Source organism: Streptomyces sp. SAI-127, from assembly GCF_029894425.1.
GTDB lineage: Bacteria > Actinomycetota > Actinomycetes > Streptomycetales > Streptomycetaceae > Streptomyces.
The window spans coordinates 5,029,251-5,142,179 of sequence record NZ_JARXYJ010000001.1 but is presented as its reverse complement, the minus strand read 5'-3'; the positions used below and the strand labels follow the sequence as shown (position 1 = coordinate 5,142,179).

103 protein-coding genes, 6 pseudogenes and 1 riboswitch (1 of these 110 cut by a window edge) are annotated in these 112,929 nt (G+C 70.3%); of the genes and pseudogenes, 53 read left to right on the top strand and 56 right to left on the bottom strand.

Features of this window, described 5'->3' with window-relative positions; translation table 11 throughout:
• Positions 1-57: 57 nt before the first annotated feature.
• Positions 58-567, top strand: a complete 510-nt coding sequence (locus tag M2157_RS23545; RefSeq protein WP_280866145.1) for a hypothetical protein — start codon at positions 58-60, stop codon at positions 565-567.
• A 135-nt stretch (positions 568-702) separates the two neighbouring features.
• Entirely contained in the window at positions 703-2,055 is a 1,353-nt protein-coding gene (locus M2157_RS23540; RefSeq protein WP_280866144.1) for a polysaccharide lyase family 1 protein, read from the top strand.
• 1 nt (position 2,056) lies between these two features.
• Here the strand turns inward: M2157_RS23540 and M2157_RS23535 are convergent, their stop codons facing one another.
• The 4 genes from M2157_RS23535 to drmA all read right to left on the bottom strand — a co-directional run bounded on the left by M2157_RS23535 (position 2,057) and on the right by drmA (position 8,963).
• On the bottom strand, positions 2,057-2,533 hold the full coding sequence (locus M2157_RS23535; protein WP_057608971.1) for a hypothetical protein: 477 nt from the start codon (positions 2,531-2,533) through the stop codon (positions 2,057-2,059).
• A 147-nt stretch (positions 2,534-2,680) separates the two neighbouring features.
• Complete coding sequence (drmC, locus tag M2157_RS23530) at positions 2,681-3,499, bottom strand: DISARM system phospholipase D-like protein DrmC (protein WP_280866143.1); 819 nt, start codon at positions 3,497-3,499, stop codon at positions 2,681-2,683.
• Positions 3,496-5,352: a DUF1998 domain-containing protein gene (locus M2157_RS23525; RefSeq protein WP_280866142.1), complete on the bottom strand. Its 1,857-nt coding sequence runs from the start codon at positions 5,350-5,352 to the stop codon at positions 3,496-3,498. The genes drmC and M2157_RS23525 overlap by 4 nt, the downstream gene beginning before the upstream one ends.
• Complete coding sequence (gene drmA, locus M2157_RS23520) at positions 5,349-8,963, bottom strand: DISARM system helicase DrmA (protein ID WP_280866141.1); 3,615 nt, start codon at positions 8,961-8,963, stop codon at positions 5,349-5,351. Before drmA ends, M2157_RS23525 begins: the two co-directional genes overlap by 4 nt.
• A gap of 238 nt (positions 8,964-9,201) precedes the next feature.
• On the opposite strand from drmA, the gene M2157_RS23515 reads away from it, so the two are divergent.
• Both M2157_RS23515 and M2157_RS23510 read left to right on the top strand, forming a co-directional pair.
• Positions 9,202-9,861: a DUF4365 domain-containing protein gene (locus M2157_RS23515; RefSeq protein ID WP_280866140.1), complete on the top strand. Its 660-nt coding sequence runs from the start codon at positions 9,202-9,204 to the stop codon at positions 9,859-9,861.
• Entirely contained in the window at positions 9,858-11,054 is a 1,197-nt protein-coding gene (locus M2157_RS23510; RefSeq protein ID WP_280866139.1) for a hypothetical protein, read from the top strand. Before M2157_RS23515 ends, M2157_RS23510 begins: the two co-directional genes overlap by 4 nt.
• An 18-nt stretch (positions 11,055-11,072) precedes the next feature.
• On the opposite strand, the gene M2157_RS23505 is transcribed toward M2157_RS23510, so the two are convergent.
• From M2157_RS23505 to M2157_RS23480, 6 genes are all read right to left on the bottom strand, one after another.
• Positions 11,073-12,005 carry a hypothetical protein gene (locus M2157_RS23505; RefSeq protein WP_280866138.1) on the bottom strand — a complete coding sequence of 311 codons (933 nt, stop codon included), beginning with the start codon at positions 12,003-12,005 and terminating at the stop codon, positions 11,073-11,075.
• Positions 12,002-12,586 carry a hypothetical protein gene (locus M2157_RS23500; RefSeq protein ID WP_280866137.1) on the bottom strand — a complete coding sequence of 195 codons (585 nt, stop codon included), beginning with the start codon at positions 12,584-12,586 and terminating at the stop codon, positions 12,002-12,004. The genes M2157_RS23505 and M2157_RS23500 overlap by 4 nt, the downstream gene beginning before the upstream one ends.
• A 113-nt stretch (positions 12,587-12,699) precedes the next feature.
• A complete protein-coding gene (locus tag M2157_RS23495; protein ID WP_280866136.1) occupies positions 12,700-12,957 on the bottom strand; it encodes a hypothetical protein in 258 nt (85 codons plus the stop codon).
• The gene (locus tag M2157_RS23490) at positions 12,954-13,301 is read right to left on the bottom strand and encodes a hypothetical protein (RefSeq protein ID WP_280866135.1); all 348 of its coding nucleotides are present in this window, start codon (positions 13,299-13,301) and stop codon (positions 12,954-12,956) included. Before M2157_RS23490 ends, M2157_RS23495 begins: the two co-directional genes overlap by 4 nt.
• Positions 13,302-13,363: 62 nt before the next feature.
• Positions 13,364-14,239: a helix-turn-helix domain-containing protein gene (locus tag M2157_RS23485; protein WP_280866134.1), complete on the bottom strand. Its 876-nt coding sequence runs from the start codon at positions 14,237-14,239 to the stop codon at positions 13,364-13,366.
• Positions 14,240-14,398: 159 nt separating this feature from the next.
• Positions 14,399-14,968 carry an ATP-binding protein gene (locus M2157_RS23480; protein WP_280866133.1) on the bottom strand — a complete coding sequence of 190 codons (570 nt, stop codon included), beginning with the start codon at positions 14,966-14,968 and terminating at the stop codon, positions 14,399-14,401.
• Positions 14,969-15,124: 156 nt separating this feature from the next.
• Here M2157_RS23480 and M2157_RS23475 point away from each other — a divergent pair, with 156 nt between their 5' ends.
• Both M2157_RS23475 and M2157_RS23470 read left to right on the top strand, forming a co-directional pair.
• Entirely contained in the window at positions 15,125-15,997 is an 873-nt protein-coding gene (locus M2157_RS23475) for a helix-turn-helix transcriptional regulator (protein WP_280866132.1), read from the top strand.
• Positions 15,994-16,206 (top strand): DUF397 domain-containing protein, encoded by a 213-nt coding sequence (locus M2157_RS23470; protein ID WP_280866131.1) that lies wholly within the window; start codon positions 15,994-15,996, stop codon positions 16,204-16,206. The genes M2157_RS23475 and M2157_RS23470 overlap by 4 nt, the downstream gene beginning before the upstream one ends.
• 60 nt (positions 16,207-16,266) lie before the next feature.
• Here M2157_RS23470 and M2157_RS23465 read toward each other — a convergent pair whose 3' ends face one another.
• The 4 genes from M2157_RS23465 to M2157_RS23450 form a co-directional block, all read right to left on the bottom strand.
• The gene (locus M2157_RS23465; RefSeq protein WP_280866130.1) at positions 16,267-20,466 is read right to left on the bottom strand and encodes a DNA methyltransferase; all 4,200 of its coding nucleotides are present in this window, start codon (positions 20,464-20,466) and stop codon (positions 16,267-16,269) included.
• Complete coding sequence (gene drmD, locus M2157_RS23460) at positions 20,466-23,732, bottom strand: DISARM system SNF2-like helicase DrmD (protein ID WP_280866129.1); 3,267 nt, start codon at positions 23,730-23,732, stop codon at positions 20,466-20,468. The genes M2157_RS23465 and drmD overlap by 1 nt, the downstream gene beginning before the upstream one ends.
• A 270-nt stretch (positions 23,733-24,002) precedes the next feature.
• Positions 24,003-25,721 carry a methionine--tRNA ligase gene (gene metG, locus M2157_RS23455; protein WP_280866128.1) on the bottom strand — a complete coding sequence of 573 codons (1,719 nt, stop codon included), beginning with the start codon at positions 25,719-25,721 and terminating at the stop codon, positions 24,003-24,005.
• 143 nt (positions 25,722-25,864) lie between these two features.
• The gene (locus M2157_RS23450) at positions 25,865-27,628 is read right to left on the bottom strand and encodes a VWA domain-containing protein (RefSeq protein WP_280866127.1); all 1,764 of its coding nucleotides are present in this window, start codon (positions 27,626-27,628) and stop codon (positions 25,865-25,867) included.
• Positions 27,629-27,900: 272 nt separating this feature from the next.
• Here M2157_RS23450 and M2157_RS23445 point away from each other — a divergent pair, with 272 nt between their 5' ends.
• A complete protein-coding gene (locus M2157_RS23445) occupies positions 27,901-29,961 on the top strand; it encodes a PhoX family protein (RefSeq protein WP_280863607.1) in 2,061 nt (686 codons plus the stop codon).
• 37 nt (positions 29,962-29,998) lie between these two features.
• Here M2157_RS23445 and M2157_RS23440 read toward each other — a convergent pair.
• The 3 genes and pseudogenes from M2157_RS23440 to M2157_RS23430 form a co-directional block, all read right to left on the bottom strand.
• A pseudogene (locus tag M2157_RS23440) lies at positions 29,999-30,500 on the bottom strand (FUSC family protein); the annotation flags it as partial.
• Between the two features lie 88 nt (positions 30,501-30,588).
• A complete protein-coding gene (locus M2157_RS23435; protein WP_280866126.1) occupies positions 30,589-31,539 on the bottom strand; it encodes an endonuclease/exonuclease/phosphatase family protein in 951 nt (316 codons plus the stop codon).
• Positions 31,540-31,549: 10 nt separating this feature from the next.
• On the bottom strand, positions 31,550-32,296 hold the full coding sequence (locus M2157_RS23430; protein WP_280866125.1) for an alpha/beta hydrolase: 747 nt from the start codon (positions 32,294-32,296) through the stop codon (positions 31,550-31,552).
• 75 nt (positions 32,297-32,371) lie between these two features.
• On the opposite strand from M2157_RS23430, the gene M2157_RS23425 reads away from it, so the two are divergent.
• Entirely contained in the window at positions 32,372-33,700 is a 1,329-nt protein-coding gene (locus M2157_RS23425; RefSeq protein ID WP_280866124.1) for a PLP-dependent aminotransferase family protein, read from the top strand.
• Here M2157_RS23425 and M2157_RS23420 read toward each other — a convergent pair.
• Positions 33,609-34,439 carry a hypothetical protein gene (locus tag M2157_RS23420; RefSeq protein WP_280866123.1) on the bottom strand — a complete coding sequence of 277 codons (831 nt, stop codon included), beginning with the start codon at positions 34,437-34,439 and terminating at the stop codon, positions 33,609-33,611. The two genes, M2157_RS23425 and M2157_RS23420, sit on opposite strands and share 92 nt — an antisense overlap.
• A 150-nt stretch (positions 34,440-34,589) precedes the next feature.
• On the opposite strand from M2157_RS23420, the gene M2157_RS23415 reads away from it, so the two are divergent.
• Entirely contained in the window at positions 34,590-34,985 is a 396-nt protein-coding gene (locus M2157_RS23415) for an SH3 domain-containing protein (RefSeq protein ID WP_280863602.1), read from the top strand.
• Positions 34,986-35,035: 50 nt separating this feature from the next.
• Here the strand turns inward: M2157_RS23415 and M2157_RS23410 are convergent, their stop codons facing one another.
• The gene (locus M2157_RS23410) at positions 35,036-35,464 is read right to left on the bottom strand and encodes a hypothetical protein (RefSeq protein ID WP_280863601.1); all 429 of its coding nucleotides are present in this window, start codon (positions 35,462-35,464) and stop codon (positions 35,036-35,038) included.
• A gap of 211 nt (positions 35,465-35,675) precedes the next feature.
• On the opposite strand from M2157_RS23410, the gene M2157_RS23405 reads away from it, so the two are divergent.
• The gene (locus M2157_RS23405; RefSeq protein ID WP_280866122.1) at positions 35,676-36,854 is read left to right on the top strand and encodes a hypothetical protein; all 1,179 of its coding nucleotides are present in this window, start codon (positions 35,676-35,678) and stop codon (positions 36,852-36,854) included.
• Positions 36,855-36,868: 14 nt separating this feature from the next.
• Here the strand turns inward: M2157_RS23405 and M2157_RS23400 are convergent, their stop codons facing one another.
• Positions 36,869-38,104, bottom strand: coding sequence for an amidohydrolase (locus tag M2157_RS23400; protein ID WP_280863599.1), 1,236 nt, complete (start codon positions 38,102-38,104; stop codon positions 36,869-36,871).
• A 154-nt stretch (positions 38,105-38,258) separates the two neighbouring features.
• Here M2157_RS23400 and M2157_RS23395 point away from each other — a divergent pair, with 154 nt between their 5' ends.
• Entirely contained in the window at positions 38,259-38,834 is a 576-nt protein-coding gene (locus M2157_RS23395) for a tellurite resistance TerB family protein (RefSeq protein ID WP_266516492.1), read from the top strand.
• A gap of 21 nt (positions 38,835-38,855) precedes the next feature.
• Here M2157_RS23395 and M2157_RS23390 read toward each other — a convergent pair whose 3' ends face one another.
• The gene (locus tag M2157_RS23390) at positions 38,856-39,062 is read right to left on the bottom strand and encodes a hypothetical protein (RefSeq protein WP_280868376.1); all 207 of its coding nucleotides are present in this window, start codon (positions 39,060-39,062) and stop codon (positions 38,856-38,858) included.
• Between the two features lie 90 nt (positions 39,063-39,152).
• Here M2157_RS23390 and M2157_RS23385 point away from each other — a divergent pair, with 90 nt between their 5' ends.
• The 4 genes from M2157_RS23385 to M2157_RS49165 all read left to right on the top strand — a co-directional run bounded on the left by M2157_RS23385 (position 39,153) and on the right by M2157_RS49165 (position 44,489).
• Entirely contained in the window at positions 39,153-40,499 is a 1,347-nt protein-coding gene (locus M2157_RS23385; protein WP_280866121.1) for a tetratricopeptide repeat protein, read from the top strand.
• Between the two features lie 103 nt (positions 40,500-40,602).
• On the top strand, positions 40,603-41,598 hold the full coding sequence (locus M2157_RS23380) for a permease (RefSeq protein WP_280863866.1): 996 nt from the start codon (positions 40,603-40,605) through the stop codon (positions 41,596-41,598).
• Positions 41,595-42,455 (top strand): TIGR03943 family protein, encoded by an 861-nt coding sequence (locus M2157_RS23375; RefSeq protein WP_280868264.1) that lies wholly within the window; start codon positions 41,595-41,597, stop codon positions 42,453-42,455. The genes M2157_RS23380 and M2157_RS23375 overlap by 4 nt, the downstream gene beginning before the upstream one ends.
• A 753-nt stretch (positions 42,456-43,208) precedes the next feature.
• Positions 43,209-44,489: a GAF domain-containing protein gene (locus M2157_RS49165; protein ID WP_348541803.1), complete on the top strand. Its 1,281-nt coding sequence runs from the start codon at positions 43,209-43,211 to the stop codon at positions 44,487-44,489.
• A 4-nt stretch (positions 44,490-44,493) separates the two neighbouring features.
• On the opposite strand, the gene M2157_RS23365 is transcribed toward M2157_RS49165, so the two are convergent.
• Positions 44,494-45,090: a hypothetical protein gene (locus M2157_RS23365; protein WP_348541802.1), complete on the bottom strand. Its 597-nt coding sequence runs from the start codon at positions 45,088-45,090 to the stop codon at positions 44,494-44,496.
• 315 nt (positions 45,091-45,405) lie between these two features.
• Between M2157_RS23365 and M2157_RS23360 the strand changes: the two genes are divergently transcribed.
• Genes M2157_RS23360 through M2157_RS23350 form a run of 3 tightly spaced genes read left to right on the top strand, consistent with a single transcriptional unit; the run spans position 45,406 to position 46,957 of the window.
• On the top strand, positions 45,406-46,344 hold the full coding sequence (locus tag M2157_RS23360) for an RNA polymerase subunit sigma-70 (RefSeq protein WP_280863597.1): 939 nt from the start codon (positions 45,406-45,408) through the stop codon (positions 46,342-46,344).
• Positions 46,345-46,400: 56 nt separating this feature from the next.
• Entirely contained in the window at positions 46,401-46,754 is a 354-nt protein-coding gene (locus tag M2157_RS23355) for a hypothetical protein (RefSeq protein WP_280866119.1), read from the top strand.
• The gene (locus M2157_RS23350) at positions 46,706-46,957 is read left to right on the top strand and encodes a dihydrofolate reductase family protein (protein ID WP_280866118.1); all 252 of its coding nucleotides are present in this window, start codon (positions 46,706-46,708) and stop codon (positions 46,955-46,957) included. The genes M2157_RS23355 and M2157_RS23350 overlap by 49 nt, the downstream gene beginning before the upstream one ends.
• Positions 46,958-46,985: 28 nt before the next feature.
• Here M2157_RS23350 and M2157_RS23345 read toward each other — a convergent pair whose 3' ends face one another.
• Positions 46,986-47,522: a TetR/AcrR family transcriptional regulator gene (locus M2157_RS23345; RefSeq protein WP_280863862.1), complete on the bottom strand. Its 537-nt coding sequence runs from the start codon at positions 47,520-47,522 to the stop codon at positions 46,986-46,988.
• 117 nt (positions 47,523-47,639) lie between these two features.
• Between M2157_RS23345 and M2157_RS23340 the strand changes: the two genes are divergently transcribed.
• The 3 genes from M2157_RS23340 to M2157_RS23330 all read left to right on the top strand — a co-directional run bounded on the left by M2157_RS23340 (position 47,640) and on the right by M2157_RS23330 (position 51,499).
• The gene (locus M2157_RS23340; protein ID WP_280863861.1) at positions 47,640-48,539 is read left to right on the top strand and encodes a DMT family transporter; all 900 of its coding nucleotides are present in this window, start codon (positions 47,640-47,642) and stop codon (positions 48,537-48,539) included.
• A gap of 1,772 nt (positions 48,540-50,311) precedes the next feature.
• Positions 50,312-50,644: a MerR family transcriptional regulator gene (locus M2157_RS23335; RefSeq protein ID WP_280863592.1), complete on the top strand. Its 333-nt coding sequence runs from the start codon at positions 50,312-50,314 to the stop codon at positions 50,642-50,644.
• A 66-nt stretch (positions 50,645-50,710) separates the two neighbouring features.
• Positions 50,711-51,499 (top strand): hemolysin III family protein, encoded by a 789-nt coding sequence (locus tag M2157_RS23330; RefSeq protein WP_280863591.1) that lies wholly within the window; start codon positions 50,711-50,713, stop codon positions 51,497-51,499.
• A 161-nt stretch (positions 51,500-51,660) separates the two neighbouring features.
• Here M2157_RS23330 and M2157_RS23325 read toward each other — a convergent pair whose 3' ends face one another.
• Positions 51,661-52,902, bottom strand: coding sequence for a PP2C family protein-serine/threonine phosphatase (locus M2157_RS23325; protein ID WP_280863590.1), 1,242 nt, complete (start codon positions 52,900-52,902; stop codon positions 51,661-51,663).
• Positions 52,903-54,013: 1,111 nt separating this feature from the next.
• A complete protein-coding gene (locus M2157_RS23320; protein ID WP_059208288.1) occupies positions 54,014-54,361 on the bottom strand; it encodes a metalloregulator ArsR/SmtB family transcription factor in 348 nt (115 codons plus the stop codon).
• A gap of 81 nt (positions 54,362-54,442) precedes the next feature.
• A riboswitch (cobalamin riboswitch) is annotated at positions 54,443-54,649 on the top strand.
• 28 nt (positions 54,650-54,677) lie between these two features.
• Here M2157_RS23320 and M2157_RS23315 point away from each other — a divergent pair.
• On the top strand, positions 54,678-55,772 hold the full coding sequence (locus M2157_RS23315) for a HoxN/HupN/NixA family nickel/cobalt transporter (protein WP_280863589.1): 1,095 nt from the start codon (positions 54,678-54,680) through the stop codon (positions 55,770-55,772).
• 49 nt (positions 55,773-55,821) lie between these two features.
• On the opposite strand, the gene M2157_RS23310 is transcribed toward M2157_RS23315, so the two are convergent.
• From M2157_RS23310 to M2157_RS23290, 5 genes are all read right to left on the bottom strand, one after another.
• Positions 55,822-56,784 (bottom strand): nucleoside hydrolase, encoded by a 963-nt coding sequence (locus tag M2157_RS23310; protein WP_280863588.1) that lies wholly within the window; start codon positions 56,782-56,784, stop codon positions 55,822-55,824.
• A 38-nt stretch (positions 56,785-56,822) separates the two neighbouring features.
• A complete protein-coding gene (gene thrS / locus M2157_RS23305; RefSeq protein WP_280866117.1) occupies positions 56,823-58,067 on the bottom strand; it encodes a threonine--tRNA ligase in 1,245 nt (414 codons plus the stop codon).
• 272 nt (positions 58,068-58,339) lie between these two features.
• Positions 58,340-58,615 (bottom strand): hypothetical protein, encoded by a 276-nt coding sequence (locus M2157_RS23300; RefSeq protein WP_280863586.1) that lies wholly within the window; start codon positions 58,613-58,615, stop codon positions 58,340-58,342.
• Positions 58,616-58,624: 9 nt separating this feature from the next.
• On the bottom strand, positions 58,625-58,816 hold the full coding sequence (locus tag M2157_RS23295; RefSeq protein WP_280863585.1) for a DUF397 domain-containing protein: 192 nt from the start codon (positions 58,814-58,816) through the stop codon (positions 58,625-58,627).
• Positions 58,817-58,821: 5 nt separating this feature from the next.
• The gene (locus tag M2157_RS23290; RefSeq protein WP_280863584.1) at positions 58,822-59,703 is read right to left on the bottom strand and encodes a helix-turn-helix transcriptional regulator; all 882 of its coding nucleotides are present in this window, start codon (positions 59,701-59,703) and stop codon (positions 58,822-58,824) included.
• A gap of 176 nt (positions 59,704-59,879) precedes the next feature.
• On the opposite strand from M2157_RS23290, the gene M2157_RS23285 reads away from it, so the two are divergent.
• Genes M2157_RS23285 through M2157_RS23275 form a run of 3 tightly spaced genes read left to right on the top strand, consistent with a single transcriptional unit; the run spans position 59,880 to position 61,825 of the window.
• A complete protein-coding gene (locus M2157_RS23285; RefSeq protein WP_280863583.1) occupies positions 59,880-60,398 on the top strand; it encodes an ATP-binding protein in 519 nt (172 codons plus the stop codon).
• 34 nt (positions 60,399-60,432) lie between these two features.
• Entirely contained in the window at positions 60,433-61,128 is a 696-nt protein-coding gene (locus tag M2157_RS23280) for an alpha/beta fold hydrolase (RefSeq protein WP_280866116.1), read from the top strand.
• A gap of 58 nt (positions 61,129-61,186) precedes the next feature.
• Positions 61,187-61,825 carry a hypothetical protein gene (locus tag M2157_RS23275; protein ID WP_280863581.1) on the top strand — a complete coding sequence of 213 codons (639 nt, stop codon included), beginning with the start codon at positions 61,187-61,189 and terminating at the stop codon, positions 61,823-61,825.
• 41 nt (positions 61,826-61,866) lie between these two features.
• Here the strand turns inward: M2157_RS23275 and M2157_RS23270 are convergent, their stop codons facing one another.
• The 3 genes from M2157_RS23270 to M2157_RS23260 form a co-directional block, all read right to left on the bottom strand.
• Positions 61,867-62,343: a hypothetical protein gene (locus M2157_RS23270; protein ID WP_280863580.1), complete on the bottom strand. Its 477-nt coding sequence runs from the start codon at positions 62,341-62,343 to the stop codon at positions 61,867-61,869.
• A 240-nt stretch (positions 62,344-62,583) separates the two neighbouring features.
• Positions 62,584-62,802, bottom strand: coding sequence for a hypothetical protein (locus M2157_RS23265; RefSeq protein WP_280863579.1), 219 nt, complete (start codon positions 62,800-62,802; stop codon positions 62,584-62,586).
• A gap of 44 nt (positions 62,803-62,846) precedes the next feature.
• On the bottom strand, positions 62,847-63,083 hold the full coding sequence (locus M2157_RS23260) for a hypothetical protein (protein ID WP_280863578.1): 237 nt from the start codon (positions 63,081-63,083) through the stop codon (positions 62,847-62,849).
• Between the two features lie 152 nt (positions 63,084-63,235).
• Between M2157_RS23260 and M2157_RS23255 the strand changes: the two genes are divergently transcribed.
• Positions 63,236-63,811, top strand: coding sequence for a dihydrofolate reductase family protein (locus M2157_RS23255; protein WP_280866115.1), 576 nt, complete (start codon positions 63,236-63,238; stop codon positions 63,809-63,811).
• 67 nt (positions 63,812-63,878) lie between these two features.
• On the opposite strand, the gene M2157_RS23250 is transcribed toward M2157_RS23255, so the two are convergent.
• Positions 63,879-64,826, bottom strand: coding sequence for an LAETG motif-containing sortase-dependent surface protein (locus M2157_RS23250; RefSeq protein WP_266562188.1), 948 nt, complete (start codon positions 64,824-64,826; stop codon positions 63,879-63,881).
• A gap of 256 nt (positions 64,827-65,082) precedes the next feature.
• On the opposite strand from M2157_RS23250, the gene M2157_RS23245 reads away from it, so the two are divergent.
• Positions 65,083-66,744: a glycoside hydrolase family 13 protein gene (locus M2157_RS23245; RefSeq protein ID WP_280863576.1), complete on the top strand. Its 1,662-nt coding sequence runs from the start codon at positions 65,083-65,085 to the stop codon at positions 66,742-66,744.
• A 2-nt stretch (positions 66,745-66,746) separates the two neighbouring features.
• Here the strand turns inward: M2157_RS23245 and M2157_RS23240 are convergent, their stop codons facing one another.
• Positions 66,747-67,514 (bottom strand): DUF4142 domain-containing protein, encoded by a 768-nt coding sequence (locus M2157_RS23240; protein ID WP_280863860.1) that lies wholly within the window; start codon positions 67,512-67,514, stop codon positions 66,747-66,749.
• Positions 67,515-67,765: 251 nt separating this feature from the next.
• On the opposite strand from M2157_RS23240, the gene M2157_RS23235 reads away from it, so the two are divergent.
• A complete protein-coding gene (locus tag M2157_RS23235; protein ID WP_280866114.1) occupies positions 67,766-68,446 on the top strand; it encodes a DUF6445 family protein in 681 nt (226 codons plus the stop codon).
• A 33-nt stretch (positions 68,447-68,479) separates the two neighbouring features.
• On the opposite strand, the gene M2157_RS23230 is transcribed toward M2157_RS23235, so the two are convergent.
• The gene (locus tag M2157_RS23230; protein ID WP_266516426.1) at positions 68,480-68,938 is read right to left on the bottom strand and encodes an FxLYD domain-containing protein; all 459 of its coding nucleotides are present in this window, start codon (positions 68,936-68,938) and stop codon (positions 68,480-68,482) included.
• A gap of 149 nt (positions 68,939-69,087) precedes the next feature.
• On the opposite strand from M2157_RS23230, the gene M2157_RS23225 reads away from it, so the two are divergent.
• Positions 69,088-69,573, top strand: a complete 486-nt coding sequence (locus M2157_RS23225; protein ID WP_280866113.1) for a hypothetical protein — start codon at positions 69,088-69,090, stop codon at positions 69,571-69,573.
• Positions 69,574-69,684: 111 nt separating this feature from the next.
• On the opposite strand, the gene M2157_RS23220 is transcribed toward M2157_RS23225, so the two are convergent.
• Genes M2157_RS23220 through M2157_RS23210 form a run of 3 tightly spaced genes read right to left on the bottom strand, consistent with a single transcriptional unit; the run spans position 69,685 to position 71,340 of the window.
• Positions 69,685-70,056 (bottom strand): DUF6479 family protein, encoded by a 372-nt coding sequence (locus M2157_RS23220; protein ID WP_280863572.1) that lies wholly within the window; start codon positions 70,054-70,056, stop codon positions 69,685-69,687.
• A gap of 7 nt (positions 70,057-70,063) precedes the next feature.
• A complete protein-coding gene (locus tag M2157_RS23215; protein WP_280866112.1) occupies positions 70,064-70,462 on the bottom strand; it encodes a luciferase family protein in 399 nt (132 codons plus the stop codon).
• Positions 70,459-71,340 carry a class I SAM-dependent methyltransferase gene (locus tag M2157_RS23210; RefSeq protein ID WP_280866111.1) on the bottom strand — a complete coding sequence of 294 codons (882 nt, stop codon included), beginning with the start codon at positions 71,338-71,340 and terminating at the stop codon, positions 70,459-70,461. Before M2157_RS23210 ends, M2157_RS23215 begins: the two co-directional genes overlap by 4 nt.
• A gap of 139 nt (positions 71,341-71,479) precedes the next feature.
• On the opposite strand from M2157_RS23210, the gene M2157_RS23205 reads away from it, so the two are divergent.
• Together M2157_RS23205 and M2157_RS23200 are read left to right on the top strand one after the other, a co-directional pair.
• On the top strand, positions 71,480-72,190 hold the full coding sequence (locus M2157_RS23205) for a DUF4328 domain-containing protein (RefSeq protein WP_280866110.1): 711 nt from the start codon (positions 71,480-71,482) through the stop codon (positions 72,188-72,190).
• 50 nt (positions 72,191-72,240) lie between these two features.
• Entirely contained in the window at positions 72,241-73,335 is a 1,095-nt protein-coding gene (locus tag M2157_RS23200; protein WP_280866109.1) for a substrate-binding domain-containing protein, read from the top strand.
• A 7-nt stretch (positions 73,336-73,342) separates the two neighbouring features.
• Here M2157_RS23200 and M2157_RS23195 read toward each other — a convergent pair whose 3' ends face one another.
• On the bottom strand, positions 73,343-73,501 hold the full coding sequence (locus M2157_RS23195) for a hypothetical protein (protein ID WP_167347980.1): 159 nt from the start codon (positions 73,499-73,501) through the stop codon (positions 73,343-73,345).
• Between the two features lie 180 nt (positions 73,502-73,681).
• Between M2157_RS23195 and M2157_RS23190 the strand changes: the two genes are divergently transcribed.
• The 3 genes from M2157_RS23190 (at position 73,682) to M2157_RS23180 (ending at position 76,929) form a co-directional block, all read left to right on the top strand.
• On the top strand, positions 73,682-74,887 hold the full coding sequence (locus M2157_RS23190; RefSeq protein ID WP_280866108.1) for a sensor histidine kinase: 1,206 nt from the start codon (positions 73,682-73,684) through the stop codon (positions 74,885-74,887).
• Positions 74,888-75,248: 361 nt separating this feature from the next.
• Entirely contained in the window at positions 75,249-75,908 is a 660-nt protein-coding gene (locus M2157_RS23185; RefSeq protein ID WP_280863565.1) for a response regulator transcription factor, read from the top strand.
• A gap of 106 nt (positions 75,909-76,014) precedes the next feature.
• Positions 76,015-76,929: a CPBP family intramembrane glutamic endopeptidase gene (locus tag M2157_RS23180; RefSeq protein ID WP_280863564.1), complete on the top strand. Its 915-nt coding sequence runs from the start codon at positions 76,015-76,017 to the stop codon at positions 76,927-76,929.
• 139 nt (positions 76,930-77,068) lie between these two features.
• On the opposite strand, the gene M2157_RS23175 is transcribed toward M2157_RS23180, so the two are convergent.
• On the bottom strand, positions 77,069-77,416 hold the full coding sequence (locus M2157_RS23175; RefSeq protein ID WP_280863563.1) for a hypothetical protein: 348 nt from the start codon (positions 77,414-77,416) through the stop codon (positions 77,069-77,071).
• Between the two features lie 119 nt (positions 77,417-77,535).
• Here M2157_RS23175 and M2157_RS23170 point away from each other — a divergent pair, with 119 nt between their 5' ends.
• Genes M2157_RS23170 through M2157_RS23160 form a run of 3 tightly spaced genes read left to right on the top strand, consistent with a single transcriptional unit; the run spans position 77,536 to position 79,520 of the window.
• Positions 77,536-78,168, top strand: coding sequence for an RNA polymerase sigma factor (locus M2157_RS23170; RefSeq protein ID WP_280866107.1), 633 nt, complete (start codon positions 77,536-77,538; stop codon positions 78,166-78,168).
• Complete coding sequence (locus tag M2157_RS23165) at positions 78,165-79,163, top strand: CU044_5270 family protein (RefSeq protein ID WP_280863561.1); 999 nt, start codon at positions 78,165-78,167, stop codon at positions 79,161-79,163. Before M2157_RS23170 ends, M2157_RS23165 begins: the two co-directional genes overlap by 4 nt.
• Positions 79,164-79,199: 36 nt before the next feature.
• A complete protein-coding gene (locus M2157_RS23160) occupies positions 79,200-79,520 on the top strand; it encodes an antibiotic biosynthesis monooxygenase (protein ID WP_057608921.1) in 321 nt (106 codons plus the stop codon).
• Positions 79,521-79,565: 45 nt separating this feature from the next.
• On the opposite strand, the gene M2157_RS23155 is transcribed toward M2157_RS23160, so the two are convergent.
• On the bottom strand, positions 79,566-81,137 hold the full coding sequence (locus tag M2157_RS23155; protein WP_280866106.1) for a carbohydrate-binding protein: 1,572 nt from the start codon (positions 81,135-81,137) through the stop codon (positions 79,566-79,568).
• Positions 81,138-81,263: 126 nt separating this feature from the next.
• Between M2157_RS23155 and M2157_RS23150 the strand changes: the two genes are divergently transcribed.
• A complete protein-coding gene (locus M2157_RS23150) occupies positions 81,264-81,881 on the top strand; it encodes a phosphoribosylanthranilate isomerase (protein WP_280863559.1) in 618 nt (205 codons plus the stop codon).
• A gap of 496 nt (positions 81,882-82,377) precedes the next feature.
• Here the strand turns inward: M2157_RS23150 and M2157_RS23145 are convergent, their stop codons facing one another.
• On the bottom strand, positions 82,378-85,242 hold the full coding sequence (locus tag M2157_RS23145; protein WP_280863558.1) for a hypothetical protein: 2,865 nt from the start codon (positions 85,240-85,242) through the stop codon (positions 82,378-82,380).
• Between the two features lie 310 nt (positions 85,243-85,552).
• Here M2157_RS23145 and M2157_RS23140 point away from each other — a divergent pair, with 310 nt between their 5' ends.
• Positions 85,553-86,056 carry a signal peptide protein gene (locus M2157_RS23140; RefSeq protein WP_280863557.1) on the top strand — a complete coding sequence of 168 codons (504 nt, stop codon included), beginning with the start codon at positions 85,553-85,555 and terminating at the stop codon, positions 86,054-86,056.
• Between the two features lie 60 nt (positions 86,057-86,116).
• On the opposite strand, the gene M2157_RS23135 is transcribed toward M2157_RS23140, so the two are convergent.
• Positions 86,117-87,718 carry an alpha/beta hydrolase gene (locus M2157_RS23135; protein WP_280863556.1) on the bottom strand — a complete coding sequence of 534 codons (1,602 nt, stop codon included), beginning with the start codon at positions 87,716-87,718 and terminating at the stop codon, positions 86,117-86,119.
• 257 nt (positions 87,719-87,975) lie between these two features.
• Here M2157_RS23135 and M2157_RS23130 point away from each other — a divergent pair, with 257 nt between their 5' ends.
• The 4 genes from M2157_RS23130 (at position 87,976) to M2157_RS23115 (ending at position 93,027) form a co-directional block, all read left to right on the top strand.
• A complete protein-coding gene (locus M2157_RS23130) occupies positions 87,976-90,180 on the top strand; it encodes an MMPL family transporter (protein ID WP_280866105.1) in 2,205 nt (734 codons plus the stop codon).
• 97 nt (positions 90,181-90,277) lie between these two features.
• Positions 90,278-91,507 (top strand): sensor histidine kinase, encoded by a 1,230-nt coding sequence (locus M2157_RS23125; RefSeq protein ID WP_280866104.1) that lies wholly within the window; start codon positions 90,278-90,280, stop codon positions 91,505-91,507.
• Positions 91,508-91,582: 75 nt separating this feature from the next.
• Positions 91,583-92,377 (top strand): inositol monophosphatase family protein, encoded by a 795-nt coding sequence (locus M2157_RS23120; protein ID WP_280866103.1) that lies wholly within the window; start codon positions 91,583-91,585, stop codon positions 92,375-92,377.
• A gap of 119 nt (positions 92,378-92,496) precedes the next feature.
• A complete protein-coding gene (locus M2157_RS23115; protein ID WP_280863552.1) occupies positions 92,497-93,027 on the top strand; it encodes a TerD family protein in 531 nt (176 codons plus the stop codon).
• A gap of 36 nt (positions 93,028-93,063) precedes the next feature.
• On the opposite strand, the gene M2157_RS23110 is transcribed toward M2157_RS23115, so the two are convergent.
• Complete coding sequence (locus M2157_RS23110; RefSeq protein WP_280866102.1) at positions 93,064-94,392, bottom strand: hypothetical protein; 1,329 nt, start codon at positions 94,390-94,392, stop codon at positions 93,064-93,066.
• Positions 94,393-94,625: 233 nt separating this feature from the next.
• Between M2157_RS23110 and M2157_RS23105 the strand changes: the two genes are divergently transcribed.
• The 3 genes from M2157_RS23105 (at position 94,626) to M2157_RS23095 (ending at position 96,707) form a co-directional block, all read left to right on the top strand.
• Positions 94,626-94,847, top strand: a complete 222-nt coding sequence (locus M2157_RS23105) for a hypothetical protein (protein ID WP_037706913.1) — start codon at positions 94,626-94,628, stop codon at positions 94,845-94,847.
• Between the two features lie 376 nt (positions 94,848-95,223).
• Positions 95,224-96,459 (top strand): acyltransferase, encoded by a 1,236-nt coding sequence (locus M2157_RS23100; RefSeq protein WP_280863551.1) that lies wholly within the window; start codon positions 95,224-95,226, stop codon positions 96,457-96,459.
• Between the two features lie 23 nt (positions 96,460-96,482).
• Entirely contained in the window at positions 96,483-96,707 is a 225-nt protein-coding gene (locus M2157_RS23095; protein ID WP_280866101.1) for a hypothetical protein, read from the top strand.
• A gap of 21 nt (positions 96,708-96,728) precedes the next feature.
• On the opposite strand, the gene M2157_RS23090 is transcribed toward M2157_RS23095, so the two are convergent.
• Entirely contained in the window at positions 96,729-97,418 is a 690-nt protein-coding gene (locus M2157_RS23090) for a DUF4232 domain-containing protein (RefSeq protein WP_280863550.1), read from the bottom strand.
• A gap of 193 nt (positions 97,419-97,611) precedes the next feature.
• Here M2157_RS23090 and M2157_RS23085 point away from each other — a divergent pair, with 193 nt between their 5' ends.
• Together M2157_RS23085 and M2157_RS23080 are read left to right on the top strand one after the other, a co-directional pair.
• A complete protein-coding gene (locus M2157_RS23085; RefSeq protein WP_280863549.1) occupies positions 97,612-97,782 on the top strand; it encodes a hypothetical protein in 171 nt (56 codons plus the stop codon).
• Positions 97,779-98,156 (top strand): annotated as a pseudogene (locus M2157_RS23080) (nuclear transport factor 2 family protein); the annotation flags it as partial. The gene M2157_RS23085 and the pseudogene M2157_RS23080, both read left to right, overlap by 4 nt.
• Positions 98,157-98,176: 20 nt before the next feature.
• Here the strand turns inward: M2157_RS23080 and M2157_RS23075 are convergent.
• From M2157_RS23075 to M2157_RS23045, 7 genes and pseudogenes are all read right to left on the bottom strand, one after another.
• On the bottom strand, positions 98,177-99,226 hold the full coding sequence (locus tag M2157_RS23075; RefSeq protein WP_280863547.1) for a DUF3533 domain-containing protein: 1,050 nt from the start codon (positions 99,224-99,226) through the stop codon (positions 98,177-98,179).
• 117 nt (positions 99,227-99,343) lie between these two features.
• Positions 99,344-101,779 carry a SpoIIE family protein phosphatase gene (locus tag M2157_RS23070; RefSeq protein WP_280866100.1) on the bottom strand — a complete coding sequence of 812 codons (2,436 nt, stop codon included), beginning with the start codon at positions 101,777-101,779 and terminating at the stop codon, positions 99,344-99,346.
• 193 nt (positions 101,780-101,972) lie between these two features.
• Positions 101,973-102,275: an SCO5918 family protein gene (locus M2157_RS23065; protein WP_069759392.1), complete on the bottom strand. Its 303-nt coding sequence runs from the start codon at positions 102,273-102,275 to the stop codon at positions 101,973-101,975.
• Between the two features lie 124 nt (positions 102,276-102,399).
• Complete coding sequence (locus M2157_RS23060; protein WP_280863546.1) at positions 102,400-103,833, bottom strand: DEAD/DEAH box helicase; 1,434 nt, start codon at positions 103,831-103,833, stop codon at positions 102,400-102,402.
• 184 nt (positions 103,834-104,017) lie between these two features.
• Positions 104,018-104,221: a cold-shock protein gene (locus M2157_RS23055; protein WP_007383480.1), complete on the bottom strand. Its 204-nt coding sequence runs from the start codon at positions 104,219-104,221 to the stop codon at positions 104,018-104,020.
• Positions 104,222-104,470: 249 nt separating this feature from the next.
• Positions 104,471-104,791, bottom strand: coding sequence for a MerR family transcriptional regulator (locus M2157_RS23050; protein WP_280863545.1), 321 nt, complete (start codon positions 104,789-104,791; stop codon positions 104,471-104,473).
• A 292-nt stretch (positions 104,792-105,083) separates the two neighbouring features.
• A pseudogene (locus M2157_RS23045) lies at positions 105,084-105,287 on the bottom strand (NAD(P)H-dependent oxidoreductase); the annotation flags it as partial.
• Positions 105,288-105,381: 94 nt separating this feature from the next.
• On the opposite strand from M2157_RS23045, the pseudogene M2157_RS23040 reads away from it, so the two are divergent.
• The 4 genes and pseudogenes from M2157_RS23040 to M2157_RS23020 form a co-directional block, all read left to right on the top strand.
• A pseudogene (locus tag M2157_RS23040) lies at positions 105,382-105,729 on the top strand (transposase); the annotation flags it as partial.
• A gap of 148 nt (positions 105,730-105,877) precedes the next feature.
• Positions 105,878-106,095, top strand: a pseudogene (locus tag M2157_RS23035) (transcriptional regulator); the annotation flags it as partial.
• 239 nt (positions 106,096-106,334) lie between these two features.
• A pseudogene (locus tag M2157_RS23025) lies at positions 106,335-107,694 on the top strand (phosphatase PAP2 family protein).
• 242 nt (positions 107,695-107,936) lie between these two features.
• On the top strand, positions 107,937-109,217 hold the full coding sequence (locus M2157_RS23020) for a beta-propeller fold lactonase family protein (RefSeq protein WP_280863543.1): 1,281 nt from the start codon (positions 107,937-107,939) through the stop codon (positions 109,215-109,217).
• Between the two features lie 34 nt (positions 109,218-109,251).
• On the opposite strand, the gene M2157_RS23015 is transcribed toward M2157_RS23020, so the two are convergent.
• The 3 genes from M2157_RS23015 to M2157_RS23005 form a co-directional block, all read right to left on the bottom strand.
• On the bottom strand, positions 109,252-109,602 hold the full coding sequence (locus tag M2157_RS23015) for a MerR family transcriptional regulator (protein ID WP_280863542.1): 351 nt from the start codon (positions 109,600-109,602) through the stop codon (positions 109,252-109,254).
• 467 nt (positions 109,603-110,069) lie between these two features.
• Positions 110,070-111,533: a DEAD/DEAH box helicase gene (locus tag M2157_RS23010; RefSeq protein ID WP_280863541.1), complete on the bottom strand. Its 1,464-nt coding sequence runs from the start codon at positions 111,531-111,533 to the stop codon at positions 110,070-110,072.
• Positions 111,534-111,708: 175 nt separating this feature from the next.
• Positions 111,709-111,912 (bottom strand): cold-shock protein, encoded by a 204-nt coding sequence (locus tag M2157_RS23005; RefSeq protein ID WP_020113641.1) that lies wholly within the window; start codon positions 111,910-111,912, stop codon positions 111,709-111,711.
• A gap of 465 nt (positions 111,913-112,377) precedes the next feature.
• On the opposite strand from M2157_RS23005, the gene M2157_RS23000 reads away from it, so the two are divergent.
• A protein-coding gene (locus M2157_RS23000; RefSeq protein WP_280863540.1) for a right-handed parallel beta-helix repeat-containing protein crosses the window boundary here: on the top strand, positions 112,378-112,929 show its 5' portion. 510 nt of this gene lie beyond the right edge of the window; only the first 552 of its 1,062 coding nucleotides appear in the window; it begins with the start codon at positions 112,378-112,380; its stop codon lies beyond the right edge, outside the window.

Below are 112,929 nucleotides of genomic sequence, written 5' to 3'. Positions count from 1 at the left end.
GGGCGTGAGGTCGCGTCGACCCGCTGACACACTGGAGGAAGCGATGGTTTTCATGGTGTGCTCGCACTGGTGCTGATCGCCGGGGCGGTGGCCGTGCAGCGGCGTGCGGCCGGCGGGGCCGGGGTGGTGCCTCTGGAGCCGACGGCGGACTTCGACGCGCGGGCCGAGGCCGAGCGGTGGGTCGAGCGGCTCGGCGGGAGTCTGTCCACGCTGGACGCGGGCGGCGACAGGGCCGCGGGGCAGGCGCCGGCCGACGCGAACGAGCGGTACCGGGCCGCGCGGGGGCAGCTCGCAGCCGCCGGCTCGCCCGCGCAGTACGTGATGGTGACGCAGACCGCCGTCGAGGGTCTCCACTACGTCCGCGGCGCCCGCACCGCCCTCGGCCTCCAACCCGATCCCGCCCTGCCGGACCTCGGCGCGGCCACCGTCACGGCCCGGGACGGCCGGGTCACGGTCGACGACCGGACGTACGCCGTCTCCGACCGCCCCGGCGGGGCGACCCCCTACTACTACCCCGGCGGTGTCGTCGGCGGCCGACGCGTCCCGGGCGGCGACGGAATTTTCTGAACCGTCCCCCCTGCACGGGAAAAACTTTCCGTGGCGGCAACCTCCCTGATTCCGGCGGCTACTTGAGGACGGAAGCGCCCTTCACGGGTGCTCCACGAAACGCACATGTCCCACCCCCGCACGTAAGGAATCCCCGTGGCCTCTGCCTCCCACCGCCGCTCTCTCCGTACCCGCCGCACCCTGGTCGTCTGCGCCGCCGTGGTGGCCGCGGGCGTCGGTGCCGGTGCCGTCGTGATGAACGCGAACGCCCAGGCCGTGGACCTGTACCACCAGACGCTCGCCGCCAAGGACGGCTGGGCGTCCTCCGGCACGGGCACGACCGGCGGCACGAAGGCCGACTCCGCGCACACCTTCACCGTCTCCACCCGGGCCCAGCTGGTGAAGGCGCTGGGCTCGGCGTCCGACACCGCCCCGCGGATCATCAAGGTCAAGGGCACGATCGACGCCAACACGGACGGCGCCGGCAAGAAGCTGACGTGCGCCGACTACGCGTCGGGCACGGGCTATTCGCTGACGTCGTACCTGAAGGCGTTCGACCCCGCCACCTACGGCCGCTCGAAGCTGCCGTCGGGCACGCAGGAGACCGCGCGCGCCGCCGCGCAGAAGAAGCAGGCCGCGAACATCGTCTTCAAGGTGCCCGCGAACACCACGATCGTGGGGATGCCGGGCACCAAGGCCGGTATCTCCGGCGGCATGCTCCAGATCCAGAACGTGGACAACGTCGTCGTCCGCAACCTCACCTTCGCCGCCACCGAGGACTGCTTCCCGCAGTGGGACCCGACGGACGGCGACAACGGCAACTGGAACTCGAACTACGACTCCGTGACGCTGCGGGGCGCGACCCATGTGTGGGCGGACCACAACACGTTCACGGACGCACCGCACCTGGACTCCGCGAACCCGAAGTACTACGGCCGCGAGTACCAGATCCACGACGGGGCGCTGGACATCACCAAGAGCTCGGACCTGGTGACCGTCTCCCGCAACCAGTTCACCAACCACGACAAGACGATGCTGATCGGCGGCAGCGACAGCGAGCCCGCGGGCAAGCTGCGCGTCTCCATCCACCACAACGTCTGGAAGGGCATCGTCCAGCGCGCCCCGCTGGCCCGCGTCGGCCAGATCCACATCTACAACAACTACTACGACGTCACGACCCTGAACGGCTACGCGCTGCAGTACAGCGTCAACTCCCGCGCCAAGGCCCAGGTCGTCGCCAAGGACAACTACTGGAAGGTCCCGTCCACGGTGAAGGTGTCGAAGCTCCTGAGCGGCGACGGCACGGGCGCGATCGCGGGCTCCGGCAACCTCGTCAACGGCACGACGACGGACCTGGTCGCCGCCTACAACGCCGCGTCCTCGAAGGACCTGAAGACGACCGTGAACTGGACCCCGACCCTGACCTCGGGCCTGGAGTCGTCGGCCTCCGCGGTGAAGAACCTGCCGATGTCGCTGGCCACCACGACGGGGGCCGGGGTCCTCTCCTAGCTCAGGTGTCGTAGGTCCCGTCCCACGGTTCCGCGAAGGCGAGGCGATCCGGGTAGAGCTCTGCCCATTGCTCGCCCTCGTCCTCGCGGATCACCAGGCCGAAGCGGACGCCCTCATGGGTGATGCTGAAGGGACGGATCGCGATGTCCGTGTAGGAGCGGCGGGGAAGGCTGCGCAGCAGAGACCCGCGGTGGACCTGGGCGCGGGTCAGCGGGGAGGCGTCACCGCTCGGGTCGCGTTGTTGTTCCGCCCAGGTGCCGGCGCACCAGATGTCCGAGTCGCGGTAATTGCCCTCGGTGTCGAAGGTGTGCAGGACCGCGTAGAGGCGCTTCTGCTCTTCCCAGCCCTCCTCGAGGTGGAACCCCTCGGGGAAGGCATATGTGATCGACGCCAGGAACTGACCCTCCGCATACCGCCCGATCGTCTCGGTGCGGTGCTTCGGCTCGTACGCGACAGGAATGACCCCGGGCACTGCCATGGCGCAAACCATACGGCTTGGCGCGGACACGGCGATGCCCGGGTCGGTATCCGGACTGCTCTCGGACTGCTCCGGGGAGCCGCCGCTTCCCCAGACAGAAGGTGCCGCTTCTTTTCGGCCTGACAGCACAGACTCTCTGCTGCTGGTTCACGCCGGACGCATGATGTCGTTTTCGGGTGACAGGAGCCAGCGGAAATGTTCCACGAGTGGTTCCACCAAGCTCGGGTCTCGCAGTACGACGCCAAGTTCTATGTTGTCGGACAAGGCGCGGTCGGTGAGATTGGCGCTGCCCAGTAGTGCTGTATGCCGGTCGGCGACTATCAATTTGGCGTGCAGGACGCCCGATGGCCCGACCCGGTGCCAGACATTCACCTCACTGGGGAGCGCGACGAACGCCGTCGCTGCCTGAGTCGACTCTTCGAGCAGGAGATCCACTCGTACGCCCCGTTCGACCGCTTGCCCTATCTCGGCAACGACGTTCCGAGCACCATGCGCGGCGAAGCTGACGACCAGCAGTGAGGTGCGTGCCGAACGGATCACCTCCACGGCCACCCCACTCGTCAGCCGTGCCGGTAGGGATGCGCTCATCGGACCGCTCACCGCGACCTGCGCCGGCCTGGGCCGGGGGAATGCCCGGACGGTGGCAAGGGCGAGGCCGAGACTCGCCCCGGTCATACCTGGTGCCTCGGCACTCCAGACGCGGACGATCTCCGTGAGCTGGCGAGCCAAGCCAGCAGCGGACTGAGCTGCGATGAATCGACTCAGCAAGAGGTCGTCAGGAGCGGTCACTGATGCGAGGACCTGTTCCACAACCATGATCCGGTCCTCTGGAAGACGGTCGCAGAGTGCGGCCAGAAGCCGTGGAAGACGGGGTGACGGAACAGCGTTGCGCGCTGCGGGTACCCCTGCTGGCTGGTCACGGGGCAAGTCCGGTCCGCTCGACCCCTGTCCGGCCGGCCCGCTCATGGCCGGAACGAACACTTGTCGTCCGACAGGGTTTCCACCAGCAGGGCCCTGTCAAGGTAATGGTTGCCCCGCTCGCAGGAGGTCTCTGCCGCGAACAGGCAGGCGTGGCAGGCCGCCCCGTGCAGCCGGGCGTGGACGCGTGGATCGTGCTCGGCACACATCGGGTCGGAGCTGCACAGCCGGGCTTCCTCAAGGGCCTGCGCGATGGCGGGTCCGAGTCGGTCGCCGCGGCCGAGCGAGACCAGCCCGCCCAGGGTTCCCTCGCTGTCGGGGGCGGCGGTGTAGAGCAGGATCCCGGACATGGGGTCGGACCCGGATCGGGCGTAGATCCGCTCCGCTATGCCGGAGGCGCCGTAACCGCACTCCAGGGCGAACTGGCGGATCAGTACGTGGGCCAGAGTGTGCAGCAGCACGTACCGGATCCCGGGCCAGCGGGGCTCCACGCCACGAGCAATACACCAGTCCCGGTGCGCGGACTTCAGGATCTGCTCGCGGCCAAGGACCGTTTCCCGGCCTTCCCACTCAGCGAGTTGCTGCTCCTTGAGCGCCAGGAACACGCCTTCGCCGCGTAGTTCGGCACACGGCACCCACGTGGGGTCGTTGCGGCTGAGGGGCGCTCCGGAGAGGGTTCGTACCTCCTCGTCCGGCAGCCATTCGGGTGCCTCGATCCGTGTGAAGCCGGTGAGTGCCGAGACCTCGCGCAGTCGGTGGACCAGGACGACGCTGTCGAGCCAGTCGGCCGTGCCGTCGGGTACACGCCGCTCACGTACGGTGGTGAAGTCCGGAAGCGTGTGGTCGCGAGGGTGGGTGAAGGCCCGCCACTCCGGGGTGATGAGGTCGAACTCCTCGTCCTCGTCGTTCTGTTCGCCCGCTGCCGTCTTGGCCTCACTGACGACTGCTGCCCAGACCGCATCCGTCCCGTACTGTTCCAGCTCGGGCCAGCACGCCTGTGTGGGAAGCAGCATCTTCGCCGCGTCGGCGGGGACGGCGGCCAAGGGGGACAGCAGGCTCCAGTGCTCCTTGACTGCCTGGGCGAGCGGCTCTTCTGCGCGCGGGATGCTGAACACCTTCAGCTGGGAGGCGAACCAGCTGTTGGTGGCGCCCAGCACCATGGTGCGCGCGTGTTCCGGGCACCCGCCCGTGACGAACGTACCGAGGTGCGGGTGATGGCCGCGGCAGGCAGGCAGATTCCGCTCTCCGGCCTGGCCGATGGCATCCGCCATTGAGCGGACCACCCCGCATGTGCAGCGCACATAGACATTGGCCGCCTCGCCTGTGGTGCCGGACTCGGTCAGGCTCAGGGTCGGGCTGTCGCACGGCGCGCCACCGCTGTGGACGAAGTAGACCCAGGGGAAGTCGTCCATGTGTCCGTTTTTGCAGGCGACGAGGAAGCGAGCGGGCAGCGCGGTCGGTTGGCCCTTGCCGGGGCCACCGCAGTTGGTGTGGATGTACTTGGTCTTCTCCGGCCGGTACAGGTTCGGTCGCAACTGGAACAGGCCACTCGATGCGGGCGCGAGCTGATTGCATCGCTCGCGTGAACAGCGCAACCAGCGCGGGAACAGGCCGACCGGTACGCCGGTCCTGGTCCAGTCGCCGTACGGGTCCGCGGGGTTTTCCGGCAAGTGAGGCGGGGTCCGCAGCGCAGTGACCTGGCCACCGAGTCGGCGGCGCACGGCTGCCAGGAGTCGGTCCTCGATCAGAGGGCGGGCACGGACCTGGTCCCACTCGTCCAGGCCCATCACCATGGTGGACAGGTTCGGCAGGTCGGTGACAGCGCCGATGCCGTAGGTGTGCAAGAGCTGACTGGGCCGCAACTCGCCCACGCGGAGCGCGTCGGTAGTGGGGCTGCTCATGTCCTCTCCCAGGGATCTTCGTCCGTGTCCGGGGCGCTGTCGTCATCCTGCTGGCGCGGTACGTAGGGCGGTTCCTCATGGGGTTCCGGTCCTGTCGCCCCGGAGAAGATCAGCCTGATCGGCGGCTCGACCTCGCGCAGTGACGTGGGGCAGGTCATCAGCCGCCAGGGTCCGCTGTCCGGCTCCAGCAGCAGGGGTGCGACATCACCCTGGCGCCGGGCGGCGCGGTAGCCGAGGACTGCTCCGGGTGCCCTGCGCTTCTGTTCCCAGTAGTCGAGGCGGGCGTCGAGCCGCGTCCGTACCTCCTCGGCCACGTGGCGATCGGCCAGGACGTCACGGGCGCGCAGCTCAAGTGACCGTACGGCGTGACTGACGACCTCACCGCGGCGGTCCACCCACTGAGCACCGCGGTTGGGGTTGTAGTCCGGCTTGAGGTTGCGCACCAGGGCCGCCAGGACGCCGGTCAGGCCCCGGTCCACAGCACGGTCCGCGAACGGTGTGACGGACAGGGCTTCGACGTGCTGGTAGATGGTTGCGTGGAAGGACTCGAAGGTCTCGTAGTGCGAAAGGTCGCGTGGCCGGGCCCAGTTGAGAACAGTGAAGACCAAGCCCGGTGCCCGGCGGCCGACGCGGCTGGTGGCCTGGATGTACTCGGCGGTCGACTTGGGCTGGTTGTTCACGACCATGACGCCGAGCCGGGATACGTCCACGCCGACGGCGATCATGTTTGTGGCGAGCAGGACGTCGATGGGCCGGGGCGATCCCTTAGGCCGGCGGCCAAAGGTGATGTCGAGCTTCTCCAGGATGTCGGGAATGGCGTCGGAGGCCATCCGGCTGGTCAGCTCGGCGGGTTCACCGATCCGCCGTGCGGCGAGCCCTCGGCGGTCTGCCCTGATCAGCCTCGCCGACACGTCGTCCTCCACGAGCCGGCGCATACCCCCGAGGTCGCGCAGGCTGTTGAAGTAACCGACGAGGGTCATGTACGGGTCGGTCAGCTCGCTCGCACCGTAGGTCTCGTACAGGTACTGGGCGGCGGCGAGCTGGGCGACGAACACCCTGATCGCCACGGACTTGGTGCGCACGCCCTGCGCGCAGATGCCCACGTAGCGGCGGCCGGGAGTCTCTTCCGGATCCCGGCGTCGTGCGAAGAACGTGTCGTCCGCGCTGAGCCCCGGCGGCGGGAAGACCGCTGTCTTGCGGGCGAAGAGGTCGTGGATCTGCCGGTTGGCACGCCGGACGGTGGCCGTGGAGGCGATGACCTTCGGCCGTACGGTCCGGTCGGGCTCGGGATTCCAGGTGGAAAGCCGGTCCACGGCGGTCTCGTACAGCCCGGTCAGGGAGCCGAGCGGGCCGGAGATGAGGTGCAGCTCGTCCTGGACGATCAGGTCCGGCGGGCGCACCCGTACCGCGTCAACGGTGGAGGCGGCCTCATGGCCGTTGCTCGCCGGGTGGCTTGAGGACTCCCAGTCCGAGTCGACGGCGGACGGCGTGACGTATCCGTGCCGCGTGCACAGGCGGGAGACATGGCCGAACAGAGCCTGGGTCTCGCCCTTCCAGGGCAGCTGGGCGAACTTGTCGACGGTGGCGATGACGAGGCTGGGCGGGTGGCGGTAGATCTCCTCGTCCACGACGAGGATCGGCAGCCCCTGCTCGTCGGCGGGCACACCGAAGGCGGCGGCACCGAAGGGGCATTCGTAGGCGTCGGGGCAGGTGATCAGCGTCCGGCGCAGAGTGGTCTCGACGGTGATGTCGCGACCCGCCTCCATCTTCGTGCCACACCAGGGGCAGCTCGTGAGCTGGTGCGGCGAGCCCGCACGGCCGAAGCCGCTGAACCCCTTGTCCTTCTTTCGCTCCTTGACCCAGTCGTAGGCCTGCTCGTTGGTATTGGGAGTGACCCTGCCACCCACCCAGAGACCGATACGGAACGGGTTTTGGCCCCAGCGGCTGGGTTCCTCGCGGCGGATCACTTCGCAGGCGCAGATCAGTGCGGCGGCACGCTGGAACTGCTGGATGGTGAGTAGACGCAGGGTGTACCGCATGATCACGGCGACACCGTGCTCGGCGTCGAGTCCGCCCAGGTGGGGCTTGCGCCGCCGGATGGCGAGGGTGAACGCGGTCAGGCCGAGGTATGCCTCGGTCTTGCCACCACCGGTGGGGAACCAGAGAAGATCGGCCAGGGCGCTTCCGTCGTCGGCGCGCTCGTGATGCGCGGGATCGGCGAGCGAAGGCAGATTGAGCAGCAGGAAGGCCAGCTGGAAGGGCCGCCAGCTGCGGTTCTCAGGCAGGTCGACCGCCTGGACGGCTTCCTCCAGCGGCATGTTGGGAGAGCGGCGCCGATTGCCCGCAGCGATGGTGTGGACGCGCTGGTGCCACATGGCGCGGTTGGCGAACCGGAAGGCGTCGAGGGCTTCGGCGTCGTCCCGCAGCAGATCGATGCCCGCCTGGATCCGCTGGGCGGCCTCGCCGGCGAGACGCATGTTCTCCTGGGCCTCTGTGCGGTAGGAGTCGAGCCCGGCGGCCGGATCATCGACCGATTGCCTCTGCCGCTCGATCCAGGAGCGGTAGCCGTCCACGAGCGGAAGCAGCGCGGCCCGCAGGGGAGCGGCCTCCAGCCTGCTCAACTCGTTCATGTCCAGAACGAGTTTGGTGAGCTCCGGCAGGTCCGAGTCCCTTCGATCGCGGCGCGGGTCGGGCACGTCTGTGTGCGGGATCTCGTACGTGGGCGTGGCCGTGGTGGAGATGCGCACGGCGCGCCTGGGATTCGCGGGATCGGTTCTGGCGTGGACGCCGGTGCCATGGCCCACGGCGAACTCGGGGTGGAATCGGTACGTCATCGCGAGCGAGCGTCGCTCGTCCTGGTTGCTCCCAGGCTGCTCGGCGGAACGGCGAGGCAGGAAGGGGGCGGTGTCGGGGGCACCCGCCACGCTCATCGTGGCCTGGAACATCCAGTGGGTGGAACCCGGCTTGTTCTCCTGCCCGTTGACCAGGAACAGGGAGATGAGCCAGGAGCCCTCGTGCAGTCGGGCCCTGCCCCGTACCACGACATTCGGGAAGTCGCGGACGTGGACCGCCTGGGCGGCCAGTTTTCCCTCCACCAGCTTCACGGTGACCGTGCCCGAGCAGGGCACCCGGTGCCAGACCCGCTTCGGGTTCCCCTCGATATCCGACTCACCGCGTTCGTAGCGAGCCCAGGCACAGTCGACTGTCAGCTCCTGGACCTCCCGCTCCACCCTGAACGTCAGACCCAGCGTCGACGGATGGAGACTCGGCATGGCGGGCGCGGAGGGCTCTGGGTCCCCGGCCTCCGGCTCCTGCTCGGGCGTCATGCCCGGCTCCTCCAGGGTCTCGGGCGCGACCACCTTGCCGACGGTCCGCAGGGGTGCGCCGTCCTCGTCTCGTACCCCGCCGGGGGCGAGCCGCCCGATGATGTAGTGATCCAGGGGATTGCCGGCCAGTTCCTCCGGCTCATCCCCCGTGGGCCCCAGGAGATCGCGTACGACCAGCTCGGCGAGTTTGTCGCGCAGCTCCTGCGGAGTGGGTGCGGACAGCACCGTTCCGCCGATGGTGCGATCCGGCTCGGGGTCTGGACTGGCGAGCGGCTGCTGGGTCACGGGGCCAGAGTAGGCGCGACCACTGACAACCGGTACGGACTTCCTTACGGAACTCGATCAGCGCTTCACGTGCAGACAGTTCCGCGCCATCCGGCGGGCTGCTTTCGGCCGGATTCCGATCAAGGTCTTGGGTCGAGCCTGTGACCCTCGTTACGGTGCGTGGCCCGAGGGGTACGAAACGCGTGCGAAGAGCCGGAGGACGCAGCGGCGCGCGGGGTTCGAAGGGCGAGCGGGGATCATGACGGACAACAGAACCGGCGGTATCCCGCACCAGGCATCGAACGGCGGGCCTGCGGCGAAGCCTGTGTCCGTGAACACCTCGTACGGCGTTCCCCTGACCGGCTCCGAGCATGCGCCGGGGTTACTGAAGAGCTCGACGGGGTTCGGGGACAACGGCCACCGGGGTGCGTTCGGCGAGGAGTTCATCCGCATGCTGGCCACGGCGGCCAACCTGGACGTGAGCAAGAAGGAGCGTGACCGGGCCGGCGTCGACTGGCAGTTGGGCTATGTGGGCCGGGCGGGTACTCGTCGCTTTCCGGCCATTGAAGCGCAGGTCAAGTGCACTTCGTCGGCGGACATCCACGGGGAGTACATCCACTATCCGCTCAAGGTGAAGAACTTCAACCTCCTGGCAGGCCAGGACTACGAGTTGCCTCGCTTCCTCTTTCTCGTCCTGGCCCCGACCGACCCTTTAGCGTGGTCGCACGCCACCGAGGACCGCCTGCTTCTGAGCCATGCCGCGTACTGGCTGTGTCTGCACGACCAGGAACCCATTCCGCTGGGCGACGGGGCGAAGGGCACTACTCGCACGGTGTACGTCCCGCGTGCCAACCTCCTGACCGTCGATACCCTCCATGACCTGTTCGCAGAGGACTACCGGGACCTGGTGGCGTCATGACCACGATCACGGATGCCGAGTTCGAGGAGGTCGCGGGCCTTGCTCCCGGAGTCGTACGGCGTTATCTGAGCGGCAAAGGCTGGAGCGCGGAACGCGACCTGTCCGGTGCCGAGCTGTGGGAGTGGAAGCCGCAGGACGAGCCGGGGCCGCCGTACGAACTCCTGGTGCCGATGCATCGCCGCCGGGACTACGCGGGCCGGGTCGCCGACATCCTGGAGACCCTGGCCGTCGTCGAGGCGCGGCCCCCGGGAGCTATTCTGCGGGAGATGCGGTTGCCTCCGGTGGACTGGCAGTTCCTCCGCCTCGTACCACCGGGCCCTTCCGGCACGGCTCCCCTCCTGGACCTCGTCTCGGCGCTGACCGGCTTGAAGGATCTGCACACGGCTGCGGCGTCCTCGGCACTGAATCCGTTGGCGGTGCAGCCCGCACAGAAGCCATTGCTGGTGAAGGACCATGTGGCGGCGGTACGGCTGGACCAGACCCGCGTCGGCAGTTACGTCATCGCCGCCCACACCCCGCTGCCGGAGGGTCCGTACGGCGGACACGACCGTACGGGACAGGGTTCGCTCTTCGACCAGACGGAACTGGACAGGCGCAGCCTGTTCGAGATCCAGCCGTCCGAACCCTTCGCGCGCAGGGTCTCCCGACTTCTGTATGCCGGAGTCGCCTGCGCGCACGCCGCGGCCGAGCAGACACTCTCCGACGACTCCGTGCCCCGCTTCGAGCACATGGCGAGCGCCGGCCTGTCGGCGAACCTCTGCGAGGCACTGGTGAGGATCGCGGGCGAGGAGCGCAGGGACTTCTCCTTGTCTTTCGCCTGGTCCTCGGAGCGACCCGTCGAGCAGCCCTCACCGCCGGTCGCGATCAACCCTCGCCACACGGAGGCGCTGGAGGCCGTGGCGAAGGATCTGCGGGAACGGCTCGGCCGGGAGGACGGGGCGATGCTCCATGGGGTGGTGACCAAGCTGCACTGGGACGTCAGCCCTCGTGAGGCGACGGTCTACGGATCCCTCCTCCACGGGGATTCCCCGAGGCACCGGCGGGTCCGGGTCGTACTGCGGGCAGAGGACATCGACAGGGCCACCGAGGCAGGGCGGAACGGGTGGGAGGTGATGGTGAGAGGCGATCTGGAGCCGCGCGGAACGGGCGTGCGGATGCGAGGGGTGACAGAGTTCGTGGTGCGGCCGGACTGACGTCGCCCAGCCGCACGACTACGGTTCGAGCGGCAGAGCTGCCTGCTCGGCAGCCGGACCGAGGTACGTGTACTCGGCGGACCGCGCGATGCCCATGGAGTCCAACTGCTGTCGGAAGCGGACCCGGAAGTGGACGTTGTCACCGAGACCAGGCCGCATGCGCAACAGCTCCTCGGGCTCCTCGAAACGGACGTCGTAGGCGGGCGCGTTCTTCGCCGTACCCGTCTTCACCTTTACTAGGCCGCTTTCCCGCATCTCGCTGATGCGACCGGAAATGATGATCTCCTGGTCGCGGTCCTTGGTCTCCCGGAGCCGTTTCACGTACTGCCTGCCGCGCTCAGTCAATCGGGCGCGGCACATGTGGCCCTCGGCGTCGTACCAGGTCACGCCGAGATCCAGTTCGTACCGGCTCAATGCCCGTGTCACCACTTCGACGGCGTCGAAGAGCCGGGCCCATTCGCGGATGTCACGCTCCGCCTCCACAGCGTCGAGCAAGGTGGTGAGAGTGCCGAGACCTGTGGAAGCGGCGGACGTGGTGGGGGTATCGAGAGCGGCGGGTTCGGCGGCATCGGAAGCGATGGCGACCGGCCGGGCGTGCACGACGGTGCTGCCCGCCGAGATCCCCGTGAGTTCCAGCTGGACCGGAGTGCCCGCGGCGACCGAGACCATGTGCTCGACCGGTTGCAGCAGCGCGTCGCCCCACTGGAAGCGGAGAGCACCGCCCTCGGCGTCCGGTCCGGTCAGTCGGAGCTGAAGTTCTTCGTCGAGCCGGGCGTCCGGGGCGTACTCCCGAGCTGCCGCGAGCCTGCTCGCGCGGTGCTCTGCCTCGATCTCCTCGTCGTCCCGGTCCTCGGTGCCCAGCCGGTCGAGAAACTCTGCGGTGCGCTCGGCCTCGCCGGGGTCGCCTTGAAGGAGCGCGCGCCTGCGCTCGCGCCAGCTGTCGCCGGTCACAGTCGCACCTCCAGATAGCCGCGTGCCGGGGCGGCACTCTCATCGGACGGCGAGCGGTCCTTCCCGTCGGGCAGTCGGCAGCGCTGCCACCAGTCGTCCCACACGCCCCGTTGTGTGAAGTATGTACGTTCGTCGGGGGTGAAGCGCTCCGGCTCGAAGATATGGGCTACAGGCTGGTACCCGATACGAAGTGGGGAGACGCCGAACTTCTCCCTCATCCTGGCCCGGCTCTGGAAGGCCGTGGTCAGCCACTTCGAGCCCGGCTTTCCGCGTACGGCACGTTCGGCGCGGGTGTCGACGAGGAGCGTGGCGTCGATGTTCCCCGGGTCGAGCTTGGTGCTGACGAAGCTGCCGCCGAGCCACAGCCTGTGGATAAGGGGGAGGCCGGCGAGAGCCTGGGCGTAGGTGTCCTCAAGCGTGAGGAACGGGTCGATGTAGTTGTGGAGGCCATCCCACAGCACTCTGCGCGTCGATGAGTCCTCGAACTCCGGGGCACTGACCAGCAGGGTCTCGGTCTCGTCGAAGGAGACGGAGTACCGGCCCAGAGGAAGAAATCCGTTCGCGGCGAAAGAGGGCAACACGTGGGGTCCTGTCAAGCGAAGGGGTGTTCATCCTGCCGGGTCGGATTCGGAGCTGTGGGGGGGATTTCAGGAAAAAGGTCCCGAAGACTGCGGTTCGTGGGGAGCTCGCGGGCTCAGAAGCCCAAGTACGTGATCTGGACGAGGTAAACGCGCTCGCTGCGTACGACGACCTGATACGTGAACATTCCGCCCGGGACGATGACATCGCCGCCCCTCGGGTCAATGCCTTGGTGGGCACGGCCGTGGATGTGGACCGCCTCGGCGGCTCTGACCAGCTCGTCCGCCTTGCTTGCCACCCTGGCGAGGAAGTCGGCGGGCGCGGTACGGGCGGCTTCCTCGGCTCCGAAGGCGTACTCCCACTTCCAGCTCAACCGCGTACTGCCTTCATGGCTTCGTCCAGTACGGCGGTCAGCTCCCGCAGAGCCTCCCGCGCGACGTCGGGATCCTCGTCCTCCAGCGTGCTCTGCGCGCGCTCGAAACGGGCGGCCAGGTCGGGACGGCGGGCGATCTCGATGTCCCGGGCCCAAAGGAGGACCCAGCTCCTTACGGGGCTCAGAGACTCCCACTCCACAGCCTTGGCGAACGCCTGGTCCTTCGTGGCCTGCATCTCCTCCAGGCGCGCTGGAGCCACGACGGCGAGGGCCGCGCGCAGGGCGTCAGGGGTCTGCTCGGGGCGGGGGATCAGCTCGCGCCCGTGGTCGGCCAATGTGCTCATGGTGTCCTCCAGGAGTGCCCCTGCCAGGGTATCCGGGCCGGACTGAGCGAGGGCTCGCATGGTCACACCGTCTCCTTCGGGTCGGCTCGGCAGCCGCGGCAGCGTCCGGGCTCGGGGGCGCGGAAAGCGAGGCCGCAGCCATCACAGGTCTGGAAGGGGTGTCTGGGCTGCGGAGCGGGTGGGACCGGAGGTCGGAGTGGGGGCAAGGGCGGAAGCTGGGCGGCCAGGCGGTGGGCGAGGAAGGCGGCCGGGCGGATCAGGGGTTCGTTCGGCAGGTTCTCGGTCAAGGCGTGGCGTACGGCGGTGGGGCCGATGTCGCGCTCGAGCCAGGATGCGACGCCCGGGGCGAGGTGCTCGGCGTCGGTGGCGGAGAGGAGAAGGCGGGGGTCGCGGCGGCGGAGGCCGGCGAGGACGTCCAGGGCTGTCTGGAGGAGGGCGGGGGCGGTGCATGCGGGCTGAGGTACGGCGGGGAGACGCTTGCGGGGAGGTGGTTTGTCCGTGGCGGCGGCCGTCGTGTGTCGGGCAGGTCTGGTGGCGGTGTCGGTCGGGGCGGTCCGGTGGCCTGGCCTGTTGCAGGAGACCGTGCGGGTGACGATCCGGCCGGTGGGGGTCCGCTCGCGGTTGCGGCGGAGGTAGCCGTGGGCTTCGAGTTCGTTCAGCGCGGCGGCAATACGGGTGGGGCCCTCGGGAAAGCGGTCGGCGAGGGTCTTGATGTCGACGGAGGTGCCCTGTCGTACCGACTGGATGTAGGTCGCCAGGCCGATGGCGAGGAGGGACAGCTCCGGGTGCTGGGCGAGGTGGTTGCCGATCACCGTGAAGTTCTCGGTGTGGCGGGCGTTGTCGTGGACGACGCCGGAGTGGGGCCGCGCGTGAGGGTGGTTTTTGCCCGGGATTCGGGACTGGGCGCGCGAGGGCGCGCTAGGGTTTTCGGTGTCCATCGGGAAGGTCCGATCTTCCTCGGTGGTCAGGCCCTCGCATTGGGATTGCAGTCCCGGCGAGGGCCGTCGCATGTCTGGGGTTGTGTCGTGGTCTTGCGGTCTTGCTGCGCTGAGCGTAAGGCAGGCAACCGGCCCGAAATCCAGCCGAGTTGGGCATATTCACTCGCGGGAGTGAGTTTGCCCAGCGGGAGGGAGGGGTGGGGCTTGGTGGGGTGCTTTATCGCCGGTGGGTGGTGCATAGGGAGCGCAGGTGGAACCGGAGCGTGGGGGGTTGTGCTTCGGTGACTCCGGGGTGGTGAGGGTGAGTTCGGCCCAGACCGTTTTGCGGGGCGGGCGGCCATGGGCCACTCCCCAGCGGTCGGCGAGGGCGTCTACGAGGAGCAGGCCGCGGCCGGCTTCGTCGGCGGGGGTGGTGGGCATCTTGGGGTGCGGTAGTTGGTCACTACGGGTGTCGGTGACCTCGATGCGCAGGGTGTCGCCGACGACGTAAAGCAGGAGCTGGAAGCTCCGGCCGGGGACACGGCCGTGGATCGCGGCGTTGCTCGCGAGTTCGGCGACGATGAGCGCGGCCGGGTTCAACGGGAGCCCCCAGGAGCGCAGTTGATCGGTGGCGAGCAGGCGGGCGAGGCGGGCGCCGCGTGGGGTGGGGGACAGCAGGACGCTGAAGCTGCGCACGGGGCTGTCGGGTTGGGTGGGTGGAGCTGTGGGGGCGGTGAGTTTCTGATTCACGTCACTCAGCGTGGCCGTATATGCCTACCGTGAGGAGTGACGACGCGGTTGCGTACGGTGACTGTCCAAGGATTGTCCGGCGCTGTCCGGGCTTGTCGGGGCGGTGCGTGCGGGTAGGGGCGTCGCGGTACGTGGCGGTACGGCGGAGGGGTGCGCATGTCGGTGGACGGCGAGGTACGGCTCAGGACGGAGGCGGACGAGCCGGGGTGGGAGGTGGATCCGGACGACGAGTGGGGCGTGGCCGTAGTCGCCACCGTGGGGCGGCAGTTGAAGCTGCGGCGGGAGGCGGTGGGGATGCGGGCCGGCGAGTTCGGGACGGCGGTGGGGTACGGCGAGGACCTGGTGTACAAGATCGAGGCTGGGAAGCGGATTCCCCGGCAGGAGTATCTGTACAAGGCCGACGAGGTGTTGGGCGCGGGTGGCCTCATCGCGGCGACTTGGGAGGACGTGAAGAAGGTCCGGTACCCGAAGAAGGTGCGGGCGCTGGCGAAGATGGAGGCCAAGGCGGTCGAGATCGGGGTGTACGAATGCAGCAACATCCACGGACTGCTGCAAACGCCTGAGCATGCGCGGGCCCTGCTGGAATCGTGGAAACCCGCCTACTCGCCAGAGGATCTGGAGCGATTGGTCGCAGCCCGTGTGGCCCGACAGTCGATCTACGAGCGGACGCCTGCTCCAGCCCTCGGCTTCGTTCTCGAAGAGGCCACGCTCTACCGCAACGTTGGAGGCACAATGGTGCGGCGACAGCAGTTCGAACGTCTGCTGGAGGTGGGCCGGTTGCCCAACGTCACGCTTCAGGTGATGCCGATGGACAGCGCCCCGCATCCTGGCATGAGCGGCAGGATCGAGTTGCTGAAGTTCGAGGACGGCACGGCTGTCGGGCGCTCCGACGGTGCCTTCAACTGCCGTCCGGTCTCGGACCTGAGGGAGCTACGCATCCTTGAGCTGCGGTACGGCACCATCAGGGCCCAAGCTCTTCCTCCGAGGGAGTCGCTGGTGCTCATCGAACGACTGCTGGGAGAAACATGATCCGCAAGCCCACCGCCGGTGACGCCTCCGAACTGGCGTGGTTCAAGAGCAGCTACAGCAGCGGTCCCGACGGTGACTCCTGCGTCGAGGTCGCCACCAGCCCCGGCATCATCCACGTGCGCGACTCCAAGTACCGCGAGGTCAGCCCGCGTCTCGCGTTGGCGCCGGAAGCCTGGGCGGACTTCGTGGCGTACATGTCGGGGAACTGACTTCGCAACTGCACGCGCCCCGCGCATGGTTGTCGCTGGTGCGGGGCGCTGGCCTACGGCTCAGAAGAGAGCGTCCGGTTCAGGGAAGAGCCCGTCATCGAAGGGCTCCGGGGCGCTGGTGCTTTGCGAAGTGCGTGCGGCGGCCCGAGCTTTTGCCTTGGCCTTGCGGGCAGCAGCACGGCGGCGCTTGGCCTCCGGGGTGTGCAGGCCCTTCTCCATCTCTTGCTTGTAGCGGGCGTGGTTCAGCTCAAGGAGACGGTCCAGTATCTCGGTCTGGACTTCCGGGGCGATGGTGAAGCGCTCACCCTGGGGAGTGGCATGGAAGCCGTGCTGAAGGTCGAGATCGGTCCAGCCGTAGGCCTCGGCGACGGCTCGGTCTACCTCGACGTGAGCGTTTCGGAGGGCTCGGATGTCAGAGTCAGAATCAGCCTCATTGTGCACGAGGTTGTAGAGCTTGGTTAGGCCGAGGTCACGGTCGGACATTGCAGCGCGCTGAGCTTGCTCCAGAGCCTCCCCTCGGGTGTGGAGGCGTGACAACCCAGCTGGTTGTGGATAGGTCTCGTAGACGTCGGACGGAGTGTAACGAAGGTCTTCCTTGATGCTCGACCCCCAATGCCAGGCCCAAGCAACATGCATGCTGCTTGCGAGTACAGCCAAGCGTGCGGGGGAGGAGGTGGCAATCACGCACAAGCCGTGCGAGAACACCTGGCTGCTGCGTACGCGAACTGGCATGAGCAGCTTGGTGTGTAGGGCAATAACAATGACATGATCTAGATCAGCGATTTCCTCCTGCATAGCAGGACGCTTGTCAGCGTACTGCCACCAACGCTGGGGCAGCGGATTCCGTAGGGCATATGTTCCGTCATCCCTTGTGCGTTGCCGCTCGGGTTTGACCTTTTGCTCGGCGATCGCGAAGACGTCTGTGTACGTCGAAGCTTGATCCTCGGACCAATTGTGGAAGTTAATTACCCATCGGCTTGCCGCAGATCCCGGCCGCTGATTCAAATCGGCCGCGCTCAGGTAAGGGAAAAGGACTTTGGCGTTCTCGGCAGACTTGGTGATGAAATCTTGAGCCTCCTCTGACTCCAGGATGAATCCCTTACCGAGTACGTATGACCCGATGAATGCCTGTCCCTCGTTGTCTACCAAGGGGTACGGCGTCCCCGACACTCGTGAGAGGGCGTCAAGCCCAGGTGTGATCCCGTGCACCGTGTGTCCGTCGAGGATGCACTCCTCACGGTCGTCAGTTCCGCCACCCAGCCATACGAGGGAGACGACTACAGCTGCTGTGCCCGGCCACTTCTGAGTTTTGACGGCACGATAGATTGTCCAACCGCTTGCTGTTGCTTGGTCGAGTCCCACCTGTCGAGTGTCGGTTTGAGCGATCGTGTTCGTGGCGATGATCCCCGTTCGGCGCCCTGGTGCGATCGAGAGGTTCCGCAGTAGGAAATATGCGCACAGGTCAGCGTGTCCCCGGGTACCTCCCGCCAGCCGATTAACCAGGTACTCCCGGTAGTTCTGGCCCAGTGCACCTGTGAGATTTTTGCCTGAGACAAACGGCGGATTCCCCACCACTACATCAAACCCGTTGGAGCCCCCCACCCCCATAACCTCAGGAAACTCCAACGGCCAATGCAACGGCCGAACCGCCTCCGCCCGAGGCCCCTTCAGCCACCCCTCCACAATCCTCCGAGCCCGAACCCCCGCCTCCTCAGCCCCCGCCCCCTCCCCCAACGCCGTAGCCACCAGCCCCGCCACAGCCTCCAGCCGGTACCGATAGGCCCGGCTCTTCGCGTCCTCCTTGGCGTCACGGAACCGCGCAGCCCCCCGGGCCCCGCCCACGTTCTCCTCACCGGAGATGTCGGACGCCTCCTCGTCGGAGATGCCCTCGGCGGCCAGTGCGGCCCCCACCACCGCGTCCGCTGCCAGCCGCAGCTTGCCGCTCAGGGCCTCAGCCTTCGCCAGCAGGTCAGCCTTGTCCCGGACCACCCGGATGTCTGTGACCGCCGTCGACTCGATCTTCCGCCGCAGCTCGGCCGCTTGCGACAGCAGCCCCTCCGTGTTCTCCAGCGCCCGCGCCACCTCCGGGCTCAACTGCCGGTCCTGCCAATCCAGATGGAACTGACTGACCTGTCGTACGTCGATGACCCCGATCAGCGAGTCCCCGCACCGCAACGCATGGTCCAGGAACGAGAACGGCCGTCCCTTCGCCAGCGTCACCAACCACAGCGACAGCTTGGCCAGTTCCACTGCCATTGGGTCGCGGTCCACGCCGTACAGGCACTGGTCGGCCACCAACCGCCGTGCGATCTGGTGCAGTTGCTCGTGGTCGTCCCGGTCCACGTCCTTCGCGATCTCCGGCGGGAGTTCGTCCTCCCGGAGCCATGCCTCCACCACCCGGTCCGACAGGTACCGGCACGCCGAGACCAGGAACGCCCCCGAACCCATCGCTGGGTCCAGGACCCGCAGCTTCAGCAGCTCCTCGGCTTTCTTCGGCTGCCAGACGCCCGGTGCCGCGCCCTCCGCCGGACCCGGCGAGAAGCACAGTGGAGCCAGCGTGTGCTCCACGACCTCCTCCGCCAGCGGCTTCGGTGTGTAGTGCGTACCTGTGTCCCGGCGGTTGCCGGAGCGGACCAGGATGACCGAGCCCGCCGGCCACACCTTCGGCTCGCCGCGCAGGTCGAGGCCGTACAGGCCGGAGAAGGCTGCCGTCCGCTCGACCAAGGCCATGTCGTTGCCGCAGGCCGTCTCCAGCTCCACCGTCACCGCGCCAGAGGACTTGGCCTGCGCCGCCGTCACCGTCGCCGGTTTTGTGCCCGCCGCCTCGGCGACCTGTTCCGCCAGCGTGCCGGCCGCCGCCCACTCCTCCAGGCGGCCCAGCGGCAGCACCGCCTCCTGCTTCTTGTCCCGGCCGAAGGAGACCCCGACGTACGGCTCCTCCGCCCAGTGACAGCCGTACTCCAGCAGACCCTCGTAGACGTGACCGATCTGCTCGACGTCCAGGCCCTTGTACGACAGGCGCTCCTTGCCCTTGAAGCCCTTGCGGGCACGCAGGGTCAGGAGCGCGTCGAGGATCTCGTACACCACCCGGTCCGTCACCTTGGCCGGGACCAGCCAGGGGAAGCGGGACGGGTCGAAGAGCGAGCCGCCGTAGGGCGGGATCCACAGGCGGTCGTGCGTGCTGCCGCCGTGGATCGCCGCGAACACGGCGAGCAGGCGCGGCCAGGTCGCCTCGACGCGGTCGCCGAGCTCGTCGCCGTGCAGGCTCTGGGCCGTGGCCAGTTCGTCGTGCAGGGGGCCGACGGCGTACGAGGCGTCGTAGAGCTCGTCCCCGGAGGGGAGCAGGCGCTGCTCCTCCGCGTACAGGAGGAACACCAGGCGCATCATGACCGTGAGCGCGCCCTCGTAGACCCGCTTCGCGGGGATGTCACGCAGCAGTTCGCCGTGCGACTCCCGGTCCAGCCGGGACAGCTCCGCCACCAGCAGCGACACCGCCTCCCGCACCTGGCGGCCGAGTGTGTCGGTGACTTCGGACTGGGCCTCGGCGGTACGGGCGAACAGGCCCGCCGTCGAGTCCGTCGGCTTGCCCTGCGCGTCCAGCGGCGGGCGGATCACTCGGCTCGCGGTGAGAAGGCTCGTAAAGGCGCGGGCGAGGATCGGTTCCTCGGTCCATAGGTCCGCGTCGAAGACGGCGACCGTCGTCGCTTCCTTCGGGCGGGCGTGGACGAGGGCCCACTCGCGGCCGTTCGTGAGAAGGGCCAGCGGGACGTCGCGGGCGCGGCAGAGGTCGGCTGCGCGGTCGGCGAGGCCGGGCTGCTCGCCGCGCGGGCGGTTGAGGGGGGCCGCCCAGTCGTCCGTACGGAAGAACAGGGCGCGTGGGGAGAGGCCGCCGGAGCGGCCGGGGCCGAGGAGGACCGCGTCGGGCGTGTTCGCGCCCGCGTGCAGTGACTCGGGGATCTGCCCGCCGTCGCGCAGGCCGGGCGCCCGCCAGCCGATCAGCTCGGTCAGGACGAACTTCTCCCACGCGGGCCGCAGCAGTGCCGGGTCCTCCTGGACCTCGGCCCATGCCTGCCGCAGCCTCGTCCAGGTCTCCGGCGGGATCGTGTCGAGGCCCGTCGAGAACGCTCCGACCAGCACCGGCAGCGACACGAACGGGCCGTCGGGGCGCAGCAGCCGCAGCCAGTCCTCGTGCTGCTCGGTCGGAGTGGGGACCGAGCCCTTCGGCGGGAACTTCCTGGCGGTGCGGGCGGCGGGCGGCATCAGCGGTGCTCCTGGTGGGCGGTGGTCCCGGCGGTGGCTGCGGTGAGCGAGAGGGAACGGGGGACGAGGAAGGTCACGGCGACCGGGAACCAGCGAGGCGACGGGTCGGCCCAGCGGCGGCGCAGCGCGGCCGTCTCCGTCTCCGTGACCTCAGGAAGCCGTCGGAGCCGTTCCAGCAGCCCTTCCCTGTCCGCGCGCAGTTGGCGGCGCTCGTCGTCGATGTCGAAGAGGGATTCCTGCTGCCAGTGTCCTGTGTCGTCGAGCCGGTCCCGGATTGAGCGGCCGAGGTCCTCAAGGATGGCGCGCATGCCCTCGACCTCCTGCTCGCAGCGCTCGGCGAGCAGCGTCTCAAGGGAACGAAAGCGGCGGTTCGCGCGGGTGTTTAGTGCGCGGGCCAGACGTTCCTCCAACTGGGTCCAGAGGCCGGTCAGTTCGGTGAGTACGGCGTCGGCCGGCAACTCCTCCGTCGCCTCGGCCAGCCAGCCGTCGACCTCCTCCATCTTCCCGGCGACGAACTTGCCGCCCTCGATCAGGCCGCCGGCCGTGATCACCTCCTCGTGCAGCCGGGTGCCGCCGCTGCCGGTGATGACCACCCGGCCGTGGGCGACCACCGCGGGCTGTCGCAGCGCACCATCCGGGACCACGCGGGCCGTCACCCGGGAGAGGTGTGCCCCGGGGCCGCTCGACCACAGCTCGGCGCGCAGCAGTCGTAGGCACATCTGTACCAGGCGATGGCCCAGGTGCATGTGCACCAGGTCCGTACGGTCGCGGGCCTCCGCCTCGTCGAAGACGACCGGGCGCTCCTTGCCGCTGAGGGGGTGGCGCAGGCCGTCGTTGCGGGCACGCGCCCACGCGCCCGGCAGTTCCGGCAGCTTGAAGCAGCGGGCGGCCCGGTCAGGCTTGGGGTCGGGGATCTCCGTGAGGTCCTTGCGGTGGGCCAGCAGCAGGCCCGTACGGACCACCCGCTCGACGGTCTCCGGATGCAGGTGCAGCTGCTGGCGGCTGTCCGCCAGGGCGTCCACCAGCCGCTCCAGGTCACGGGCGAGGTCGCGCTCGACCTTGAGGACAGCCTTCCCGGAGCGCTTGGTGATCTCCGTGTCGGCGGTCGTCCAGTTCGAACGCTGGCCCAGCATCTTCTGCTCGACCTGCGCGGCGATCACCTCGCCCGCGCTGCCCAGGTCCTCGCGGATGCGCTCGGTCTTGCGGGCGGCCACGGCGAGGAAGTACAGCTCGTCCTCCAGCGCGCCATCCTCGTAGCCCGAGTCCGTCTGGTGGTCGTGCGCCGGATCGAAGCCCTGCCAGCCCTCCGGCACGAAGTGGAACACGTCCACCTGATCGGCCTTCTGGCCGTGCCGGTCCACACGGCCGTTGCGCTGCTCCAGACGGTTGGGGTTCCAGGGGATCTCCCAGTGCAGCACCCGGTGGCAGTGTGCTTGGAGGTTGATGCCCTCGCTGGCCGCGTCCGTGCCGAGGAGGATGCGGACGGGAGACAGGTCGGGGCTCTCCTGGAACTCCTGCTTGACCCGCTCGCGCTCGTCCTGGTCTTGGCCGCCGTAGAGCTGGGCGATCCGCTCCGCCGGGTAACCGGCGGCGATCAGCTGCCCGTACAGCCAGCGCTGGGTGTCGCGGTACTCGGTGAAGACGATGACCCGCTCCGGCTTCCAGTCGCCCAGCGGGCCGTCCGGGCAGACGATGTCGTCCAGCCACTCCCGGAAACGGGCGAACTTGGCCTCCGGACGCATCCCCGCGTCCACGGCCCAGGCGTCCAGCTCCTTGAGGAGGGTGTGCTCGCGTTGGGAGAGCGGACGCATGGCCTGGCGGACTGCGGTGAAGGCGCGGGTCGCCGCCTCGGCCTGCTCCTGCTCGTCCTCCTCCTCGGCCTCCTCGATCCCGTCGATCAGGGGGCGCAGCACTCGGACGCTCGGGGCCGGTTCCTCCTCGGGCACCGGCGGCCGGTCCGTCATCGTCTTCAGATGGGTGCTGATGGTCTCCGAGAATGCCTTCGGCGACGACAGGAAACGCTTCTTGAGCAGGGTCGTCACGAAGTCGGCGGCCGTCCGGCCGGACTTCCCGTCGCCCTGGCCGTCGCGGCGCGAGCGCGCGTACTCCGTCAGCTTGGCGTACGCCTCCCGCATCGCGTCGCCGTACTCGACTTCGAGGGGGTGCGGTACGCGCTTGGGGAAGCGTGGCTTGCCGTTCCACAGTGGCGGCAGGTCCGACTTCATGCGGCGCACCATCACCCGGCGCAGCTGCTCCTCGGACGGTTTGACGCCACGCGCGAACCGGTGGTCGTCGAGCAGTTCAAGGAGCGCGGTGAAGGACTCCAGGTAGCCGTTGTGCGGGGTCGCGGAGAGGAAGAGGCGGTGCTCGCAGTGCGGAGCGAGCAGCTTCACGGCCCGGGTGCGCTGTGAGTCCACCGCGTACTTGCCGGTGCCCGACGGCGCGCACGTGTGCACCTCGTCCACCACCAGCAGGTCGAAGGCGCGCGGGTACTCCGGCACCGGCGGCAGCAGCTCACGCAGCATCCGCAGCGGGCGCTCGCGCTTCAGCCAGTCGATGGAGACGATCAGACGGGGGTGGTGGGTCCACGGGTTGGCGTAGGGCCCGGCCGATCGCCGCAGCTCACGCAGCATCCGGGTGTTCACGATCCGGAAGTCCAGACCGAACTTGTCCCGCATCTCGTCCCGCCACTGGAGCGTCAGACCGGCGGGGCAGACGATCAGCATGGAGCGGGCGCGGTGGCGCAGCATCAGTTCTTGCATCACCAGACCGGCCTCGATGGTCTTGCCCAGACCCACGTCGTCCGCGATCAGCAGGTTCGTACGGGGCATCGACAGGGCGCGGACCACCGGGTCCAGCTGGTAGTCCTGGATCTCGACGCCTGAGCGGAACGGGGCCTGAAGGGCCGTCTTGTCGGCGGAGGCGATGGCGCCCCAGCGAACGGAGTCCAGGAAGGCGTCCAGGCGGCCCGGCTCGTCGAAGCCGTCGCTGGGAGAGGGCAGCTCGTACTGGTCGTGGACATCCGTCGCCTGCTCCAGCTCCCACACCACCCGCAGTTCCTCGTCACGGCCGTCGCTCTCCAGCGAGGACAGCGTGATCAGGTGGCTGGTGGCGGCCTCAGCGGCGCGTGCGGGGTCGTCGCTGGCGGCGGTCGAGCGGAGGACGTCGGTGACGACCCAGGGGCGGTTGCGGACGGTCACGCGCTGACCCGGGGCAGGTGTGGGGGTGGAACTCGTAGTGTCCGGATCCGCTGACTGTATGACCATCGCGTTCGCTCCCCCAGCTCCCGGACTTCCCTCTTTACCAACGGTCATAGAAGTCTAGGTGCGGAACGTGTGGTAACAGTGCCGCCTGCCTGATGTGCCTGAAACGTTTCCGAGAGGGCTTCTCCGCACTTGGACTGAGTCGCTGACCTCCATGATTTACGTAGATTCGATCTACGTAGAGTGCTTCTACCTTGTCGGTTGGCTTGTACGGCAGAGCGCAACCGAAAGGGGGCCTTATGATCCAAGGCCCCCTGCTGCAGTTGCGTTACGTTACGCGGTCGGCTCGCCGCCGAAGCGCTCCTTGTACGTCTCCAGGTCCTCGTCGGTCAGCTTGGCGAAGAGGACTGGGGGGACCGTGAAGGGGGTGCCGGGGGTGAGGGCGGTCAGGGTGCGGGCTTCGTCGGCGGTGATCCAGGTGGCCGTGTCGTCCTCGAGGGCGAAGGCCTGGCGCATGGCGGCCGAGGTCGCGGGGATGAACGGCTCCGAGACCACCGCGTACAGGTGGATCAGGTTCATCGCCGTGCGCAGGGTCAGTGCCGCGCCGTCCTTGTCCGTCTTGATCTCCAGCCAGGGGGCCTTCTCCTCCAGGTAGGAGTTGCCCGCCGACCACAGGGCACGCAGCGCCGCCGCGGCCTTGCGGAACTGGAGCGCCTCCATCTGGGTCTCGTACTCCGCGAGGAGGCGGGCGATCTCCTCGCCCAGCTTCGCCTCGGCCTCGCCCGGCTCACCGCCCGCCGGGACCTCCTCGCCGAAGCGCTTCTTCGAGAAGGACAGGACGCGGTTGACGAAATTGCCGAGGGTGTCGGCCAGGTCCTTGTTCACCGTCGCCGTGAAGTGCTCCCAGGTGAAGGACGAGTCGTCCGACTCGGGGGCGTTGGCGATCAGGAAGTAGCGCCAGTAGTCCGCCGGGAGGATGTCCAGGGCCTGGTCGGTGAAGACGCCCCGCTTCTGGGACGTGGAGAACTTCCCGCCGTAGTACGTCAGCCAGTTGAAGGCCTTGACGTAGTCGACCTTCTTCCACGGCTCGCGCACACCGAGCTCGGTGGCCGGGAACATCACCGTGTGGAAGGGGACGTTGTCCTTCGCCATGAACTCCGTGTAGCGGACGTCGGTGTCGACGTCGTACCACCACGACTTCCAGTCGCGGTTCTCCGGATCCAGGTCCGCCCACTCCTTCGTCGCCCCGATGTACTCGATCGGCGCGTCGAACCAGACGTAGAAGACCTTGCCCTCCGCCGCCAGCTCCGGCCACGTGTCGGACGGGACGGGGACGCCCCAGTCCAGGTCACGGGTGATCGCGCGGTCGTGCAGGCCTTCGTTCAGCCACTTGCGGGCGATGGAGGAGGCCAGCTGCGGCCAGTCGTCCTCGTGCCGGGACACCCACTCCTCGACCTCGTGCTGAAGCTTGGACTGGAGGAGGAAGAGGTGCTTGGTCTCCCTGACCTCCAGGTCCGTGGAGCCGGAGATCGCCGAGCGCGGGTTGATCAGGTCGGTCGGGTCCAGGACGCGCGTGCAGTTCTCGCACTGGTCGCCGCGGGCCTTGTCGTAGCCGCAGTGCGGGCAGGTGCCCTCGACATAGCGGTCCGGGAGGAAACGGCCGTCGGTGGGCGAGTAGACCTGACGGATCGCGCGCTCTTCGATGAAGCCGTTCTCGTTCAGGCGGCGGGCGAAGTGCTGGGTGATCTCGACGTTCTGCTCGCTGGAGCTGCGGCCGAAGTAGTCGAAGGCCAGCGCGAAGCCGTCGTAGACCGCCTTCTGGGCGTCGTGCGCCTGCGCGCAGAACTCGTCGACCGGCAGGCCCTGCTCCTTCGCGGCCAGCTCGGCAGGGGTGCCGTGCTCGTCCGTCGCGCAGATGTAGAGGACCTCGTGGCCGCGCTGGCGCAGGTAACGGGAGTAGACGTCCGCCGGGAGCATGGACCCCACCATGTTGCCCAGGTGCTTGATCCCGTTGATGTACGGAAGGGCGCTGGTGATGAGGTGTCGAGCCATCGGGGGCTGCTCCCAGGTTGGTCGTGCGGGTGAGTCGCTTCGCGAGTCTTGAAATCGTATCCGACATGGGTGGGCCGCCCGCTTCCCGTTTTACGGGGTGGGAAGGGGGCGGCCCGGTGGTGAGCGGTGGTGATCTTCGGGGGTTACGGGCGCCAGTTCGCCAGGATGCCCTCGTAGATCTCCGCGTCCGTGAGTTCCTTCGGGGTCGCGCCCGCGAGGAAGTGGGACGTGTTGGGGAGCTTGAGCTTGCGGAGGTAGTCGAAGGCCTTGTTCTCCGGGTCACCGAAGGCGACGAAGGAGAAGAAGACGCCGGGGTGGGTCTTCGCCGCCTCCGTGAGGGCCTGGGTGGCGGGGGTCTTCGCGTCCGGGGCGCCGTCGGTCTGGAAGACGACCAGGGCGGGGGCGTCGGGGGAGTTCTTGCCGTGGTGGGCGAGGACTTCCTCGACGGCCGCGTGGTAGCTGGTACGGCCCATGCGACCGAGGCCTGCGTGGAGGTCGTCGATCTTGTTCTCGTGGTCGGTGAGGGTGAGCTCGCCGGTCCCGTCGAGTTCGGTGGAGAAGAAGACGACGTGGACCTTGGACTCGGGGTCCAGGTGGGCGGCGAGGGCGAGGGTCTGCTCGCCGAGGGCCTGCGCGGAGCCGTCCTTGTAGTACGGCCGCATGCTCGCGGAGCGGTCGAGGACGAGGTAGGTGGTGGCGGTGGTGCCGGTGAGGCCGTGGGTGGTGAGGGCGGTGGCGGCGGCGGTGTAGGCGGTGCGGAGGGTGGGGGGTACGGCGTGGTCCGTCCCACCCGCACCATCCGTGACGGTCGCGTCGTCGACGGCCGCGATTGCGGTGTCCGCTGCCGCGGGGACCGGGGTTTCCGGGGTGACGGTCGGTTCCGGCTCGGGCTCGGGCTCCGGGGCGACCTCGGCGGTCGACTGCGGCTCCGGTTCTACGACGGTCTCGGACGCCGGCTCGGGCGTGACCTCGGCGACCGGCTGCGCCGCTTCGACGGCGACGGGCTCGGGCTCCTGGACGGAATCCGGCTCGGCCTCGGCGACGGGCTCGGGCGTGACTTCGGCGACGGCATCCGGCTCGGCCGTGGCCACCGGCTCTGCCTCGGACTCGACGGCGGAGTCGGGAGTGACCTCGGCCGCCGGTTCGGGCTTCGGCTCAGGGGCGGCCTCCGCGGTGGGCTTCGCCTCGGGTTCCGGGGCGGCTTCCGGCTCGGGCCCGGGCTCCGGTGCTGCCTCCGCCACCAGCGGCTTCTCGTCCGCCACCGCGACCGGGGCCGGCTCTTCCACGGCAGCGTCCTTCGCCACCGGTTCCTCGGCGGGCGCCTCCTCAGCCGTCGGCTCCGCCGCGGCGGACTCCTCGGCCGCCGGCTCTTCGGCAGCGGTCTCCTGTACGGCCGCTTCCTTCGCCACCGGTTCCTCGGCGGGCGCCTCCTCAGCCACCGCCTCCCCCGCGGATGCCCCGGCTTCTGCCGTCGGCACCTCGGCGGATGCGGCTTCTGCCGTCGGCACCTCCGCGGATGCCCCGGACTCAGCCCCCGGCTCCTCCGCCGTCGATTCCTCAGGCACCGCCTTCTCGGTCACCGGCATCTCAGGCGCCGAGTCGTCCGGGACCGGCTGTGTCGGGATCTCTGTGTTCTTCGGGGTCCCGGCTTCCTCCGTCGCCGGAGTCTCCGCCGAAGGCGTTGGCTTGGAGGCCGCCGCCTTGTCGAAGGCCGCTGCGACCAGTTCGTGCTCGGAGGAGGTGGAGAGGGTGGAGGTACGCGGTTCGGGGACCGTAGCCGCCTTCGTAGGCGTCGGCTTCGGTGCCGTCTCCTGCGAAGGAGTCGCCTCCGCACCCTCTGCCTCGGTGGCAGCGCCCTTGCGTGATCGGCCGCCGAACGCGTTCCGCAGGAGAGTGAGAATGCCCATGTGCGCAACCCTTCGCATGAGTTGTAGCCCGTCAATCCCTGGCCAGGACGGACACGTAAGGTTAGCGGCCCCGGAAGGCGATCTTCGGCAGGGGCAGGTGCACAGGGCTCCGGGCGTCAAGACCTACTTCCGGACTTCACCCGCGCGTGGCGTCAACTCCGCTACGTCCACCCCGGGTTCATTCACCGTTCACCGCCCCGCCCCGCTCTCGCACGGACGCGCACCTACCGTCCGTCAAGCGAGCTTCAAGGGGAAGCAAGGGGAGAGCAAAAGTGCGCGTACAGCTACCGTTGATCAACACCGTCCATGGACGGTCCGCCCTGACCTGCCGTTTCCGGTGTGGTGACGCCTGTTTCCACCCGGCGCCCAACACCTCCTCCAACCCGTACGTCGGCGACGTGATCGCCACCGCGCTCAGCCGCCGTTCGATGATGCGCGCCGCCGCCGTCGTGACGGTCGCCGCCGCGGCCGGCACCGCGGGCACCGTCGTCGCGGCCCCGTCGGCCGAAGCCGCCGCCCAGCAGGCCACGGCCAAGCCCAGGCCCAAGGGCAAGGCCGCCCGCGGGCTCCGGTTCACCCCCGTCGCGCCGAACACCGCCGACACCGTGACCGTCCCGGCCGGCTACTCCCAGAACGTCGTCGTCCGCTGGGGCGAGCCCATCCTGCGCGGCGCCCCCGCCTTCGACCCGGACCGGCAGACCGCCGCCGCCCAGGCCGGCCAGTTCGGGTACAACAACGACTTCCTCGCGCTGCTGCCCCTCCCGGGCGAGCGCGGCCGCCAGGTACTCGTCGCCAACCACGAGTACACCGACGAAGTGCTCATGTTCCGTGGCTACGACGCCGCCGCCCCCACCCGTGAGCAGGTCGAGATCGCCTGGGCCGCGCACGGCCTGTCCGCCGTCGTCGTGGAGGAGAACAAGAAGAACGGCGCGCTCACCGTCGTACCCCGCCACCACCTCAACCGGCGCGTCACCGCCACCAGCGAGTTCCGGCTGACCGGCCCCGCCGCCGGGTCGGACCTGCTGAAGACCTCCGCCGACCCCACGGGCCGGAAGGTCCTCGGCACGCTCAACAACTGCTCCGGCGGCACGACCCCCTGGGGCACCACCCTCCACGGCGAGGAGAACTTCAACCAGTACTTCGCCAACGCCGGCCGGGCCACGGACAAGCGGTACGGGATCGGGACGGGCGCCAGCGAGCGCAAGTGGGAGCGGTTCGACAAGCGCTTCGACGTCGCCCAGGAGCCCAACGAGGTGCACCGCTTCGGGTACGTCGTCGAGCTCGACCCCTACGACCCCTCCTCCGCGCCCCGCAAGCACACCGCGCTCGGCCGGTTCAAGCACGAGGGCGCGACCGTACGGCTCACGCACGACGGGCGGCCGGTCGTGTACTCCGGGGACGACGAGCGGTTCGACTACTTCTACAAGTTCGTCGGCAGCAAGCGGATGAAGCACGGCAGCGGCAGGGCCGTGCGGGAGCACAACCTCTCCCTGCTCGACGAGGGGACCCTGTACGTCGCCCGCGTCACCGGTGACTCCCCCGCCATCGAGATCGACGGCACTGGGAAGCTTCCCGCCGACGGGGAGTTCGACGGCGGCGGCGAGTGGATTCCGCTGGTCACCGCCACGGAGAAGGGTGCCGTGTCGCACGTCGAGGGGATGACCGCCGACGAGGTGTGCGTCTTCACCCGGCTCGCCGGCGACAAGGTCGGGGCGACCAAGATGGACCGGCCCGAGGACATCGAGCCGAACCCGCACTCGGGCAAGGTGTACGTCGCGCTCACCAACAACACCAACCGCGGTGTCGGCACGAACGCCCCCGCCGACGAGGCCAACCCCCGCAACGCCAACAAGCACGGGCACATCCTCGAGCTCACCGAGCGGTGGAACCGGGCCGACAGCACGAAGTTCGCCTGGACGCTGTTCCTCGTCGCCGGGGACCCCGAGGACCCTGCCACCTACTTCGCGGGCTTCCCGAAGGACGCCGTGAGCCCCATCTCCTGCCCGGACAACGTGGCCTTCGATCCCCACGGGAACCTGTGGATCTCCACGGACGGGAACCAGCTGGGGTCGCACGACGGGCTGTTCGGTGTCGCCACGAAGGGGGAGCGGCGGGGTGAGCTCAAGCAGTTCCTGACCGTGCCGACGGGGGCCGAGACCTGTGGCCCGCTGGTGCAGGACCGGCGGGTGCTGGTGGCGGTGCAGCACCCGGGGGAGATCAGCGGGGCGACGGTGGAGAAGCCGGCGAGCACGTGGCCCGACGGCCCGGGAAAGATCGTGCGGCCGGCGGTCGTGGCCGTGTGGCGCAAGGACGGGGACGACATCGGGGTCTAGCGGTACCGATGCCGCTGTGGGACCGGGATGGGGGCAGCTAGGACGGTTGGGCGACGGCCCTGGCTGCCGCCACCTCCTGCCGCAGGGGCTCCAGCACGCTGCCCGCCGGCCCTGTCAGGTCCGTCCTGACCGCGTACAGCACGTCCACCTCGGGCCGCCCCGTGCCGTACCCGCACCCTCGCCGCCGTCGTCGCGTCCACGATCCGCTCGACGGCGACGACCAGCGGCCACCAGGCCGCCGCCCGGCGTCCGGTGGGCGGCGGCTCGGTCAGCGCGCGCTGGAACTCCGTGCGGATCACCGAGAGGTCGCGGTAGAGGCGGCGGCGCATGCGGGCGCGGGCGGCGGGGTCGGGGGCGGCCCCGAACGCCGACTCCACATAGCGGGCCGTGTCGGCGACCGCGTCGGCGAGCCGGTCGCCGACCCGCGTGTGCCAGCTCTCCGGCCACAGCAGGTAACCCGCGACCAGGGCGATCCCGCAGCCCATCAGGGAGTCCAGCAGGCGGGGCATCAGCAGGGCCGTGCCCTGGTGGTTGAGGACGGGTGAGTGCTGCGGTTGGAGGTTCCGGATCAGCCAGTCGGGTGGGGTGAGGCCGATGCGGGACATGCGGCCATGATGAACAGCCAGGTCAACCGGGCCTGTGGAGGGCGATGTCCACCAGCAGGGCACGGTGGTCGGTGTCCGCCAGGTCCAGGAAGCGAGCGTCGCTCGCCGAGAAGTCCTCCGACACCAGCACGTGGTCGATCTGCGCGCCGATCGCCGGGGCGGTGCGGGCCGGCCAGGTGGGCGTGCGGCCGGAGCCGGCGAGGCGGGCCGCGTCGCGCAGCCCGGTGTCGAGGATCGCGCGGAAGGCCGCATGGTCCTGGGAGGCGTTGAAGTCGCCGGCCAGGACGGTCGGGGTGCGGCCCATGGCGGCGGCGAAGTCGCGCAGCTCTCCCAACTCCCGGCGCCACACGTCGAGTTGCCCCGGCAGCGGGGGCATCGGGTGCGCGAGTTGCAGCCGTACGGCGTGACCGCGCACGTCGGCGACGGCCCCGGGCATGCCCATGGTGCTCCCCGGGATCCCGGCGGCGGGCTTCAGGGGGAAGCGGCTGAGGACGACGGACCCCGCTGAGCCGCCGCCCTCCACGGACTGCCGGTAGGGATAGTCGTCGGACAGGGACCGCCGCAGTGCCGCCGAGCAGCCGTACTCGCACTCCTCCACGAACACGACGTCCGGTCTCTCCTCGCGGACGGCGGTGACGAGGGCGTCGGTGGCCTGTCCGAACTCGACGTTCGAGGTCAGGACGCGGAAGGAGGCGAGCACCCGGCCGTCCGGCTCGCCGCCCTGCCCGTAGGGGGCGATGAACCACGCCAGCAGCCCGAGAACCACGCCCGCCCAGATCGTCCCGGGCCACCACCGGGTGAGCAGGGTGAGGGCCAGGCCCGCTCCGGCGGGCGCGAGCAGCCAGGGGAGGAAGGCGAGGAGCTGGGGGACGGGGGTGATGCCGTCCGTGTCGGCGAGCCGGCACCCCAGGATCACGCTCACGGCGGCGAAGAGCAGGGCGGCGGTCCAGGTACCGAGTCTTCGGCGGGTCACCGTCCCGAGCCTACGAGCGGGCGTCGACCTTCGCCAGGAACTCCCCGAGCACGGTGTTGAACTCCCCCGCCCGTTCCAGGTTGGGCAGGTGCGCCGCCCCCTCGAAGACGTGCAGCTCCGAATCCGGGAGCGCCGTGTGCATGGCCTGCGCGTCGGCGACCGGCGTGTAGGTGTCGTCGGCACCCACGGCCACCAGCGCCGGGACGGTGACGCGGGTCAGCAGTTCGCGGTAGTCGGGGCGGGCGGCGCGGGCGCGCAGGGCCGCCGCGGCGGACTCCGGCAGGGTGGCCGTCATCATGCCGTGGACATGCGCCTTGACCTCGGGGGATGCATACGGCGCGACCATCTTCTCCAGCACCTCGTCGGCGTACCCGCGCATGCCCTCGCGCAGCAGCCGGTCCGCCGTCGCGTGCCGGACCCGCACGCCCTCGGGGGTGTCCGCCGCCGGGAAGGTGTCGGCGAGGACCAGAGCCCGGATCCGCTCGGGGAAGTGCCGGTAGCAGTCCATGACGATCTGGCCGCCCATGGACAGGCCCGCCAGCACGCACGCCGTGACGTCCAGTTCGTTCAGCAGCGCCTCGATGTCCTCGGCGAACCGCTCGAAGCGCTCGACCGGCGCGGCCGGTACCGCGGTGCCGTAGCCGCGCAGGTCCGGGGCGACCACGCGGCGGGAGGCGGAGAACGCCTCGATCTGCGGGCGCCACATCGTGTGGTCGAAGGGGTGGCCGTGGACCAGGACCAGGGGGATCGCCGTCATGACGCCGACCCTAGGTCGGCCCGATTCCTCGGTGCAATAAAATCTTTGCCCTCAGTGCAATCACAGGGGGCCTTGGTGCACGACTACCGCCGTATCGCCGACCGCATAGCCGCCGACATCACCACCGGACGGCTCCGGCCGGGCGAACGCCTGCCCCCGCAGCGGAAGTTCGCGCGCCGGCACGGGATCGCCGCGTCGACGGCGGAGCGGGCGTACGGCGAACTCGTACGGCGGGGACTGGTCGTCGGGGAGGTGGGCCGCGGCACCTTCGTGAAGGCCACCGAGCCGGTGCGGCCAGGGCGGGGGCTCATCGAGGACGCGGGGACGCCCGTCAACCTGGAGCTCAACTACCCGTCCGCCGAAGGCCAGTCCGAGCTCCTCGCCGACGCACTCGCGCCCCTGCTGCGCCCCGACGTCCTGACCGAGGCCCTCCGCCCGGCCGCCGCCACCGGCACACCGGCCGCCCGCGAGGCCGTCGCCGCTCTCCTCACCACCCCGGGCTGGCGCCCCGACCCGTCCCGGATCCTCTTCACGGGCAACGCCCGCCAGTCCGTCGCCGCCGCCCTCGCCTCCCTGGTGCGGCCGGGCGGCCGGGTCGGGGTCGAGGAGCTGACGTATCCCGTGGTCAAGGAGATCGCGGTGCGGCTCGGTATCACGCTGGTGCCGCTGGCCACGGACGAGGAGGGCCTGCGCCCCGAGTCGGTGGCCGCCGCCCATCGCACGGCGCCCCTGTCGGCCCTCTACGTGCAGCCGACCCTGCACAATCCGACGTCCGTGACGACCGGTCACGAGCGCAGGCGGCAACTCGCGCTTGCCGTCCACGACTTGGACCTTCCTGTCGTGGAGGACCGCATCTGGTCGTTCCTCGCGGAGAACGACGACCCGCTCGCCGCCCTCGCCCCCGCCCTCACCCACGTCGTCGACGGGCTCTCCAAGCGGGTCGCGCCCGGGCTCACCGTCGGCTTTCTCGTCGTACCGGAAAAGCGGGTGGACGCGGTGGCGGACGCCGTCCGTTCCGGTGGGTGGAGCGCGGGGCGGTTCGCGCTGGAGGCGGGGGCGCGGTGGACGGCGGACGGGACCGTGGCGCGGCTGGTCGAGGCGAAGCGGGCCGACGCGGCGCACAGGCAGCGGGTGCTGGCCGAGTGCCTGAGCGGGTTCGACGTACGGTCCGATCCGCGCGCGTACTACGCCTGGTGGCACCTCCCGGCCCCCTGGCGGGCGGACACCTTCACGGCCGCCGCCGCGGCGCTCGGTATCGCCCTCTCGCCCGGGCCCACCTTCGCCGTCGACCCGAACCGCACCCCGGACGCGGTCAGGCTTGGGCTCGCGTCGGCTGCTGTGCCGGATCTGGAACGGGCCCTGCGGGCCCTCGCCGGGCTCGCGGCCGGCCGTACCGACCGGTGAGCCAGCAGGTCAGAGCCACCGCCAGGCCGACGGCCACGAGCAGCCAGGAGACCGTGCGCAAGGTGGCCGTCAGGGCGTCGTAGACGGCGCCCACGGCCGGGCGGTGCACCGGGTCGGGCAGATCGGTGAGGGTGAGCCGGCGGCCGACGGCGACGGCGATGCTCAGCAGGGCGCCGCCGAGTGCGGTGCCGAGGGCGGTCGCGGTGAGGGCGCGGCGGCGGCAGGCGGCGACCGCGATCCCGGCGACGGCGAGGACGGCGGCCGTGACGGGCAGCCAGAAGCCGGCGACTTCGAGCACTTCGTAGCCCTTCCGGAGACGGTCGAGTTGGGAGGCCGGGAGCACGGCGACCTCGGTGTGGGGCAGGGTGACCCGGTGCTCCACCCGGGCGGCGATCGGGGCGATGTCGACGGTCACCTCGTGGTGGCCGCCGTCCCGCACGGCTCTCAACACGGCCTGGTGGACGGCTCTGTTGCCCGCGTCCCAGGCGGTGCCGAAGGCCGGGGTCCGGGTGAGGGAGCGCACCAAGGGCCGTACCGGCTCGCCGACTTCGCCCTCCACGGCGTCCGCGACGCTGTCCCGCACGGCGGGGTCGGCGGCGAGCGGTGCCATCGTCGTGACGTACCGGCCCGTGTCGGCGAGGCCGTACGCCGCCCAGGCGGCCACCGCGCCGAACGGCACGAGCAGACAGGCCAGGGCGATCAGGGCGGCCGACAGGGCGCTGCGGACACGAGAGGTCACCCTTCAAGCCAAACCGACCGCGGGCGGCCGCGCGAGCCGTGGAGCTGGGGATTCCGCCCTCCGGTGGAGGGTTCACCCGAACGGGTGTCTCATGGATCAAGGGAGATCGGGAGGAGATCGGGGGAGCTCAGGGGAGAAGGAGGCCGATCCATGCGCACCACTACGGGCCTGCGGACCCTGGCCGTGGCCATGCTCACCGGCGCAACGCTCACCGTCACCCTGGCGGGCACCTTCGCGGCGGCGGCCCCGCCCACGTACGCCGAAGGCCATCGCGGCGGCGGTCCGATCCGGGGCACCGTCGTCTCCCGCACCCCGATCGACGTGCGGGCCGCGCCCACCACGCACTCCGCCGTCGTCGACCGGCTCCCGCCGGGCAGCCATGACCGGGTGCGGTGCATGGTCCGTGGACAGAGCGTCAACGGCAACCCGTACTGGTACTGGTTCACCGGTGCCCGCGGCTGGGTCAGCGCCGCATTCGTCGACACCGGTCGGCGTTCCGTGCCGGTCTGTGCGGATCCGTGTCCGCAGTGGAAGAACGTGGGATGAGGGAAGCCGTGGACCCCGGCCATTTCCCGGCCGGGGTCCACGCGTGTCCGCTAACGGATCCGGTTCCCCTCGCCGTCCTCGTGCGTGTAGTAGCGGTAGAAGAACACGACGAAGATCCCCGCCGCGACCGCCATCCCCAGCGCCGTCGAGCGCAGCACGCTCTCTCCCGTCTGGCTGTACAGGAACCCGACGGCCGCCCCGGCGAAACCGGACTTCACGGCCGAGTGGAGCTCCCGCTTCAGCAGGGGCGCGAACGTCGCCACGGCGATGCACAGCACGATGAACGCGATGGCCGTGACACAACCGAACAGCACGTTCCAGCCGGTGATCGGCCCGCCGTCACGGCGGTTCGCCGCGGCCCAGTAGCCGTAGACCAGCCCGAGCACGACCGGGATGCCGTACCTCGCGGCCGTGTGCACCTTGGCGCTGAAGACATCGGGTGTCCGGGCGAATCCGCCCGCGGGTGCCGTATGAGCCATGAGAGCACTCCTCTCTCCACCCCCCCCGATACACCCCCGCCTTCCAGAGCACACCTCGGAAAGGGCCCTGGCAAGTCGAATGCCGTCTTCGTGGCGCGCGGGGCCGACGAGCGGGCAGGAAAGGGACGTTTGGCGCCCTGGGAACTCCCCTTCGCAGCCGCACCGGTTACCGTGCTGCCGTAAGTGATCGACGGGGGATGGGGAGGGACCGATGCCCGGAACCGTGCTGCTGCTCGCCGCCTCACCGGTGGGCAAGAGCCGTCTGGTGGACGCGGCGTCCGTGCTTCCCGTCCTCGCGGCCGTGCCGCCCGCCGTGCTCTCCGGCACCGACACGGCCAATGTCGTGGAGCTCGCCGACCCCCTGGAACCGCAGACCGTCCTGACCCGGCTGCGCGCCGTCGCGGCCACGCCGGGCCCGCTCACCGTCTTCATCGCGGGACAGCTCGCCCTGGACCGCCGCCAGCACCTCCCCCACCTCGCGCTGGCCCGCACCACCCCGGCCACCGTGCGCTACACCGCGCTGCCCTGGCAGTGGATCCGTGAGGAGTTCCGGCTGCGTTCCCCGGGGTCGACGACGCTCCTGGTCGACCTGCACGCCGACGCGGAGGCGTGGGGCTGGCTGCGGACGCACGCACTCGACTCCGGGCGCAACAACGCGGTGTTCGGGCGGATCGCACCGCCGCCCTCCCGTCGTACGGTGGCCGTGCCGACGTACATGAAGACGATCGCGACGATTCTGCGCAGCGGGTGGCGTCCGCCGGTGGAGCAGTTGCATCAGCAGGCGTTCGGGCGGCTGGGCCCCGATGCCTACGGGGACGTCGTGTTGACGGTGCCGCCCGCTCCGGTGGCCGTCCCCGGCAGACCCCTCTATCGGCCTGAACGGCCTCGTCCTCAAACGCCGGACGTGGGGCCGGTGGGTGCGGGACGGGCTCCTCAAGCACCGGCCGTCGGTCCACCCCAGCCGCAGGACCCCCACGCCCAGATCACCGCCGCCGTCCAGGCCGGCCGGCACCAGGACGCCGAAGCGCTCGCCCTGACGCACGAACAGGCCGCCACGCGTGCTCACGGGGTGGCGTCCGAGCAGGCCCTGCACTGGTCCGAGGTGCGGGCGGACCTGGCGATGTTCGCGCGGGACTCGGCGCGCAGCTGCCGGATCTGGCTCACCGTGGCCGAGACGCGGCTGACCGCCGGGCAGAGCCCGGACTCGCCGACCGTGGAGAAGGCCGTGGACCGCGCCCACCACCAGTGGGGGCAGGTCCGTGACAAGACCCAGGCCCAGGAACTCGGCGCCCTGCTCGCGCAGTTGCGCGCCCGCGTTCCCGGCCGTCGCCCGGGGGCCCTGGAGAACGTACAGAAGCAGCTGCGGGAGCTGCAGGCGACACCGTTCTAGCAGGCGCCACCGAATCAGACGAGGTACGCCAGCGCCCCCGACACCAGCGTCCGCACCCCCGGCGCCACCGTCGTCAGGTCCGGGGCGAAGTGCGCGCTGTGGTTGCTGGGGACGGCGTCGAACTTCTCCATCAGGTCCGCACCCGGCGCCGCGTCCCAGGTGGCGGCCGGCGTGCAGGTCACGAACCAGTAGGAGTACGGGAGTTCGCCGAGCGCGAGCTTCGAGAAGTCCTCGCTGGCCATCGCCGGGCCGGGGTCGAAGACGGTGTCGGTGCCGAAGACCTCGCGGTGCACGGCGGCGATCCGGTGGTCGGTCTCCGGGTCGTTGACCGTGACCGGGAACGAGCCGCCCAGGGTCACCTCGGGTTCGCGCGGGCAGCCCGCCGCATGGCACTCGCCCTCGGCGATCCGGCGGATCGCGGCGATCATCCGGTCCCGTACCGCCTCGGACTGGGTCCGCAGGTTCAGGGAGATACGGGCGGTGGCGGGGATGATGTTCGGGGCCGTGCCCGCCTCGATCCGGCCGACGGTCAGCACGGCCGACTCGCGCGGCTTGATCTCCCGGCTGACGATGGTCTGGAGCCGCGTGACGATGTAGGCGGCCGTCACGACCGGGTCGACCGTCGTCTCGGGGCGCGAGCCGTGGCCGCCCCGGCCGTGCACCACGATCTCCACGTCCGTCGTCGCCGACATGATCAGGCCCGGCACGTGCGCGTACAGGCCCGCCGGGCCCGGTACCGCGTGCTGGCCGAGCAGGACGTCCGGGCGCGGGACACGGTCGTAGAGCCCGTCGGCGACCATCGCGGCCGCCCCGCCGCCGGCCTCCTCGGCGGGCTGGCCGACCAGGAGCAGCGTCCCGGACCAGGCGTCCCGGCCGTCCGCGAGTGCCTTCGCCGCCCCCGCCAGCCAGGTCACGTGCAGGTCGTGCCCGCAGGCGTGCATCACCCCGGGCGACTTCGAGGCGTACGGCAGCCCGGTCCGCTCCTCGACCGGCAGTGCGTCCATGTCGGCGCGCAGCAGGACGGTGGGCCCGTCGCCGTTGCGCAGCAGGCCCACGACGCCGGTGCCGCCGATGCCCTCGTCCGTCTCGAAACCGGCCGCCTTCAGCCGCTCGGTGAGCCGGGCCGCCGTGCGGTGCTCCTCGAACGACAGCTCGGGGTGGCGGTGCAGGTCCCGGTAGAAGTCCTCGAGGTCGGCGACCGGGAGGTCCGCGGTGAGCTCCAGGGCGGTGCGGGCTGAGGCAGAGGTCATGCGATCAGGGTGTCACTCGCGTGGAGGTCTCACCATGTCCCGGGCGGTCGGGGAGGCCCGGGCCTCGTTCGGTCCGGTCGGCTTGGGGGAACCTTTACCCGGGCCCGGCCGTTGCCGGGGTGAGATCACTCAGACGAGTACCGAGGTGACGTCAATGGCACTGTTCGACCGGCTCAAGGACCAGGCCAAGAACCTGCAGCAGCAGGCGCAGGGCGGGCGCGGCACGACGACCGGTGGGGCCGGACACGGCGGTTCGCACGGGGGTTCGCACGGGGGCTCGCGCGGTGGTTCGCGCGCCCAGCTCGTCGGTGTGCTGAAGACGCAGCTCGGATCCCTCAAGACCGAGTTGAAGAGCGGCGCCTACCGGGACGCCAGCATGGCGATGTGCGCCCTGGTCGCGGCGGCGGACGGCCACGTGGACGCGGCCGAGATCCAGCAGATGGAATCGCTGATCCTCGGTAACGACGTGCTGCAGAACTTCCCGCCGGAGCAGCTGCGCACCCGCTTCCACAAGCATGTGGACCAGCTCACCCGCAACTTCCCGCAGGGCAAGGCGGAGGCGCTCCAGGAGATCGCCAAGGCCGCCAAGAAGCCCACCGAGGCGCGCGCGGTGATCCAGACCGGCATCGTCATCGCCGGTGCCGACGGTCACTTCTCCCAGGCGGAGCAGTCGATCCTGAGGGAGGCCTGCGCGACCCTGGGCCTGCAGCCCGCGGAGTTCCAGCTCTGAGGACCGCTGCCGCGGCCGGTCTCATTCCGACGGGGGCCGGGTGACCTGCTGGACCTGATGTGCCTGCTCGGCCGGCCGCTCCCCCGACGCCTTCGCCGGCCCCGCGTTGGCAGCCAGTACCAGTGTGGCCACGGCCACGACCGCGGCGGCGAAACCCCTGGCGTAGCGCGCGGTGGTGCTGGTGCGTTCGAGCACGGCGACCTCGCAGCGGTGATGGTGAGTACCCATGGCGGTGGCGGCGTATTAAGCAGGGTTAATACGCCGTTTAACCTAGGGGCTGCGAGAGCCGAACGGCAAGAGGGGCTTGGGGAGTTGGCCATGTCGGAGCGGGACGACCCGGGCGTCATCGGGCGACGGGTGCAGCAGCTGCGGGTCGAGCGCGGGCTGACGCAGAAACAGCTGGCCGAACCGGCGTACACACCGGCCTACATCTCCACTCTGGAGTCCGGGCGGGTGCGCCCCTCCGACGACGCGCTCCGGCATCTCGCCGACCGCCTCGGCGTCGGATTCGAGGAACTGGCGACCGGCCGCCCGGCCCGTCTCATCACCGATCTGCGCCTGCGACTCACCGAGGCCCAGCGCACCCTCGCCACCGGGGAGGCCGAGGAGTCCGCCGCGCAGTACGGCCGTCTGCTCGCCGAGGCCGACGCGCTCGACCTCGCCGAGGTGCGGGCCGCCGCCCTGCTCGGGCTCGGGGAGTGCGCCGTGGAGACGGGCGAACTCCGCGCCGCACGCCAGTACTTCGAGCAGGCCGAGAAGGCCCTCGGTGACGACGTACCCCTGCCCGCCCGCGTTCCGGCCCTGCGCGGACGCGCCCTCTCCCACTACCTCACCGGCGAACTGCGCTACTCCGTCTACCTGCTGGAATCCACCATCGACGAGCTCAACCGCGGTGGCCTCCACGACCCCGACGCCCTGCTCCTCCTCTATGCCAGCGTCATCGGCCCCTACATGGACATGGGCGCCCACGCCCGCGCCGCCCAGGCCGCCGAACTCGCTCTGGCGCTCGCCCCGCAGGCCGGCGACCCGGCCCTCGTCGCCCGGATGCACCGGTCCGTCGCCCGCACCCTGCTCGCCGAGGGCCGCCTCGCCGAGGCCGACGCCTCCCTCGCCAAGGCCGCCGAGCTCTACCGCCGGCTCCAGATCCGTACCGAGCTCGCCAACTGCCACTGGATGCGCGGCTACGTCTACGCCCAGAACGGCGAACTGGAGCGCGCCGAGGACGAGTTGAGGCAGGCCCTCGACATGCTCTCCGCCAAGCGGGCCGCCCTCTACTCCAGCCAGGCCGCCGTCGAGCTCGCCGATGTGCTGCACCGGCGCGGCAAGTCCGACGAGGCCGCCGCCCTTCTCCAGGACGTGCTCAGCGACCTCAGCTCCGAGCGCGGCGCCCTGCACTCCGCCGCCGCCCACCGCCTCCTCGGGATCATCGCCGAGGACGCCCGGGACACCGAGGCCGCCGAGGAGCACTACGTCCGCGCCCTGAGCCTCCTGGAGCGGGCCGGCGCCGCCGGTGACCTCGCCGACCTGTGCCGGCTGCTGGGCGATCTGCTGCGCCGTACGGGAAGGGTCGAGGCGGCACTGGACGCGTACCGGACGGGCCTCGGACACCGTACGGCCCCCGGCACCACCACGCTGGGACCCGCGCCCGCACAGCCCCCTCTGTGAGGATTCCGGGCCTGCGCACAGGTATGTCCGGTTAGCCTGCGCAGGGCGGACGAGCGGGCGGGACAGGACAGTGGAGAACCAGCGGACGGTGGCCGGCCGGACCATGGCCGACGGGCTGCGGCTCGTCGCGCTCGGCGTGCGCGTACTGGTCTACGCCGTCCTCGGCGGTGCCGCGCTGATCGCCATCGCCACTGTCGCCTCGGTCCTCGGACCCACCCTCGCCCTCGACCTCTACACCCCGCCCGTCGCCGCCTGGTGGACGGTGTTCACCGCGATCGCCGTGCAGGGCGTACCTTTCCTTCTCCTCGGTACGGTCGTCTCCGCGGCGATCGGCGCCTTCGTACCGGAGCGGGTCTTCACCCGGCTCCTCCCACGCAACCAGGCCCTCGCGGTCCCGGTAGCGGGCGCGGCCGGGATCGTCCTGCCGGGGTGCGAGTGCGCGTCCGTGCCGGTGGCGGGGAGCCTGATGCGGCGCGGGGTCGCCCCGGCGGCCGCGCTCGCCTTTCTGCTGTCCGCGCCCGCGATCAACCCCGTGGTGCTCGTCGCCACGTCCATCGCCTTTCCGGGCCGGCCGTCGATGGTGCTCGGCCGGCTGGTCGCCTCGCTCGCCACGGCGGTGGTGATGGGGTGGCTGTGGGCCCGGTTCGGGCGCGAGGAGTGGCTGCGGCTGCCGAAACGCTCGACCGGGACATCCGCCCGCGGACTGCGGGCCTTCGGCGCGGGCCTCCAGCACGACTTCCTGCACGCGGGCGGCTTCCTGGTGGTCGGCGCGGCGGCCGCGGCGACGTTCAACATCGTCGTCCCGCGCTCGGTGCTCGACCTCTTCACCGGATCCGCCTGGCTGTCGGTGCTGCTGCTGGCCGTCCTCGCGGTCGTGCTGTGCGTGTGCAGCGAGGCGGACGCGTTCGTCGCCGCGTCCTTGAGCGGCTTCTCGCCGACCGCGCGGCTGGCGTTCATGGTGGTGGGGCCGATGGTCGACCTGAAGCTGATCGCGTTGCAGACGGGGACGTTCGGGCGGGCCTTCGCGGTCCGGTTCTCGTCCGTCACCTGGGTGGTGGCCGTGGCCGGCAGCGTGCTCGTGGGGTGGTGGCTGCTGTGAGGCGCTACGGCTCCTGTCTGCTCCTCGTCCTCGTCGGCGCGGCGGTCCTGCGGATCTCGCTCTTCAGCGAGCTGTATCTGCGGTACGTGCAGGTGGGGTTGCGGCCGTATCTGGTGGTGTCGGGTGGGGTGCTGGTGCTGCTCGGGGGTGTGAGGGCGGTCGGGACGGCGGTCGGGATGGCGGTCGTACGGCGGGCCGCGGACGACGACGGTGACGGCGCGGGCGACGGTGACGGCGCGGGCGACGATGGCCGCGCGGGCGACGGTGACGGCGCGGGCGACCATGGACCCGCGGATGACCATGAACCTGCGGATGGCCATGGACACGGAGGGGATTACGAGCACGGTCATGGTGTTGCCGGGCCCCGCGTCGCCTGGCTGCTCACCCTCCCCGCCCTCGCGCTGCTCCTCTTCCCGCCGCCCGCCCTCGGCTCGTACAGCGCCGAGCGCGAGGCGGCGCAGCAGGCGGCTCAGGGCGTCGGGACCTTCCCGGCCCTACCCGCCGGGGACCCGGTCGAGCTCACCGTCGGGGAGTTCGGTTCACGGGCGATCTACGACAGCGGGCGCTCACTGAAGGGCCGTACGGTCCGGATGACCGGGTTCGTGACCCACGGCGACGACGGGACCTGGTACGTCACCCGGCTCCTCGTCAGCTGCTGCGCCGCCGACGCCACCACCAGCAAGGTCGAGGTGCGCGGCGCCGCGGACGGGGCCCCGCCGGTCGACACCTGGATCACCGTCACCGGCACCTGGCACCCCAAGGGCGAACTCGGCACCGACGGCGCCTGGCCACCGGTCGTGGACGCGAGCGCGGTGCGGCGGGTGACGGAGCCGGCGGATCCGTACGAGAAGCGCTGAATCGGGAGGGACGGCGCTCGGCGGTCCGTATGAGGAGGGCTGGGCTGGTGTCGGCGGCGCTCGGCGGTCCGTATGGGGAGCGCTGAATCGGGAGGGACGGCGCTTGGCGGTCCGTATGGGGAGCGCTGAACCGGTGCCGACGGTGCCAGGCCGATCCGTACGACAAGCGCTGGACCGGTGTCGGGGCGGCCGCCGCCGCTGTCCGTACGGCGGCGGCCGCCCCGGTGAGGACGCGCGGCTCTCACACGGTCCTCCCGGGAAGGTCCCCGGCCCGCTCGGGACGGCGGGAGGCGCCCCGGTCGGCGTCGCGGGACGGGGACGGAAGTACGGCACCGCTCAGGGCGGCGTGAGGGGGCTGGGCAGGGACATGGGCGGCTCCGGCACAGCTCGGCGCTGTGCGGCCGCTCCCTGACCGTCACCGAAAACCGTAATAAATGGGTGCGTGGTCTGTGAAGGGCGCATGAGGGTGCACCGGGGCCGGACCGCCGAAGGGGACGCGTGCGTGACGCCCGTACCACTCGCCGCGACCTCGCTGCCCGGAACAGGGCCTCTCCGGGGGTGTTTCTGTACGCCGTCGGGACAGCGGGGAGTGCCGATCCGCCGTGCCTGTCTTGGGCGTTTCGCCCGATGGACGAGGGGTAGCCGGGCGGTGCCCCTGGGTGGGTGCGCCACGAGCGGCGCCCCCCGCCCCGGTGAGCCCGCTTGGGGGCCGATCACGGACAAGCCCCGCGCTGACCGAAGGAGGCGGTGGTCGTGCGGCCCACGGACGACCGCGGCGACACCCACGGCGACGAGTCGGGTCCGTTCCAGGGAGCGGGCGGCGACGCCGGAGCGTTCGCCGGACGGGACTGCGTTTCCGGCTCGTTCGGAACGCCGGGGGACGAACGGCGGCGGCCGGGGCGGGCGGCGGAACGCGAAGATCGGGGCGGTCGGGAGCGTCGGAACGAGCGGGACCGTGAGGTCGGGCGCGAGCGGGAGCGGGACCGCGAGGCGGGCTACGACCGCGAAGTCGGGCGCGAGCGGGATCGGGAGCCCGGACGGGACCGTGAGGTCGGGCGCGGCGGTGAAGTCGGCCGCCCCCGTCGTCCCGACCTCGGCCGTGAAGCGGGCCAGCCCCGCGAGGTCGGCCACCGTCGTGAGGCCGGCTCTGACCGTGGAGTGGGGCGCGAGTGCGAGCGGGGGATCGGGCGGGAGCGGGAGACCGGGCGGGACCGTGAGGTCGGGCGCGGCGGTGAAGTCGGCAGCCCCCGTCGTCCCGACCCTGGCCGTGAAGCGGGCCGTCCCCGCGAGGCCCACCCCGACCGCGAAGCCGGCCATGCGGCGGAGCCTGATCACGTGCGGATCTCCGACGTCATCGCGGAGGGGGTCCGGGGTGCCGACCCCGGGGAGATCCCGGGCAAGCTGTGCGTGGCCGCCGTCAAACTGCTGCCGGTGGCCGACGCGAGCGTGTCGCTGCGCAGCAACGGCATGCCCGTCCAGCTCAGCTCCAGCAGCCCCCGGGCCGAGCGTCTGTCGGAACTCCAGGCCACCCTGGGGGACGGGCCCTGCACGTCCGCCGCCAAGGCAGGCGCCACCGTGCTCGCCTCCGATCTGACGTGCGGCCGGGACGCCGACCGCTGGCCGGTCTTCGCCCAGCAGGCCACCGCCGCCGGGATACGGGCGGTGTACGCGATGCCGCTCGGCAACGACACCGTGTGCGTGGGCACCCTCGACCTCTACCGGGACGTCCCCGGCGAACTCACCCGGCGAGAGCTGCGCATCGCCGAACTCGTGGCCAGTGTCATGACCGTGGCCCTGACGGCACTGCCCCGTGGGCAGGAGAACGGCCCCGAGGGCGACGACCGCTGGCTCAGCGGCCTGGCCAAAGCTCACGACGAGGTGTACCAGGCCGTCGGCATGATCATGGTGCAGCTTGGCGTCGACTCGGACGAGGCGCTGGCCCGGCTGCGCGCGGACGCCTTCTCGCACAGCCGCACCGCGCTCGAGGTGGCGCACGACGTGGTCCAGCACCTGAAACGGTTCGACTCGGACTGACCGCTCAGATCTGCACCCGCCCCCGCCTCCTGATCTCCGCCAGCCGATCGGCTCCCAGCTGTACGGCGGTCTGCGTGGCCTCCGTCTGTACGTCGCCGAAGCCGCCGTTCGTCACACTGATCGCGTCGTCCCCCACGCGGACCGCGGCGACGTCCAGCGTGAGCGTCGTCGGTTCACCGTCCGGGGACTGTCCGGTCAGCCACACCCGCAGCCCCTGCCGGGCGTTCCCCACCTCCGGCAGCGGCGCCTCGGTGACCTGGACCCCGAAGACGGCCCCCGTGGTCGTGGTGGCCCCGAACCGCGCGCACGTCCGCGGAAGGTCCTTCAGCCACGCCAAGGTCTTGTCGATCTCCGCCGGCGGACGCCCGAGCACCTGATACCGCATCTGCGCCTTGTTCCACTCGTCGTCCATGCCGACGACCGCACGGGGCTGGGCATCGGCCCCGAACAACTCGTCCGCGTACAGCACGTCGAGCAGCCGCTGACACTCCCGCCGGTCGGCCTTCGCCTTCAGCACCCCGTCGTGCCAGGTGGCCACCCCCTGGGTCGGCGTCCAGGGCTCACCGAGGTCGACGTCGGTGACGAGCGCGGCCTGCGCCATGGCCTCGGTGAGGGCGGAGGAGGAGGCAGCGGACGTCTTCGGGGACGGCGGCGGCGCGCTCGTGGGCCGCGTGATCGGCGGCCTCGGAGCGGTGGGCGGGGTGGACAGAGCGGAACATGCGGTGGCGGCGAGGAGCCCACACAGGGCGAGAGCGCAGGCGGCGGCGCGGGGCGGGGTCATGCCTCCAGTGATCACCGGGTTCGCGGAGGTCACCAGTGGTCCGGGCCGTATGGGTTACGGGGCGCCGGGTGCCGGCCATGGAGCGGATCGCACGGTGGCCTCCGCTCCGGGCGCCGGGTGCGCCATGCTGGTCCCGTGGATCTCGAGCCGTACCGGGGTGAGTTGGTGGCGTACTGCTACCGGATGCTGGGCTCGTTCCACGAGGCCGAGGACCTGGTGCAGGAGACGATGCTGCGCGCCTGGAAGGCCCGGGACCGGTACGACCGCACCCGCGCCTCGGTGCGGACCTGGCTGTACCGGATCGCGACCAACGTGTGTCTGACCGCACTGGAGGGGCGTACGAGGCGGCCGTTGCCGTCCGGGCTCGGTGCGCCCAGTGAGGACCCCGGGGCGCCGCTCACTCCGGCCCTCGACGTTCCCTGGCTCCAGCCGTTCCCCGACGCCCGGTTCGACCTGGAGGTGCGGGCCGACATGCGGCTCGCGCTGGTGGCGGCGATGCAGGTCCTGCCACCACGGCAGCGTGCCGTGCTGGTGCTGCGCGAGGTGCTGGAGTTCACCGCCGCCGAGGTCGCCGAGCAGCTGGGGACCACGGCCGCGGCCGTCAACAGCGCGCTCCAGCGGGCCCGTGCCGCCCTCGCGGAGGCGGCTGCCGTGGAGGAGGTCGTGGAGCCGGACGACGCCGGGGCACGCGCGGTGATCCAGCGGTATGTGCGGGCGTTCGAGGCGGCCGACGTCCCCGCGCTCGTCCGGCTGCTCACGGAGGAGGCGGTCCTGGAGATGCCACCGGTGCCGCTGTGGTACCGGGGCAGCCGCGACTACGGCCGGTTCATGGACCGCCTGTTCGCGATGCGCGGTACGGGCTGGGTCGCGACGCCCCTCACCGCCAACGGCCAGCCCGCGCTCGCCGCGTACGCACCCGAGCCCGACGGCTCGCACCGCCTGCACACGCTCCAGGTGTTCACGGTCACCGCCGGACGGGTCGCGCACAACGTCGTGTTCGCCGATCCGCGGCTGTTCGAGGCGTTCGGCCTGCCGCGGCGGATTTCTTCCGAGGAGTTTCGCCGGGAGCGATGAGTGGAGCCGGTGCCGCCGGTAGGTACAGGCGGGCATCGACCGAAGGGACTCCCACCATGAGCGTCATCGTCATCGAGTTCGTCACCCTGGACGGAATCGTGTCCGACCCGGACGGCTCCGCCGGAACGCCGGCCGGCGGCTGGGCCTTCCGGCACGGCCCCGAGACGGTCGCCGGGGACAAGTTCCGGCTCGGCAGCACCCTCGACGACGGGGTCATGCTGCTGGGTCGTACGACATGGCAGTTGTTCTCGCGCATCTGGCCCGGGCGGGACGACCCCTTCGCCGCGCGGATGAACGCCGCGTCGAAGCTGGTCGCCTCCGGCACGCTGACCGACACCTCGGCGTGGGAAACTCCCAAATCATGGACGGCGGTCTCGTCGACGTCGTCAACAGCGAGAAGCGCGACGTGATCGTCATCGGCAGTCCGAGCGTCGTACATACGCTGATGGCCGAGGACCTCGTCGACGAGTACCGCCTGCTGACCTTCCCCACGATCCTCGGCACCGGCCACCGCCTCTTCCCGACGGACGGGCCACCCACCCACCTGGAGTGCTTCTCCGCGGAGCGCTCGGGCGCGGCGGTCCTGACGCGGTACCGGAGGGCGAGGGCCTGAACCAGCGGTACCCGGCGCCCAGCCGCATCTACGCGCCCTGTCCGCCGACCAGCGCGGTCGCCTCCTCGCGGGCGACCGCGATCGGGTCGGCGAAGACGTGCAGCCCGTGGGCGACCAGTGCGCCCTCGTGGAGGAGCATGAGGGCGCGGGCATGGTCGGGGGCCAGGTCGGTGAAGAGGCGGAGCATCCACGCCTTCTGACCGGTGATGATCGCGTACGCCGGATGGGCGGGGTCGCTGATCTCGGCATGGGCGTTGACCATGCTGCACCCCTTGGGGCTGTTGTCGTCCATCCACTCCCGAGACGCGTCGAAGACCGCGCGGACCCGGTCGACGGCCCCCGGCGCGGCCGCCTCCAGCCGCTCCATGACATACGTCCGCCAGCGTTCGTCCCGGTCGGCGAGGTACTCCACGACGATCTGCTCCTTGGAGCCGAACCGGTCGTAGAGCGTCTTCTTCGTCACCCCGGCCTCGGCGGCGATCAGGTCCACGCCGACCGCGTGGATCCCTCGCTCGTAGAACAACCGGGACGCCGCGGTGAGGGCGCGCCGCGCACCCGGCGTCATGCTGATCCGCCGTACCTGTCGTGCACCGTTGTCTCCCACTCTCCCGACTATACCGATCTGTATAGTGGTCAACGCAAGGAGGTATACAGATCGGTATAGTTTTGGGTGGTGACTCCCATGAACGTCCTGCTCTCCGCCGCCTTCGTCGTGTGCTGGAGCTCGGGATTCGTCGGCGCCAAGCTCGGCACGCAGGACGCCGGTGCGATGACGCTCCTGATGTGGCGCTTCCTGCCACTGGCGGCCGTCCTCACCGCGGTGGCCGTCCGCCGGGGCCGCGCTCCCTGGCGTGCCCTGGCACCCCGCGACCTCGCCCGCCAGGCCCTGATCGGACTGCTCTCCCAGAGCGGCTACCTGCTCACCGTCTACTACGCCATCCAGCTCGGCGTCTCCAGCGGTACGACGGCCCTGATCGACGGCACCCAGCCGCTGGTCGCGGGAGCGCTCGCCGGCCCGCTGCTGCGTGAGTACGTCTCGGCCAGGCAGTGGCTCGGCCTGTGCCTGGGCCTCGGCGGAGTCGCCCTGGTCACCACGGCCGACGCGGCGGCGACCACGGGCGTGGCCTGGTGGACCTACCTCGTCCCGTTCGCCGGGATGCTCTCGCTGGTCGCGGCCACCTTCCTCGACCGGCGCTCCGGCACTCCGGTGACCCCGGCGGTGTCGCTGACCGTCCACTGCGCCACCAGCGCCGTCGTCTTCACGACCGCCGCTGTGGCGACCGGCACCGCGACCCCGCCCACCACCGGCTCCTTCTGGCTGGCGACGCTCTGGCTCGTGACCCTCTCCACCTTCGGCGGCTACGGCCTGTACTGGCTCGTCCTCCAGCGCTCCGGAGTCACCGAGGTCAACACCCTCATGTTCCTCATGGCCCCCGTCACCGCGGTCTGGGGCGCCCTGATGTTCGACGAACCCTTCACCACCCAGACCGCGGCAGGCCTGGCGGTCGCCTTGACGGCGGTGGCGGTGGTGCGGGGGGCGGGCTCCCGGACGGGGGAGGCGGAGCCCGCCCGGCCCCGCTGACGGTCGCCGGAGAACACCGCCGCTGGGCGGGGCCCCCGCCACATCCACGCTCGGAGTCGTCAGTCTCTGTGCCGTCGCTGCCATCAACTCATCGGCTCACACACCGCCTGGATCGGTACGCTTCCGTCCGGAGGCGGGAATGTTCATTACCGTGGCTTTCGGCGCTGGTGGTGCCTTCTCCCTGGCTCTTGGCACGTGGTTCGTCCGGCGGCAATGCCGCAGGCACGCCAGCACCCTCGCGAGCTGGGGCGGACTCGCTCTCGGAGTAGGGCAGTTGATACGCGCCGCAGGATCCTTGACCGGAGACCGTCAGGCGCTCGGCGACATCCTCGCCATCTGCTTTCCAGCAATCTGGGTGGTCGGCTCCGTCCTGATGGCAAGTGGCCGGGACACGTCCCGGAACGGTCGCGGCGGCCGGAAGCGCCGGAAACTGCCCCCGATCCGCCCATGACGGGTTGCACCTCCAACACGCTCTCCAACTGTGGTGGTGGGGTCGTGACGCTCCTACGGGGGCGTCATGGGCATTCGACCGGAGAAGCGGCTTCCGGCTTCGGCCTGGTCTTCAACGCCGCGTACGCTCGCTCGACCTCCCCCAGGTACTGCTCCAAGCGGAATCGAACCTCCTCGATGGGCCTGCCATCGGGGCCCGGGTACATCACGTCGGACCAGATGACCGTCTCGCCCCGGAGACGGACCCGGATTGTCAGCCTGTCCGGCCCTGGCTCCGGCCGCTCCTGCGTTGCCACATCCACCGCGCACGGCATGTCCGTCGGATAGAGCGGTCCACCTGGGCGGAGCAGTCGCTTAGGGCCGACGCCGGCCATTCGGCCATCGCTGCGCGCAACGACGTCGAGGCCATCGACGAAGAGGTATGTGTGAACGGCAACACACGCGGGCGGCCCATGACACGCGCTGACGAGCAGCGTGCTCACCGCACCATCGCTGTGCCCATCGGGCACGGTGGCCCTCACCTCGCGCGGTGACCTACGCGGCATCCGCCTGATGTGACGTCATGGGCCGATGCTAGCGGCAACGCCGATGGTCGTCGTTGACGACTGCTCAGCGGCCTCGGGTGGCCCAGGGATCGGGCTCAGCGGACGCGCCCCCTCTGGAGGCGGTCGTCTACCGGCTGAGCAACCAGGACCCCACGGTGTCGGCAGCGGGGGCTCTCATCGCCGGCTGCCAGTCCTCTATCACCGTTCGAGGCGGATTACCTCACCGTCGAACGCGCGGAAATCTATCGTGGCTGGAGTAGACATTGGGTGGCGCCATGGTTATGGTTTCTCTCGTAGCCCAGAGAGTCAGAAGGGCCCGGCAGACACGAACTGCCAGGCAGCAGTACGTAGTTGCAGTGCGCAGGACGGTGCGGTGGTGGAGTTCCGAAGCCAGGGTTGCCGCAGGACGGCGACGGGGCTGACGACCGGACCGGGTGGCCCGCAGTGATCAGGGGCCGCCATTCGCAGTACCCAGCAGTGCAAGCAGTACGCAGTACCCGTTTGGCAAGTGATTGGTTCAGAGGGAAGAACGGAGGAGCCGAGCGCCATCAGGATCGCCCGGGCGGAGTCTTGAGCCCGGGTACCGCAGGACATCGACAGTGAGGTGGTCTCCGGTCAGGCAATCGCGATCCCAGCAGCCCCGACGGCATCTCGATCGGGTCTGCGGAAACGGAAGGCCGGCGCAGTACCAGGGCCGGCAGATGGTGTAGCAGTTCCTTCGGGGTCCTGGTGCCGTACGGCACCAGGACCCCTCCACGCGTTCCACAGAGAGGTGAGATGACAGCAGACGATCCGCTCGGCCGTCTCGACGACGACGATTACCCCGCCTACACCATGGGGCGAGCTGCCGAGATGCTCGGCACCACCCCCAGCTTCCTCCGCGCCCTCGGCGAAGCCCGCCTCATCACCCCGCTCCGCTCCGAGGGCGGACATCGCCGCTACTCCCGCTACCAGCTGCGGATCGCCGCCCGCGCCCGGGAACTCGTCGACCACGGCACCCCCATCGAGGCTGCCTGCCGCATCATCATCCTCGAAGACCAGCTCGAAGAAGCCCAGCGCATCAACGCCGAGTACCGCCGCGCCGCCTCCCGGCACACGGCCGGCATCTGACCCGCAGCCCGCAGCCCGCAGCGAGTGGCAGGCCGCACTGATCCGTCGATTTCAGAATACGAGCGCATGACCGCCGAAGACACTCAGCCGCAGGCACACGGGCGCGATCCCCAGCCTCGCCCCGGCACCACTCCCGACGTCTCGCGCCCCGCGGTCGATGCGCCTGCCGGTCCAACCGGCCGACCGACTGCCGCCGGCCTGGAAGGCGGGGCGGAGCGTGTGGCCGCTGCGCTGAAGCCGAGGATGCGCGGCTGGCTGCACGCCGGCGTCTTCCCCCTGTCCCTGGTCGGCGGCATCGTCCTGATCGCCATCTCACGCTCGGCGGCGGCAGTGGCGGCCTGCTCGGTGTACGCGCTGTCGGCCTGTCTGCTGTTCGGCACCAGCGGGGTCTACCACCGCGGAACGTGGGGTCCGCGCGGGGAGGCGGTCCTGCGGCGGCTGGACCACGCGAACATCTTCCTGATCATCGCCGGCACCTACACCCCGCTGGCGGTACTGCTGCTGCCCGCGGGTCAGCAGCGGGTGCTGCTGGCCGTGGTGTGGGCGGGTGCCCTCGCCGGCATCGCCTTCCGCATCCTGTGGATCGGGGCTCCCCGGTGGCTGTACACCCCGTGCTACATCGCGCTGGGCTGGGTCGCCGTCTTCAACCTGCCCGACTTCGCCCGCACCGGCGGCACCGCGGTCGTCGTACTCGTCATCGCGGGCGGTCTGCTCTACACCGCGGGCGCCGTCGTCTACGGACTCAAGCGCCCCGACCCCTCACCGGCCTGGTTCGGCTTCCACGAGGTCTTCCACGCCCTCACCATCGCGGCCTTCACCGCGCACTACACGGCCATCCTTCTGGCAGCCACATGACCGCGTGCGGAGGCAGAGCCAAGTCTCCGTCACAGATGTCACGGGCCTGACTGTTCCTCGGCCTGCCGGGCGAGGGCTGTCGCCCATGGTATTTGCGACCTTGGGCGCGAAACCCCAGGTCGGCGGCAGGCCCCAGCGAGGGAGCCGGTGCATCGTCGCGCTCAGTCGACGATGGCGAGGTGATCGGCGTCGCCGCCTCGCCACTCGACGAGGAAGATGGTCGCGTCGTCGGTCGTGGTGCCGCCGCGTTCGTGTTTCAGGGCGTGGGAGAGCGCTCGCACCACCGCCCGTACCTCCGTGCGCTCGCGGAGGATCCGGTTGGTCCATTCGACGAGCTGATCCTCGCCGAACTGTTCCCCGCCGGTGTGGTGTTCCTCGATGAGTCCGTCAGTGAAGCACAGCAACCGGTCGCCGGGTCGCAGCATCCGCTCGCTGACCACCGGCTCCTCACCGCCGAAGCCGACAGGCAACGTGGTCGGGCTCTCCAGCCGGTCCACCACAGCGCGGCCCCGGATCAGCAGTGGAGCCGGATGGCCTGCGTTGACCCACTGCAGTCGGCCGGTGTTGATGTCCAGAATCATCATCTGCGCGGTGACGAAGTGGTCGGGGCCGAACTGCTCGTTGATGGCCTTGTCCATGAACGCGTACACCTGGGACAGATCGGTGTGGGCCCGCCGCGTGTGGCGATAGGCGCCGATGGCCACCGTCGCCATGGTCGCCGCGTCCAGCCCGTGGCCCATCGCGTCGATCATGGCCACGTGCAGAACGTCGCCGTTGAGGGCGTAGTCGAAGCTGTCGCCGGCCACGTCGTAGGCGGGCTCCAGGATCCCGGCCACCTCGACCTGCGGAATCGTCATCGACAGCGGGGGCAGCAACGACCACTGGATCTCCGCGGCCACGCTCATCGGGGCGCTGCGGCGGGCCTGGAAGAACTGGTCGGTATAGGCGTCCTTGGTGACGATCATGTCCGCGACCAGACCGGCGAGTCTGCGCAGCAGTCGCCGGTCGTCGTCATCGACGCGGTCCAGGGTGACGGCCATCACCCCGATCTGGTCGCTTCCGTCCAGCAGCGGCAGGTACATCCGCACACTGCCGTCCTTCGGCACCTCCACCGTTCTGCGGCCCAGGAACGCCTCGCCGGCGGGGGAGTCCTCGACCGACTCGGGGCCGCCGACCTTCAGCCGCCGCCCCGGCAGCGGGACCAGCAGCACCTGTTCGTAGTCCTGCAGGAGGATGGAGACCTCCCGCCCCCCGACCCTGGCCACCTCTTCCGCGACGAGCGGGGCGATCAACTCCGGCGGCATCTCGTGTGCGCGGTCCAGCAGCACCCCGAGCAGCCGTTCGCCGAACCCCTCGGACCGGTCCACCCCGACCCTGTCCGGCCTACGCCCACGGTCCGTCATAGCTTCTGCTTTCCTTCGTCCTCTGACATGGGGAACTCAGCGGGGTGGCTGCGTCCACACGGTGTTCGCCGGGCGGTCCGGTGCCCCGGCCTCGTCCCACCCCACAGCCGATGCGGGGCGGTGGCGGCCGGAACGGCGCCGCCGGCACAACCCCGACGACGTATCCCGAGGCGGTGCCCGTAGCAACGCACACCCTGCCCCTCTCGGATCCACCAGCAGGCAACCGCGATCAGCGTGGAACGACGCCGCCGACCGGCACAGGCTCGCATCGCCGACCGGTCCAACGAGCCGATTGCGCCATGGGCAGCATGTCGCCCCCGAATTCCGTGCACCACAAGGGGCTTGGGCCGACTGAGACAGGGAGAGGTCGACCGGTCGGCGGGCCGGGTCTGGGCCACCGGACCTGATCACAGGGGGGCCGACGGTGGCCGTGGCCGGCCTGCCGGTCGCGGTGTTCGCGCAGACCGCTTCCAGAATGCCGATCCTGCGCCATGCCGGGTCCCCGACGCCGTGGCCGCGCCCCTCCGGACATCCGCGGAACGATCACGCCGTGCTGGGCCGGCCGCGTCCGCCGAGCTTCAACGACCCCGGCGTATACACACCGGGGTCGCCCTTCCGGGCCGGTCGCACGTGAGAGTGTGCCGACCCGCTTTCATGCTATGCCTGGTGCACATTTCGGGCATCCGGTGTTTCGCGGTTCTCGCGGCGCAGTGCACACATCACGGCCTCGATCGGTCATGGAGGGTCATACAGGTGGCTGTGATTTCTGTGCGGGCCGCTGTGGCGCGCTGCCCCCGTTGCTGAGGTTGCTGTACTTCGCTGCTGTACTGCATCACAGCTCCACTCGGGACTCCGTCTCACTGCTCCCCTGCCGCAACACGACGTACGCCGGCCTGCGAAGCGACGGCTCCATGACCTTGAGCAGCGTCTGGGCATCCGGCCCGTAGGCGTACAACCACCGGGCAGCCTTGGCCGACCTCGCAGCAGCTCTGGCAGCGAACCTCGTGGGTGACGACGGCGAGCACTACGCGGGGGCCGCCAATTCCGTTCCGACGTGGAAACCTTCGACCGCCCAGCGAGCCACGCTGATCGGCACGTACCCCCGACCGGCTCAGGACACCTGCGCCAACAGCCCGCGCACCGCCTCGTCCACCACCCGGTACCGCACCACCCGCCCCTCCTTCTCCCCCGCCACCACCCCGGCCGCCCGCAGCAGCCGTAGCGCCTGGGACACGGCGGGGTCGTTCATGCCCGTCGCGATCGCGAGGTCGGAGACCGCCAGCGGGCCGGTGCGGTGCAGGGCCAGGAGCAGGGAGAGGCGGTTCGGGTCGGCCAGGAGGGCGAAGCGGTCGGACCAGGTGCGGACGTGTCCCGGGTCGCCGATCGCGGCGATGGCGTCGCACACCCGGTGTCCGTCGATCGTGCGGCGGTCGGCTCGGTCGGCCGGGACGAGGTGCATGGCGCTCATCCTCGCAGGCAGCCCTGTGTGATCTTCCATACCTGCGCAGGTGTGCAGCTATGCAGGAGACCCCGCGCCCGCCTACGGTGGGCGGGCCGTGGTGCTCGGGAAGCCGGTGACGACCCCTCAAAGGTCCAGTCCGGTGCGGCCCTCGCCACTGTGATCGGGGAGTTTCCCTCCCACGTCCCTCGCGGGACAGCCACTGGCCGTCACCATCAGGCCGGGAAGGCGGGCAGGGAAACGCACGACCCGTAAGCCAGGAGACCGGCCACGGCAGCTCACGCGTTCATCCACGAGGTGCTGGAGTGACCACCGTATGACTGATCCTGCGCTGCCCGAGACCGCCGCCGCCTCCTTCCGCTGGCGGCGCGAGGACACCGTCAAGACGGTCGGTCTGATGGTCGCGATAGCCGCCCTGCACATCGTCGCCTTCGGCATCCTCTTCCTGCTGGTCGTCCCGGAGCACTACGAGGTGGGCGACAAGGCCTTCGGCATCGGACTCGGGATCACCGCCTACACCCTCGGTATGCGGCACGCCTTCGACGCCGACCACATCGCCGCGATCGACAACACCACGCGCAAGCTGATGGCGGACGGCAAGCGGCCGGTGTCCGGAGGGTTCTGGTTCGCGCTCGGGCACTCCAGTGTCGTGGTCCTGCTCGCCGCGCTGATCGCCGGCGGCACCCAGCTGGCCGGCAAGGTCATGAACGAGGGGTCAAGTACCCACCAGGTGCTCGGATTTCTCGGTACGACGGTCTCCGGGTCGTTCCTCTATCTCATCGCCGCTCTCAACCTGGTCGCCCTGATGGGCATCCTGAAGGTCTTCCGGGCGATGCGGGCGGGAACGTACGACGAGAAGGAGCTGGAGCAGCATCTCGACTCGCGCGGCTTCATGAACCGGATCCTCGGGCGGCTCACCAAGTCCATCACCCGGCCGGGGCAGATGTTTCCGCTGGGCTTCCTGTTCGGGCTCGGCTTCGACACGGCCACGGAAGTGACCCTGATGGTGATGGCCGGGTCGGGTGCGGCCGCGGGCCTTCCCTGGTACGCCATCCTCTGTCTGCCGCTGCTCTTCGCCGCCGGCATGAGCCTGTTCGACACCCTCGACGGCACGTTCATGAACTTCGCCTACCAGTGGGCCTTCTCCAACCCCGTCCGCAAGGTCTTCTACAACCTCGCCATCACCGGTCTGTCCATCGCGGTCGCCTTCTTCATCGGCACGATCGAGCTCGTCGGCGTCCTGCACGACAAGCTCGACCTCACCGACGCCCTCACCACCTGGATCGCCGACATCGACCTCGACAACGTCGGCTACGTCATCGTCGGCCTGTTCGTGGTGGTGTGGGCGGCGGCGATCGCCTACTGGCGGCTCGCGAAGGTGGAGCAGCGGTGGGGCGTCAGCAGTTCTTGAGGGACCACCCCCCGGTGCTGCGAGCCCGCTGCGAGCGGCCGGGCCACGGCTAGGCGCCCTCCACCGCCGTCAGCCACAGCTTCACGTACCGCTCCACGTCGACGCCCAACCCCACGTCCACGAGCGTCACTTCACGTTCGCCGTCGTGGATCTCGGACTCGCCGGGACGGCGGCGGCGGTCGACGACGGTCTGGCCGCGGGTCGGGCCCGGGGCCAGGCTCACCTCCACCGGCAGGAGTTCGGTGGTCAGACCGTCCGGGTCGACGACCGCGCAGACCGCGCCCGCGTCGCCGAGGCCGCCCGTGGGGGTGGGGTCGCCGGAGGTGGCCGGGTCGCGGTGGGCGAGGAGTTCCCCGGCCATGCGCAGGCTGGGCTCCGAACTCGCCCGCAGCCGCTGGACGTCGGCGGCGGGGACGACGACCCGCTCGAAGACGTCCAGGCCGTACATGGTGATCGGCACCCCGGCGGTGAGCAGCACGGCGGCCGCTTCGGGGTCGTGCCAGACGTTGAACTCCGCGACCGGCGTGGCGTTCCCGGTCGCCACCGCGCCGCCCATGAACACGATCCGCTCGATGTTCCGCACCACCTCGGGGTGCGTACGAAGGAGCAGGGCGATGTTGGTGAGCGGCGCGGTCGGGATCAGCGTGACCGGGCGGGGCGAGGCGAGGATCTCCCGCCTGAGCAGGGTCACCGCGTCCACGTCCACCGCCACCCGGGTCGGCGCGGGCAGCCCCAGGTCACCCATGCCGTCGAGGCCGTGCACGTGCTGCGCGGTGCGCACGGGCTCGATCAGCGGCCGCGCGGCGCCCCGGGCGACGGGGATGTCCCCGGCCCCGGCCTGCTCCAGGACGGTCAGAGTGTTGCGGACGACGCCGTCGACGTCGGTGTTCCCGGCGACACAGGTGACCGCGCGCAGATCGATGCCTGGATGCCGTACGGCGAACAGCAGGGCCAGGGCGTCGTCGACACCGGTGTCGCAGTCGATGATCACCGGGATGGGCTGACCGGTCACGGCGGGGGTCCTTTCGTCACTGGCATACGGGTCCGACCTTACGCAGCCGCCCAGAGTTCGGCCCCGCGATCACCGGCCCGGGCACCGATCCGCTCCAGCAGCTCGTCGACCGGCACCGCTCCTGGCCTACGGCCGTCCCGCAGTCGTACGGCCGCACAGCCGGCGTCGGCCTCCCGCTCCCCGATCACCGCCTGGTACGGCACGAGGCGCGCGGCGCGGACGCGGGCGCCGAGGGTGCCGTGGCCGGGGCCCGAGAGTTCGGCCCGGACGCCGCGCGCTTCGGCCTGCCGTACGAGGTCATGGGCCCGTTCCTCCTGGGCGTCGCCCACCGGCAGAACCACCAGCTGTACGGGGGCGAGCCACACCGGGAAGGCACCGCCGTGCGCCTCGATGAGATGGGCGACCGCCCGTTCCACGCTGCCGATGATGCTGCGGTGGACCATCACCGGGCGGTGTTTGCCGCCGTCGGGGCCGATGTAGTGGAGGTCGAAGCGTTCGGGCTGGTGGAAGTCGATCTGGACGGTGGAGAGGGTGGACTCCCGACCGGCGGGGTCGGTGATCTGTACGTCGATCTTGGGGCCGTAGAAAGCCGCCTCGCCCTCGACCGACTCGTACTCGATGCCGTCCAGGACCTCTTCGAGGAGGGCGGTGGCGCGGCGCCAGAGCGCGGGGTCCGCGACGTACTTGCCGGAGTCTCCCGGGAGGGACAGACGGAACCTGGACGCTCGGATGCCGAGGTCGTCGTAGGCGCGCCGGATGAGTCCGAGGGCGGCGCGGGCTTCCGCCACGGCCTGCTCAGGGGTGCAGAAGATGTGGGCGTCGTTGAGCTGGATGGAGCGGACGCGGGTGAGACCGCCGAGGACGCCCGACAGTTCGGAGCGGTACATGCCGCCCAACTCGGCGATCCGCAGGGGAAGTTCACGGTAGCTGTGGGCCCGTGACCGATAGATGAGCGCGTGGTGCGGGCAGAGGCTGGGCCGCAGCACGACCTCCTCGCCGCCCAGCCGCATCGGCGGGAACATGTCGTCGCCGTAGTGCGACCAGTGCCCGGAGATCTCGTACAGCTCCCGCTTCCCGAGCACCGGCGAGTACACATGCCGGTACCCGGCGGCCCGCTCCGCCTCCCTGACGTACTCCTCCAGGACATGCCGTACGACGGCCCCGTCGGGCAGCCAGTACGGCAGCCCCGCGCCCATCAGCGGATCGGTGTCGAACAGCTCGAGCTCACGGCCGAGTCGGCGGTGGTCATGCTGCATGGGGTTGATGTGGTTCGTGGGGTTCATGGGGTCCTCCCTCGCGATGGGGGGGGCGAGGAGCCGACGGGAACGACGAAGCCCCGGGGCACTCGCCCCGGGGCTTCGGACTGCGTCAGCTGTCAGCGCGCCGGGACCTGCTCCGGCGTCGTCGTGATGGAGGGGATGGCTTGGGCGCGCTGCATGGGGTGAGGGTAAGGGGAGGGGTGGGGGTGGGGCGAAGGGTTTTCGGGCGGGGTGGCGTTCTGGCACGTCGAGTCCGTGTGCAGCCGGGACCTGTCGGAACCTGGCGGAGTAGTGGATCAGGTCAGGGCCCGGTACTCGGGGGACGGATCGGCCAGTTCGGGATGCTCGACGGGGTAGCGCTCCCCGTGGATCCGGCTCATCGCCCAGTGCCAGGCCTCGTCGTGGAAGACCAGGCCGCGGTAGGGGTGGCCGGCCGGTTCATAGGGGTAGCAGCGCAGGGCCGCCGCCCGGGACGCGGACAGGGACATGCCGCCGTGGTGGTGCATCACCCAGGCGTAGGCGCGGCGCTCGGACCGGAGGAGGTCGAGGTATTCGGCTTCGGTCCAGGTCATGGGGGCTGGTCAGGGGTGCGCGCGGTGCAGGGACCGTATGAAGGTGGTCCAGGTGTCGGGGACGACTTGGAGTATCGGTCCGCCGGGGGTCTTGGAGTCGCGGACGGCGATGGTGTGGGGGTGGTTGCGGGCGACTTCGACGCACTCGCCGTGCGCGTCGCCGCTGCTGTACGTGGACTTCCTGAACTCGTAGTCGGACACGGGCCCTACATCTCCTTGCGGATGCCGTCGATGAGTCTTACGGAGTTGCTGTGCGCGAGTCCGAGCCGCGTGATCCGATCGAAGGTCGCGTTGTGGTGCGCGGCGTCAGTCTCGCTCTCCAACCAGACCTTCGTCGACGAAGTATCCACCTGTACGACGTCCAGAGCACCGGGCTCAGCGAAGGAGACGACGGTGAAGGCACAGGTCATCCCGGGGTGGGCGCCGACGATGAAGGGGACCACCTGCACCCGCACGTTGGGCAGGTGCGCCGCCTCCAGCAGATGCTCCAGCTGAGCCCGCATGACATCTCGACCACCGACCAATTGGCGTACGGCACCCTCATGAAGCAACGCCCAAAGCTGTAGCGGGCGTTCGCCGCCCAGCCTCGCCTGCCGGGCCATCCTCGCCTCGACGAAGGTCTCGATCTCGTCGAGGTCGTCCCAGGAACCGTTCCCGACTGCGAGGGCACGGGCGTAGTCGGCGGTCTGCAAGAGGCCGGGCACAAAGGCGAGTTGCCAGGTGCGGAGTTCCGTGGCGATGTCCTCCAAGGCCACGTACTCGATCTGCGCGGTCAGTTGCGGGTACTGGTTCCACCAGCCCTTTGCCTTACGCCGTTCCCGATCCGCCTTGGCGAGGGCGAGCAACTTGCCGATAACTGCCTCGTCGGTCTCGCCGTACAGATGGGACAAGGCCCTGATGTCGGGATCGCGCAACGGCACCTGCCCGCGCTCGATCTTCGCCACCTTGGTGACGGATGCCGTCAGCGCCTCCGCGGCATGTGCCTGCCTGAGATCACGCGCTTCTCGCATCCGCAGCAGCTCACCACCGAGCCGCCGCCCCAGAACGGTCGTGATGGTCTTCCCACGGTCGGGGTTCCTGCCTGCCACGCGTGCCCTCCTTAGGTAAGGCCAGCAATATTTCTGCCCTGTTCGATTTCTGCCCAATTTCCCTAGAGGCTACCGTCAGTACTCGACCGCTCGCTCAGCGAAACCAGTTGGCGGAAGTGCACCGTGCTGCCCGCACGGCGGAGCCACCCCCGACTTCCCAGCCCCCGGAGGAACCCGTGACCGACGCCTGCCCTCCCCGCCCGCCCAAGTCCTACGACCGCCACGACGAAGTCAGTTACACCCCGTACCCGCGCAGCATCCCCCTCGCCCGCAGGCACGTGGCCGGACTCGCCGTCGACTGGGGCCATCCGGCCCTCGCCGGCGACGCAGCCCTGGTGGCAAGCGAGTTGTGCACGAACGCCCTGCTGCACGGCTGCCTACGAGACCGCCTCTTCCGCGTCGAGACGACCCTCACCGCCACCGCCCTCCGCATCGCGGTGACCGACCCGAGAGGAGAACGCCTCCCCGGCACCCGGCCGCCCCACCCCGACGACCAGTTCGGCCGAGGGCTGCTCATCGTCCGTGTGCTGGCGGGTCGTTGGGCGGTGGAGAGGCTCACGGTCGGCAAGACGGTATGGGCGGAACTGGACCTCCCGAGGAAGTGCGATGCGCCGCGTGAGCAACCCCAACCGATCCATGCCCCGTCTCCTATTTGCTCTGCTGCAGACCTCCACAACCAAACTGAATTCACTTAAGGTTCGGTTGAAGTCATTGACGAGGAGGTCAACCATGGCGTTTGTTCTCATCCACGGTGCAAGCTTCGGCGCGAACTGCTGGGACGAGCTGATCCCCCATCTCGGTGCGGAAGCGTTGGCAGTCGATCTTCCCGGGCGCGGCAGCAGGGCCGGAGTCGACCTGGGCACGGTCACTCTCGCCGACTGCGCCGATGCGGTCCGGGAGGACGTCGAGGCGAAGGACCTGCGGGACGTCGTACTGGTCGGTCACTCCTTCGCGGGAGTCACGATGCCGCGCGTCTTGGACCTCATACCCAACCGGATCCGCCACGTCGTCCTCGTGTCGGCCGTGGTGCCGCCGGACAGATCCCGGGTCCTTGACCAGATCGATCCCGAAGTGCGGGATCTGGTGGAGCAGTCCATCGCCGACGGCGTCTACCACCAGACCCGCGAGGGCGCCGCCGCAATGCTGTGCAACGACATGGACGAGGCGACCACCACGTCCGTCCTGGACCGGCTTGCCGACGATTCGGCCGCCCTGCTGAGCGAGACAGTGGACCTCAGCGGCTACCGACGCGAAATCCCCCGGACCTACGTGCACCTCACGCGGGACCAGTGCTACGTCGAGGAACTCCAGCAGCGATCCATAGCGCTGCTTCGGCCCGACGTCATCGATCTCGACACCGGTCACATGGCAATGATCAGTGCACCCGAAAAGCTTGCCTCCGTCCTCAACACCATTCACGGCTGATCGCCGGTTTTGGCAGATGCTTGACCCCCGTCAATGGCGGGGCCCCTACTCTTCCTTCATGGCGGATCACCAACCGACCCACGCGGGCGTTCCTGACGCCTCCGTCATCCCAAAGCCTGCGTCACGCCGACGTGTTCGCTTGGCTGTTGCCTGCATCGTGATGGGGCTGGCAGTGATCATGGTGGTACCGGCATTGCTCGCGGCGCCGTTGGCAGATCCTTCTCCGATCTTCATGACGGCTGGCGTCATCGCCGGGTTCGGCTGCTGCGCCCTGCCTCACCTCTGCGTGGCACGAAAGCCCTGGCACAGACACGGCCCTGCCTCGCGGTTCCTGACCGCGCGAACCTGGACCGGGCACCGCACGATCGACCTGCACCACCTACGGAGCGTGCGGACCTGGAAAGAGGCCTATCGAGGCGGCGCCACCACGTACCTGATCATCACCGACACCTCCGGTACCCGCTTGAGCTTCGAGAGTCCCGAGGCGGATCGCCTCATACGCCGGTACGCCATCGAGCGGCCGCAGGACGCACCCGAGAGCCACCCGATACGCGTGACCCGACTGGCACTGGCCGACCTGGACATCAAGCCACTTCCCCGCGGCCTCTCCGCTCTCCGGTCCCTGCTCTCTGTAGAGCGATCTGCCCTGCTGGTTGTCGGCCCGATGATGATCTCGGCAGCCCTCGCGTCCCACTGAGCCAGCTCGCGCGTCAAAGTGAGACCACCGCACCTACTAGCTCAAGAACGAGCCGAGGGCCACCAACACCTCACCGCAGTCATCGCCGCTCGCCTGCCGACGCGTCGACGGGCCTTGCTCTGCCCGTATCCGGTGTTCACAGTGAGTGTGCCGTCCGCACCCAGCGGCTCGGCAGGGGCACCCGTGCCGTTGCGTGTGTCGAGGAAGCGGGTGGGACTGGTCGGTACGAACGGGCCTCCGCCTGTGGTGTAGGGGCTCTGGAGGTCCGCGATCAGGTTGACATGACCGCCGCTGTTGTAGATCTCGATCTTGCCGCTGCAGACGGGCGTGACCACCAGGTTGGAGACGGTCTGCCCGGCGCGGTAGTTCAGGCAACTCGCGGGGCGCAGGGTGACGGTCGTGGTGCTGCCCGGCGCGACCTTGCCTTTGGGGACGCCGGTGCCGTTGCGGGTGTCCAGGTCCCGCTCGGGTGTGGTGAGGGGGTACAGACCGCTCAGGTGCGCGCCGGTCCTGGGCACGTTGGTGAGGTAGCCCTGTACGTCGGCGATGAGGTCGACGTTGCCGTGAGCGTTGTAGAGGTCGACGTAGCCGTCGCTGCCGACCCGGACCGTGACCAGGGAGACCAGATCAGCTCCGGGAAGGCGAACGGTTGCGCGAGCGCCTTTTACTCGATCTTGCCGCCCCGATGCCTGATTCCTGGCTGGCGGTTGTCAAAGAGGTGGCGCGGGGCCCTGAACGCTTCCTACCAGTCACCGGCCTCACCCCTCCACCCCCCACCGCTCCGGCCCACCCCCCTTCCACTCGATCCACGGCGACTGCGCCACCTCCGCCGCGTCCATCTCCAGGCCCGCCCGCCGGAGGAACTCCGCGACGTCGGCCAGGTTGTGGGCGAGGCCGAGGATCTCGCCGTCCACGCGTACGCGGCGGCCGCCGGTGGGGGACGGGGGGTGCACGATCACGCGGATCGGTCCGGACATGTCCTCAGGATCGTCCGGGGCGTAGGGTCCCGCACTTCGGTCCGTCATCGCTCGGACCGTTCGCTCACGTTCCCGATGCCCGACCGGCCCAGGTCACGCAGTTGCCGCCACTCGGCGGGGCGCGGGCGCCCTCGCTGCCAGTGGGGATGGAAGAACACCTGGGCCGACAGCCGGTGCAGGCGTCGGCGCAGCTCGGTGTGGCCGGGGCGCTCGGCGAGCTCGTGGTAGATGGCACTCCACTCACGCTGTGCCCGGGCGAGGTCGTCGGGGAACGATCGCATGCCTGGATTCAATCATGTGTTCGATTTATGGGGCCATGGCGGGCCCGGCGATGAGTTCCGGAGAGGCGCCGGGTCTACCGGACGACGGAGTTCAACCGAGAAGCCCGTCCAGCAGCCCATCCAGCAGCCCATCGAGAAGCCCGGAGAACGACATGACCGCCACCTACACCTTCGACGTCTTTTCCAGTCTCGACGGCTACGCCGCCGCCGGCGGCGACTGGACCGGCTACTGGGGCAAGCAAGGGACCGAGTTGCTCGACCACCGCCTCGCCCTCTACCGCGAGGAGCAGCGGATGGTCTTCGGGGCCACCACCTACCGGGCGTTCGCGCAGATGCTGGCCGAGAGCACCGAGGATTCCGATGTGCGGGATCCCTGGGTCACCCGGATGAGGCACCTGCCGACGACGGTCGTGTCGACGACGCTGGAAGGCCCCCTCGACTGGCCGGACGCGACCGTCGTGAGCGGCGACGCCGTCGATGTCGTCGCGCGGCTCAAGAAGGAGTCCGACGTGCCGTTGCGTTCACACGGCAGCCTGTCGATGAACCGGGCGCTGATGGCCGCCGGTCTGGTCGACCGCGTGCAGGTGACGCTCTTCCCGGTCATCACCGGCCGGACCGGCCTCGACCCGGTCTTCCAGGGTGCGGCCGACTTCGACCTGGAGCTGCTGGAGAGCCGGACGCTCGACGGTCACATCCAGGAGCTCGTCTACCGGCCCACCCTTCACTGAGCGCCGCGGACAACCGAAAGGGCCGCCCGCACCGCGAACGGTGGGGCGGCCCCGTCAGTCAGAGGGGTCAGGCGCGCGAGGCCTTACGGCGACGCGTGGCCAGCACGATGCCCGCGCCACCCGCGAGCAGCACCGCCGCACCGCCCGCGATCAGCGGGGTGTTGCTGCTGGCGCCCGTCTCGGCGAGGTTGTCGCCGCCGCCACCGTTGGGGGTGGGCGCACCCGGAGTCGTCGTGGACTCCGAGGCCGACGGGGTCGGGGTGGACGTCGACGGGGTCTCCGAGGCGGGAGGCGTGCTCTCGGAGGCCGGCGGGGTGGACTCGGAGGCCGGCGGGGTCGACTCCGAGGCCGGAGGCGTGGTCTCCGAGGCCGGAGGCGTCGCCGGGGGCGTTGTCGGCGGGGTGGCCGTGCAGTCCTTCGTGCCGCCGTTCCAGGCCGCGATCAGCTTGTCCTTGATGACCGGGTGGTCCGGGCCCTTGGGGAGGTCGCCGTGCGGAAGGCCGTCGTTGGCGTCCAGCTTGCCGTCGAACTTCGTGTTGCCCCGGTAGAGGTCGATCTGCGCGTAGCAGCCGACGTCCGGGATCGAGATGTCGAGGGAGTCGACGGCGCCGGCCTTGACGGTCACGGTGTCGAAGTCGTGGAAGACCTGCTCGCCGGAGGTGGCGAACGTCGGGCCGTGCGCGCGGTAGGACGCGAGAGAGGCCGTGCAGGTGGACGCGTCGCCCGCCGCGCGGACCTTGACGTGGACCTTGCCGTCGTCGGTCGGCTTCAGGTTCAGGTCGTCGACCTTGACCGAGGCGAAGAAGTTCTTGCCGTCGAGGGAGAACTCGCAGCGGTCGGTCTCGGTCTTCGAGCCGGCGCCCGTACCGGGCTTGTAGCTTCCGCCGTCCTCCCAGCCCTTGCCGCCGGGGCAGTCGGATGCCGAGGCGACGGAGGCGAGTGCAGCGGAGAAGGCGAGCGTCGCGGCGCCCGTCCCCAGCAGGCGCCGCAGGGTGACACGTCTCGCTATGGACATACGTATCCCGTCAAGATGAGAGTGAGTGGTCTCAGAAAACACTGGGCCCATTGGTCACATGCGCCACAGTGTCCGCACATGGTGGATCTCCTTGTGGAACGCTGTCAACCTGCGGTGATGCAGGGTCAGTTCATGGGCCATCACAATTTCGACACACAGGGAACGCTCCACTCCGCATAAGCTCGGGTTCACGTTTCTGGCGAGTGGGCAGATATCCCCTTTATCTCCCGCACGGACGCATTGCAGAGGAGCCCGCGTGACCGCCCGCACCACCACGCCCGACCTCTCCGGCAAGGACCCCGACTGGTGGCGGCAGGCCGTCGTCTACCAGGTCTATCCCCGCAGTTTCGCCGACGCCGACGGTGACGGCCTCGGGGACATCAGGGGCGTCACCGAGCGCCTCACGCACCTGGTCGCCCTCGGCGCCGACGCCCTGTGGCTGAGCCCCTTCTACCCCTCCGAGCTCGCCGACGGCGGCTACGACGTCGCCGACTACCGGGACGTCGACCCGCGCCTCGGGACGCTCGACGACTTCGACGCGATGGTCGGCGAAGCGCACCGGCTCGGGCTGAAGGTGATCGTCGACCTCGTCCCCAACCACACCTCCCACCAGCATGTCTGGTTCCAGGAGGCCCTCGCCGCCGGCCCCGGATCCGCGGCGCGCGAGCGGTACGTGTTCCGTGACGGGCGTGGCGCGCACGGCGAACTCCCGCCCACCGACTGGCAGTCCGTCTTCGGCGGCAGCGCCTGGCGGCGGGTGCCGGACGGGCAGTGGTACCTGCATCTGTTCGCCCCCGAGCAGCCCGACCTCAACTGGTCGCACGACGAGGTCCGCGAGGACTTCCGCACCACCCTGCGCTTCTGGTCCGACCGCGGGGTCGACGGCTTCCGCGTGGACGTGGCGCACGCGCTGGCCAAGGACCTGACCGAGCCGTTGCGTGACCTCGGTGACCTGCCCGGCGTCGCGGAGGAGGCCCTGGGGCACCTGCCGCCGGGCGGCCACCCCTACTGGGACCGCGACGAGGTCCACGAGATCTACCGAGACTGGCGCACGATCCTCGACTCCTACACCCCGCCCCGCATGGCCGTCGCCGAGGCCTGGGTCCCGGGCCCGCGCCGCGCGCTGTACGCCCGCGCGGACGAACTCGGCCAGGCCTTCAACTTCGAGTACCTCCAGACCGCCTGGGACGCCGACGAGCTGCGCCAGGTCATCACCGACTCCCTCACCACCGCCCGCGCCGCCCACGCCTCGGCCACCTGGGTGCTCTCCAACCACGACGTCGTACGGCACGCCTCCCGCCTCGTGCTCCCGCCGGGCACCGACGAGAACGCCTGGCTGCTGTCCGGCGGCCACGCGCCCGCCGTGGACGGACACCAAGGCCTACGACGCGCTCGCGCGGCCACGCTGCTCATGCTCGCGCTGCCGGGATCGTCGTACGTCTACCAAGGCGAGGAACTCGGTCTGCCCGAGGTCGCCGACCTGCCCTTCGAGGTGCTCCAGGACCCGATCTGGGAGCAGACGGGCCGGGTCCGCAAGGGGCGCGACGGATGCCGGGTGCCGCTGCCGTGGACGACGAGCGGTCCGTCGTACGGCTTCGGAGCCAGTGGTGCCTGGTTGCCGCAGCCGGAGTGGTTCGCCGGGTACGCCGTCGAGGCCCAGGACGGTGTCGAGGGCTCCACGCTGGAGCTGTACCGCACCGCCCTGCGCCTGCGCCGCAAGCTCCTTCAGGGGGAGGACCTCACCTGGGCGGACGCCTCCCCGGCCGACGTGCTGGACTTCGTCAGGCACGAGGGCTGGCGGTGCGTCACCAATCTGTCGGACCGGGCCGTCCCGCTCCCGGCGGGGGAGGTACTGCTCACCAGCAGCCCGCTGGAGGACGGGCTGCTGGGACCGGACACGACTGCCTGGCTCGGCTAGGGCTAACCGATGGTCGGCGTCGGCGACGGGTTCGCGCCCGCGGCCGGGGTGGCGCCGTTCGCGTTCTCGCCGGGGACGCCGAGCGGCGTCGAGGTCGGGTTCGGCGGCGGGGTGAGCACGATCATCGGCGCGCCGGGCTGCGGGACCGGCGGAGTGAGGTCGCCCTTGGGCAGCTTCGGCGGAGTGGTCTGCATGAAGAGGGCCTGGTCGAAGTTGACGAAGCCGGTCTTCTCCATGACCGTCATGTGGTCGAGCACCGTGTCGTTGGCCATGTCGGCCAGCGACCGCACCAGTGAGTTCTTGGTGGTCGAGCGGATCTTCGAGATCGTGTTGAAGATCGAGCCGTGCGTCACCCGCAGGATGTTGGCGAAGTTCGTGTCGAACTGCTGGCCGTCACTCGACTCGATCGTGTTCACGAAGCCGACCTGCTGCGGGCTCGCCACGTTCGGGATGGTGATGTTGAGCATCGGGGCGATCTTGCGGCAGGCGTCGTCCAGCGCCGCGTGTCCGTCGATGAGATGCCTTCCGGCTTCCTTCACCTCCTCGGTGGTGCCCTTCTGCAGGGCGACCTTGCCCAGCGGGTACTCCCACAGTCCCGCCGCGCGCACAGCGACCACGAAGGCACGGTCCTGCTCCGTCAACGGCCCCCACTGCGTCTGGGCGATGATTCTGTCCTGAGCGGTCGCAGCCTGGCTGACACCCAGCATCGACGGGTACGCGAGAGCCGCCAGGGTCAGTGTGAGGGCTCCGCCCACGAACAGCGTTCCCATCGCGTTGCGCGAGAGTGGCACCGTGCCTCCTGCCCGGTAGGGGTCTTCCGCCGGTAGGCGGGTCGGACGCACAGGAATACGCGCACGGGGCCGCAGTTGTTCAGCACCCCTTCCGGAGGATGACCGGGCTCACAGACGCGCCGTCAGGAAAGGCCGGTGGCCGCTGATTGACCGTTCGTTGACCGGTTCGCGGGGAAGTCCTGGCGAAATCGCGGGAGAGACCTGACGGACCCCGGACCTAGATTCGCTGCATGTCCATGCCACAGCGGTCGCAGCGGCCGCTTCCCGTCCTGCCCTACCGCAAGCCCACCAAGGGCCGCGACTACTGGGTGATCGACGACGTGCTCCCGGACGTCGACGCCGTACGGGAACGCTGTCTCGCCAAGGACGACTGGGTCAAGGGATATCCGTACACCTCGGAGACCTGGCCGGGGCTGCGGACCATGCCGGGGCTCGAACCAGCCGAGCTCGGGAGGGTCGAACGGCTGGTGAAGCAGGCGACCGGGGCCAGGGAGCTGTGGGTGCAGCGGGCGCCCGGCGGGGGCACCCTCAACCACAACTGCGTGCAGGTCGTGGGGGAGGGCGAGAGCGAGCCCCGGCCGCACACCGACTCGCGGGCGCTGTGCCGGTACGCCGCCGTGCTGTATCTCAATCCTGCCGTCCCCAAGGACTGCGGCACCAGCTTCTACCGGCAGGCCATGCCCGGCGGGCGGCTCGGCGGCAACGTGGTGCAGGCCCCGCACAACAACCTCGTCGAGGCCCTCGGTACCCGGTTCGTCGCGCCGGACGCCTTCGAGGAGGACGTACGGGTGCCGCACCGGTACAACCGGCTGCTCCTCTACAACGCCAACCTCGTGCACAGCGCGACCGGTTACTCCGGCAGCACGCTGGAGGACAAGCGGATGACGGCCGTCTTCTTCTGGATGGCGTGACGGGATGGCGTGACCGGATGGCGTGACCGGGGCCTAGTGGCGGACCGCTCTCGGCACCTTCGCCCGCACGTCCCCCGACAGGTCGTGCGTGCTGCGCGCCGTCCCCTTCCCCGAACCACCCGCGGGTACGTCCGACACGGTCAGCACCACGGCGTCCAGCAGCTTGCCGTTCCGGTCGGTGAAGTCGACCTCGACGGTGAAGGACTTCGCCGAGTCCGCGGAGTTGGTGGCGGTGACCTCCACTGTCGTACGGCCGTCCGAAGCGGTGGCGGGAGTGCCGAGCCGTACGTCGTCCTTGGCGTCGACGCCGTTCTTGATGTCGTCGAACCGCCTGCCCGCCTCCGCGGTGGCCGACGACACCGCTTCCCCGGCGCGGGAGGCGGCCGACGCGACCTTGCTCGCCACCGACGACGGGCTGTCCTCGTCGGAGCAGGCGGTCAGGCCGGTGAGGGCCAGCGTCGTCAGCAGCGCGGCAGTCGTCCAGCGGGTCATCTCGCCTCCAGCGGGGTGTCCCCTCCAGTGAAGGGCTCCCCCCTTACGGCCGCACGCCCGGCGTCACCCGAACGGTCCACTCCCGTGGTGGCCGCCCCCGCTGCGCCCGATGGTCGAAACACATCGACCCCGAGAGGTGGGACACGGTCATGACGCAGCAACCGCACGCGACACAGCCCACACAGCCGTCCGCCGGCACACCCCCGGCCCCGGCCCCGGCCCCCGCGCCGGGCCTCGGGCCGACGCCCACCGAGACCGCGTGGGCCACCGGCGGTGTCGTCTTCGCCGGTGTGCTGCTGCTGATGAACGGCATCCTGGCGGTCTTCCAGGGCATCTCCCTGCTCGCGGAGGACGATGTCTGGAGCCGCGTCGGCGACTACGTCTACAAGATCAGCCTCACCGGCTGGGGTGTGATCCTGCTCTGCCTGGGCGCCGTCGCGGTCGTCACCGGCGCGTTCATCCTCAAGGGCGCCGCCTGGGCCAGGATGACCGGCATATTCCTGGCCTCGCTGAGCATGATCGCCCAGTTCCTCTTCCTGCCCTACGCCCCGTTCTGGTCGGTCATCATGATCGGCCTCGACTTCTTCGTGATCTGGGCGCTGGCGGTGTACAAGCCGCCGGAGAAGCGGGTCTGATCTTGAACGGGCTTAGTGCGGTGCGGCTCCTCGCCGGCACCGCGAAGGGCAGCCGGCCGGCACCACGAAGCGGCGCGTGGGGCTGACCTGGTGGCCCGGCCTCGGGCCCGGTCACACGTGGCCGAGGCCGCCGCTGCCGAATCCGCCGCTGGAGCCGGGCAGCCAGCGTTTGCGGTTCTGGTCCTTTCCTCGTCTGCTTCCCGCGTGATGGAGCTGGTACGGCATCAGCCGTTCCTGCTCGTCCGCGGTGGCCGGCAGCTCGTCCGGCTCGCGCATCTCCCGCATCTCGCGGATCGGCCCGGTCTCCGGGAGGTGCGGCTGCTCCTTGCTGAGCGGCCGTGGAAGCTCCCGGTCCTGGACCCGCATGCCGAACACCACGGCACACACCAGCGCGCCGGCGATGAACAGTCCACCGGCGAAGGCGGCGATCACGTTGACTACTTCGCTCGACGAGGCCGCCAGGACAAACGTCGCGGTACTCATACTCCGATTATCGCCTAATCGGGGCAAAAGGGGAGTCCCGGGGGACCACTGTGACCCGGTGGAAGTTGCACTCGGCCGGGCCGACGGGCCGGGGCCCCGCGTGGTGGGCCTTCAGGGCCATGCTGACCAGGCTCATCAGCAGGTCGACGTCGGTCTCGCAGTCGAGGTGGACGGTGACCCAGCGGGAGCCCGGCAGCAGCCGGACCGCGGTCGATTCCTGGAGGTCGTCGTGGAATCTGCGGATGGCCGGTTCGGTGAGGTGCAGATCCACGTCCCGCCCCGGGTGGAAGTGCACGATCTCGCTGTGCCCGGAGCGCAGCGCCAGCCCGGCTCCGCAGCTGGGCAGGCCCGTGCTGAGGTCGGACCACGCCTCCAGGCGCTCCAGGGCGCGCTCGGCCAGAGTCATGTGCCCATCGTCGCCCGCTCACCGCCCCGCAACCAGAGGTTGAGCGAAACGTAACCGGGGCGTGAGGTGTCGCATGGGCCACAAGTGACCGGCTGGTTCACCTGGTTCGTCCGCGTACGGCCCAGGCGCGTGCCGAGAGGGGGATCGAACCGTCGGGGGCGGTGGGGGCGGCCGCGCGCAGAGCTTCGCGCAGTTCGTCCCGGGCGGCCGGGGGGAGGCTGGTGACATAGCCCGGCGCGGGGCCCTGGGCCGGCCAGGAAGGGGCCCCACAGATCGGCGAAGTCGGCGAAAACGGTGGGGACTTCGATCGCGCGCACGATCACGTCGACGAGTCCCGCGGTCGTCCACAGGTCGTGCAGCGGCTGGGGACGACAACCGGGGAACCGCAGGCCTTCGTCCAACTCGGCTGCGCCCGGGTCGAGTTCGGCGGCGGTGTCCCAGAAGAGGCGCAGCAGGCGCATCCCGTCGGCGTAGTCCCAGACGTACCCGGCCACCAGAGCGCCGCCCGGCCGGACCGCGCGGGCCATCGCGGTGACCGCCGCCACGGGGTCGGGCAGGAAGTTCAGGGTCAGACCGCTGACCGCCACGTCGAAGGCGCCGTCCCGGACGGGAAGCGCCATGGCGTCCGCCACGACCCCGGCCCGGCCCGCGCGGACGAAGCCCTCGGAGCGGTCGCAGCCCACGACCAGGTCGGGCCGGCAGCGCTCCCGGACCACCGCCGACAGCACCCCGGTGCCGCACCCCACGTCCAGCCACCGCAGTCCGTCCGGACGGCCGAGCCAGGCCGTGAACTCGCGCGCGACCGCGCGGCTCCAGCGGCCCATGTAACGGTCGTAGGCGGCGCCGGACGCCCACACGTCGTATCGCTGTTCGTCCATGGCTCCCACGATCCTCGCCCCGCGGTATTTCTTCTCGGGTTCTCGCCCTCGGGCCCGCCGGGGCACGAACGTCCGCGTGAACCGATCACCGGGTTCGGGACGATGAGGGGGTGAACCGATCGTTCCGAAGGGGGACTCCGTGAGTGAGAACACCGTCCGGCCCGCCGTGCGCTCGGCGCGTGGCTCGGCCCGCCTCGCCGTCGCCGGGCTCGGGCTCGCCGGTGCCGCCTACGCGGTGCGGGCCGTGTGGGACATCCGGCTCGCCGTCGCGGGGGAGCCCGCCTCCGGGCCGCCGAACCAGGGCGAGGGCCGGCACCGGCCGCTGAACGCCCTGGAGGACTCGTACCACCTGGTCAGCACGGCCGGAAGCCTCCTCACGCTGGTGTGCGCGGCCCTGTTCATCGGCTGGCTGGGGCGGATGCGGGACAACGCGCGGGCCCTGTCCGGCGAGCGCCCGCGCTACTCCGGCATCTGGGTCTACGCCGCCTGGTTCGTGCCGATCGCCAACCTCTGGATCCCGCGCGGCATCGTCGCCGACATCCACCACAAGAGCGCCCCGGACCGGAAGCTGCCCGTCGTCGTGAACGTGTGGTGGGCGCTGTGGCTGGCCGGCATGGTCACCGGGGTCGGCCTGATGTACGACGGTGACACGGACGACCTCATCGCCCGCGCCTACAACGGCGTGACCACGCTGCTGGTCGCCGATCTCGCCGTCGTCGGCGCCGCCGTCGCCGGCATCCTCGTGGTGCGCGCACTGACCGCCGTGCAACTTGTGTACATCGGCTCTCAGTTGCGGACGCCGAGTGGCGATCCCTTGAAGGAAAACGTCAGGGTGTTTGATCGGGATTGAGGGCACTTACTGTTGCGCCTACGTGACAGCCCCCCACCCACAGGATCGCCATGCGCCCCATCCCCTCCGTCATGGCCGTCTGTGTGTCGGCCCTTCTGCTCACCTCCTGCGGGGTGGGCAGCAGCGACACCGCGGTGAGCCCCAAGAAGGGCGACGACATCACGCTGGGCCTGCTGCTCCCCGACCGGGACACCAGCCGCTTCGACCGGTTCGACTACCCGCTCATCAAGAAGGAGGTCGCGACCCTCACCCGCGGCAAGGGCAAGGTCAGTTACGCCAACGCCGGGGCGAGCGAGAAGCGGCAGAGCCAGCAGTTCCAGCAGATGGTCGCTGCCAAGGTGGACGTGATCCTGGTGGACGCGGTGGACGCCAAGGCGATCGAGCCGGATGTGCAGAAGGCGAAGGACGCGGGCATCCCCGTCATCGCCTACGACCGGCTCGCCCAGGGTCCCATCGACGCCTATGTCTCGCACGACAACGAGCTCGTCGGCGAGGTGCAGGGCCGGGCCATCGTCGAGGCGCTCGGTGACAAGGCCGAGACCAGCAAGATCGTCATGATGAACGGCTCGCTCGCCGACCCCAACACCGCCCTCTTCAAGAAGGGCGCGCTGGACGAGCTCAACGGCAAGGTCGTCATCGCCAAGCAGTACGACACCAAGGACTGGCTGCCGTCGGTCGCCAAGGCCAACATGAAGGCGGCGATCGCCTCGTACGGCCTGAACAACATCGCCGCCGTCTACTCGGCCAACGACGACATGGCGGGCGCGGTCATCGACGAACTCAAGGAGGCGGGGGCCACGAAGATCCCGCCGGTGACCGGGCAGGACGCGAGCCTCGCCGCGGTGCAGCGGGTCGTGTCGGGCGAGCAGTACATGACCGTGTACAAGTCCTTCCTGCTGGAGGCGACCAACGCGGCGCAGATCGCGGTGTACAAGGTCCAGGGCCGCGGCATCCAGTTCGACGCGCTCATCCGCGACAAGGTCGACAGCCCCACCCAGAACGACATCCCGTCGCTGCTGGTCCCAGTGGTCGCGCTGACCAGGGACAACATCCAGCAGACGGTGATCAAGGACGACGTGTACACCGTGAAGCAGATCTGCACCGCCGAGTACGCGGCGGACTGTGCGGCGATCGGCCTCAAGTAGGCGTTGTTCAGGGGCCGGTGCGCAGTCGTCGTACGACGAGGGCGGTGGCCGTCAGCGCGGTGACCGTGCCGAAGGCCAGGTGCACCGCGGTGTCGGCGGGGGTGAAGGACGCCACCGCGTTGCCGAGCACGCTGAGGACGAGCAGGGGCCAGAGCAGAAGGTTCACGGGTACTCCAAGTGGCTCGGGTGTTCTCGATGCCGACGACGCTACGAGCCGGAGCCCGGTCCGGCCGATCCAGCGGTCCGCCCGGTCCGTGGTACAGCAGGCTGTACTTTCCGGCTCCGGGCCGTACTCCGAACACCTTTTCCGCCTAGGGTCGTTTTCCTCCAGTCAGAGGGGGTTCGGATGGCCACCGCAGACGTCAAGAGCCTTGCCGTGGGGACCGCCACGACCGCCGCCGCCGCGCTCGGCCAGCTGGTCTCCGGACTCGGTACGGCCGTCCTGGCGCCGTTCGTGCTGCTGTGGCTGGTGCTGGCGCCCGGCGGGGTGCGTGTGCTGCACGCCCTGGCCGGCATGGAACGCGTCCGGCTCGCGCGGTGGGGCCCCGAGGTCATCGCCCCCGCGCCCCCGCCGACACGGCTGCGGGCCGCCCTCGCCGACCCCACGACCCGGCGTGAACTGCTGTGGCTGGTCCGGCATCTGGTCGTGGGACTGCCGCTGGGGCTGCTCGGCTTCGTCCTGCCGGTGCTCGCCGTACGGGACGCCGCGTTTCCGCTGTACTGGCGGCTCGCCCCGAAGGACGCGACCGCCACGTCCATCGGGGTCGGCGTCGCGCACTCCTGGCCGGACGCCCTGGCCGTGTGCCTGCTCGGCGTGGGCTGGATCGCCATCATGCTGGGGCTCACGCCCGGCATGGCACGACTCCAGGCGAACCCGGGGCGCCGGCTGCTGTCGGCCGGTCCCGACGCGGATCTCTCCCTGCGTGTCGCCGAACTGACCGCCACGCGGGCCGCCGCGCTGGACGCCCACGCCACCGAACTGCGGCGCATCGAGCGCTCGTTGCACGACGGGACCCAGAACCGGATCGTCACGGTGACCGTGCTGCTCGGGGCCGCCCGCCGCATGGTCGCCCGCGATCCGGCCGGGGCCGACGAACTCCTGGAGCGGGCCCAGTCCGCGGCCGAACAGGCGCTGGCCGAGCTGCGGACCGTCTCCCGCAGCATCCTGCCTCCGGTGCTCGCGGACCGGGGGCTGGCCGGGGCGCTCACCGGGCTCGCGGCGGAGAGCGCGGTGCCGTGCACGGTCGATGTCGAGGTGCCGCGGCGATGCGCGGCCTCCGTCGAGGCGACCGCGTACTTCGTCGCGGCCGAGGCGCTGACCAACATCGCCAAGCACAGCGGGGCGACCCGGGCCACCATCACGGTCCGCGCCCCCGGCTCACGGCTCCTGCTGCAGGTCACGGACGACGGCCGGGGCGGCGCCGACGAGCACACCGGCTCCGGCCTCACCGGCATCCGCCACCGCATCGCCGCCCACGACGGCACCCTCCACCTCACGAGCCCCCCGGGCGGCCCGACGGTGCTGGAGGCGGATCTGCCGTGCGGTGCGTGAGCGGCCGTGCGCGGTGTGACGGGGTTCGGGCCTGCCGGGTGGTGCGCCGAGCGGCTGTCTGTGACTGTGCGCTCCGGCGGCCGGCCCGACGACTCCGGAGGCGGGCCATGTGGGGGTGGGTGGCCGTGCGGGGTGTGGTGCGGCCGTGGGTGAGGACGCTGTTCGCCGGGCGAGCCCGCCTGGCGGGTCCGTCGACCGGCGAAGCGGAGTCGCCGTGCGGTGTGTACGGGGTTCGGGCCTGCCGTGCGGGGCGCCGAGGTGCTGTCTGTGGCTGTGCGGGGCGTGGTGCGGCCCCGTGTGAGGACGCTGTTCGCCCGGCGAGTGTGTCGGGTGGCTCGATGACCCTGGAGAGGGACCTGCCATGCGGATCGTGATCGCCGAGGACGACGCTCTGCTGCGGGAGGGGCTCGCCCTTCTGTTGCGTGCCGAGGGGCTGGACGTGGTCGGCACCGCCGGCAGCGCCGAGGGGGCGCTCGACGCCATCGACGCGCACAAGCCCGACGTGGCCATCCTCGACGTACGGATGCCGCCCACGCACACCGACGAGGGGATCCGCGCGGCCGTGGAGGCCCGGCGGCGCAGGCCCGAGCTCGCCGTTCTCGTGCTGTCCGCCTACGTCGAGCAGAGCTTCGCGACCGAGCTGCTGACCGGCGGGGTCGGCGGGCTGGGCTATCTGCTCAAGGAACGGGTCGGCCGCGTCGAGGAGTTCCTCGACGCGCTGCGCCGGGTCGCGTCCGGCGGCACCGCCATCGACCCCGAGGTCGTCGCGCAGTTGTTCACACGGTCCCGTCAGGACGCGCGCCTGGAGCGGCTCAGCCCGCGCGAGAAGGACGTACTCGCCCTGATGGCCGAGGGGCTGGGCAACAGCGCCATCGCGGAGAAGCTGTTCGTGACCGACGGGGCCGTGCACAAGCACATCCGGAGCATCTTCGCGAAGCTGGACCTGGCGCCGACGGACCAGGTGGACCGGCGGGTCGCGGCGGTGTTGCGCTACCTCGAGGACGCGCGCCGGGCCCGCTGAAGTACAGCCTGCTGTACCGGGAGTCGGGGCGTGCGCGGCAATGATCCGAGGGCGCCGCGCTGGTGTGCTGGAGCCATCACATCAGCCCCCTCCGAAGGGATCCGCGGTGAGCGTCCAAGCGCCCCTGACCACCGAAACCGGCACCGAAGACCGACCCGCTCCGCAAGCTGACCGCGGCCTGCGCGGCAGCATCCGCCGCAACCCCCTGACCTGGTTCTTCACGCTGGCCTTCGCACTGAGCTGGGCCGCCTGGACGCCGTACGTCCTCTCCGAGAACGGCCTCGGCGTCTGGCACTTCGCCTTCCCAGGCTCCGGCGGCGCCACCCAGCTCACGGGCGTCCTGCCCGGCGCCTACCTCGGCCCGATCGCCTCGGCCCTGCTCGTCACCGGGCTCACGGAGGGACGCGCGGGCCTGCGGACCTGGCGGGCCAGGATGACCAAGTTCAAGGTGAGCTGGCGCTGGTACCTGGTCGTCCTGCTCGCGGTGCCGGCCACGCTGACCCTCGCCTCGGCCGCGCTGGCCGGCCGGGGTCCCGCCATGCCGCCCGCGATGGTCCTCGCCGCCTTTCTTCCCGGACTGCTCATCCAGATGATCACCACCGGTCTCGCGGAGGAGCCCGGCTGGCGGGAGTTCGCGATGCCGCGGATGCAGAGTCGCTACGGCCCCCTGACCGCGACCCTCCTCGTCGGCGCGCTGTGGGGCTGCTGGCACCTGCCGCTGTTCCTCACGGAGTGGGGCGGCGGGCCGCACGTGGCGTGGACCGTGCCGGTGGAGTTCATCGCGATGACGATCACGTTCAGCTGCGTGATGACCTGGGTGTTCAACAAGTCCGGCGAGAGCATGCCGCTGGTCATGCTGCTGCACACCGGCGTCAACAACTTCTTCTCGATCGCCTGGTCGGACATGTTCCCCTCGCTGTCCGACGGCGACCTCGCCCACGCCCTCCTGCTCAGCACGACGGCGGCGGCCCTGATCCTGCTGGCCGCGACCCGGGGCCGGCTGGGCCTGCCCAAAAGGTGACCCGCCACCGCACACGAACGGGCTCCCGGCGCCTCCCTCGTCGCCCCGGGAGCCCGTTCCGGTGCCTCCCCTGATGCTGTTCGTCGCTCGCGCCGGATCGGATGTCGTTTCGCCGCGGGAATGTCGGCGGGGCTCGCGGCTACTTCTGCGCGCCGCCCGCGAACTGGAGGGAGATGTGCCGCAGCACCTCCGCGGAGGTGTCGGTGCGGCCCGAGTCGTGGACCTCGGCCAGTTGCACGAAGGCGAACGCGAAGCAGTTGGCGATGCTCGCGATGGCGGGCCCCAGCTCCTCGGCCACGGCGTCCGCCGCCGCGAGGCCACTGGCGTCCGCGGGAAGGTGGATCCGTGGGAGGGTCTCCACGAGAAGCGCGGAGATGGCGCCGGTCAGCGCGGCCTGCCGGTCGGGGTGTTCGCGGGCCTGCCGTCGCATCTCCAGTGCCTCGGTGAGGATGCCGACGACGTTCTGCATGACCTCTCGCTGCTCCATGGACGCAGCGTAAGCGCTCCGCGGGGAGGGGTGGGCGGGGCGAGGTCGGCAGCGTGTGTCGTAGAGCACAGGAACTCCGGGTCGAGGTGCGGAGCGTTACGGGTGTGAGGGAAAAAGAAGTGGCGGAACCGGACCGGGAGCGGATACGGGCCGGGGACCGGGCGGCCTTCGGGGAGTTGTACGACCGGTACGCGCGGGCGGTCTACAACCACGCCCTGCGGCTGACCGGGAACTGGGCGGAGGCCGAGGAGGCGATGTCCGAGACCTTCCTCGCCGCCTGGCGGACGAGGGAGACGGTGGAGCCCGAGGGCGGTTCGCTCAAGCCCTGGCTGCTCGGCATCGCCACGCACAAGGCGTACAACGCCAACCGGGGTCTGCGGCGCAGGCTCGCCTTCCTGGCCCGCAGCCCCGAGCCGCGCCCGGTCGAGGACTTCGCCGAGGAGACGGCGGGCAGGATCGACGACGCCCGCCGACTGGCCGTCGTGCACCGGGCGTTGAGCCGGATCGGACGGCAGGACCGTGAGGTGCTCGCGTTGTGCGTGTCCGCCGGGCTCGACTACCGGCAGGCCGCGGAGGCGCTCGGCGTCCCGGTCGGCACGGTGCGCTCCCGGCTGTCCCGCGCCCGGGCCCGGCTCGCGCGACTGAGCGCGGAGGAACAGGGGCGAACCGGGACGGAACCACCCCGGGTCCACGGAGAGATGGAGAGTGAGGCCGCGCTCGCGGCCCTGTTCCTGCGGGAGGAGATCCGATGAGCGAGGCCGAGGAGCTGTTGTCGACCCCGGCGGAGTGGGACCTCCCGCCGGAGCGCCACCGTCACTTCAAGGACGTACTGATGCAGCAGATCGATCACGACACAGGGGTCACGCCTCGGCGGAGCCGGTTCCTGCGGCCCGCCGTGCTGGTGCCGCTGGCCTCCGCGGCCCTGACCGGCGCCCTGCTCGTGACCCTCTCGGTGGACGGACGCGGCCCGGCGACCGGGCCCGCCCCGTCCGCGACCACGGCCGCCGCCTCCGTCACCCTCAACCGGATCGCCACGGCCGCCATGGCGAGCGACACGGTCCGGGTGCGGGACGACCAGTTCGTGTACGTCAGGACGCTGGTTCGCGAGAACACGGGCACCTTCACCGGCCCGGTGCGGCTCGGCGCCCTGCACACCGAGGAGCGGTGGACCTCCCAGGACCCCGGCCCGCTCCGGGTCACCGGGTGGATCAGGGCCGGCGGCAAGGACGCGATCATGCCGGACCAGATGCTCCCCATCGAGTCCCCCGATCCCCGTCCGGCGGGCGTCGACCACCCCACCTACCGGTGGCTGGCCTCGCTGCCCACCGACCCCGACACCCTGCTCGCCAGGCTCCGCGAGCAGGCCAGGCCGGTCGAGGGCGAGTCGCGGGACCAGGCGGTCTTCTCCCTGATCGGCGATCTGATCGGCGGCACCATCATGCCGCCCGCGAACGCCGCCGCCTTCTACAAGGCGGCCGCGAAGCTGCCCGGTGTGCGGGAGATCCCCGACGCCGTCGACGCGGCCGGCCGGCACGGGATCGCCATCACCCTCGACGACACCGGCTTCGCCACCCGCGACGAGTGGATCTTCGACAAGGAGACCCTCGCCCTGCTCGGCTCCCGCTTCTACGTCACCGACCCGGACCGGGGCATCACGACCGAGACCCTGTTCGGCACCACCGCCGTGATGGAGACCGCCGTCGTCGGCGGGAAGGGCGAGGTGCCCGCCCGGGCCGCGGCACGCTGACGTCCCTCTGATGCCCTGTGGCGCACAATGGCCGTCATGAGCATCGTCAAGATCAACGTCCTCACGGTCCCCGAGGAGCAGCGCGAGACGCTGGAGAAGCGGTTCGCCTCCCGCGCGGGGACCGTCGAGAACTCCGACGGATTCGAGTGGTTCGAGCTGCTGCGCCCGGTCGAGGGCACCGACACCTACCTCGTCTACACACGCTGGCGTGGCGAGGAGGACTTCCAGAAGTGGATGTCCGGGATGGCACAGGCCTCGCACGGGGGCGGCGGCGAGCAGGGCCGCCCCAAGCCCGCGGCTTCCGGCTCGACGCTGTGGACCTTCGAGGTCGTCCAGCAGGCCGCGCCCAAGCAGTGACGGCGAGGGGACCCCGGGTACGGATCCCGGGGTCCCCGCCGTGTCCTACAGCGTGACCTGCTTGCCGCCGAAGGTCACGACCAAGCTGCCGTTGGAGGCGTAGGACCAGCCCAGGGCGCCCGCGTAGGTGGAGCAGCGGGAGCCGTTGGTGCCGGACCAGAACTGGTTGGAGCTGTCGGCGTCACCGACGAACCGGTCGTTGGCTCCGCTGTTGCACGAGGTGTTGCCGCGGAAGACCGAGGTGCCGGTCTCGAAGTTGAAGTTGCGCTCGGTGTTGGCGACGGAGACGTTGCTCGTGATGGTCATCGAGCCGGGGTTGCTGTTGTAGGTGAATCCGTGATGGCCGTTGCCGTAGGCGATGCTGTGCTGCACCACGTGGTTGACCGCGATGGAGTCGCCGCCGAGCTTGTAGCCGTTGCGGTCGCCGTTGCCGGCCTGGGAGCCGTCGGTGAGCGTGCCGTTGCCGTAGGACAGCGAGTACTCGATGGTCACCGGGCCGATCGCGCCGGTGTCGGTCTTGGTGTAGAGGTCCCAGCCGTCGTCGATGTTGTTGTGGGAGACGGCGTACCGGAACACGTTCCCGGTGCCGGTGGTGAGCTTCGCGGCGAAGCCGTCGGCGTCCTCGCCGTCGGAGTCGGCGTTGTCGTGGGACTCGGCGCTCAGGATCAGGTTGTTGGCCGGCCACTGGCTCGCCGGGGTGGAGGAGGCCATCCGGCCCAGCTGGAGGCCGGTGTCACGGTTGAAGCGGGTCACCGTGCGCTCGACGACGTTGTTGCTGCCGCCGACGTAGATGCCGTTGTCCCCGGCGCGTTCGACGACGAGGCCGTAGATCTTCCAGTAGTTGGCGTTGAGCTGGATTCCGCGGTTGGTCGAACTCTCGCTCTGTGCCGAGAAGTTGAGCACCGGAGTCTCGCCCGGGTAGGCGGAGAGCGTGGTGCGTGCGGACGAGGTGCCGTTGCTGCCGGCCGGGATGGTCACCGTCGAGGAGTAGGCGTACGTCCCGCCGCGCATGTAGATCGTGCCGCCGGCGGAGATGCGGCTGATCGCCGAGGTGAGGGTGGTCGGGGCGGTCGCCGTGCCGGCCGCGCTGTCGGTGCCGCTCGGTGACACGTACAGGGCGCTGCTCGACGGCGGCGGGGTCGTCGTGCCGGACGTCTCGGCGTCCAGGTAGTCGACGTTGGGCAGGCCGTTCGCGGTGCTCGGGTTGAGCCGGACGGTGTTGCTGCCCGCGTTCACCGGGACGGTGAGCGTCTTCGTGGTCCAGCCGGTCCAGGTGCCGGTGGACTCGAAGGACGCCGACGAGACCGTCGAGCCGTTCACGATGATGTCCGCGGGGCGGGCGGTGGTGGTGCCGTTGGCGAAGCGGACGCTCAGGGTCGCCGTGCCCGATGCGGGTGCGGACACGGTGAACTGGGCGTAGGCGCCGGTGGCGTTGGTGCCGTTGCAGAATCCGCTGCCGGAGTATCCGGCGTACTCGGTCTCGACGGCTCCGGTGCAGATGGCGGGCGCGGTCTCGGCCTCGTAGCGGGTGGTGGCGGCTTGTGCGGTGGTGCCGGACAGTGCGACGAGCGTGCCGGCGATGAGGCCGACGGATGTGATGACTGGTCTCAGGTGCATCGTTCGTCTCCATGGTGTGCGGCGACGGGGGCACGTATCGTTCGGAAGGTAAGCGCTTGCCATGGTCGCGTCAACGGTTATGTATGTGATCGTTGTTCATGGACGCGAATTGGATACGGTGGCGGCATGACGCTCTTCGTGAAGATCTGCGGCCTGCGGACCGAGCAGGACGTCGACACGGCCGTCGAGGCCGGCGCCGACGCCATCGGGTTCGTCTTCTCCGACAGCCCGCGCCGCATCGACCCCGCGACGGCGGCGCGGCTGGCCGCCAGGGTCCCCGAGAGCGTCGTGACGGTGGGGGTGTTCCGCCGTGAACCCCTGGAGTACGTACGCTCCGTGGCCGCGGAGTCGGGGATCGGGGCCGTCCAGCTGCACGGCCCCGAGGACCGCGACTACTACGCCGAACTCGCGTCCGGCGGCTGGACCCTGATCCGCGCGGCCGCCTTCGGCGACTCCGTGCCGCGCTGCGGGGAACTGGGCGAGGACATGCTGCTGCTCGACGCCCCGGTGCCGGGGTCCGGCATCGCCTGGGACTGGTCCCGCAAGCAGGTGGCCGGCGCCGGGGAGAAGTGGCTCCTCGCCGGGGGCCTCACGCCGGAGAACGTCCGCGAGGCCGTCGACGTCACCCGCCCCTGGGGCGTCGACGTCTCCAGCGGCGTGGAGGCAAGCCGCGGCGTCAAGGACCCGACCCTGATCACCGCGTTCGTCGAGGCCGCACGGGCCGGGGCGCATGCCACGGGCTGAGTCCCTGAGATCAGCCAGGGTGGGTACGGCCGCCGCGTCGCCGGTCGAGCGGTGACGTGGGTTGACCGGGGTTGTCGGCCGGTGCGCGGTCGTGGGTCAGGCGCTGGCTGGTGCTGCCTCGGCCTGTTCGGGGTTGGCCGGGGGTGTCGGTTGGCCCGTTCGTCGACAGCCGGTGTCATCTGCCGGCCGGTGGCTGTGGTGCGGGCGCGGGCGGTGCCGCCTCGCCGCCCCGGTCCGTTCGTCGGCTGACCGGCGCTGTCGGGTGGCCTGGGTTCGCGGATCGGCCGTCGGCCGTGTCGTCCGTCGGTCTGTGGCCGTGGGGCGGCCGCGGCCCGGCGCCGCCCCGGTCCGTTCGTCGGCCGGCCTGTGCTCGCAAGTCGGCCGTTAGCCGGTGACGTCCGTCGGCCCGTGTCCGCGGATCCGCCCCACATGCCACAGCGCCCGCCGCCGGTCAGGTCGACCGGTGGCGGGCGCTTCGGAGTCCGCTCCCGCGTGGTTACTTCTGTGAGGACGGGGACGGGGACGCCGTGTCCGTCGGCTTTTCCTTCAGTGGGACGAACGCCAGCGCGTCCCAGGCGATCGACGCGTCGCCGGTGCCGTCCGCCGTGGCCGAGCTCAGGGAGACGCTCGGGGTGCCCTTGAACTCGTAGGAGCCCAGGGAGACCCAGGTGTTCTTGCCGCCCGTGTCCTGGGAGATCGTCTTCTCCACGACCGTGCCGTCACCGAGGTCGATGCGGTACTTGGCCGACGGGGTGTTGGCCTCGTGGTCGGGCAGGTGGACCATGACCTCCGCCCAGCCGCCGATCTTCCGGTCCGGCGTCCAGGTGCCGGTGACGACCGAGTCGGTGTAACTCGGCACCCGGGTGTGGGTGAGCCAGAAGTGCCCGCCGAAGCCCGCGCCCAGCTGATGGAAGTCGATCTTCGAGGGATAGACGGTCGCACCGTTCTGCTGCGCCGACCCGAAGGTGAACTTCAACGTCCCCCGGCTGGTCCAGTTCTTCTCGCCCGCACAGGGGTTGGCGTCACCGACCCGGAACTTCACCGTGTTCGGCACGTCGTCCACGATCAGCGCGTTCAAAGGGAGGGTGGACGCGCAGGCCGCCGGGTGCGGAGCCGCGACCGCCGGCTCGGGATCGGTCGCCTGGTACTTCAGCACCTCCGTGCCGCAGGTGGCCGTGCAGTCCGTCCAGCTCACCGGCTGGTTCCACCAGCACTTGAAGTCGTCCCGCTGGCAGGGCCCCTCGGGCTGGGTGGACCCCTCGACCTTGCGCGGCTTGGTGATGTCGCAGTCGTTGAGCGTGGGCTTGCAGAACGTGTCGTGCGGCGGCTGGGCGTCGGGCGCGTTGCCGGTGGGCCAGTCGCCGACGGTGAACGCCCGCACGGTCGCCCCGGTCGCCGGGTCGGTCTTCTGCTGGGAGTACGCCGCCCAGCCGAGCACCCGCTCCGGGTACGACCACAGGTTGGGGTTGCGGGCGTCGTCGTAGCCGGACGACAGGAACATCTTCCGGTCGGCCGGGTAGAGGCCGTTGGCCGGGTTGTTGAACCAGCCGAGGCCCCACGGCGCGCTCGCGTCCGTCGAACTGGGCAGGTTGAAGCCGCTGTTGTAGGCCCACAGCGCGAGCCACCAGTTCTCCAGGTACTGCGGGTCGCCGCCGTTGACGAGCAGACCCTTGTCGTACAGCTGGTTCCACTTGTCCTGGAGGATCTGGAGCCCCGCGGCGATGTTGGCCGCGTAGTCCACGGTGATCGCCTGCTGCTGCTCGGCGGTGTAGGTGGTGTCCGCCGCGGCCATGCCGCTGGTCACCTGGGAGATGCCGTAACCGCAGTCGGCGGCGGCCCAGTCGACGGTGTGGACGCTGCCGGCGTTGCCGTAGTAGCCGCCCTGGATGAAGTTGCTGCTCTCGCCCGCGGCCGCCCGGGAACTGGCCTGGAGCAGGTTGGACTCCTGGGAGAGCACCCCGAGCATGATCTGCGCGGGCACCCGGCCGCCGCCCTTGAGCGGGGTGGACGGAAACAGGCCCTGCGGGGTGTACGACGGGAGTTCGCTGCCGTTCCAGCCGCTGCGGCGGCGCACGTCGAGCTTGCCCTGCACGGCGAGATCCGTCGCCCACTCGGCCTGTGCGGTCGAGGGCTGGAGCGACTGGAGCTTCGGGTCGTTGCGGGTGACGGCGCAGGCGCGGTCGGGGTCGGTGGTGGAGGTCGACGGGTCGTCGTCGCCGGGGGTGATGCTGTTGGTGTGGATCCCGTCCGTCAGGGCCGGGGACTGCTCCTCGCCCTGAGTCCCCTTCGGCGCCCTGGGCTTCACGCGGAAGCCGAAGGCGGTGTCGGAGCCGGGCACCACCGCGTTGATGCCGACCGACTGGGCGATGTCCGCGGCGGCCTTCTTGCCGCCGGCCGCCTCGGTGCCGTTGCCGACGGAGGTCAGCGCGAGGTCGCCGGTGGTGGAGACCTCGGCGGAGGCCGGCACGTCCAGCGTCCGCCAGCTCTTCGGCAGGGCCGGCACGGCGTCCTCGGCGTCCTTGCCGGTCACGAAGACCCGGCCGCCGTTGCCGTGCACCGCGAGGGCGCCGAGCGCGCCGGAGCCGAGGAGCTTGTCGGAGCCCGCCGAGGTGACCCGGCGGACCTGCACCTTCTTGCCGGCCGGGACCTGGTAGGCGAGCCCGCTGTGCGCGTCCGGCACCAGCCGGAACGGCGTGCCGTCGGTCCTGGCCAGGGTGCTGGTCGCGCCCTTGGCGTCCACCGAGACCACGGAGTCGCCCCGGGCGGCCGCGATCTTGTTCCCGAAGGGCACGGCGGAGGTGAGCTGACCGGCGACGGTCTGCTGCCGGACCAGCTCTCCCTTCCCGGCGTCGACGGTGAGCAGTTGCGTGCCGTTGCCCTCGGGGCGGGTGAGGACGGCCTGTTCGCCGTCGCCGCAGCCGGGGTTGAAGTAGGCGAGGGAGACCAGCTCGGGCAGCTTGGTCACGTTGCCGTCGGCCAGGTCGACCACGGCCGCGAACGCGCCCTGCTGGAAGCCCTGTTGGTCGTTGACGGCCTGCCGGGGCGCGTAGACCACGACGGCACGGTCGCCGGACCCGGTCACACAGGTCTGGCCGATCCACTGGTCGGTGTCGATGCCCGGCTCGGACAGGGTGGCCGCGGTGTGCCACGTGTAGGCGTCGGCCGCGTCGGCGACCAGGACGTGCAGTCCGGTGCCGTCACCGTCGTAGGTGACGATCCGGTCGCCGGACTTCTGCCAGCCGGACGGCAGTTGGGAGGTGTTGGTGACACGGTCCCCCGGTGTCGGGGTGGTCGGGTCGGAGGGGCTGGTCAGGGCCGCGGAGGCGAGAGGAGCGACGAGGGCCAATGCCAGTACGGACATGCCCGAGGCCGCGAGTATTCTCCCGCGCCGGCTCTTCGGCACCCAGCGGTGCCTTCCTCCTGGATATTCACGAGTGGTGCGCAAGGAATTCCGCCTGGATTCATTTGTGAAGGTCAGGTACCGGCAACGTTCCCCCAGGCCGGTGACGCGGAAGTTATCAGTCCGCCATGACGGCAACGGGAGTTCGAGGTGAGCTACCGGGCGGTATCCACGGAATGTCCACGAGATCCAGGCAACGTATTACTACTGCTCGAGGTCTCATCTACAGGTAACTCCTAAAACCCCCCACGCATCACGAGGAACAGTGAACGTGTCGAAGAGCACCAGACGTCTCAAGATCGCATTCGTTTCCGTCGCCGTGGCCCTCGCGGGTCTGGCAGCCGCCGGTCCCGCCGCCGCGGCCGCGCCTGCCAAGCCTGCCGCGGCCACCGCGCAGGACCGGCAGACCGCCGTACCCGTCGACTTCGTGGACCTGCCCACCACGGCCCTCGTGGCCGACGGCGCGCGGCACGAGGTCACCGTCACCTACCGCAACGAATCCTCGGCGGACCGGACCGTCGCCCCGCAGCTCCTGCTGGAGTCGCCGGACGCGGGCCCCTTCCTCACCCCGTCGGACGTCGTGGTCGAGCAGCGCACCGCGCACGGCTGCTGGCGGCCGGTGGAGACCGCGAGCCAGACCGGCACGCTGTTCACCGACCTGACGACCGCTCAGCGCACGCTCCACGCCGGCCAGACCCTCACCGAGGTCTACCGGATCACGGTGGTCAACGCTGACGCGGTGGGCACTGTGCAGCCGAGGGTGGCGCTGTACTGACCCGCCTGTTGTGACGCGAGAGGGCCCGAGCCTCCCCCCGAGGCCCGGGCCCTCACGCTGCTATCGCAGCGAGCCGATGTGATCCACTCGGTCGCTCACGCCGTTGCGGAGTTCCGTGAGCGTCGTACCGGGCGGTGCCACCGTCGGGGTGGACGACGGCGGTTGGGTCTCGTCCGAGCAACTCGCCCCGCGGGCCGGGACCTTCAGGTCCACCAGGTAGCTGGTGATCGCGTCCGTCGCGCAGGCGCTGCGGCCGAAGGCGGTGTGCCCCTCGGCCTTGAAGGTGAGCAGGCGGCCGTTGTCGAGCTGACGGGAGAGGGCCACCGCGTCCTGGTACGGGGTGTCCGGGTCACCGGTGTTGCCGATGACGAGGATCGGTGCGGAGCCCTTCGCGCGGAAGGAGCCGCCGTAGCGGCTGACGTGCTCGCCCTTCCACTGCACGCAGGCCGTGGCGTGCTGGTGGTCGTAGGTCGGCGGGCCGTAGGCCATGGCCGGGCCCAGCAGCGGGGCCAGCCTGGCGTTGGTCGTGACCTGGCTCCTCAGCAGGGACCGGTCGGTCGGGTACTTCTTGTCGACGCACTCGACGACGACGTTCGGGTTGAGGAAGTCGTAGCTGGCCGGGGACGGCGGCCGCAGCAGGAACGACGTGTTGTCGCGCTGCTGCGCCTTGCGCAGGGCCTCGCCGAAGGAGGGCCAGATGACCTTGCCCTCGTTGATGTTGAACATCAGCCGGTAGACGAGGGTGTAGCCGTTGGCCTGGCCCCCGTTGGCGGTGGGCACCGGGTTGGCGTCCAGGTCCGCCTTGAGCTGCTGGAACGCGGCCCGCGGATCGCCGTCGCCGAAACCGCAGGTCGCCTGGTCCGCCTTGCACCAGTCCAGGAAGCGGCCCATCGCGCCGTCCAGGGCGAGGTACTGCGGGCGGTCGTAGGCGTAGGGCCGGCTGGTGTAGTGCTCCGGGTCGTACGCCCCGTCGAGCGCGAGCGCGCGGACCCGGTCCGGGAACATCGCGGCGTAGACCGTACCGATGTAGGAGCCGAACGAGCGCCCGTAGTACGTGAGTTGGTCCTCACCGAGCGCCTGCCGCAGGAGGTCGATGTCCCGGGCCACGTACTGGGTGCCGACGTACGGCAGCAGATCGCCGGCGTTGTCCTGGCAGGCCTGGTCGAAGTCGGCGGCCTGCTGGACGGCGGGCTCGTAGGCGTCGGGGCCGGGGACGCCCTTGGCTGCGGTGACGGCCTTCGTGTACGTCGCGTCGTCCCAGCACACGACCTGGGAGCTGCGGCCCACCCCGCGGACGTCGTACCCGAAGACGTCGAAGTCGTCGCGCAGTGCGGCCGGCAGGTCGTCGTAGTTGCCGCGCACGAAGTCCACACCGGAGTTGCCGGGGCCGCCGGGCTGCAGGAACAGCGTGCCCTTGCGCTTCGAGGGGTCGGCGGCCTTCTTGCGTATGACGGCCAGGGTGATGGTCCTGCCCTGCGGTTCCCGGTAGTCCAGGGGCACTCGGGCGTCGGCGCACTCGAAACCGCCCTGACAGTCCGACCAGGTCAGGGTCGGTACCGGGGCGGTCTCGTGCTGTTCGGAGGCCCACACCTGCGGTCCGGTACAGGCCACGGCGAGCGCGCTCGCCGCGGCTCCGGCGAGTCTGAGTCGTCTGAACTTCACTGTTTCTGTTCCCCCTTGGGCTGGTCAAGCCTCAAAGAACTGGTTGTCTCACAGAGAACACACAGAGGAACACGCGTTCCGGTTCCCGCCGGGCCGTGAGGGAACGGAAAAGGCCGTAGTCCCGGGGGTGGATGCGGGGGCCGCCGCGTACTGCGTTCTCAGTAGCGGGAATTGTCGGCAGGCGCACGACGACTTGGCGGGTCTCGTCCGACCAGTCTGGGTGGACCGTCCGGCACCAGATGTGGAGATCCCCCGCCGTGGCTACTTTCCTCTATCGCGTGGGCCGCCTGGCCTTCCGACGACGCTGGTACGTCGCCCTGGTCTGGGCGGCCGTCCTGGCAGCCGTCGGGCTGGGAGCCCTGAAGGCGCCCGGCGCCGCCGACGAGGGGTTCTCGATGCCGGGCATCGAGTCCCAGAAGGCGTTCGACCTGATGGAACAGCGCTTCCCGGGGGCCACGGCCGACGGCGCGACCGCGAGGGTCGTCTTCGTCGCGCCGAACGGCCAGAAGGTCACCGCCGCCGACCACAGGAAGGCCGTCGAGGACACCGTCGCCGGCCTGGCCGACGGCTCGCAGGTCGCGAGCGCCGTGAACCCGTTCCAGGCGAAGGCGGTGAGCAAGGACGGTACGACGGCGTACGCGACCGTCACCTACAAGGTCGCCGCCGACGACCTCACCGACGCCAGCAAGGAGCAACTGGAGCACGCCCTCGAGGAGGCCCGGGACACCGGGCTGACCGTCGACGCGGGCGGCAGCGCCATGGCCGACGGCGGCGGCGCGGGCGGTACGGCCGAGCTGATCGGTGTCGCGATCGCCGCGGTCGTCCTCCTCGTCACCTTCGGCTCACTGGCCGCGGCCGGACTGCCGCTGCTGACCGCGCTCATCGGCGTCGGCGTCAGCATGGCCACGATCCTCGCCCTCTCCGACGCCCTCGGCCTGTCCACCACCACCGGCACCCTCGCGATGATGCTGGGGCTCGCCGTCGGCATCGACTACGCCCTGTTCGTCGTCTCCCGGTACCGGGAGGAACGCGCCAGGGGCAGGGCACCCCAGGAGGCGACGGCCCTCGCGGTCGGTACGGCCGGTTCCGCGGTCGTCTTCGCGGGACTCACCGTCGTCATCGCCCTCGCCGGGCTCGCGGTGGTCGGCATCCCGATGCTCACCAAGATGGGCCTGGCGGCGGCGGGCGCGGTCGTCGTCGCCGTACTGATCGCGCTGACCCTGGTCCCGGCGTTCCTCGGCTTCTGGCCGAACGCGGTGCTGCGCCGCAAGGACCGCGGGCCGGGCCGTATCGAAGAAGAGGCCAAGGACAACGGCGGTACCCGCTGGGCCCGGTTCGTCCTGCGCCGCCCGCTGCCCGTCCTGATCCTCGGCGTGGTCGGCCTCGGCGCCCTCGCCCTGCCGATGACCTCCCTCCAACTGGGCATGCCCGGCGACGAGGCCAAGCCGGCCTCCACCACCGAGCGCCGGGCCTACGACGCGCTCGCCGAGGGATTCGGGCCGGGCTTCAACGGTCCGCTGACCGTCGTGGTCGACGCGAAGGGCGACGACGACGCGCAGGCGGCCGCGGCGGCGATCTCGAAGGACATCGGTGCGACGAAGGGGATCGTGTCCGTCTCCCCGGCCCGCTTCAACGAGGCCGGCGACACCGCCGTCTTCTCGGTCGTGCCGTCCACCGCGCCGACCGACGAGAGGACCAAGGACCTCGTCACGACCATCCGCGGCGAGCGCCCCGGTATCGAGTCCGAGACCGGCGCGACCTACGAGGTGACCGGCACGACCGCGCTGAACATCGACATCTCCGAGAAGGTGCAGAGCGCGCTGGTGCCGTACCTGATCGTCGTGGTGGGCCTCGCGATCGTGCTGCTGCTGGTGGTCTTCCGCTCCCTGCTCGTCCCGCTGAAGGCGGCCCTCGGCTTCCTGCTCTCCGTCCTGGCCTCCCTCGGCGCGGTCGTCGTGGTCTTCCAGGAGGGGCACGGCGCCGGACTGCTGGGCGTGGAGACCACCGGCCCGATCATGAGCCTGATGCCGATCTTCCTGGTGGGCATCGTCTTCGGCCTCGCCATGGACTACGAGGTGTTCCTCCTCTCGCGGATGCGTGAGGCGTACGTCCACGGCGAGACGTCCCACCAGGCCGTCACCTCGGGATTCCGGCACAGCGCCCGGGTGGTCGTGGCCGCCGCGCTGATCATGATCGCGGTCTTCGCCGGGTTCATCGGCGAGAGCGACTCCATGATCAAGATGATCGGCTTCGGCCTCGCCACCGCCGTCCTGCTGGACGCCTTCGTGGTCCGGATGGCCATCGTGCCGGCCGTGCTCGCCCTGCTCGGCGACAAGGCCTGGTGGCTGCCGAAGTGGCTGGACCGGATCCTGCCCCGGGTGGACGTGGAGGGCGAGGCGCTCACCAGGGGCGCCGCCGACCCCGAGCCCGTCCCCGCCGACCAGGAGGCCGCACGCGTCTGACCTCCACCCCCCACCAGGGGCCGCTCGTGTCGTCGTACGACGCGGGCGGCCCCGTTCCCTCACCATGGGTCCCTGAGCCCACCCACCGGAGAACCCGATGACGACCAGCCCGGAGCGGCGCTACACGGACCGCCTGGAGGAGTTCGCGGACCGCCGTCCCTTCCTCGTCGACCTGGCGCTGATCGCGGCACTGATGGGCTCCGCGACCCTCGGGGCCTCGCTCACCCTGCCCAACGCCGACACACCGGGCGACGACAGGGCCGCCGTCGTCCTCCTGGGCATCTCCTGCCTCGCCCTGTTCCTGCACCGCAGCCACCCCCGCGTCACCGTCGTGGTGAACGCGGTCTGCGCCACCATCGTGATCGCACAGGGCTATCTGCTCACCCCGCTCCTCCTCGCCCCGGTCATGACGTCCCTGTACTGGCTGGCCACCCGCGCCGAACGGGAGACGGTCCGCTCCTACGGCATCGCCACCATGGCGGCGCTGACGATCGCGGCGGCCGTGTCCGACTCCATGGACCACCTGTCGCTGCTGCTCCGCACGATCGGCCCGTTCTTCTGGCTGCTGCTGCCGCTGGCGGCCGGCACCATGACCCGGCTGCGGCGGGCCTATCTCGAGGCCACCCAGGCCCGAGCCGAGCACGCCGAACGCACCCGGGAGGAGGAGGCGCGGCTCCGGGTCACCGAGGAACGCATGCGGATCGCCCGGGAGTTGCACGACGTCGTCGCCCACCACCTGGCCCTCGCCAACGCCCAGGCCGGTACCGCCGAGCACCTCGCGCTGGTCAACCCGCCGCAGACCAAGCAGATCCTCCACGACCTCACCGGCACGACCTCGTCCGCGCTGCGTGAGCTGAAGGCCACGCTGGGCCTGCTGCGGCAGACCGACGACGAGGGCTCCGCACCGCCGGAACCGGCCCCCGGCCTCGCCCGGCTGCCCGAACTGGTCTCCTCGTGCGCCTCCGCGGGCATCACCGTCACCGTGGCCACGGAGGGGGAGCCGCAGCCCCTGTCGCCGGGCGTGGACCTGACGGCCTTCCGGATCGTGCAGGAGGCGCTCACCAACGTCACCAAGCACGCGGCCACCCAGACCGCGCACGTCCGCTTCGTCTACTCCGGCACCCGCCTCCTCATCACGGTCACCGACGAGGGCCCGCCCGCCGCGGCCGCCCCCGAGCCCGTGAAGGGCTTCGGCGTCATGGGCATGCGCGAACGCGCCCACTCCATCGGCGGCGAACTCCGGGCGGGGCCGCGGCCCGAGGGCGGCTTCGAGGTGAGTACGGCGCTGCCGTTGCGCCCTTCGGTGAGCGGGGAGGAGACGGCGTGAGGTTGGGGCAGGATCCATCCGGGGTTCAGCGGGAGGTCGCCGGTCGCCGGGCCCCGTGCCCGTAGTGTGGAAGACATGGCTGACGTGGATCTCGACCGGGCGATGGAGGTCGCGACGGAACTCGCGGCTCGGGCGTCGGAGACCATCCAGCGCCCGCGTGACCCCGGGGCCGAGGTGCGGGAGAAGGACGGACCCGCGGACATCGTGACCGCCACCGACGAGGCGGTGGAGACGTACACCCGCGAGGTGCTCGGGCGGGCCTTCCCCGACCACGGGATCGTCGGCGAGGAGTACGGCACGACGGAGGGCTCCGCCGGTGCCCCGCACTGGGTGATCGACCCGGTCGACGGCACCACCAACTACGCCCACGGACTGGGCTGGTGCTCCTTCTCGCTGGGTCTGGCCGCCGCCGACGGCACCCCGCTGCTCGGCGTGGTGGCGGACCCGTGGCGCGGCGAGACGTTCACCGCGGTCCGGGGCAGGGGGGCGTATCTGAACGGCACCCGGGTCCACGCGGCCGCCCACACCACCCTCACCGGCCATGTCTTCCTCACCGAGTGGGCGGCGCACGCCCATTGGCCCGGCATGGACGCCCTGCTCGCCGAACTCGCCGACCGGCACTGCACGGTTCGCGTGATGGGCTCCACGGCCCTCTCCCTGGCGCAGGTCGCGGCAGGCCGGGCGACCGCGGCCGCGATCGGTTCCTTCCACGCCGTCGACGGTCTCCCCGCGCTGCTGATCGCCCAGGAGGCGGGAGCGGTGGCACTGCCCGAACTGCCCTCCCACAACCAGCCGTTGCTGCTCGTGGCGCCCGGCGCCGCCGAGGAGACGACCGACCTCTGGCGCAGGTCGGGGGCGGCGGCCGGCTGACCGCTACTGGTCGAGATCTGACCAGGAGATAACCGTCAGTGAGGTATCAAGAGGCTGCTCGGAGCACATACTTCAGCAAGCGGGAGGGTCCCGGCGGAACTCTGACGGGGAGCGGCTTGATGCGTGCCGACGGTGTGGGTCTTGGCAAGGTCCAGGTGCGGCTCAAGTGGGACCCGAGCGCCTACGGGGAACCGGCCCGGCACCTCGACATCGTCGCCGCGACCTACGCGGTGGGTGACCCGTACGGGCGGCCGGAGTACGTCGTGCACACCGAGAGCCGCTCGCCGGACGGCACCATCACCATGATCCGGCACAGCGAGACCGGCCTCGGCCTCGGAGTCGTCGAGGTGATGGAGCTGGAGTTCGAGCGCCTGTCGTCGGCCTACGGGCGGGTGGTGGTCGGCGTCGCCATCCACCAGACCGGCGGCCCCCGCACCTTCGGCGACCTCTCCCACGCCGGGGTGCTCGTCGTCGAGGGCTACCGCCAACTGCTGGCCGACGACTTCGCGGGCGTCGCGGACGCCACGGCCGCGACCATCGCGGAGTTCACCAGGGACGCGTCCGGGGCATGGCGCCTCAAGGAGCTGATCCGGGGGTTCGACAGCAACCCGGCGGGATTCATGGGGGAGATGGGCAGCGTACGGGGATGAGGGGGGCCGGCCGCGCTCCCGCCCCCCTCGCCGCCGTCAGGCGGACGGGTTGACGACCACCTTCGCCGAGTTGTTCCTGGTGTTCGGGTCGAAGGCGAAGGACGCACTGCCGTCGTAGGGACGGACGACGACCCGGCCCCTGGCGTCGGGGACGACCTGGTCGACGCGCAGCCGGAACGGGAAGTCGACCTTCAGGTCTGGCTTGGTCCAGGTCGGCAGGGTACACACGTAATGGGGGACGGCCGGGTCGTCGGCGGAGGCCTGGGCGGTCCGGCAGGTGCCGGGCACGGACGTGGCGGTGGTGCCCGGCGGGAGGTAGTAGTCGATCGCCGGGACCGGGTCTCCCGAGGCGACGTCGGCGACCCAGGCCGGGCCGCGGTTGACGAAGCGGAAACCGGCGTCGACGGTGTCGCCCTGCGCGCCGCTCACCTCGGTGCCGTGCACGGCGAAGTCGGCGGTGTTGTCGGCGTCGATGTGCCAGGCGCGGCCGTTGTCCGAGGTGTCGAGGTCGGTGACGTCACCGGCGGGCTCGACCTCGTAGTCGAACCGCTCGTACAGCGCGTGCTCGGTGACGGCGAGCCGCAGCGGCTCGGGCAGCTCCACGGTGGCGCCGGGCGCGACATCGGTGTCGAAGGAGCAGGTCACGTACGTCATGGCCGGGTACTGGGCGTCGGTGTCGTCCGGGCCGGTGTAGGTGCACTGCGGGTAGCGGGTGGTGACGTCGAGGCCGTACGTCGCCCACAGCTTCACACTGAAGCCGTGCGCGGTCTCGTTGCCGGTGTTGGTGACGGAGAACGGCACGGTGAGGTCGGTGCCGGGGGCGACGCCGGTGACGTCCTGCGGGGCGCTGACGCCGAGGTCGGGACCGGAGCCGACAGTGACGAAGGTCTCAGCGGAGTACTCCGGGGCGGTCAGAGTGCCGTCGGGGCCGCCGGTGGCCGTGGCGGAGTACTCGATCGCGCCCTGCGCGCCCACGGCGGCGCCGGCCACGGCCCGCACCTTCAGCTGCACCTGCGGGCTGTAGCGGATCGGCACGCCGCCGGTGTCGCACACGGCGACGGTACCGGCGTCGTCCGGCACGCAGTTGTCGGGCCAGGCGATCTCGGCGACCCCGGCGAGCCCGGAGGCATCGACGGTCAGCCGCCCGTCGGTCACGGTGAAGTCGCTGTTGTAGTGCTGAAGCCCGAGCGCCATCGACCGGTACTGCGCCGCACCGCCGTCACCAGGCGCGACGACGACCGTCTGCTCGTACGGCGCCTGGATCTCCAGCCCGTCGCTCTGCGCCGCGTCATCGGCGTACGCGACTCCACTCCCGAGCCCGGCGACGACCAGCGCCCCCACGACCCCGGCACGGACAAAAATCATGACATACCCCACATGGGACAAAAGGACCCCGGCGCGGTGATCCGGTGCCGGGCGCGAGGGTTGGACGACACGGCTGGAGCGAAAGTTGTAGGCGGGGAGGGGTTCTTACCGACTTCTTGACCGGCTGGAGCGGGGGGTTGCGACGCGTTCAGCGGTCCGTAGCCCGTCCGTGTTCGAATCGGGACCTGGCCAGACGGAGCGGGCGGGGCCGCCGTAGGCGCATACTGAGGAGGATGACAAAGCCTGCTGCACCGAAGCGTCATTTGCCCACCAGTCCCTTCAAAGCCCCGGTCGCCCCCGCGCCCAAGCACTTCGCCGTCGGCGACCAGGTCACCCACGACATGTACGGTCTCGGCCGGGTTATCGGCGTCGAGGACGGAATCGCCGTGCTCGTGGATTTCGGTTCATCGCAGATGCGGATCCTGAGTCCGTACTCCAAGATGACCAAGCTGTAGGAGAAAGGACCCTCTCTCATCGATCTGACCTCGCTGTTCTCCGCTCCGGAAGGGCAGCCCCAGCGCACCCCCGTGGCTCTGCCGCCTCCCACCACGAACCCGTTCCAGGCCCCGGACTTCGGGGAGGACGAGGACGAGGACTTCCCGCGACCCGAGGCGGCCTAGCTCGTTCGGACGCGCTTCTGGGTCGGGCCGCCTCCCTGGCCCGCGCCGTACGCGTCGGCCAGGGGGCTCGGGCTTTAATGATCGAGCCATCTTGTCATGTGCACGTCATCAATTCTCACAGTCCACGCCCAGAGAGGCATGCGAGCGTGATTTCCGGTTAGGCGCACCGGGATTACTCGATTCAGCGGGCAGGTGAGAAGAGATCTCTTTCATGGCGAAGGCACCGGACTCGACGGCCGTGGCGGAAGAGGAGCAGGAAGGAGCGGATACGGCGGTCGGCGTCCGCAGACCCCCAGCCCCGGTCGCACCCCGTGCGAGCCGGGGTTTTCCGTCCGCGGTCTCCCGCACCGGCCGGGTGAGCGGTCTGGATGGACTGCGCACCCTCGCGGTCGCGCTGGTCATCGTCCACCACGTGGAGCCCGACATGCTGCCGGGCGGCGCGGTGGCCGTGGATGTCTTCTTCACCATCAGCGGTTTCGTCATCACCCGCCTCCTGCTCGCCGAGTACGTCCGCCGCGGCGGCATCTCCCTCATGTCCTTCTACCGGCGCCGCTGGCTGCGGCTCGTCCCCGCGCTGCTGGCCCTGTGCGCGGTCTGCGCGCTGCTGGCGGCGACGACCTCCCTGTGGGGCTTCGACGGCTCGCTCCAGGCCGCGGGCCTGTCGGCCGTCTTCCTCACCAACGTCGTACGGGCCATGGAGTCCGGCCCCTACTCCGACCTCACCAGCCCGCTCGCGCACACCTGGTCGCTGGGCGTGGAGGAGCAGTTCTACCTGCTGTGGCCGCTCGCTCTGCTCTTTGTCCTACGACGGTTCCGGGCCCGTACGGTCCTCCTGTGCACGGCGGCCCTGTGCGTGCTGCCGCTGCTGTGGCGCTGCGTCCTGTGGAACCCGGAAGCCGCCCACCGCATCTACAACGGCACCGACACCCGCGCCGACCAGCTGCTGGCCGGCGCCCTGGTCGCCGTGGCCCTGGCCCGCCTGCGGTCCGACGACCGCCGCCTGGCCCTCCTGCGCACCTGGTCCGGCCGCCTCGCGTGGCCGGCGCTCGCCCTGCTGGGACTGATCGCCTGGCAGGTACCGGTGACGGAGGACCTCGGTGCCTGGACGGCCGCGTGGTACACGGTCGGCTTCCTCGCGGTGGCGGCCCTGTCCGCCACCCTGGTCACGGCGCTCGAACTACGCCCCGAGGCCCGCATGTCCCGCCTGCTGGCCCTGACCCCGCTGGCCTGGGTGGGCCGCAACCTGAGCTACGGCATCTATCTCTGGCACTATCCGGTCGTACGGCTCCTGGCCTCCCTCGGCGTGAAGGAGGGACGGCTGACGGCGACGGTGGTGCTGACGCTGCTGATGGCGCTGCTGTCGTACTACGCCATCGAGAAGCCGTTCCTGCGGAGGGCGCGGGTGGGGAGGGCGCCGGCACCCGCGCCGGCACTGGCGGTGACGTAGGGCCCGCTTCCTACACTCGCGGGATGAACAACCACACATGCACCCACTGCGGCACCGTCGGTCTGATGGACGGTTTCATCGAGGACGCCGGCGAGCACTCGCGCGGGTACGCGCGTTGGATCGAGGGCGCGTTGGAGCGGGGACTCTTCGGGGGCGCCAAGCGGATGGGGCGCCCCCGACGGCAGATAGTGGCGTTCCGCTGCCCCAAGTGCGGACACCTCGAACTGTTCGCCACGGACGAGGTGTAGCCGGTCTCCTCGTGAGTTGCTTCAGCTGAAGGGAACGGCGTCCGCGGGATCGGTGTGCCAGTTGGTGACGACCGGCTCGTCGACGGTGATGGTGCCGACCGGCAGGGACACCGGGTCGGGGTCGTCGTCACCGACGGCGACGATGATGCTGTCCAGCTCCTTGCCGCCGTCCGTGCCGGTGGTCTTCGGATTCACCCCGGCGTAGGCGGCGGTGCTCCCGCTCAGCTTGATCTGCTCACCGACGGACTGTTCCGCGGGACCCGCCTGCGTACCGTCGGATCCGAACGCCACGGTCGGCAGCGCGGCGGGCAGGTAACAGGTGATCCCCGGCTTCGCCTTCGCGATGACCAGGATGTACCCACCGGCCTGGCTCTCGGACCTGGTGCTCCAGGAGATGTCGTTGGCCCCACAGCCCTGCTCGACGGGCTCGCGCTTGCCGCCCCCGGTGTCGACGCCTGAGCCGGCTCCGTCCTCGGAGCCCTTGCCGGTGCCGGTGCTCGTGCCGTTGTTCGTCGCTTCGGAGCCCTGGCCGCCGCCCCCGGTGGACGAGCCGGACGGAGTGGCCGCGGTGGCGACCGGGCTGCTGGACGAAGGGCCCTGCGAGGAGCCGGCGTCGGCGGCCGCGTCCGCGTTCTGGCACGCCGTCATCAACATGGCTCCACCTATGAGAGCGGCGGACACGAGGAAGGCCTTGCGACGGTTGCCGGACATGAAATCCCCCTGGAAATCGGTTGGTTGAGGCCGAATCGGTTCCGGCCTCTCGGTGCTGCTCGATCACTATGAGGGGACCGCGAGCCGAAGGGATCCCGGAGCCATCGTTTGAGGACAGCGTTGTCACAGGCTGGTGACATGATCACGAGTCCGTCGGCCGTGCGGAAGCCGAGCGAGGTGTACGTTTCATCGGGTGATCGGCATGGGCGTGTTCTTCGTCGGCATGATCGGCATGCTCGTCGGCAGCAAAGGGCAACGGGGGTGGGACCTGTGGAGCCGTCGCCAGAAGATCATCTGCACGGTGTCGTTCGTCCTCGTGATCGCGGGCCTGGCCCTGGCCGACGCGAGCGAGGGCCACGCTTGACCCACAGTGCAAGAGACGATGTGGACCAGGCGATCGCGGGTGAACTGCAGCTCATGGATCCACGTGTCCGCGCCTCGCGTGAACTCGCCGGACAGCTTCTCGACCCGCAGTTCGTGGAGGTGGGTGCGTCCGGGCGACGCTTGACGTACGAGACCATGCTCGCCGAACTCCCCGACCATCCGGGCAGTTCACCGAGCGGTCCCCGCTACGAGCCCTCGGACATGTCGGGAGTGCTGCTGGCCCCGGGCCTGGTCCATCTGACGTTCGAGACCGTCCTCGGCGAGCGCAGGACCAGGCACAGTTCGGTCTGGCGCAAGGAAGACGGAGCCGCGGGGTGGCGGATGTACTACCACCAGGCGACCCGCGTACCCGCCGACGTGGAACAGGGCTCCACTCAGACAGCCGCCGACGCCCCCGTCCCCGAGTCGGCCCCCCGGCCTTCCCGCCACCAGGACGCCCCCCACGCCAGCACCGCTCCCCCCACCGCGTACGCCCCCAGCACCCACAGCGCCGAACTCGTCGCATGCCCGGAGAAGTACACCGTGTTGCGGACCAGCGTCGTCCCCGCCCCCGGCGGCAGTGCCTGGCCGATCGCGCTCCAGAAGTCGGGGAGCAGGGGGGCCGGATAGACGCCGCCCGAGCTCGGGTTGCCGAGGACCACGAACAACAGGACGACGACTCCCGTGCCCAGCAGGCCCAGCAGGGTCTGCAACCCCAGCGCCGTCGCCGCCGAGGCCATCACCGTGAGGGCTCCGATCGCGCTCAGTGCCCAGAAGTGGCCGCCCAGCGCGTCGAACACCGGCCCCACGATCACCGCTCCGGCCACGCCCGACACCACCGCGTACGGGATCAGGACCGCGAGGCGGATCAGGGTGCGGGGGCGGTTCGCCGGGCGGGAGCCGGACGCCATGCCCATGATCGTCGCGGTGAGGTAGCCGCCGATCACCCAGCCCAGGACCAGGTAGAAGGACGTCATGCCGCGGCCGTCACCGGAGTTGGGGGGACGGATGTCCGTCACCGTGATCCGGCGTTTCTCCGACGCCTCGATCCTCTGGGCGATCTGGGCCGCCGTCTGGGAGACCGACGGGCCGCCCGCCGAGGCGACGAGCAGAGTGTCGTCGGTGCCCGTCGCGTTGAAGAGGAAGGCTGCGTCCGTACGGCGGGTCAGGACCCACTCGCGGGCAACAGCCGTACTGGAAGCGGCCGTCGCCTTCACCGGGTCGCCGTCCAGGGCGTTCAGCTGGGCGACGATCTTCGCGGACGCCTGTTGGGGGGCCACCACGGCCACCGGGATCCGTTGGGGCGTGGGGGAGTGGAAGGCGCCTACGTACGAGACGACGAAGGCCAGTTGGACCAGCAGGCCGCCGAGTACGAGGCCGAAGGCCCTGAGCGTCACAGCGTCCTTGAACTCCGCCGCGAAACCAGAGGACTTGGGGGCGGGCACCGTGGGGGGTCTGCCTGAGGAAGGGCTGGAAGGTGCGTTCACGGGCGCATGGTCGCACAGGCGGGTGAATTCACCGTTCCGTTTGCCGTCCCGCGCACATAGGGCAACCCGGGCAACCTAATCGCCCGGTAACCCCAGCTCCGCCCAGATCGTCTTCCCCGTGGCCGTCTGCCGGCTCCCCCACCGCTCCGCCATCTGCGCGACCAGCAGCAGCCCCCGCCCACCCTCGTCGAACACCCTCGCCCGCCGCAGATGCGGAGCCGTACTGCTGCCGTCGGACACCTCGCAGATCAGCGCCGAGTCCCGGATCAGCCGTAGGACGACCGGGTCGTCGCCGTAGCGGACGGCGTTGGTGACCAGCTCGCTGACGATCAGTTCCGTCGCGAAGGCCGCGTCGTCCAGCCCCCACGCCGTCACCTGCTCGCTCGCCGACTTCCGTGCCCGCGCCACCGCCGCCGGGTCGCGCGGGAGCTGCCAGGTGCGGACCTTCGAGCTGTCCAGGGCCGACGTGCGGGCCAGCATCAGGACGATGTCGTCGGCGGGGCGGGCCGGCAGGACCGTCCGCAGGACCTGGTCGCAGGTCTCCTCCAGAGGGCCCGCCTTGTCGGCGAGCGCCCCGCGCAGCAGGTCCAGGCCGTCCTCGATGTCGCGGTCGGCCGCCTCGACCAGGCCGTCGGTGTAGAGGGCGAGCAGGCTGCCCTCCGCCAGTTCCACCTCGACGGACTCGAACGGCAGACCGCCCAGGCCGAGCGGGGGGCCGGTCGGGAGGTTCAGGAAGCGGACCTCGCCGTCGGGGGTGACCACGGCCGGTGGCGGGTGGCCGGCGCGGGCCATCGTGCAGCGGCGGGAAACCGGGTCGTAGACCGCGTACAGGCAGGTGGCCCCCACCTCGCCCGGCGTCGCGGCCTCCGCCCGCCCGCCGGTCTGCGGCCCTTCCTCCCGGTCGAGCCTGACGACCAGGTCGTCGAGCTGGGTGAGGAGTTCGTCGGGGGCGAGGTCCACGTCCGCGAGTGTCCGTACGGCCGTGCGCAGGCGGCCCATCGTCGCCGAGGCGTGGATGCCGTGGCCCACCACGTCGCCCACGACCAGGGCGACCCGGGCGCCGGACAACGGGATGACGTCGAACCAGTCCCCGCCGACGTCCGCGCCGGAGCCCGCCGGGAGATAGCGGTACGCCACCTGCATGGCGGCCAGGTCCGGCGGGCGGTCGGGGAGGAGGCTGCGCTGGAGGGTGAGCGCGGTGCGGCGTTCGTGGGTGTAGCGGCGGGCGTTGTCCACGCTCACCGCGGCCCGCGCGACGATCTCCTCCGCGAGCAGCAGGTCGTCCTCGCTGAAGGACTCCGCCGTACGGTGCCGCAGGAAGTGCACCAGGCCCAGGGTGACCCCGCGGGCGCGCAGCGGCACCATCATCACCGAGTGGATCATGTGCCTGGCCACGGCCTCGGCACGGCCCCGGGAGGACTCGATCCACCTCTGCATCCCGGGGTCCCCGGCCGCCGTCAGGGTGCCGCGGCCGGCGACCAGGGCCCGCATCGGGGGTGTGTCCACCGGGTAGAACGTCGTCGCGCCGGTCGGGACCACCGACTCGGGGCAGCCGTCGAGGACCGACCGCTGGGACGTACGGCGCAGGGTGACCGGCTGGTTCGGCGGAACGGGTTCCGGTTCCTCGCCGAGCGCCACCGACTCCAGCAGGTCCACGGTGACGAAGTCCGCGAAGCCCGTCACCGCCACCTCGGCCAGCTCGTCGGCGGTCCGGGTCACGTCCAGGGTGCTGCCGATGCGGAGGCTGGCGTCGTTGAGGATGGCGAGGCGACGGCGGGCCCAGTACTGCTCCGTGGTGTCGAAGACGGCCGCGGACACCCCCCGCACCGCCCCGCTCTCGTCCTTCAGCGGCGAGAGGAACATCGACCAGGCGTGGTTGCGGACCTCGCCGGGCGACTGTCCGAAGTTCTCGTGGAAGACCGGCTCACCGGTGCGCAGCACCTGCCGCTGGAGGCGGTCGTACTCGTCGAAGGGCGGGTTCGGCTCTATCTCCGACAGGGTCAGACCGCGCATCTCGGCCACGCTGCGGCCCATCACCTGGGTCATGACCTCGTTGGCCGACACCAGCCGGGCCTCACGGTCGTAGACCGCCACCGGCACGGGCAGTTGCGCGAGCGTGAGGTCCCACAGGGCCTCCGCGTCCGGTTCGACGGGCCCGGCCACATGCTCCGGGGCGGCGGCGGTCACCAGCCACGGCCGTGCGCCGTCGCCGTCCGCGAGCGGTGTCCCCATCAGCCGTACGACGACACGGCCGCCGTACCGGTGCCGCAGCGCCACCTCGGTGGCCCAGCGCCGGCCCACGGCCACATGGCGCCGCGCGGACTCGGGCAGGTCGGCCGCGAGGAGTCCGGCCGCAGGACGTCCTACGACCTCCCCGGCCTCGTATCCGAGCAGCTGCCGCGCCCCGGCGCTCCACACGGTGACCGTGCCGCCCGCGTCGACGACGACCGCCAGGTCGTCGGGTACGCGTCCCTCCACGGTGCCTCCGGGTGTGCTGTCCCTGCGGTCCATTCCCCCAGCGTCCCGCCGCGCAGCTTCCCGCTCAAGCGATGACAGGAGGCACGCGAGGACAGGAGGCACACGGCGGCTCTGCCGTGCGGAGCCGCAGTCTTGCACGGGGTGGCGGGGCTGCGAAACGGAACGGAGTGATCTCGGCACGCGGAGTGCGCTGGTCCAGGCCTGATCGGCCGTGGTGATCGGCGGGTCAGCCCAGCGGGGTGTCGGCCCAGGGGAGGGACGCCGACGGGTCGTTGAAGGCCTCCGGGCGGGGCGGCTGCACCTCGTGGCAGGTGAAGCCGAGCCGGGTCAGGGCCCTGCTCACCTCGTTGGCGGTGAAGTCGCGGCGGTCCTGACGGGTGATCACCTGTCCGACCTGCTTGACCGGATAGACGTGGCGGCCGACGGTCACACACGTGCCGGTGGCGGGTTCGGGCTGAACGCCCTCCATCGACCTCTCGACCTCGCTCATGGTCAGGTCGAAGGGAAAACGTGCGATGACGATGCGCATGGTGCCTCCACGGGGAGCGGTCGGGACGTGACGGTGAGAACGGCCAGGGTGCGGCCCTGTTCGTCTCCTTCTCGACGGGGACGCCGGTGGCGCGGCCACCGGACCCCGTCCGTGGGTCGTACGGCTATCGGCTGGTGGGGGTGGAGCGGCGGCGGCCCCGTCCGGGCCTGCCGCTCCGGCTCCGCGCCGCGGCCCCGGAGCGCTTGGGCTGCTCGGCGGCGGCCGGGACGGGGAGGGTGACGGGCACGCCGGAGGGGGTGCGGGCGCCGGTGATGCGGTTCAGCTCGGCCTCGCCCGGACGGACCCGCGTGATCTGTGCGGAGACGCCGGCGTCGGACATCAGACGGTCCACCGCGCGCCGCTGGTGCGGCAGGACCAGGGTGACGACGGTGCCGGACTCGCCGGCGCGTGCCGTACGGCCGCCGCGGTGCAGGTAGTCCTTGTGGTCGCCGGGCGGGTCGAAGTTGACGACGAGGTCGACGTCGTCGACGTGGATCCCGCGGGCCGCGACGTTGGTGGCCACCAGAACCGTCACCTGGCCGTCCTTGAACTGGCCGAGGGTGCGGGTGCGCTGCGGCTGGGACTTGCCGCCGTGCAGCGCCGAGGCCCGCACACCCACCGACAGCAGGTGCTTGGCCAGCCGCTCCGCCGCGTGCTTGGTGTCCAGGAACATGATCACGCGGCCGTCGCGGGCGGCGATCTCGGTGGCGGTGGCGTGCTTGTCGTCGTCGCGGACGTGCAGGAGATGGTGCTCCATGGTGGTCACGGTGCCCGAGGAGGGATCGACCGAGTGGACCACCGGGTCGTGCAGATAGCGGCGCACCAGCAGGTCGATGTTGCGGTCGAGCGTGGCCGAGAACAGCATCCGCTGGCCGTCGGGACGGACCTGGTCGAGCAGGTAGGTGACCTGAGGCATGAAGCCCATGTCGGTCATCTGGTCGGCCTCGTCCAGGACGGTCATCGTCACCTGGCTCAGGCTGCAGTCGCCGCGCTCGATGAGGTCCTTGAGCCGGCCGGGGGTCGCCACGAGGAGCTCGGCGCCGGCCCGCAGCGCGGACGCCTGACGGCCGATCGACATGCCCCCGACGACGGTCGCCGCGCGCAGGCGCAGCGCCCGCGCGTAGGGGGTGAGCGCGTCGGTGACCTGCTGGGCCAGTTCACGGGTCGGTACGAGGACCAGGGCGAGCGGATGCCGGGGCTCGGCACGCCGGCCGTCCAGGCGGGCCAGCAGCGGCAGACCGAAGGCGAGCGTCTTGCCGGAACCGGTGCGGCCACGGCCCAGGACGTCACGGCCGGCCAGGGAGTTCGGCAGGGTCGCCGCCTGGATCGGGAAGGGCGTGGTCACGCCCTCGGCGCGGAGCGCGGCCTGCAGATGCTCGGGCAGGTCGAGGTCGGCGAACGCCTCCACCGCGGGCAGCGCCTCGGTGACGGTGGTGGGGAGGGTGAACTCGCCGCCGGGTGCGGTGGCCGGACGCGAGCGCTGGTGGCTCGCGCCGCGGGAGGAGCGGAAACGGGACGTGCTGTTCCCGTTGTTCCCGGTGCGACGGGTGCGGTTCATGGGAGGGGAACCTTCCTCGATGCGTGCGGCACGTGTCGAGGAATTCCTCCGGGGCGCGGCGAAACCGCACGAGAATTCGCAAGAAAGAGCCGAGGAGAAACGAAGAAATCAGATTCTTCGGGACAATGGGACAGGGCCCGCACCCCAAGAGTGCGGGCCCCAGCCGTGAAGATACGCGTCAGCGTCAGGCGGGAACGATGTTCTCGGCCTGCGGGCCCTTCTGGCCCTGCGTGACGTCGAAGGTAACCTTCTGGCCTTCCTGAAGCTCGCGGAAGCCGGAGGTGGCGATGTTCGAGTAGTGCGCGAACACGTCGGCGCCGCCGCCGTCCTGCTCGATGAAGCCGAAGCCCTTTTCCGCGTTGAACCACTTCACGGTGCCAGATGCCATATTGAATCTCCCTAGGGGGCAGTGCCGGGACCCGCACTGTACGGACCCCGAGTCGCCGCGATGGACTCCCCTCCGGAAGACCGGAAAGACGCCGGGGAACTTCATAGAAATTCTCCGGAAACCAAAACTGCAACTTTTATCACGGTAACACACCGTAGGTGGGCGGATCTACGTCGCCCCGAATTCTGGTGGCGATCGGGCTGAAAAATTGGCTGCGCCCTGCCCATGATTCTGTTGCGGCCGTGACAGTTATTCGTTCGGTCGCCGACCCGTCTCCTCGTTCAGGCGGAGGGCTTCGGCGAGCCGGTCCTCCAGGGTGATGATGCGGCAGGCGGCCTCGACGGGGGTGCCCTGGTCGACGAGTTCACGGGCCCGGGCGGCGATACGCAACTGGCCCTTGGAGTACCGGCGGTGACCGCCCTCCGAGCGCAGCGGCGTGATCAGCTTCGCCTCACCGACGGCCCGGAGGAAGGCGGGGGTGATGCCGAGGAGGTCGGCGGCCCGCCCCATCGTGTAGGCGGGGTAGTCGTCGTCGTCGAGATTGCCGGCGGGAGAGGTCTCGGCGGGCATGGCACCTTCGTTTCGGGGGCGCGTCCAGGGGCTCCGGCGGGCTCGGCACCGATGCGGTCCCCAGGTGGTCACAACCCTAACGGCGGCGTGCACGCATATGTGACGCCGTCGCGGCAGACTTTTGCGACCTGCTGAAGATTCGGGAAGCGGCCGCGACACGTGGGGTGATCCGCAACGCATCTTCCGCGGGGGTGCTCGCGGGTGCCTCCCTGTGTCCTCCTTGTCCTCGGTGTCCCCATGCCCGCCGGGAGGCACGCACCAGGGGATGCGGTGGCGGGCCGGTCCGTGCTTCCGGCCGCGGGTAGTAGTCCCCGGCGTACTTCGGCGAGACCGCGGGCAGTGACAACGGAACGTCGATCCCGGTCAGATCGACGACCCCCACCTCGAAACCACCGTGCGCCGCGGCCTGTTCGGCCACCCATGAGGCCACGACCGGCCCAGACCGTCCCTCCCGGACGCTTCCGACGATAACCACCAGCTTGTGCTCGTTTTCCATGCCCGCCACGATCGGACCCCGCAGTGTTCACGCCCGGGTCTGTGGTCCGGTCAAGGGGCGGGCACACGACCGTGTGTGCCACTGCACCCACGCCGGCTGGGCCTTCCATCAGCTGGGGCAGTTCATCGCGTACAAGGCCCGCCGCGCGGGGGTGCCGGTGGTGTACGTCGATCCGGCGTACACCTCCCGCACCTGCGCCGAATGCGGCCACATCGACAAGGCGAACCGCATCTCCCAGGCCTGGTTCGCCTGCCGGAGCTGCGGATTCGTTGATCACGCAGACAGCAACAGCTCCCGCAACATCCGCGCCAGAGCGTGGGAGTTGTGGCGACGCGGGGCCCAGTCAACGGCCCCTGCCCCGCCCCGGACACCTCGGGGCGGGACTGGACGCAAACCCAGCATCACCGCCAGTGATGCCCGTTGTGCAAGCCCGGCGCTTTAGCGCTGGGTAGTTGACGCCGGCCCCCGCAGGGCCACCCTGCGCTCTCCGCGGGGGGTGGGGCAGCACCTATGCTCGGGCCACGGGGACGCCTCTGGGGGATTTCATCCGTGCCAAGCGGGACAGCACCCGGCTGGCGGATCTGGGCCTGCCCGACCTCACCCGGCGCCTTGACCAGCACGTCCGCAGCGCGGGGACCCGCGGCTCCACCACCCCTCCGGACGCGAGCTCCGGCTGGTCCGCGAGACGCTCGAACTCTCCGCGGACGCACAGCAGTTGGTCGTCCTCCTCCCCGCGGACGAGGTGACGGCCCAGACCGTCGACGACCTCCGCCGCCCGGCCCACGGCGGACTCCGGGCCATCTCCTGACGCGGACACCGCCCTGAGGACACGGATCTGATCCGACGTCCCGGGTGAGTGGGCGTCGCCCCTCCGAAACCGTCGCAACCCGGTGTTCGATTGTTGGCGTCATGCCATACCCTGCATCTTCGGTGAGCCGGGCTTCTCAGGGGGGACACAGGAACCCGGACCGCGATCCTTCCCTCTTCCTCAGTCGGGCGGGCGGTTTTCTGACGAGCATCTAGTGAAATTGGCCGAAATTGATACATATGCCACCGCAGATTGATTCGCGGGCGAGACTCTGGGCCGTGGCGGCTGTCGTGGCCCTCGGGTTCTTCGTCGCGCTGGAGTTCACCGCGCGTCACTACGGTCTGCCGGGACCGCTCACCACTCAGGCGCGAGAGCTGATATGCCCGCCCAAATCAGGCCCGATGCTGTACGCCGGCCTGGCCCTGATGATGGTGGTGCTCACCTGGCGGCAACGGTTCGTCGTCACGGGTGCCGCGGTCGGCATCGACCTCGCCTTCGCGGTGGCCCGCTGGATCTTCGACGTCAAGGTGACCCACGGCCACCCCTTCGGCAACGGCGCGCTGTGGGTGCTCCTGGGCTGCGCGGTCTTCGCCGTCACCCGCCGCACCGGCCCGGAAACGTGTCCTGCTGCTGAAGGGCGTCGGGCTGGGCCTGCTGCTGGTGGCCGGCCGCAAGACCGGTGACACCTGGCTCCTCATCACCGCGAAGAGCCGGCCGTACGTGCTGGATCCGTATCTGGCGAACGCCGACCACGCCCTGGGCAACCCGTCGTGGATCATGGGCCGGATCGTCACGGCCACCGGAGCGATCGGCTTCAACTTCCTCGACACCATCTACGGCCAGCTCGCGGTGGCCGCGGTGGTCGTCGCGCTGTACCAACTGCGCAACGTGGCGGCGGAGCGCCGCTTCCCGCGCCACCACCTGGTGCGCACCTTCCTGCTGATCGGCCTGCTCGGACCGGCCATCTACATGATCTTCCCGGTGGTCGGCCCGGTCTTCGCCTACGGCACCGGCACCGACCACTGGGCGTCGATAGCCCTGTGGTCGCCGCAGATAGTGAGCGACGGGCACTGGGCGGTGGCGAACCTGTGGCCGCAGACACCGCCGCCGATATCCGCCCCCCACTCCATACCGTTCGACGAGATCACCCCCCGCAACTGCATGCCCAGCCTGCACACGGCCTGGGCCACCGCGATCTTCCTCCATTCCCGCAGGGGCCCACGCCTGCTGCGCTACGCGGGCACCTTCTGGCTGATCGCCACCCTCTGCGCCACGCTGGGCTTCGGCTACCACTACGGCGTGGACCTCGTCGCCGGCGTGGTGTTCACCCTCACCATCGAGGCGGGAGTGCGCTCGTTCGACCGCGGCTGGGACCGGTCCGGGCTCCGGCTGACCGCCTACGGCGCGACGGTCTTCGTCGCGCTCCTGGTGTCGTATCGCTTCCTGCCGGTGCGCATGGCCGAGTACCCCTGGCTGGCCGGACCGCTCATCCTGCTGGCGATGGCCTCGGTGATCTACGGCTATGTCAGGACCGTCGTCCGGTGGGAACCGGTGACCGTGCCGGTGCGACAGCCTCAGCCGCAGCCCGAACTCCTGTGAACCGCCGCGTACGCCCGGATCAGCCGCCCACCCGCTCGATCCACTCGCTGCTGCCCAGCGGACAGTCGCCCCCCTGCGGTCGCCGCCGTTGTCCAGGTAGTCGTTCCAGACGAGCGGACCCGCCGGGATCTCTTACGAGAGTCTGACGCGGACCGCGTTCCGTACGGGCACACCGTTCCCGCTGGCCACTCTGGTGTCGTTCGCAGCCGCGGACGACACCGCACGGACACCGAGGAACGGACATGGGCATGGACTCCGGCAGGCACGGCGACATGGACAACGGCCACATCGAGCACCGCCGCACGAGCCGGTCCTCCGGCACACGCAGGGGGCACCGGGCGCAGTCCAGGACACGGCGCATCGTGATCGGCGGTGGTGCCCTCGCGCTCGCCGGGGCGGCCACCGTGGCCGTGTCCCTGGCCTCGGCCAGTCAGTACTCCGGGAAGGCCGCCGGGGGCGATCACGCCGTCTTCGTCCAGGGCAACGAGCTGGACGGCAACACCATCCACGTGTTCAAGCGGGGTGACGACGGCAAGCTCGAACGCGCGGCGGACTACGCCACCGGCGGCAAGGGCGGCGACCAGGTCGACGCTCCCACCGACTCGCTCGCCTCCCAGGGCTCACTCGTCTACGACGACCGCTCGGGGATGCTGCTGGCGGTCAACGCCGGCAGCGGCACGGTGACCTCGTTCCGGGTCGAGGGACAGCGGCTCGGGGAGCGGAAGGTCGTGAGCTCCGGTGGGCGGTTCCCGTCGAGCATCGCGGTGCACGGCAGGATCGCGTACGTCATGAACGCGGGCGGCGCGGGCAGCGTCCAGGGCTTCAGGATCACCGGCGGCGGACTTCAGCCGCTTCCCGGCTCCCACCGCTCCCTGGGTCTGAACAACAAGGACATACCGCGCTTCGACACCTCTCCGGGCGAGGTCGAGTTCACCCCCGACGGACGGAACCTGGTGGTCACGACCAAGGGCAGCAACACCGTCGAGGTGTTTCCCATGAAGCGGAACGGGCTCCCGGCCGTCGCCGCACCGGTGGTCAACAAGTCGGCCGGTGGCGTCCCGTTCGCGATCAGCTTCGACCGCAGCGGGAAGCGGATGCTGGTCGCCGAGGCCGAGAAGTCCACGGTCACCACCTACCAGGTCCGGCGGGACGGCAGGCTGAAGGTCCTTCAGCGACCGCTGGCCAGTGGTCAGGAGGTGCTGTGCTGGCTGGAGCGGGCGGGCGACTTCTTCTACGGCGGCAACACCGGCAACTCCACCGTCACCGGCTACCGCATGGACGGACACGGCAAGCTCTCCCTGACCGACAAGGTGGGCATCGCCACCCCGCCGTCCAGCAGGTCGCAAGGGGTGATCGACCTCGCCGTCACCGAGGACGAGAGGTTCGTCTACGTCCAGAACGCCACTTCCGGCACCGTCGACGGCTTCCGCGTCGAGACCGACGGCGCCCTCACCAAGGTGACGACGGCCACGGGCCTGCCCGCCTTCGGTGAGTCGGGGATGGAAGGGATCGCCGCGGTCTGAACCGCGGTGCGCCGTGGGCCGTACCGCCGTGTGGTCAGCCCGAACCGGGCCCGGAGCTGTCGGCCGACGCGTTCGCGGCGCGGCGGTACTCGGCGTTGATGCGCTGAGCTTCCTCGAGCTGGTCCTCGAGGATGACGATGCGGCACGCGGCCTCGATCGGGGTTCCCTTGTCGACCAGCTCGCGGGCGCGGGCGGCGATCCGCAGCTGGTAGCGGGAATACCGGCGATGTCCGCCCTCCGAGCGCAGCGGAGTGATCAGACGAGCCTCGCCGATGGCTCGGAGGAAACCCGGCGTGGTGCCGAGCATCTCGGCGGCCCGGCCCATGGTGTACGCGGGGTAGTCGTCGTCGTCCAGGCGGTCGCCCAGGGGGATATCTGCTGCCATGTCACCTCGTTGTACAACGCGTCGAGGGGCCCTGGTGCCGTACGGCACCAGGGCCCCGAAGGGAATTCAACACCATCTGTCGGCCCTCATGCTGCGCCGACCTTCGGTTTCCGCTACCCGGCCCGATGACGGGAGGGGTGCGGGGATCGCGGCTGCGTGACCGGGGACCACCATCCAATCCGGGGTCTTGCGGTACCCGGACCGAGAGCAATCGGGCCGGGCGATCCTGATGGCGTCTGCTCCTCCGTCCTTGCTCCGAACCCCGCCAGTTCGTGTCTGGCGGGTCTCGCTTGACCGTGTCTACGAGAAAAACAGTAACCGCGCCAGCGGCCAATGTCTACTCTGGCAAGAGGAGATTTTGGCGTTCGAGTGACGCAGACATCCTGAGGGCCGCGTGGCGATACGACAGTGGGGCCCTGCCGACGTGTGTCGGCAGGGCCCCACTGGGAGGTGAGAGGGAGATCGCCCTAGGCGGCGGAGCCGAAGCCGGTCCGTCGCGGGGCACTGCGGCGCGCCGCTTCGCCCGCGGGGCGGCCCTGGCCGGCCTGGCCCCGGCGGCCCCTGCGGCCCCGGGAAGAGGACGAGGAGGACGCGCCGCGGGGGCGTTCCGCCTGCGGCGCGGTGATGACGACCGGGACACCGGACGGCGCCTGGGCACCGGTGATGCGGCTCAACTCCGCCTCGCCCGAACGCACCTGGGCGATCTGCGGCGTGATGCCCGCCGAAGCCATCAGACGGGTCATGTCGCGGCGCTGGTTCGGGGTGACCAGGGTGACGACGCTGCCGGACTCACCGGCGCGGGCCGTACGGCCGCCGCGGTGCAGGTAGTCCTTGTGGTCGGTCGGCGGATCGACGTTGACGACCAGGTCGAGATTGTCGACGTGGATGCCCCGCGCCGCGACGTTGGTCGCCACCAGCACGTTGACGTGCCCGGACTTGAACTGCGTCAGCGTGCGGGTGCGCTGCGGCTGCGACTTGCCGCCGTGCAGGGCCGCTGCGCGGACGCCGCTGCTGAGCAGGTGCTTGGTCAGCCGGTCCACCGCGTGCTTGGTGTCGAGGAACATGATCACGCGGCCGTCTCGTGCCGCGATCTCGGTGGTCGTGCGGTGCTTGTCCGCGTCGTGCACATGCAGGACGTGGTGCTCCATCGTCGTGACCGCGCCCGCGGAGGGGTCGACCGAGTGGACGACGGGGTCGTGCAGGTAGCTGCGCACCAGCCGGTCGACGTTGCGGTCCAGGGTGGCGGAGAAGAGCATGCGCTGCCCGCCGGGGCGCACCTGGTCGAGCAGCGCGGTGACCTGGGGCATGAAGCCCATGTCGGCCATCTGGTCGGCCTCGTCGAGGACCGTGATGTCCACCGCGTCCAGCCGGCAGTCGCCCCGGTCGATGAGGTCCTTGAGGCGCCCGGGCGTCGCGACGACCATCTCGGCCCCGGCGCGCAGCGCGCCGGCCTGCCTGCCGATGGACATCCCGCCGACGACCGTGGCGAGGCGCAGGCTCACGGAGCGGGCGTAGGGCGTGAGCGCGTCGGTGACCTGCTGGGCGAGCTCGCGGGTGGGGACGAGAACGAGGGCGAGCGGCTGGCGCGGCTCGGCACGGCGTCCCGCCGTACGGGCCAGTGCGGCGAGGCCGAAGGCGAGGGTCTTGCCCGAGCCGGTGCGGCCGCGGCCGAGGACGTCACGGCCGGCCAGGGAGTTCGGCAGGGTCGCCGCCTGGATCGGGAACGGTACGGTCACGCCTTCCTGGGCCAGCGTGGCCAGCAGCCGTGCGGGCATGGCCAGATCGGCGAACGCCTCGACGGGGGGCAGCCCGGGCGTGATCGTCCTGGGCGGCGCGAACTCGCCCGACACGGCCTGTCGATTGCCGTGGGGCTTGGAACGGCGCGGACCGGAGGAGCGGCCACGGGTGGGATTTGTACGTGTGCGATTCATGCGAAACCTTCCTTGATACGGCGCGTATCAAGGAATTCCCGCAGCGGATGAGCAGCGCAGAGAATCGCGAGAACGAGCCGAAGGCGATGTGTGATGCGCCCTGAAATGCCGCGAGCTGGGGCCCGCACCGCAAGGTGCGGGCCCCAGCTGCGAATGATGTGCGGCGTTGCCGGTGTCAGGCGGTAACGATGTTCTCGGCCGTCGGGCCCTTCTGGCCCTGAGCGATGTCGAAGGACACCTTCTGGCCTTCCTGCAGCTCGCGGAAGCCCTGGGCGGCGATGTTCGAGTAGTGGGCGAAGACGTCGGGGCCGCCGCCGTCCTGCTCGATGAAGCCGAAGCCCTTTTCCGCGTTGAACCACTTCACGGTGCCAGTAGCCATGTCATTTCTCCTTCGGGAGGCGGTTTCGGAAATTCACCCTGTGTGAACCTCCGTGTCGCCGTGCTGATTAACCCGTCGGAAATGAACCTTCTGGCAACCACACCTGCAACTGAGATCGACAGTAGCACGCGGCGATCGGACCTGCGGGTTCGTCAATTCTGCATCCCACCCCGGTCCTGGGAATACTCGCCGGGCCCCGGGTCTATTTCTCACACCACGGGCACAGATATTGCTCTGCGTACACGGGCGTTCCTGCCGTGCGTTGGTGTCCACAGCCCCGTGACCTCCGACAACGGGAGATGTCCGGCGTCACCGGCGGCAGCGGGCGGTGCGCCCGGCACGATGAAAGTCACATCTTGTGCGGAGGACCTGGAAGCTGTGGCGCACGCCGGGTCACCTCGGTGACACGCCGTCGGATGGCCCATCCGGCACATTCACGACCTTTCAGGACATAACGTGCCGAATATGATGAGATTTCATATCTCCCGCCTGGCATGCGCCGCGGCGATCATCGGGGCCGTGTTCGGGGCCGCCCCGCCCGTCGCCGCCGACCAGATGACCCACGTGGTCTTTCCCGGACAGTCGATCCAGCGAGCGGTGGACGCCGCCGAGCCGGGAGACACCGTTCTCCTGGCCCCCGGCACCTATCGCGAGAGCGTCATGGTGAGCACCCCCGGGGTCACCCTGACCGGCATGGGCCGCAGCACCGTCATCGAGCCGGACACGGAGAAGGCCACGGGCAAGTGTGCCGAGGCCGGCAACGGCATCTGCGTGATCGGGACGAAGGACCACGACGTCGAGGGCGTCACCATCGCCTCCCTCACCGTGACCGGCTTCACCGGGAGCGGCGTGTTCGCCATGGCGACCGACGGGCTGACCGTGCGGAACGTGACCGCGGTGAAGAACGGCGTGTGGGGGATCGCCCAGGAGCGTTCGGTCCACGGGGTGTTCCGGAAGAACACCGCCCGGGACAACGGTGACGCCGGCCTGTTCCTCGCGAACACGATCAAGGAGGAG

Bases quoted from the DNA above. Each gene is read 5' to 3' on its own strand.
- M2157_RS23535 (WP_057608971.1), bottom strand. From the start codon at position 2,533: ATGGCAGTGCCCGGGGTCATTCCTGTCGCGTACGAGCCGAAGCACCGC.
- drmC (WP_280866143.1), bottom strand. From the start codon at position 3,499: ATGAGCGGGCCGGCCGGACAGGGGTCGAGCGGACCGGACTTGCCCCGT.
- M2157_RS23525 (WP_280866142.1), bottom strand. From the start codon at position 5,352: ATGAGCAGCCCCACTACCGACGCGCTCCGCGTGGGCGAGTTGCGGCCC.
- M2157_RS23515 (WP_280866140.1), top strand. From the start codon at position 9,202: ATGACGGACAACAGAACCGGCGGTATCCCGCACCAGGCATCGAACGGC.
- M2157_RS23510 (WP_280866139.1), top strand. From the start codon at position 9,858: ATGACCACGATCACGGATGCCGAGTTCGAGGAGGTCGCGGGCCTTGCT.
- M2157_RS23490 (WP_280866135.1), bottom strand. From the start codon at position 13,301: ATGAGCACATTGGCCGACCACGGGCGCGAGCTGATCCCCCGCCCCGAG.
- M2157_RS23485 (WP_280866134.1), bottom strand. From the start codon at position 14,239: ATGGACACCGAAAACCCTAGCGCGCCCTCGCGCGCCCAGTCCCGAATC.
- M2157_RS23475 (WP_280866132.1), top strand. From the start codon at position 15,125: ATGTCGGTGGACGGCGAGGTACGGCTCAGGACGGAGGCGGACGAGCCG.
- M2157_RS23470 (WP_280866131.1), top strand. From the start codon at position 15,994: ATGATCCGCAAGCCCACCGCCGGTGACGCCTCCGAACTGGCGTGGTTC.
- M2157_RS23465 (WP_280866130.1), bottom strand. From the start codon at position 20,466: ATGCCGCCCGCCGCCCGCACCGCCAGGAAGTTCCCGCCGAAGGGCTCG.
- drmD (WP_280866129.1), bottom strand. From the start codon at position 23,732: ATGGTCATACAGTCAGCGGATCCGGACACTACGAGTTCCACCCCCACA.
- metG (WP_280866128.1), bottom strand. From the start codon at position 25,721: ATGGCTCGACACCTCATCACCAGCGCCCTTCCGTACATCAACGGGATC.
- M2157_RS23450 (WP_280866127.1), bottom strand. From the start codon at position 27,628: ATGGGCATTCTCACTCTCCTGCGGAACGCGTTCGGCGGCCGATCACGC.
- M2157_RS23430 (WP_280866125.1), bottom strand. From the start codon at position 32,296: ATGACGGCGATCCCCCTGGTCCTGGTCCACGGCCACCCCTTCGACCAC.
- M2157_RS23415 (WP_280863602.1), top strand. From the start codon at position 34,590: ATGCGCACCACTACGGGCCTGCGGACCCTGGCCGTGGCCATGCTCACC.
- M2157_RS23410 (WP_280863601.1), bottom strand. From the start codon at position 35,464: ATGGCTCATACGGCACCCGCGGGCGGATTCGCCCGGACACCCGATGTC.
- M2157_RS23405 (WP_280866122.1), top strand. From the start codon at position 35,676: ATGCCCGGAACCGTGCTGCTGCTCGCCGCCTCACCGGTGGGCAAGAGC.
- M2157_RS23400 (WP_280863599.1), bottom strand. From the start codon at position 38,104: ATGACCTCTGCCTCAGCCCGCACCGCCCTGGAGCTCACCGCGGACCTC.
- M2157_RS23395 (WP_266516492.1), top strand. From the start codon at position 38,259: ATGGCACTGTTCGACCGGCTCAAGGACCAGGCCAAGAACCTGCAGCAG.
- M2157_RS23390 (WP_280868376.1), bottom strand. From the start codon at position 39,062: ATGGGTACTCACCATCACCGCTGCGAGGTCGCCGTGCTCGAACGCACC.
- M2157_RS23385 (WP_280866121.1), top strand. From the start codon at position 39,153: ATGTCGGAGCGGGACGACCCGGGCGTCATCGGGCGACGGGTGCAGCAG.
- M2157_RS23380 (WP_280863866.1), top strand. From the start codon at position 40,603: ATGGCCGACGGGCTGCGGCTCGTCGCGCTCGGCGTGCGCGTACTGGTC.
- M2157_RS23365 (WP_348541802.1), bottom strand. From the start codon at position 45,090: ATGGCGCAGGCCGCGCTCGTCACCGACGTCGACCTCGGTGAGCCCTGG.
- M2157_RS23355 (WP_280866119.1), top strand. From the start codon at position 46,401: ATGAGCGTCATCGTCATCGAGTTCGTCACCCTGGACGGAATCGTGTCC.
- M2157_RS23350 (WP_280866118.1), top strand. From the start codon at position 46,706: ATGGACGGCGGTCTCGTCGACGTCGTCAACAGCGAGAAGCGCGACGTG.
- M2157_RS23345 (WP_280863862.1), bottom strand. From the start codon at position 47,522: ATGACGCCGGGTGCGCGGCGCGCCCTCACCGCGGCGTCCCGGTTGTTC.
- M2157_RS23340 (WP_280863861.1), top strand. From the start codon at position 47,640: ATGAACGTCCTGCTCTCCGCCGCCTTCGTCGTGTGCTGGAGCTCGGGA.
- M2157_RS23335 (WP_280863592.1), top strand. From the start codon at position 50,312: ATGACAGCAGACGATCCGCTCGGCCGTCTCGACGACGACGATTACCCC.
- M2157_RS23330 (WP_280863591.1), top strand. From the start codon at position 50,711: ATGACCGCCGAAGACACTCAGCCGCAGGCACACGGGCGCGATCCCCAG.
- M2157_RS23325 (WP_280863590.1), bottom strand. From the start codon at position 52,902: ATGACGGACCGTGGGCGTAGGCCGGACAGGGTCGGGGTGGACCGGTCC.
- M2157_RS23320 (WP_059208288.1), bottom strand. From the start codon at position 54,361: ATGCACCTCGTCCCGGCCGACCGAGCCGACCGCCGCACGATCGACGGA.
- M2157_RS23315 (WP_280863589.1), top strand. From the start codon at position 54,678: ATGACTGATCCTGCGCTGCCCGAGACCGCCGCCGCCTCCTTCCGCTGG.
- thrS (WP_280866117.1), bottom strand. From the start codon at position 58,067: ATGAACCCCACGAACCACATCAACCCCATGCAGCATGACCACCGCCGA.
- M2157_RS23300 (WP_280863586.1), bottom strand. From the start codon at position 58,615: ATGACCTGGACCGAAGCCGAATACCTCGACCTCCTCCGGTCCGAGCGC.
- M2157_RS23280 (WP_280866116.1), top strand. From the start codon at position 60,433: ATGGCGTTTGTTCTCATCCACGGTGCAAGCTTCGGCGCGAACTGCTGG.
- M2157_RS23275 (WP_280863581.1), top strand. From the start codon at position 61,187: ATGGCGGATCACCAACCGACCCACGCGGGCGTTCCTGACGCCTCCGTC.
- M2157_RS23265 (WP_280863579.1), bottom strand. From the start codon at position 62,802: ATGTCCGGACCGATCCGCGTGATCGTGCACCCCCCGTCCCCCACCGGC.
- M2157_RS23260 (WP_280863578.1), bottom strand. From the start codon at position 63,083: ATGCGATCGTTCCCCGACGACCTCGCCCGGGCACAGCGTGAGTGGAGT.
- M2157_RS23255 (WP_280866115.1), top strand. From the start codon at position 63,236: ATGACCGCCACCTACACCTTCGACGTCTTTTCCAGTCTCGACGGCTAC.
- M2157_RS23250 (WP_266562188.1), bottom strand. From the start codon at position 64,826: ATGTCCATAGCGAGACGTGTCACCCTGCGGCGCCTGCTGGGGACGGGC.
- M2157_RS23240 (WP_280863860.1), bottom strand. From the start codon at position 67,514: ATGGGAACGCTGTTCGTGGGCGGAGCCCTCACACTGACCCTGGCGGCT.
- M2157_RS23235 (WP_280866114.1), top strand. From the start codon at position 67,766: ATGTCCATGCCACAGCGGTCGCAGCGGCCGCTTCCCGTCCTGCCCTAC.
- M2157_RS23230 (WP_266516426.1), bottom strand. From the start codon at position 68,938: ATGACCCGCTGGACGACTGCCGCGCTGCTGACGACGCTGGCCCTCACC.
- M2157_RS23225 (WP_280866113.1), top strand. From the start codon at position 69,088: ATGACGCAGCAACCGCACGCGACACAGCCCACACAGCCGTCCGCCGGC.
- M2157_RS23220 (WP_280863572.1), bottom strand. From the start codon at position 70,056: ATGAGTACCGCGACGTTTGTCCTGGCGGCCTCGTCGAGCGAAGTAGTC.
- M2157_RS23215 (WP_280866112.1), bottom strand. From the start codon at position 70,462: ATGACTCTGGCCGAGCGCGCCCTGGAGCGCCTGGAGGCGTGGTCCGAC.
- M2157_RS23210 (WP_280866111.1), bottom strand. From the start codon at position 71,340: ATGGACGAACAGCGATACGACGTGTGGGCGTCCGGCGCCGCCTACGAC.
- M2157_RS23200 (WP_280866109.1), top strand. From the start codon at position 72,241: ATGCGCCCCATCCCCTCCGTCATGGCCGTCTGTGTGTCGGCCCTTCTG.
- M2157_RS23190 (WP_280866108.1), top strand. From the start codon at position 73,682: ATGGCCACCGCAGACGTCAAGAGCCTTGCCGTGGGGACCGCCACGACC.
- M2157_RS23185 (WP_280863565.1), top strand. From the start codon at position 75,249: ATGCGGATCGTGATCGCCGAGGACGACGCTCTGCTGCGGGAGGGGCTC.
- M2157_RS23175 (WP_280863563.1), bottom strand. From the start codon at position 77,416: ATGGAGCAGCGAGAGGTCATGCAGAACGTCGTCGGCATCCTCACCGAG.
- M2157_RS23165 (WP_280863561.1), top strand. From the start codon at position 78,165: ATGAGCGAGGCCGAGGAGCTGTTGTCGACCCCGGCGGAGTGGGACCTC.
- M2157_RS23160 (WP_057608921.1), top strand. From the start codon at position 79,200: ATGAGCATCGTCAAGATCAACGTCCTCACGGTCCCCGAGGAGCAGCGC.
- M2157_RS23155 (WP_280866106.1), bottom strand. From the start codon at position 81,137: ATGCACCTGAGACCAGTCATCACATCCGTCGGCCTCATCGCCGGCACG.
- M2157_RS23150 (WP_280863559.1), top strand. From the start codon at position 81,264: ATGACGCTCTTCGTGAAGATCTGCGGCCTGCGGACCGAGCAGGACGTC.
- M2157_RS23145 (WP_280863558.1), bottom strand. From the start codon at position 85,242: ATGTCCGTACTGGCATTGGCCCTCGTCGCTCCTCTCGCCTCCGCGGCC.
- M2157_RS23125 (WP_280866104.1), top strand. From the start codon at position 90,278: ATGACGACCAGCCCGGAGCGGCGCTACACGGACCGCCTGGAGGAGTTC.
- M2157_RS23120 (WP_280866103.1), top strand. From the start codon at position 91,583: ATGGCTGACGTGGATCTCGACCGGGCGATGGAGGTCGCGACGGAACTC.
- M2157_RS23115 (WP_280863552.1), top strand. From the start codon at position 92,497: ATGCGTGCCGACGGTGTGGGTCTTGGCAAGGTCCAGGTGCGGCTCAAG.
- M2157_RS23110 (WP_280866102.1), bottom strand. From the start codon at position 94,392: ATGATTTTTGTCCGTGCCGGGGTCGTGGGGGCGCTGGTCGTCGCCGGG.
- M2157_RS23105 (WP_037706913.1), top strand. From the start codon at position 94,626: ATGACAAAGCCTGCTGCACCGAAGCGTCATTTGCCCACCAGTCCCTTC.
- M2157_RS23100 (WP_280863551.1), top strand. From the start codon at position 95,224: ATGGCGAAGGCACCGGACTCGACGGCCGTGGCGGAAGAGGAGCAGGAA.
- M2157_RS23095 (WP_280866101.1), top strand. From the start codon at position 96,483: ATGAACAACCACACATGCACCCACTGCGGCACCGTCGGTCTGATGGAC.
- M2157_RS23090 (WP_280863550.1), bottom strand. From the start codon at position 97,418: ATGTCCGGCAACCGTCGCAAGGCCTTCCTCGTGTCCGCCGCTCTCATA.
- M2157_RS23070 (WP_280866100.1), bottom strand. From the start codon at position 101,779: ATGGACCGCAGGGACAGCACACCCGGAGGCACCGTGGAGGGACGCGTA.
- M2157_RS23065 (WP_069759392.1), bottom strand. From the start codon at position 102,275: ATGCGCATCGTCATCGCACGTTTTCCCTTCGACCTGACCATGAGCGAG.
- M2157_RS23060 (WP_280863546.1), bottom strand. From the start codon at position 103,833: ATGAACCGCACCCGTCGCACCGGGAACAACGGGAACAGCACGTCCCGT.
- M2157_RS23055 (WP_007383480.1), bottom strand. From the start codon at position 104,221: ATGGCATCTGGCACCGTGAAGTGGTTCAACGCGGAAAAGGGCTTCGGC.
- M2157_RS23050 (WP_280863545.1), bottom strand. From the start codon at position 104,791: ATGCCCGCCGAGACCTCTCCCGCCGGCAATCTCGACGACGACGACTAC.
- M2157_RS23020 (WP_280863543.1), top strand. From the start codon at position 107,937: ATGGGCATGGACTCCGGCAGGCACGGCGACATGGACAACGGCCACATC.
- M2157_RS23015 (WP_280863542.1), bottom strand. From the start codon at position 109,602: ATGGCAGCAGATATCCCCCTGGGCGACCGCCTGGACGACGACGACTAC.
- M2157_RS23010 (WP_280863541.1), bottom strand. From the start codon at position 111,533: ATGAATCGCACACGTACAAATCCCACCCGTGGCCGCTCCTCCGGTCCG.
- M2157_RS23005 (WP_020113641.1), bottom strand. From the start codon at position 111,912: ATGGCTACTGGCACCGTGAAGTGGTTCAACGCGGAAAAGGGCTTCGGC.